This is a genomic window from Roseovarius pacificus (genome assembly GCF_900142665.1).
GTDB classification, from domain to species: Bacteria; Pseudomonadota; Alphaproteobacteria; order Rhodobacterales; family Rhodobacteraceae; genus Roseovarius; species Roseovarius pacificus.
In genome coordinates, this window is sequence record NZ_FRBR01000004.1 from 54,323 (window position 1) to 164,696 (window position 110,374).

The 110,374-nt window shown below is 63.6% G+C and carries 115 protein-coding genes (2 of these 115 cut by a window edge); 62 read left to right on the top strand and 53 right to left on the bottom strand.

The features are described 5' to 3' along the window. Both lysA and BUB53_RS09165 read left to right on the top strand, forming a co-directional pair. On the top strand, positions 1–541 hold the 3' end of the coding sequence (gene lysA, locus BUB53_RS09160; protein WP_073034419.1) for a diaminopimelate decarboxylase. It extends 725 nt beyond the left edge of the window; the window shows 541 of its 1,266 coding nt (coding positions 726–1,266); its start codon lies beyond the left edge, outside the window; it ends in the stop codon at positions 539–541. A 37-nt stretch (positions 542–578) separates the two neighbouring features. Continuing rightward, positions 579–3,209: a TIGR02302 family protein gene (locus BUB53_RS09165; protein ID WP_073034420.1), complete on the top strand. Its 2,631-nt coding sequence runs from the start codon at positions 579–581 to the stop codon at positions 3,207–3,209. A 45-nt stretch (positions 3,210–3,254) separates the two neighbouring features. Here the strand turns inward: BUB53_RS09165 and BUB53_RS09170 are convergent, their stop codons facing one another. Next, positions 3,255–4,199 carry a zinc-ribbon domain-containing protein gene (locus BUB53_RS09170; RefSeq protein ID WP_073034421.1) on the bottom strand — a complete coding sequence of 315 codons (945 nt, stop codon included), beginning with the start codon at positions 4,197–4,199 and terminating at the stop codon, positions 3,255–3,257. Positions 4,200–4,364: 165 nt separating this feature from the next. Here BUB53_RS09170 and BUB53_RS09175 point away from each other — a divergent pair, with 165 nt between their 5' ends. Genes BUB53_RS09175 through BUB53_RS09190 form a run of 4 tightly spaced genes read left to right on the top strand, consistent with a single transcriptional unit; the run spans position 4,365 to position 7,273 of the window. Next, positions 4,365–5,042, top strand: a complete 678-nt coding sequence (locus tag BUB53_RS09175; protein WP_073034422.1) for a cell division ATP-binding protein FtsE — start codon at positions 4,365–4,367, stop codon at positions 5,040–5,042. Then, the gene (locus BUB53_RS09180) at positions 5,039–5,944 is read left to right on the top strand and encodes a cell division protein FtsX (RefSeq protein WP_073034423.1); all 906 of its coding nucleotides are present in this window, start codon (positions 5,039–5,041) and stop codon (positions 5,942–5,944) included. The genes BUB53_RS09175 and BUB53_RS09180 overlap by 4 nt, the downstream gene beginning before the upstream one ends. Continuing rightward, complete coding sequence (locus tag BUB53_RS09185; RefSeq protein ID WP_073034424.1) at positions 5,941–6,675, top strand: lysophospholipid acyltransferase family protein; 735 nt, start codon at positions 5,941–5,943, stop codon at positions 6,673–6,675. The genes BUB53_RS09180 and BUB53_RS09185 overlap by 4 nt, the downstream gene beginning before the upstream one ends. After that, a complete protein-coding gene (locus tag BUB53_RS09190) occupies positions 6,659–7,273 on the top strand; it encodes a pyridoxamine 5'-phosphate oxidase family protein (RefSeq protein WP_073034425.1) in 615 nt (204 codons plus the stop codon). The genes BUB53_RS09185 and BUB53_RS09190 overlap by 17 nt, the downstream gene beginning before the upstream one ends. Before the next feature lie 126 nt (positions 7,274–7,399). Here BUB53_RS09190 and BUB53_RS09195 read toward each other — a convergent pair whose 3' ends face one another. The 11 genes from BUB53_RS09195 to mdh all read right to left on the bottom strand — a co-directional run bounded on the left by BUB53_RS09195 (position 7,400) and on the right by mdh (position 18,954). Continuing rightward, on the bottom strand, positions 7,400–7,786 hold the full coding sequence (locus tag BUB53_RS09195; RefSeq protein WP_073034426.1) for a type II toxin-antitoxin system death-on-curing family toxin: 387 nt from the start codon (positions 7,784–7,786) through the stop codon (positions 7,400–7,402). Continuing rightward, positions 7,783–8,007 (bottom strand): AbrB/MazE/SpoVT family DNA-binding domain-containing protein, encoded by a 225-nt coding sequence (locus BUB53_RS09200; RefSeq protein WP_073034427.1) that lies wholly within the window; start codon positions 8,005–8,007, stop codon positions 7,783–7,785. The genes BUB53_RS09195 and BUB53_RS09200 overlap by 4 nt, the downstream gene beginning before the upstream one ends. A 122-nt stretch (positions 8,008–8,129) precedes the next feature. Then, positions 8,130–9,518 (bottom strand): dihydrolipoyl dehydrogenase, encoded by a 1,389-nt coding sequence (gene lpdA, locus BUB53_RS09205; protein ID WP_073034428.1) that lies wholly within the window; start codon positions 9,516–9,518, stop codon positions 8,130–8,132. A gap of 90 nt (positions 9,519–9,608) precedes the next feature. Continuing rightward, positions 9,609–10,004 (bottom strand): MAPEG family protein, encoded by a 396-nt coding sequence (locus tag BUB53_RS09210; protein WP_073034429.1) that lies wholly within the window; start codon positions 10,002–10,004, stop codon positions 9,609–9,611. A 71-nt stretch (positions 10,005–10,075) separates the two neighbouring features. After that, positions 10,076–10,411 (bottom strand): hypothetical protein, encoded by a 336-nt coding sequence (locus tag BUB53_RS22455; protein ID WP_143163179.1) that lies wholly within the window; start codon positions 10,409–10,411, stop codon positions 10,076–10,078. Positions 10,412–10,491: 80 nt separating this feature from the next. Further along, positions 10,492–12,018: a 2-oxoglutarate dehydrogenase complex dihydrolipoyllysine-residue succinyltransferase gene (gene odhB / locus BUB53_RS09215; protein WP_073034430.1), complete on the bottom strand. Its 1,527-nt coding sequence runs from the start codon at positions 12,016–12,018 to the stop codon at positions 10,492–10,494. Between the two features lie 3 nt (positions 12,019–12,021). Continuing rightward, positions 12,022–14,982 carry a 2-oxoglutarate dehydrogenase E1 component gene (locus tag BUB53_RS09220; RefSeq protein ID WP_073034431.1) on the bottom strand — a complete coding sequence of 987 codons (2,961 nt, stop codon included), beginning with the start codon at positions 14,980–14,982 and terminating at the stop codon, positions 12,022–12,024. Positions 14,983–15,109: 127 nt separating this feature from the next. After that, positions 15,110–15,994, bottom strand: coding sequence for a succinate--CoA ligase subunit alpha (gene sucD / locus BUB53_RS09225; RefSeq protein WP_073034432.1), 885 nt, complete (start codon positions 15,992–15,994; stop codon positions 15,110–15,112). A gap of 11 nt (positions 15,995–16,005) precedes the next feature. Further along, on the bottom strand, positions 16,006–16,533 hold the full coding sequence (locus BUB53_RS09230; RefSeq protein ID WP_073034433.1) for a hypothetical protein: 528 nt from the start codon (positions 16,531–16,533) through the stop codon (positions 16,006–16,008). A gap of 2 nt (positions 16,534–16,535) precedes the next feature. Beyond that, complete coding sequence (sucC, locus tag BUB53_RS09235) at positions 16,536–17,729, bottom strand: ADP-forming succinate--CoA ligase subunit beta (protein ID WP_073034434.1); 1,194 nt, start codon at positions 17,727–17,729, stop codon at positions 16,536–16,538. 262 nt (positions 17,730–17,991) lie between these two features. Next, a complete protein-coding gene (gene mdh / locus BUB53_RS09240) occupies positions 17,992–18,954 on the bottom strand; it encodes a malate dehydrogenase (RefSeq protein WP_073034435.1) in 963 nt (320 codons plus the stop codon). Between the two features lie 161 nt (positions 18,955–19,115). Between mdh and BUB53_RS09245 the strand changes: the two genes are divergently transcribed. The 15 genes from BUB53_RS09245 to BUB53_RS09310 all read left to right on the top strand — a co-directional run bounded on the left by BUB53_RS09245 (position 19,116) and on the right by BUB53_RS09310 (position 32,471). Then, a complete protein-coding gene (locus BUB53_RS09245) occupies positions 19,116–19,871 on the top strand; it encodes a sulfite exporter TauE/SafE family protein (RefSeq protein ID WP_073034436.1) in 756 nt (251 codons plus the stop codon). A 108-nt stretch (positions 19,872–19,979) separates the two neighbouring features. Further along, complete coding sequence (locus tag BUB53_RS09250; protein ID WP_073034437.1) at positions 19,980–20,843, top strand: HpcH/HpaI aldolase/citrate lyase family protein; 864 nt, start codon at positions 19,980–19,982, stop codon at positions 20,841–20,843. Positions 20,844–20,849: 6 nt separating this feature from the next. Beyond that, on the top strand, positions 20,850–21,395 hold the full coding sequence (locus BUB53_RS09255) for an NnrU family protein (protein WP_073034438.1): 546 nt from the start codon (positions 20,850–20,852) through the stop codon (positions 21,393–21,395). Between the two features lie 6 nt (positions 21,396–21,401). Beyond that, on the top strand, positions 21,402–21,605 hold the full coding sequence (locus BUB53_RS09260; protein ID WP_073034439.1) for a DUF1737 domain-containing protein: 204 nt from the start codon (positions 21,402–21,404) through the stop codon (positions 21,603–21,605). Positions 21,606–21,607: 2 nt separating this feature from the next. Further along, positions 21,608–22,639, top strand: a complete 1,032-nt coding sequence (locus BUB53_RS09265; RefSeq protein WP_073034654.1) for a MaoC family dehydratase — start codon at positions 21,608–21,610, stop codon at positions 22,637–22,639. A gap of 114 nt (positions 22,640–22,753) precedes the next feature. Beyond that, positions 22,754–23,737, top strand: coding sequence for an efflux RND transporter periplasmic adaptor subunit (locus BUB53_RS09270; protein ID WP_073034440.1), 984 nt, complete (start codon positions 22,754–22,756; stop codon positions 23,735–23,737). Next, entirely contained in the window at positions 23,730–26,927 is a 3,198-nt protein-coding gene (locus BUB53_RS09275; protein WP_073034441.1) for an efflux RND transporter permease subunit, read from the top strand. Before BUB53_RS09270 ends, BUB53_RS09275 begins: the two co-directional genes overlap by 8 nt. A 291-nt stretch (positions 26,928–27,218) precedes the next feature. Further along, a complete protein-coding gene (gene sdhC, locus BUB53_RS09280) occupies positions 27,219–27,602 on the top strand; it encodes a succinate dehydrogenase, cytochrome b556 subunit (protein WP_073034442.1) in 384 nt (127 codons plus the stop codon). Between the two features lie 13 nt (positions 27,603–27,615). Next, entirely contained in the window at positions 27,616–27,987 is a 372-nt protein-coding gene (gene sdhD, locus BUB53_RS09285; RefSeq protein ID WP_073034443.1) for a succinate dehydrogenase, hydrophobic membrane anchor protein, read from the top strand. 18 nt (positions 27,988–28,005) lie between these two features. Further along, positions 28,006–29,811, top strand: coding sequence for a succinate dehydrogenase flavoprotein subunit (gene sdhA, locus BUB53_RS09290; protein ID WP_073034444.1), 1,806 nt, complete (start codon positions 28,006–28,008; stop codon positions 29,809–29,811). Continuing rightward, on the top strand, positions 29,811–30,134 hold the full coding sequence (locus BUB53_RS09295) for a succinate dehydrogenase (RefSeq protein WP_229709520.1): 324 nt from the start codon (positions 29,811–29,813) through the stop codon (positions 30,132–30,134). Before sdhA ends, BUB53_RS09295 begins: the two co-directional genes overlap by 1 nt. Positions 30,135–30,149: 15 nt before the next feature. Beyond that, positions 30,150–30,929, top strand: coding sequence for a succinate dehydrogenase iron-sulfur subunit (locus tag BUB53_RS09300; RefSeq protein ID WP_073034445.1), 780 nt, complete (start codon positions 30,150–30,152; stop codon positions 30,927–30,929). 152 nt (positions 30,930–31,081) lie between these two features. After that, positions 31,082–31,252 carry a hypothetical protein gene (locus tag BUB53_RS22745; protein WP_159437791.1) on the top strand — a complete coding sequence of 57 codons (171 nt, stop codon included), beginning with the start codon at positions 31,082–31,084 and terminating at the stop codon, positions 31,250–31,252. 158 nt (positions 31,253–31,410) lie between these two features. Continuing rightward, positions 31,411–31,605, top strand: coding sequence for a hypothetical protein (locus BUB53_RS09305; RefSeq protein WP_084729044.1), 195 nt, complete (start codon positions 31,411–31,413; stop codon positions 31,603–31,605). A gap of 23 nt (positions 31,606–31,628) precedes the next feature. Then, positions 31,629–32,471 carry an urea carboxylase-associated family protein gene (locus BUB53_RS09310; protein ID WP_073034446.1) on the top strand — a complete coding sequence of 281 codons (843 nt, stop codon included), beginning with the start codon at positions 31,629–31,631 and terminating at the stop codon, positions 32,469–32,471. On the opposite strand, the gene BUB53_RS09315 is transcribed toward BUB53_RS09310, so the two are convergent. Both BUB53_RS09315 and BUB53_RS09320 read right to left on the bottom strand, forming a co-directional pair. Next, positions 32,472–33,128, bottom strand: a complete 657-nt coding sequence (locus BUB53_RS09315) for a ChrR family anti-sigma-E factor (protein WP_073034447.1) — start codon at positions 33,126–33,128, stop codon at positions 32,472–32,474. It lies immediately after the preceding gene. 8 nt (positions 33,129–33,136) lie between these two features. After that, positions 33,137–33,625, bottom strand: a complete 489-nt coding sequence (locus BUB53_RS09320; protein ID WP_229709527.1) for a sigma-70 family RNA polymerase sigma factor — start codon at positions 33,623–33,625, stop codon at positions 33,137–33,139. A gap of 367 nt (positions 33,626–33,992) precedes the next feature. Here BUB53_RS09320 and BUB53_RS09325 point away from each other — a divergent pair, with 367 nt between their 5' ends. Further along, positions 33,993–34,319 (top strand): DUF3775 domain-containing protein, encoded by a 327-nt coding sequence (locus tag BUB53_RS09325; protein ID WP_073034449.1) that lies wholly within the window; start codon positions 33,993–33,995, stop codon positions 34,317–34,319. A gap of 235 nt (positions 34,320–34,554) precedes the next feature. Beyond that, complete coding sequence (locus BUB53_RS09330; RefSeq protein WP_073034657.1) at positions 34,555–35,730, top strand: benzoate/H(+) symporter BenE family transporter; 1,176 nt, start codon at positions 34,555–34,557, stop codon at positions 35,728–35,730. Between the two features lie 46 nt (positions 35,731–35,776). Here the strand turns inward: BUB53_RS09330 and BUB53_RS09335 are convergent, their stop codons facing one another. The 4 genes from BUB53_RS09335 to BUB53_RS09350 are packed head-to-tail and all read right to left on the bottom strand — an operon-like array spanning position 35,777 to position 39,283. Next, positions 35,777–36,919, bottom strand: a complete 1,143-nt coding sequence (locus BUB53_RS09335) for a saccharopine dehydrogenase family protein (RefSeq protein WP_073034450.1) — start codon at positions 36,917–36,919, stop codon at positions 35,777–35,779. A gap of 3 nt (positions 36,920–36,922) precedes the next feature. After that, a complete protein-coding gene (locus BUB53_RS09340) occupies positions 36,923–37,978 on the bottom strand; it encodes a saccharopine dehydrogenase (RefSeq protein ID WP_073034451.1) in 1,056 nt (351 codons plus the stop codon). Between the two features lie 18 nt (positions 37,979–37,996). Then, a complete protein-coding gene (locus BUB53_RS09345; protein WP_073034452.1) occupies positions 37,997–38,614 on the bottom strand; it encodes a glutathione S-transferase family protein in 618 nt (205 codons plus the stop codon). 18 nt (positions 38,615–38,632) lie between these two features. Beyond that, entirely contained in the window at positions 38,633–39,283 is a 651-nt protein-coding gene (locus BUB53_RS09350; RefSeq protein ID WP_073034453.1) for a histidine phosphatase family protein, read from the bottom strand. A gap of 219 nt (positions 39,284–39,502) precedes the next feature. Here BUB53_RS09350 and fdhF point away from each other — a divergent pair, with 219 nt between their 5' ends. Continuing rightward, positions 39,503–42,283 (top strand): formate dehydrogenase subunit alpha, encoded by a 2,781-nt coding sequence (gene fdhF / locus BUB53_RS09355; protein ID WP_073034454.1) that lies wholly within the window; start codon positions 39,503–39,505, stop codon positions 42,281–42,283. Positions 42,284–42,331: 48 nt separating this feature from the next. On the opposite strand, the gene BUB53_RS09360 is transcribed toward fdhF, so the two are convergent. Both BUB53_RS09360 and BUB53_RS09365 read right to left on the bottom strand, forming a co-directional pair. Then, the gene (locus tag BUB53_RS09360) at positions 42,332–43,033 is read right to left on the bottom strand and encodes a response regulator transcription factor (RefSeq protein ID WP_073034455.1); all 702 of its coding nucleotides are present in this window, start codon (positions 43,031–43,033) and stop codon (positions 42,332–42,334) included. Then, the gene (locus tag BUB53_RS09365; RefSeq protein ID WP_073034456.1) at positions 43,030–44,934 is read right to left on the bottom strand and encodes a hybrid sensor histidine kinase/response regulator; all 1,905 of its coding nucleotides are present in this window, start codon (positions 44,932–44,934) and stop codon (positions 43,030–43,032) included. Before BUB53_RS09365 ends, BUB53_RS09360 begins: the two co-directional genes overlap by 4 nt. Before the next feature lie 201 nt (positions 44,935–45,135). Here BUB53_RS09365 and BUB53_RS09370 point away from each other — a divergent pair, with 201 nt between their 5' ends. The 8 genes from BUB53_RS09370 to BUB53_RS09405 all read left to right on the top strand — a co-directional run bounded on the left by BUB53_RS09370 (position 45,136) and on the right by BUB53_RS09405 (position 53,937). After that, entirely contained in the window at positions 45,136–47,112 is a 1,977-nt protein-coding gene (locus BUB53_RS09370) for an AMP-binding protein (protein ID WP_073034457.1), read from the top strand. 74 nt (positions 47,113–47,186) lie between these two features. Next, positions 47,187–48,005 (top strand): ABC transporter ATP-binding protein, encoded by an 819-nt coding sequence (locus tag BUB53_RS09375; protein ID WP_073034458.1) that lies wholly within the window; start codon positions 47,187–47,189, stop codon positions 48,003–48,005. Positions 48,006–48,043: 38 nt separating this feature from the next. Continuing rightward, positions 48,044–49,030, top strand: a complete 987-nt coding sequence (locus BUB53_RS09380) for a branched-chain amino acid ABC transporter permease (RefSeq protein ID WP_073034459.1) — start codon at positions 48,044–48,046, stop codon at positions 49,028–49,030. 2 nt (positions 49,031–49,032) lie between these two features. Continuing rightward, positions 49,033–49,287, top strand: a complete 255-nt coding sequence (locus BUB53_RS09385; protein WP_073034658.1) for a hypothetical protein — start codon at positions 49,033–49,035, stop codon at positions 49,285–49,287. 1 nt (position 49,288) lies between these two features. Continuing rightward, entirely contained in the window at positions 49,289–50,365 is a 1,077-nt protein-coding gene (locus BUB53_RS09390; RefSeq protein ID WP_073034460.1) for a branched-chain amino acid ABC transporter permease, read from the top strand. An 86-nt stretch (positions 50,366–50,451) separates the two neighbouring features. After that, positions 50,452–51,735: an ABC transporter substrate-binding protein gene (locus tag BUB53_RS09395; protein WP_073034461.1), complete on the top strand. Its 1,284-nt coding sequence runs from the start codon at positions 50,452–50,454 to the stop codon at positions 51,733–51,735. A gap of 98 nt (positions 51,736–51,833) precedes the next feature. Beyond that, the gene (locus tag BUB53_RS09400) at positions 51,834–52,658 is read left to right on the top strand and encodes an ABC transporter ATP-binding protein (protein ID WP_073034462.1); all 825 of its coding nucleotides are present in this window, start codon (positions 51,834–51,836) and stop codon (positions 52,656–52,658) included. A 58-nt stretch (positions 52,659–52,716) separates the two neighbouring features. Next, positions 52,717–53,937, top strand: a complete 1,221-nt coding sequence (locus tag BUB53_RS09405; RefSeq protein ID WP_073034463.1) for a phenylacetate--CoA ligase family protein — start codon at positions 52,717–52,719, stop codon at positions 53,935–53,937. Between the two features lie 53 nt (positions 53,938–53,990). On the opposite strand, the gene BUB53_RS09410 is transcribed toward BUB53_RS09405, so the two are convergent. Next, the gene (locus BUB53_RS09410; protein WP_073034464.1) at positions 53,991–54,896 is read right to left on the bottom strand and encodes a DMT family transporter; all 906 of its coding nucleotides are present in this window, start codon (positions 54,894–54,896) and stop codon (positions 53,991–53,993) included. Positions 54,897–54,936: 40 nt separating this feature from the next. Next, complete coding sequence (locus BUB53_RS09415) at positions 54,937–55,533, bottom strand: DUF2585 family protein (RefSeq protein ID WP_229709519.1); 597 nt, start codon at positions 55,531–55,533, stop codon at positions 54,937–54,939. A 76-nt stretch (positions 55,534–55,609) separates the two neighbouring features. On the opposite strand from BUB53_RS09415, the gene BUB53_RS09420 reads away from it, so the two are divergent. Together BUB53_RS09420 and BUB53_RS09425 are read left to right on the top strand one after the other, a co-directional pair. Then, the gene (locus BUB53_RS09420; protein WP_073034465.1) at positions 55,610–56,380 is read left to right on the top strand and encodes an HpcH/HpaI aldolase family protein; all 771 of its coding nucleotides are present in this window, start codon (positions 55,610–55,612) and stop codon (positions 56,378–56,380) included. Continuing rightward, positions 56,373–57,317, top strand: coding sequence for a glucokinase (locus BUB53_RS09425; protein WP_073034466.1), 945 nt, complete (start codon positions 56,373–56,375; stop codon positions 57,315–57,317). Before BUB53_RS09420 ends, BUB53_RS09425 begins: the two co-directional genes overlap by 8 nt. 72 nt (positions 57,318–57,389) lie before the next feature. Here BUB53_RS09425 and BUB53_RS09430 read toward each other — a convergent pair whose 3' ends face one another. After that, positions 57,390–58,115, bottom strand: a complete 726-nt coding sequence (locus tag BUB53_RS09430; protein ID WP_073034467.1) for a redoxin domain-containing protein — start codon at positions 58,113–58,115, stop codon at positions 57,390–57,392. 244 nt (positions 58,116–58,359) lie between these two features. Here BUB53_RS09430 and parE point away from each other — a divergent pair, with 244 nt between their 5' ends. Together parE and BUB53_RS09440 are read left to right on the top strand one after the other, a co-directional pair. Then, positions 58,360–60,318 (top strand): DNA topoisomerase IV subunit B, encoded by a 1,959-nt coding sequence (parE, locus tag BUB53_RS09435; protein ID WP_073034468.1) that lies wholly within the window; start codon positions 58,360–58,362, stop codon positions 60,316–60,318. 325 nt (positions 60,319–60,643) lie between these two features. Then, complete coding sequence (locus BUB53_RS09440) at positions 60,644–61,321, top strand: hypothetical protein (RefSeq protein WP_073034469.1); 678 nt, start codon at positions 60,644–60,646, stop codon at positions 61,319–61,321. Positions 61,322–61,328: 7 nt separating this feature from the next. On the opposite strand, the gene BUB53_RS09445 is transcribed toward BUB53_RS09440, so the two are convergent. Both BUB53_RS09445 and BUB53_RS09450 read right to left on the bottom strand, forming a co-directional pair. Continuing rightward, the gene (locus BUB53_RS09445; RefSeq protein ID WP_073034470.1) at positions 61,329–61,733 is read right to left on the bottom strand and encodes a c-type cytochrome; all 405 of its coding nucleotides are present in this window, start codon (positions 61,731–61,733) and stop codon (positions 61,329–61,331) included. 62 nt (positions 61,734–61,795) lie between these two features. Next, the gene (locus tag BUB53_RS09450; RefSeq protein WP_073034471.1) at positions 61,796–63,370 is read right to left on the bottom strand and encodes a lysine--tRNA ligase; all 1,575 of its coding nucleotides are present in this window, start codon (positions 63,368–63,370) and stop codon (positions 61,796–61,798) included. 116 nt (positions 63,371–63,486) lie between these two features. Between BUB53_RS09450 and BUB53_RS09455 the strand changes: the two genes are divergently transcribed. Next, positions 63,487–63,912: a tellurite resistance TerB family protein gene (locus BUB53_RS09455; protein ID WP_073034472.1), complete on the top strand. Its 426-nt coding sequence runs from the start codon at positions 63,487–63,489 to the stop codon at positions 63,910–63,912. After that, positions 63,912–64,322: a L,D-transpeptidase gene (locus tag BUB53_RS09460; protein WP_200797794.1), complete on the top strand. Its 411-nt coding sequence runs from the start codon at positions 63,912–63,914 to the stop codon at positions 64,320–64,322. Before BUB53_RS09455 ends, BUB53_RS09460 begins: the two co-directional genes overlap by 1 nt. Positions 64,323–64,360: 38 nt before the next feature. Here the strand turns inward: BUB53_RS09460 and BUB53_RS09465 are convergent, their stop codons facing one another. The 4 genes from BUB53_RS09465 to trmD form a co-directional block, all read right to left on the bottom strand. Further along, positions 64,361–65,170 (bottom strand): division plane positioning ATPase MipZ, encoded by an 810-nt coding sequence (locus tag BUB53_RS09465; RefSeq protein ID WP_073034473.1) that lies wholly within the window; start codon positions 65,168–65,170, stop codon positions 64,361–64,363. Between the two features lie 179 nt (positions 65,171–65,349). Next, positions 65,350–65,571, bottom strand: coding sequence for a 50S ribosomal protein L31 (gene rpmE / locus BUB53_RS09470; RefSeq protein WP_073034474.1), 222 nt, complete (start codon positions 65,569–65,571; stop codon positions 65,350–65,352). 11 nt (positions 65,572–65,582) lie between these two features. Beyond that, entirely contained in the window at positions 65,583–65,969 is a 387-nt protein-coding gene (rplS, locus tag BUB53_RS09475) for a 50S ribosomal protein L19 (RefSeq protein WP_073034475.1), read from the bottom strand. Between the two features lie 50 nt (positions 65,970–66,019). Next, positions 66,020–66,841 carry a tRNA (guanosine(37)-N1)-methyltransferase TrmD gene (gene trmD, locus BUB53_RS09480; protein WP_073034476.1) on the bottom strand — a complete coding sequence of 274 codons (822 nt, stop codon included), beginning with the start codon at positions 66,839–66,841 and terminating at the stop codon, positions 66,020–66,022. 149 nt (positions 66,842–66,990) lie between these two features. Between trmD and dapD the strand changes: the two genes are divergently transcribed. Beyond that, the gene (gene dapD / locus BUB53_RS09485; protein ID WP_073034661.1) at positions 66,991–67,818 is read left to right on the top strand and encodes a 2,3,4,5-tetrahydropyridine-2,6-dicarboxylate N-succinyltransferase; all 828 of its coding nucleotides are present in this window, start codon (positions 66,991–66,993) and stop codon (positions 67,816–67,818) included. A gap of 51 nt (positions 67,819–67,869) precedes the next feature. Here dapD and rimM read toward each other — a convergent pair whose 3' ends face one another. The 10 genes from rimM to BUB53_RS09530 all read right to left on the bottom strand — a co-directional run bounded on the left by rimM (position 67,870) and on the right by BUB53_RS09530 (position 73,984). Further along, entirely contained in the window at positions 67,870–68,382 is a 513-nt protein-coding gene (rimM, locus tag BUB53_RS09490) for a ribosome maturation factor RimM (protein ID WP_073034477.1), read from the bottom strand. 2 nt (positions 68,383–68,384) lie between these two features. Continuing rightward, positions 68,385–68,522, bottom strand: coding sequence for a hypothetical protein (locus BUB53_RS22945; protein WP_188744989.1), 138 nt, complete (start codon positions 68,520–68,522; stop codon positions 68,385–68,387). Positions 68,523–68,529: 7 nt separating this feature from the next. Continuing rightward, complete coding sequence (gene bluB / locus BUB53_RS09495; protein WP_073034478.1) at positions 68,530–69,162, bottom strand: 5,6-dimethylbenzimidazole synthase; 633 nt, start codon at positions 69,160–69,162, stop codon at positions 68,530–68,532. Positions 69,163–69,181: 19 nt separating this feature from the next. Beyond that, on the bottom strand, positions 69,182–69,586 hold the full coding sequence (gene rpsP / locus BUB53_RS09500) for a 30S ribosomal protein S16 (RefSeq protein WP_073034479.1): 405 nt from the start codon (positions 69,584–69,586) through the stop codon (positions 69,182–69,184). 47 nt (positions 69,587–69,633) lie between these two features. Further along, entirely contained in the window at positions 69,634–69,933 is a 300-nt protein-coding gene (locus tag BUB53_RS09505) for a chorismate mutase (RefSeq protein ID WP_073034480.1), read from the bottom strand. Then, positions 69,926–70,531, bottom strand: coding sequence for a GNAT family N-acetyltransferase (locus tag BUB53_RS09510; protein WP_073034481.1), 606 nt, complete (start codon positions 70,529–70,531; stop codon positions 69,926–69,928). Before BUB53_RS09510 ends, BUB53_RS09505 begins: the two co-directional genes overlap by 8 nt. Continuing rightward, positions 70,528–71,091: a GNAT family N-acetyltransferase gene (locus tag BUB53_RS09515; protein WP_073034482.1), complete on the bottom strand. Its 564-nt coding sequence runs from the start codon at positions 71,089–71,091 to the stop codon at positions 70,528–70,530. Before BUB53_RS09515 ends, BUB53_RS09510 begins: the two co-directional genes overlap by 4 nt. A 4-nt stretch (positions 71,092–71,095) precedes the next feature. Then, positions 71,096–72,601 carry a signal recognition particle protein gene (gene ffh, locus BUB53_RS09520; RefSeq protein ID WP_073034483.1) on the bottom strand — a complete coding sequence of 502 codons (1,506 nt, stop codon included), beginning with the start codon at positions 72,599–72,601 and terminating at the stop codon, positions 71,096–71,098. A 208-nt stretch (positions 72,602–72,809) separates the two neighbouring features. Beyond that, positions 72,810–73,316 carry a hypothetical protein gene (locus tag BUB53_RS09525; RefSeq protein WP_143163181.1) on the bottom strand — a complete coding sequence of 169 codons (507 nt, stop codon included), beginning with the start codon at positions 73,314–73,316 and terminating at the stop codon, positions 72,810–72,812. Positions 73,317–73,393: 77 nt separating this feature from the next. Then, positions 73,394–73,984, bottom strand: coding sequence for an FMN-dependent NADH-azoreductase (locus BUB53_RS09530; RefSeq protein ID WP_073034485.1), 591 nt, complete (start codon positions 73,982–73,984; stop codon positions 73,394–73,396). 114 nt (positions 73,985–74,098) lie between these two features. Between BUB53_RS09530 and BUB53_RS09535 the strand changes: the two genes are divergently transcribed. Continuing rightward, on the top strand, positions 74,099–74,980 hold the full coding sequence (locus tag BUB53_RS09535) for a LysR family transcriptional regulator (RefSeq protein WP_073034662.1): 882 nt from the start codon (positions 74,099–74,101) through the stop codon (positions 74,978–74,980). Here the strand turns inward: BUB53_RS09535 and BUB53_RS09540 are convergent. Beyond that, the gene (locus BUB53_RS09540) at positions 74,977–75,318 is read right to left on the bottom strand and encodes an ArsR/SmtB family transcription factor (RefSeq protein WP_073034663.1); all 342 of its coding nucleotides are present in this window, start codon (positions 75,316–75,318) and stop codon (positions 74,977–74,979) included. The two genes, BUB53_RS09535 and BUB53_RS09540, sit on opposite strands and share 4 nt — an antisense overlap. A 230-nt stretch (positions 75,319–75,548) precedes the next feature. On the opposite strand from BUB53_RS09540, the gene BUB53_RS09545 reads away from it, so the two are divergent. The 5 genes from BUB53_RS09545 (at position 75,549) to BUB53_RS09565 (ending at position 78,166) form a co-directional block, all read left to right on the top strand. After that, a complete protein-coding gene (locus tag BUB53_RS09545; protein ID WP_073034486.1) occupies positions 75,549–75,923 on the top strand; it encodes an AtpZ/AtpI family protein in 375 nt (124 codons plus the stop codon). Continuing rightward, the gene (locus BUB53_RS09550) at positions 75,904–76,683 is read left to right on the top strand and encodes a F0F1 ATP synthase subunit A (RefSeq protein WP_073034487.1); all 780 of its coding nucleotides are present in this window, start codon (positions 75,904–75,906) and stop codon (positions 76,681–76,683) included. Before BUB53_RS09545 ends, BUB53_RS09550 begins: the two co-directional genes overlap by 20 nt. A 57-nt stretch (positions 76,684–76,740) precedes the next feature. Then, positions 76,741–76,977: a F0F1 ATP synthase subunit C gene (locus tag BUB53_RS09555; RefSeq protein ID WP_038066250.1), complete on the top strand. Its 237-nt coding sequence runs from the start codon at positions 76,741–76,743 to the stop codon at positions 76,975–76,977. A gap of 86 nt (positions 76,978–77,063) precedes the next feature. Next, positions 77,064–77,597, top strand: a complete 534-nt coding sequence (locus tag BUB53_RS09560) for a F0F1 ATP synthase subunit B' (RefSeq protein WP_073034488.1) — start codon at positions 77,064–77,066, stop codon at positions 77,595–77,597. 5 nt (positions 77,598–77,602) lie between these two features. Further along, a complete protein-coding gene (locus tag BUB53_RS09565; RefSeq protein ID WP_073034489.1) occupies positions 77,603–78,166 on the top strand; it encodes a F0F1 ATP synthase subunit B in 564 nt (187 codons plus the stop codon). A gap of 132 nt (positions 78,167–78,298) precedes the next feature. On the opposite strand, the gene BUB53_RS09570 is transcribed toward BUB53_RS09565, so the two are convergent. From BUB53_RS09570 to BUB53_RS09585, 4 genes are all read right to left on the bottom strand, one after another. Continuing rightward, a complete protein-coding gene (locus BUB53_RS09570; protein ID WP_073034490.1) occupies positions 78,299–78,964 on the bottom strand; it encodes a LysM peptidoglycan-binding domain-containing protein in 666 nt (221 codons plus the stop codon). Positions 78,965–79,154: 190 nt separating this feature from the next. Further along, entirely contained in the window at positions 79,155–80,429 is a 1,275-nt protein-coding gene (locus BUB53_RS09575; protein ID WP_073034491.1) for a bifunctional folylpolyglutamate synthase/dihydrofolate synthase, read from the bottom strand. After that, a complete protein-coding gene (gene accD / locus BUB53_RS09580) occupies positions 80,426–81,376 on the bottom strand; it encodes an acetyl-CoA carboxylase, carboxyltransferase subunit beta (RefSeq protein ID WP_073034492.1) in 951 nt (316 codons plus the stop codon). The genes BUB53_RS09575 and accD overlap by 4 nt, the downstream gene beginning before the upstream one ends. A 60-nt stretch (positions 81,377–81,436) precedes the next feature. After that, entirely contained in the window at positions 81,437–82,324 is an 888-nt protein-coding gene (locus BUB53_RS09585; RefSeq protein WP_073034493.1) for a CPBP family intramembrane glutamic endopeptidase, read from the bottom strand. 143 nt (positions 82,325–82,467) lie between these two features. On the opposite strand from BUB53_RS09585, the gene ilvD reads away from it, so the two are divergent. The 4 genes from ilvD to BUB53_RS09605 are packed head-to-tail and all read left to right on the top strand — an operon-like array spanning position 82,468 to position 86,126. Further along, a complete protein-coding gene (ilvD, locus tag BUB53_RS09590) occupies positions 82,468–84,225 on the top strand; it encodes a dihydroxy-acid dehydratase (protein WP_073034494.1) in 1,758 nt (585 codons plus the stop codon). Then, positions 84,206–84,901, top strand: coding sequence for a hypothetical protein (locus tag BUB53_RS09595; protein WP_073034495.1), 696 nt, complete (start codon positions 84,206–84,208; stop codon positions 84,899–84,901). Before ilvD ends, BUB53_RS09595 begins: the two co-directional genes overlap by 20 nt. A 59-nt stretch (positions 84,902–84,960) precedes the next feature. Then, positions 84,961–85,734, top strand: coding sequence for a DUF6478 family protein (locus BUB53_RS09600; protein ID WP_073034496.1), 774 nt, complete (start codon positions 84,961–84,963; stop codon positions 85,732–85,734). A gap of 14 nt (positions 85,735–85,748) precedes the next feature. Next, entirely contained in the window at positions 85,749–86,126 is a 378-nt protein-coding gene (locus BUB53_RS09605) for a hypothetical protein (protein WP_073034497.1), read from the top strand. 49 nt (positions 86,127–86,175) lie between these two features. Here BUB53_RS09605 and BUB53_RS09610 read toward each other — a convergent pair whose 3' ends face one another. Together BUB53_RS09610 and mutL are read right to left on the bottom strand one after the other, a co-directional pair. Beyond that, on the bottom strand, positions 86,176–87,345 hold the full coding sequence (locus BUB53_RS09610) for a DNA recombination protein RmuC (RefSeq protein WP_073034498.1): 1,170 nt from the start codon (positions 87,343–87,345) through the stop codon (positions 86,176–86,178). Further along, positions 87,342–89,192: a DNA mismatch repair endonuclease MutL gene (gene mutL / locus BUB53_RS09615; protein ID WP_073034499.1), complete on the bottom strand. Its 1,851-nt coding sequence runs from the start codon at positions 89,190–89,192 to the stop codon at positions 87,342–87,344. Before mutL ends, BUB53_RS09610 begins: the two co-directional genes overlap by 4 nt. 147 nt (positions 89,193–89,339) lie before the next feature. Between mutL and BUB53_RS09620 the strand changes: the two genes are divergently transcribed. Next, positions 89,340–90,239: an MBL fold metallo-hydrolase gene (locus tag BUB53_RS09620; protein ID WP_073034500.1), complete on the top strand. Its 900-nt coding sequence runs from the start codon at positions 89,340–89,342 to the stop codon at positions 90,237–90,239. Positions 90,240–90,269: 30 nt separating this feature from the next. Beyond that, a complete protein-coding gene (locus BUB53_RS09625) occupies positions 90,270–90,647 on the top strand; it encodes a rhodanese-like domain-containing protein (RefSeq protein ID WP_073034501.1) in 378 nt (125 codons plus the stop codon). 88 nt (positions 90,648–90,735) lie between these two features. On the opposite strand, the gene BUB53_RS09630 is transcribed toward BUB53_RS09625, so the two are convergent. Then, positions 90,736–92,079, bottom strand: coding sequence for an ammonium transporter (locus tag BUB53_RS09630; protein WP_188744988.1), 1,344 nt, complete (start codon positions 92,077–92,079; stop codon positions 90,736–90,738). 20 nt (positions 92,080–92,099) lie between these two features. Then, on the bottom strand, positions 92,100–92,438 hold the full coding sequence (locus BUB53_RS09635; protein ID WP_073034502.1) for a P-II family nitrogen regulator: 339 nt from the start codon (positions 92,436–92,438) through the stop codon (positions 92,100–92,102). 254 nt (positions 92,439–92,692) lie between these two features. On the opposite strand from BUB53_RS09635, the gene BUB53_RS09640 reads away from it, so the two are divergent. After that, positions 92,693–94,846: a transglycosylase domain-containing protein gene (locus tag BUB53_RS09640; protein ID WP_073034503.1), complete on the top strand. Its 2,154-nt coding sequence runs from the start codon at positions 92,693–92,695 to the stop codon at positions 94,844–94,846. 44 nt (positions 94,847–94,890) lie between these two features. Here the strand turns inward: BUB53_RS09640 and BUB53_RS09645 are convergent, their stop codons facing one another. Further along, positions 94,891–95,733, bottom strand: coding sequence for a LysR family transcriptional regulator (locus BUB53_RS09645; protein ID WP_073034504.1), 843 nt, complete (start codon positions 95,731–95,733; stop codon positions 94,891–94,893). 95 nt (positions 95,734–95,828) lie between these two features. Here BUB53_RS09645 and BUB53_RS09650 point away from each other — a divergent pair, with 95 nt between their 5' ends. After that, complete coding sequence (locus BUB53_RS09650) at positions 95,829–96,860, top strand: permease (RefSeq protein WP_073034505.1); 1,032 nt, start codon at positions 95,829–95,831, stop codon at positions 96,858–96,860. 301 nt (positions 96,861–97,161) lie between these two features. Here the strand turns inward: BUB53_RS09650 and BUB53_RS09655 are convergent, their stop codons facing one another. Then, positions 97,162–97,764, bottom strand: a complete 603-nt coding sequence (locus BUB53_RS09655; protein WP_073034506.1) for an MlaC/ttg2D family ABC transporter substrate-binding protein — start codon at positions 97,762–97,764, stop codon at positions 97,162–97,164. Beyond that, the gene (locus BUB53_RS09660; RefSeq protein WP_073034507.1) at positions 97,754–98,497 is read right to left on the bottom strand and encodes an MlaA family lipoprotein; all 744 of its coding nucleotides are present in this window, start codon (positions 98,495–98,497) and stop codon (positions 97,754–97,756) included. Before BUB53_RS09660 ends, BUB53_RS09655 begins: the two co-directional genes overlap by 11 nt. Positions 98,498–98,851: 354 nt before the next feature. Here BUB53_RS09660 and BUB53_RS09665 point away from each other — a divergent pair, with 354 nt between their 5' ends. From BUB53_RS09665 to BUB53_RS09680, 4 genes are read left to right on the top strand one after another with little or no spacing between them, the layout of a single operon-like run. Continuing rightward, complete coding sequence (locus tag BUB53_RS09665) at positions 98,852–99,313, top strand: RidA family protein (protein ID WP_073034508.1); 462 nt, start codon at positions 98,852–98,854, stop codon at positions 99,311–99,313. Then, a complete protein-coding gene (locus BUB53_RS09670) occupies positions 99,310–100,077 on the top strand; it encodes a glycerophosphodiester phosphodiesterase family protein (RefSeq protein ID WP_073034509.1) in 768 nt (255 codons plus the stop codon). Before BUB53_RS09665 ends, BUB53_RS09670 begins: the two co-directional genes overlap by 4 nt. Before the next feature lie 50 nt (positions 100,078–100,127). Then, entirely contained in the window at positions 100,128–101,315 is a 1,188-nt protein-coding gene (locus BUB53_RS09675; RefSeq protein ID WP_073034510.1) for a GNAT family N-acetyltransferase, read from the top strand. After that, positions 101,312–101,614: a 4a-hydroxytetrahydrobiopterin dehydratase gene (locus tag BUB53_RS09680; protein ID WP_073034511.1), complete on the top strand. Its 303-nt coding sequence runs from the start codon at positions 101,312–101,314 to the stop codon at positions 101,612–101,614. The genes BUB53_RS09675 and BUB53_RS09680 overlap by 4 nt, the downstream gene beginning before the upstream one ends. Before the next feature lie 155 nt (positions 101,615–101,769). Here BUB53_RS09680 and BUB53_RS09685 read toward each other — a convergent pair whose 3' ends face one another. After that, entirely contained in the window at positions 101,770–102,258 is a 489-nt protein-coding gene (locus BUB53_RS09685; RefSeq protein ID WP_073034512.1) for a peroxiredoxin, read from the bottom strand. 90 nt (positions 102,259–102,348) lie between these two features. Here BUB53_RS09685 and BUB53_RS09690 point away from each other — a divergent pair, with 90 nt between their 5' ends. Together BUB53_RS09690 and rsmD are read left to right on the top strand one after the other, a co-directional pair. Next, positions 102,349–103,560, top strand: coding sequence for an NAD(P)/FAD-dependent oxidoreductase (locus BUB53_RS09690; RefSeq protein WP_073034513.1), 1,212 nt, complete (start codon positions 102,349–102,351; stop codon positions 103,558–103,560). After that, positions 103,557–104,114 (top strand): 16S rRNA (guanine(966)-N(2))-methyltransferase RsmD, encoded by a 558-nt coding sequence (gene rsmD, locus BUB53_RS09695; protein ID WP_073034514.1) that lies wholly within the window; start codon positions 103,557–103,559, stop codon positions 104,112–104,114. The genes BUB53_RS09690 and rsmD overlap by 4 nt, the downstream gene beginning before the upstream one ends. A gap of 84 nt (positions 104,115–104,198) precedes the next feature. On the opposite strand, the gene BUB53_RS09700 is transcribed toward rsmD, so the two are convergent. After that, positions 104,199–105,449 carry a UbiH/UbiF/VisC/COQ6 family ubiquinone biosynthesis hydroxylase gene (locus BUB53_RS09700; RefSeq protein ID WP_073034515.1) on the bottom strand — a complete coding sequence of 417 codons (1,251 nt, stop codon included), beginning with the start codon at positions 105,447–105,449 and terminating at the stop codon, positions 104,199–104,201. A gap of 56 nt (positions 105,450–105,505) precedes the next feature. On the opposite strand from BUB53_RS09700, the gene BUB53_RS09705 reads away from it, so the two are divergent. The 3 genes from BUB53_RS09705 to BUB53_RS09715 form a co-directional block, all read left to right on the top strand. Then, entirely contained in the window at positions 105,506–106,840 is a 1,335-nt protein-coding gene (locus tag BUB53_RS09705; protein WP_073034516.1) for an amidase, read from the top strand. Positions 106,841–107,235: 395 nt separating this feature from the next. Further along, complete coding sequence (locus BUB53_RS09710) at positions 107,236–108,414, top strand: aminotransferase class I/II-fold pyridoxal phosphate-dependent enzyme (RefSeq protein WP_073034665.1); 1,179 nt, start codon at positions 107,236–107,238, stop codon at positions 108,412–108,414. A 19-nt stretch (positions 108,415–108,433) separates the two neighbouring features. Next, positions 108,434–110,374: the 5' portion of a DNA translocase FtsK gene (locus BUB53_RS09715; protein WP_073034517.1), read on the top strand. The gene runs 957 nt beyond the window's last position; the window shows 1,941 of its 2,898 coding nt (coding positions 1–1,941); the start codon lies at positions 108,434–108,436; its stop codon lies off the right edge, out of view.

The window sequence follows — 110,374 nt, forward strand, 5'->3', positions numbered from 1 at the left end:
TCCCTACACGCGCTCGAACGACGCGCCGCCCCTGCCGACGGAATACGGCCAGTTGATCAAGGATACGCTGGGGCATCTGGGATGCGAGATCGAGATCGAGCCGGGGCGTCTGGTGGTCGGCAATGCCGGTATTCTGGTGAGCCGGGTGATCTACCGCAAATCCGGCGAGGGGCGCGACTTCCTTATTCTCGACGCGGCGATGAACGATCTGATCCGGCCCGCCATGTATGACGCGCATCACGATATCGTGCCGGTGCAGGAACCCGCGCCGGGGGCCGAGCAGGCGCCTTATGACGTGGTGGGGCCGGTGTGCGAATCGGGCGATACCTTTGCCAGGGGGCGCATGTTGCCGCCGGTGGGCGAGGGCGATCTGGTGGCGTTTCGCAGCGCCGGGGCCTATGGTGCGGTGATGTCGAGCGAGTACAATACCCGCCCGCTGATCCCCGAAGTGTTGGTGCATGAGCATCAATTTGCCGTCATCCGGCAGCGTCCGACCTTTGACGAGATCATAAAACGCGATACCATTCCCGAGTGGCTGTGACCCGAAAGGCGTGTCCGGCCACGAACTGGAGCGGAGCATGCCAAGGCAAACGACCCCTCTGACCCCGGTGCTGAACCGGCTGCGGCGGCCCCTGACCCTGACATGGGCGGGGTTGATCGCCGAACGGATCGTGCGTGCCTTCTGGCCGGTCTGGACCGTGATCGCGGCCTGCGCGGCGGCGTTGATACTGGGATTGCATGACAGTCTGCCGCTGGAACTGGTCTGGTCGGCGATGATCGCCGCCCTGCTGGCGCTGCTGGTGTTCGCCGGTCTTGGCGCGCGGGCGTTTCGCTGGCCGGGGCGGGAGGATGCGCTGGCGCGGCTGGACGCCAGCCTGCCGGGGCATCCGCTGACCGCATTGCAGGATGCGCAAACGGTGGGCAGCGGCGATCCGGCCTCGGAGGCGCTGTGGCGGGCCCATCAGGCCCGGATGGCCGAGCGTGCGGCGCAGGCGCGTGCGGTGGAGCCGGACCTGAAGCTGGCGCGGCGCGATCCGTTCGGGTTGCGCTATGTCGCCCTGCTGGGGCTGGTGGTGGCGCTGTTGTTCGGATCGGTCTGGCGGGTGGGCAGCGTGGCCGGCCTGACGCCGGGCGGGAGCGCGGCGCTGGCCAGCGGCCCGACCTGGGAGGGCTGGATCGAACCGCCTGCCCATACCGGGCTGCCGAGCCTCTACCTGAACGATCAGAAAGGTGAGATCTCGGTGCCCGAGGGCAGCCGCGTGACCCTGCGCCTTTATGGCGAGGTGGGCGCGCTGAGCGTGTCGGAAACCGTTTCGGACCGGACAGAGGATATCGGCGCGGCCACCGATCCCGAACAGGCCTTCGACATCACCCGCGCCGGAACACTGACCATCGACGGCCCCGGCGGGCGCAGCTGGACCATTCTGGCGCTGGCCGACCTGCCGCCTGCGGTGGAGGTGTTGAGAGAGGGCGCCGAGACCACGTTCGACGGGCAGATGAGCCAGCCGTTCCGCGCCTCGGACGATTACGGGGTCACGGGCGGGACGGCGACCTTCCGTCTGGATATGGCGGCGCTGGAGCGCCGGTACGGGCTGTCGACCGCGCCCGAGCCGCGCGAGCCGATCACGCTGGACCTGCCGATGCCGATCACTGGTGACCGGGTGGAATTTACCGAGACGCTGATCGACAACCTGTCGCAGCATCCCTGGGCGCATCTGCCGGTGACGCTGGAATTGCGGGTCGAGGATGCCAGCGGCAATACCGGGCGCAGCACGCTGGAAAAGATGGCCCTGCCCGCGCGGCGGTTTTTCGATCCGCTGGCGGCGGCGGTGATCGAACAGCGCCGCGACCTGCTGTGGTCGAAGGCCAATGCACGGCGGGTGACTCAGGTGTTGCGCGCAGTGTCGTACCGGCCCGAAGACGGGCTGTTTCGCCGTGAAACCGATTACCTGAAACTGCGGGTGGTCCTGCGGCGGCTGGAAACGCTGCTGCACCATGACAGCCTGACGGACGAGGCGCGGGACGAGACCGCACAGGCGCTGTGGGATCTGGCGATTGCGCTGGAGGAAGGCGATATCGGCGATGCGCTGGAACGCATGCGCGCGGCGCAGGAGCGGCTGAGCGAGGCGATGAAGAACGGCGCCAGTCCCGAAGAGATCGAGCGGCTGATGCAGGAGTTGCGCGAGGCGACCAACGATTACATGCGCCAGAAGATACAGCAGGCGCAGCGCGATCAGCAGAACGGCGATCAGGATCAGATGGGCCAGACGCCCGAGGATGCCATGCGCATGACCCAGCAGGATTTGCAGGACATGATGGACCGTATCCAGGACCTGATGGAACAGGGCCGCATGGCCGAGGCGCAGCAGGCGCTGGAAGAGTTCCAGCGGATGATGGAAAACATGCGCGTCACCCAGGGTCAGGGTGGCCAGCAGGGCCAGAACCCCGGCCAGCAGGCGATGGAGGGGCTGGCCGAAACCCTGCGCAACCAGCAGGGTCTGTCGGACGAGGCGTTCCGCGATTTGCAGGAACAGTTCAATCCCGATGCGCAGGCCGGGCAAAACCAGGGCAACGAGGGGCGCGATGGCGGGCAGGGCCGCGGCCAGAGCCACCAGCAACAAGGCCAGCAGGGGCAAGGCCAGGGCGGTCAGCCGGGTCAGCCCGGCGGACAGGGACAGCAACCCGGCGACCGGCAGGCCGAACAAGGCGGACCGGGGGGCGATCTGGCCGACCGGCAGGAGGCGCTGCGCCGCGAGCTCGAGCGCCAGCGCGGGAACCTTCCCGGCGGCGGCAGCGAGGCCGGAGAGGCCGCGCGCGAAGCGTTGGAGCGGGCGGACCGCGCCATGGAAGGCGCCGAAGAGGCGCTGCGCGGTGACGAACTGGCCGAGGCGCTGGACCGTCAGTCGGAAGCGATGGAAGCCCTGCGCGACGGGATGCGCAACCTGGGCGAAGCCATGGCCGAGAACCGCCGCCAGCAACAGGGCGGACAGGGGCAGGCGCGTGGCGAGGTGGGCCAGCAACAGTCCGATCCGCTGGGCCGCCTGTCGGGAGAGGGCGGCCAGGTGGGCACGCAGGATTCGCTGTTGCAGGGCGAGGATGTCTATCGCCGGGCGCGCGAATTGCTGGATGAAATCCGCCGCCGCTCGGGCGAGGGCGAGCGCCCGGATATCGAACTGGATTATCTCAAACGCCTGCTGGACAGGTTCTAGGGTCAGGACCCTGGACGCGCCCCGCGCCATTCCCCGCCGTTCTCGTTACCCCATGAAGGACGCGATTGTCTGCGCGAGCCATATGCGCAAGCCGTTGATGGCCGTGACATAGCTGGCCATGACCGGCTCGAGCGCGGGGTGGAGCCCGGCGATTTGCGGCGCGAACGCGTAGATCAGCGTCACGAGGGCGAAGAGCAGCACCGCCAGCGTGAATCCGCGGCGGAACCCGTCGGGTTTTTGCGGCGTGGCGTCGGCCGTTTGTATTGCGACGGCGGTGTCGGGCCGGGGCGTGCGGTCGGAATCGAGAGAGGAATTGATTTCGTCGATATCGGGAAACAGGTTGCGGCGCGAGTCGGGGTCGATATCGGCGTGTTCGTCTTCCTCGATCCGGGCAAAGCTGTCGCTGCTGCCGGTGTCGTCTTCGGCGATCTCCTCGCCGCGCAGGCGGGCCATGCGTTCGCGTGCTTCCCGGCTGCGCAGGTCCTGTTCGGGCTGGTCGTCGAGCCCCATCTCGGTCTGGGTTTCCAGGCCGCCGCTTTCGGCTTCGCGGGCCTTGTGCTCGCGCTCGGCCTCGGCGCGCAGGAGGTCGCGAATGGTCGGGTCCAGTTCGCGCCGTTGCGGGGCGGCGGGCCGGGGGGTGTCCTGAATCTGTTCGGCGGTGTCGTCGGGGGCGTCGTCGCCGGCCCCGGACAGGTCGGGTTTCGGCGCTGCGGGGGCGGGGGACTCAGGGGAAATGTCCTGCGCCCCGGCGGGGGTGTCGTCCTGGGGGGTGACGTCGTATTCGGGCTCGGAGTCTTCGGGCGGAAGGTCGGGCTCGGGCGCTTGCGCGATGTCCTGTTCGGCCTCGTCAGCCGGGGCTGGCAGGTGATCGGGGTGATACTGAAACCATGTGTCGCCACAGTTCGAGCATTGCACATCGCGCCCCGTTTCGGGGATCACTTCGTCGGGCACTTCGTATTGAGCCCCACAATTCGGGCAAGTCAGCCTCATGTTGCCACCTGTCGCCTGCCAGCGGTATCCGCTTGTTCATCCTTGCGGAAAGCATAGGCTGTAAAGCCCTGTTGCGAAAGGGTAAAGCATTTGCCCCCTGTAATCATTGCACATGTGTGTTCTCTGAGGCATTTAGAGGCGGTGGGTGCGGACAAGGGGGCAGGTTTGATCGAGCTGGAGAATGTGGCCTACAGCTATGGCGGGGGCGAGTTGCTGAGCGATATCTCGTTGCAGCTTCAGCCCGGATCGTTCCATTTCCTGACCGGCCCGTCCGGCGCGGGCAAGACGACGCTGCTGAAGCTGTGTTACGGGGCGCTGCTGCCGACGGCGGGCGATGTGCGCCTGTTCGGTACGGATGTGCGCGGGATGGAGCGGGACGATATCGCGCTGTCGCGCCGCCGGATCGGGGTGGTGCATCAGGATTGCCAGTTTCTGGATCACCTGAGCGTGTCCGAAAACATCGCGCTGCCGCTGATGGTGTCGGGGCGCGACCTGCTGGCCGAGGCGGCGAACCTCAAGGAACTGACGAACTGGGTGGGGCTGACATCGCGTGCCGAGGCCCGCCCGCCGGAACTGTCGGGCGGCGAACGCCAGCGCGCGGCGCTGGCGCGTGCGGTGATCATGTCGCCCGACGTGGTGCTGGCGGATGAGCCCACGGGCAACGTGGACTGGGAAATGTCGCAGCGCCTGTTGCGCTTGCTGGTCGAGCTGAACCGGATGGGCAAGACGATCATGATCGCCACCCACGATCTGGCGCTGATCCGGGCGGCCAAGGCGCATGTGCAGGCGCGGGTTCTGCGCATTTCGAACCGGCACCTGCAACTGGCGGGGGCGGATCTGTGACAATCGACATTGCGAAACTGAGCGAACTGGTGGTCGGCGATACGCAGGCCGACCGGGTTGTGCCGCCCACCGGGTTTACCGCGCGGCTGACGCTGTTCAGCGCTGCCGCGATGGCGTTTCTGGCGGTGTTCGCGCTGGCGCTGTCGCTGGCCACGGGGCGGCTGGCGGCACGGTGGGGCGACGAGCTGGCGCGCAGTTCGACGATCCGGATTTCCGCGCCCGAGGGGCAGTTGGCCGCGCAGACCGATGCGGCGCTGAAACTGCTGGAGACCACGCGCGGCGTGGCCAGCGCAAGGGCGCTGGACGCGGACGAGCAGCGCGCCCTGCTGGAGCCGTGGTTCGGCCCCGATCTGCCGGTGGACAGCCTGCCGATCCCGCAACTGATCGAAGTGATCGAGGATAACGAGGGGTTCGACCCGCAGGGATTGCGCCTGCGCCTGTCGGCCGAGGTGCCCGGTGCGGTGCTGGACGATCACACCCGCTGGCGGCGTCCGCTGGCCGAGGCGGCGGGACGGCTGCGCCTGCTGGGCTGGGTGTCGCTGTTGCTGATCGGCGGGGCGACGGCGGCGATGATCACGCTGGCGGCCAATGCGGCACTGGCGGCCAATGCGCAGGTGATCACCGTGCTGCGGCTGGTGGGCGCGCGCGACGTCTATATCGCACGGGCCTTCGTGCGCCGCTTTACCCTGCGGGCGCTGGGCGGCGCGGCGGTGGGCATGGTGCTGGGATGCGCCGCGATCCTGCTGTTACCATCGGCGCAGACGGAGGGCGGGTTCCTGACCGGGCTCGGGTTTCAGGGCTGGCACTGGATCTGGCCGCTGATCATTCCGCCGCTGGCGGCGGCGGTGGCCTTTGCCGCCACCCGCGCGGCGGCGATCAGGACGTTGAAGGACATGCCATGAGCCATGCTGTGCAATGGGTGCGTTCGCTGATCTTCGTGGTCAACATCTATGCGATGATGGGGATCATGGGGATCGTCTTTTTCCCCTGGGCGGTGATCAGCCGCCGGGGCGCGCTGACCGCCTGTCATACCTGGTGCCGCTGGGTGCGCTGGACGGCGCGCTGGATGGTGGGCCTGCGCACCGAAGTGCGCGGTACGCCCCCCGCTGACGAGGTCCTGATCGCGGCCAAGCATCAGTCGTTCCTGGATATCATTCTGATTTTCGGCGCGGTTCCGGCGGGCAAGTTCATCATGAAGCGCGAATTGATGTGGGCCCCGGTGATCGGGCAATATGCGCTGAAGATCGGCTGCGTTCCGGTGGACCGGGGCAAGCGCAGCCAGGCCATCAAGAGGATGGTCACAGACGTGGCGAAGGGCCGTCAGCAGCCGGGGCAGCTGATCATCTATCCGCAGGGCACACGCATCGCGCCGGGCGTCAAGGCGCCTTACAAGGTGGGCACCGGGGTTCTCTATGAGGAACTGGGGCAGGATTGCGTGCCGGTGGCGGCCAATGTGGGCGTGTTCTGGCCGCGCAAGGGGATCATGCGCAAGCCGGGAACGGCGGTGGTGGAGTTTCTGCCGCGCATCCCTGCGGGCCGGTCGCGCCCCGAGTTCATGGCGCAATTGGAGGACGAGGTCGAAACCGCCTCGGTCCGGCTGATGAAGGAGGCGGGATTTGACCCCGAAGGTTGAATATATTCACGACATTGCCGCGTTGGAGGCCCTGTATGGCAAGCCCGGTGCGGCCAGCCTGCGCAAGGTGACGACCCATCTGACGCCGCTTTACCGCAAATGGATCGCGAAATCGCGGTATTGCATCATTTCGACGGTGGGCCCCGAAGGTACCGACGGCAGCCCGCGCGGCGAGGACGGGCCGGTGGTGACCGAACTGGACAACCGGACGCTGGCCCTGCCCGACTGGCGCGGCAACAACCGTCTGGACACGCTGCGCAATATCGTCAGCGACGGGCGGATTTCGTTGCTGTTCATGGTGGCCGGGTCCAACACCGTGGTGCGGATCAACGGGCAGGCACGGGTCACGGCGGATGAACAGGTGCGGGCGATGTTCAACCGGCAGGGCAAACAGCCCGCTACGGTGATCGTCATCAAGATCGGCGAGGTCTACACGCAATGCGCCCGCGCCTCGATCCGGGCGGGGATATGGGGGCGCGACGACAGCAAAGGCTTGCCGACGGTGGGAGAGATGCTGGCCGAAACGAGCAATGGCGACGAAGGCGGCACGGAATACGATGCCGCCTGGATGGACCGGGCGATCAAGACGCTCTGGTGAGGGGGTGCGCGGTTTGAGGCGGACAGACCTGCGGTGGCCGTGGGGGCCAGGATGCGGGGTCTGTTCCGATCAGGACGATTGATCTGAGCGCGAAGGGCCGCGCCCGGTCCTTCCCACGGCAGGCGCTCAGATCGCAATCATTCCGTTCGAGAGCCACTTGGCGAACTCCGCCTCGCTGACATGCCCCGAGGCCAGGTCTTCCACCATTCTGACGCCTTCGTTCGGCAAGGGCCGGAACGAGTAACCGTTGAGCCGCAGGAATGTCACGGCTGTCACGAAGGCGGTGCGCTTGTTTCCGTCCACGAAGGCACGGGCCTTGGAAATTCCGAAGGCATAGGCCGCAGCGATCCCTGCAAGGTCGGCATCGGTATAGGCGGCGAGGTTCATTGCACGGGCACATCCCATCTCCAGAAGCGTTCGGTCACGCATTCCGGGCGCGCCGCCGTGGCGGGATATCTGTCGGTCATGAATGGCGAGGACGGCGGCGAGCGGAACCCAGACCGGCTCCGTCATGCGAGGGCCTGAAGCAGATCGCGATTCTCATCCATGACGATTTCCGCGGCGGCCAATGCGGATGCGACCGCGGGGTCGTGTGGCGTGATCTTCAGGCTGCCATCGTCGCCGCGCAGGACAAAAAGCGTGTCGCCTTCCTTGGCGTCGAGGATCGTCAGCATTTCGGTCGTCAGGGTCATGACCGCAGAGTTGCCGACCTTCCGGATCTTGGTTTCAATCATTGCACCGCTCCATGGATATATGAGCGTATATACGCGAAGGGTCCATAAAAGACAAGGTTCCGGGATTTGCCGTCAACAGGCGGCCCGGTTCGGGCCGCCTGTTGCTTGTTTTGCCGGGACCCTCAGCTGTGGATCGGGCCGTCGCCACAGGCGAGCGCGGCTTCGCGCACGGCCTCGGAATAGGTGGGGTGGGCGTGGCAGGTGAGGGCGATGTCCTCGGCGGCGGCGCCGAATTCCATCGCGACGCAGATTTCGTGGATCAGCTCGCCTGCCGCCGGGCCGATGATATGCGCGCCGAGCACGCGGTCGGTCTCCTTGTCGGCCAGCAGCTTGACAAAGCCGTCGCCCGCGAAATTCGCCTTGGCGCGGCCATTGCCCATGAAGGAGAACTTGCCGACCTTGTAGGCGCGGCCCGCTTCCTTGAGCTGGCCTTCGGTCTTGCCCACGGCGGCGACCTCGGGATGGGTGTAGATCACGCTGGGGATGACATCGTAATTCACATGGCCGTGCTTGCCGGCGATCACCTCGGCGGCGGCCATGCCTTCGTCTTCGGCCTTGTGGGCCAGCATCGGGCCGGCGACGGCATCGCCGATGGCGTAAATGCCCTCGACACTGGTGTGCCAGCCTTCGTCGATCACGATCTGTCCGCGATCCGAGAGTTTCACGCCGAGCGCGTCGAGACCGAGGCCATCGGTATAGGATTTGCGGCCCGTGGCGACGAGCACCACGTCGGCGTCGAGCGTGTGCTCGCTGTCGTCCTTGCGCAGCTTGTAGTTCACCTTGGCCTTGGTCTTGAGCGTTTCGACCGATTGCACGGCGGCGCCCATGATGAAGTCGAGCCCCTGTTTCCTGAGCAGCCGCTGGAATTGCTTTTGCACCTCGCTGTCCATGCCGGGGGTGACGTGATCGAGGAATTCCACGACTGTGACCTCGGTGCCGAGGCGGGTATAGACCGAACCCAGTTCCAGCCCGATCACGCCCGCGCCGATCACGACCATTTTCTTGGGGATCTTGGGCAGGTCCAGTGCGCCGGTGGAGGTGACGACGGTTTTCTCGTCCACCTCGACGCCGGGCAGGGAGGAGGCTTCGGAGCCGGTGGCGATGATGATGTTTTTGGCCTCGTGAACCTCGTCGCCGACCTTGACCTTGCCCTTCTCGGGGATCGAGCCCCAGCCCTTGAGCCAGTCGATCTTGTTCTTCTTGAACAGGAATTCGATGCCCTTGGTGTTCTGGCCGATCACGTCGTCCTTGTAGGACAGCATCTGTTTCCAGTCGACCGAAGGGCTTTTGCCCTTGAGGCCCATCTTGGCGAAGTTGTGCTCGGCCTCGTGCAACTGGTGAGAGGCATGGAGCAGCGCCTTGGAGGGGATGCAGCCGACGTTGAGGCAGGTGCCGCCCAGGGTTTCGCGGCCCTCCACACAGGCGGTTTTCAGGCCGAGCTGGGCGCAGCGGATGGCGGCGACATAGCCGCCGGGGCCGGAGCCGATGACGATGACGTCATAGTTTGCCATTGGGATTTCCTTTCGGTTGAGCGGGTTTGGGGGCGCTGCCCCCGTCGCCCGTCGGGCGACTCCCCCGGGATATTTTGGGCAAGAAGAAAGTCATATCAAGGCCGCCAGGAGCATCAGAACGGTGGCGAAGAAGCCCACGGCCCAGATCAGTGAGCGCCAGGGCCGCCAGCCGTAGTAATAGGCGGGAATGTAGAGGGCGCGCGCGCCCAGATAGGTGAAGGCGCAGGCGGCGGTGAGGGCGGTGGACTGGCCCGAGAGGGTGATGACGGCGCAGGCGATGGCGAAGAGGATCAGCCCCTCGAAATGGTTGTTCAGCGCGCGTTGCAGGCGCCCGGTGGTGAGTGAGAGCTCGCGCGAGGGGGCGCGGTCACGCGCGGAGGAGGTATAGCCCGGCCCCAGTTCGAGATTGGCGGGGATGGCGAAGAGCAGGTACTGGAGGACCTGGAGCAGCGCGGCGAGGGTGAGGGCGGTGAGTTCGGGGGTCATGGAGTGTTCCGTGCGGAGGCGCGGTGCGCAGTGAATGCGCACCCTACGGGGGGCAGGGTGCACTATTTTACTTAATTCCTGCACGATCCTTCATAGAGAAAAGCATCGGCCACGATGGTTTTGCGATCAATTTTCCAGCCATTAGGGCATATATTCTCTTCAGCGACAAATTGGCCAATGTAGTTTAGGCGCGTGTCTTCTTGGAGCTCGGGGGCGACCAAACCATTCAGGTGGTTTTCGGCAAAAGCATGGCGAAAGGTTACTCTACCTTCTTGATCTCGTTGCACTGCTCCACTGCCTGATGCAATATCGAGAGCCGTGTTAGGTTGCCCACTTACCAACGCTGCAGTTGTCGGATTGCAAGCTGACAATAGTAAAAATGCCAAAGCGCACTTTCCTGTGTGCATATTTGTACTCCCAGTGGCATAGGCGGGGTGAACTCCGCCCTACGGTGGTATCGGATGGGATTTTACCCCATCCAGATCAATTACAAATCCATCAGCAATCGGCGCGGGTCTTCCAGGGCGTCCTTGACGCGGACGAGGAAGGTCACGGCGCCTTTGCCGTCGACGATGCGGTGGTCGTAGCTGAGCGCGAGGTACATCATGGGCCGCGCGACGATTTCGCCGTTCATCACCATTGGGCGTTGCTGGATCTTGTGCATGCCCAGGATACCCGATTGCGGCGGGTTGAGGATGGGCGAGGACATCAGCGAGCCGTAGACGCCGCCGTTGGAGATGGTGAAGGTGCCGCCCTGCATTTCGGCCATGGAGAGCTTGCCGTCGCGGGCGCGGGCGCCTTTTTCGGCGATGGCCTTCTCGATGTCGGCGAAGGACAGCGAATCGGCGTCGCGGATCACCGGCACGACGAGGCCGGTGGGGGTGCCGGTGGCGATGCCCATGTGGACGAAGTTCTTGTAGACGATGTCGGTGCCGTCGATTTCGGCGTTGACCTCGGGCACCTCTTTCAGCGCGTGGCAGCAGGCCTTGGTGAAGAAGGACATGAAGCCCAGCTTGACGCCGTGCTTCTTCTGGAATTCGTCCTTGTACGCGTTGCGGAGCGCCATCACCTCGGTCATGTCCACCTCGTTATAGGTGGTGAGCATGGCGGCGGTGTTCTGGCTGTCCTTGAGGCGGCGCGCGATGGTCTGGCGCAGGCGGGTCATCTTGACGCGTTCCTCGCGGGCGGCGTCATCCGCCGGGACCGGGGCGCGCGGGGCCTGTGCCGGTTGGGCCGAGGCGGCGGGGGCTGCCGCGGTGGCGGCAGCGGCGGCCCTGGCGACGTCTTCTTTCATGACGCGGCCATCGCGGCCCGAGCCCTGCACCTGATCGGCGGTGATGCCTTTTTCGGCCATCGCCTTTTTGGCCGAGGGGGCATCTTCGACATCCTTGCCTGACGGTTCGCCCGAAGCGGCGGCGGGGGCCGCTTCGGATTTGGCGGGGGCCGCAGCAGCGGCGCCGTCGCCCGAGGCCATCACGGCCAGCTTGCCGCCGGCCTGCACGGTGTCGCCTTCGCCGGCGATGATTTCGCTGAGCGTGCCCGAGGCGGGCGCGGGAACCTCGACCGAGACCTTGTCGGTTTCCAGTTCGCAGAGCATTTCATCCTGCGTGACGCTGTCGCCCACCTGTTTGAACCATGTCGAGACGGTGGCCTCGGTCACGGATTCGCCAAGGGTGGGGACCATGACATCGACACTGCCGCCCGAGGCGCTGCCGCTGCCGGCGGCTTTGGGGGTGTCTTCGGCCTTGTCCGGGGCGGGCGCGGGGGCCGCGCCCTGGCCTTCGGAGATGGTGGCCAGCAGGGCATCGACGCCCACGGTGTCGCCTTCGGCGGCGACGATTTCGCCAAGGGTGCCCGCGACGGGCGAGGGCACTTCGACGGTGACCTTGTCTGTTTCCAGCTCACACAGCATTTCGTCGGCGGCAACGGTATCGCCGGGCTTCTTGAACCATGTGGCGACGGTGGCCTCGGTCACGGATTCGCCGAGCGTGGGGACGCGAACTTCGGTAGACATGCGTTATTTCCCTTCGATGGTGAGCGCGGTATCCACCAGCGCCTCTTGTTGTGCTTTGTGTTGCGATGCGAGGCCCGTTGCGGGCGAGGCGGCCGCAGGACGACCGGCATAGGACGGGCGGGTGTGTTTGGCCTTGATGCGTTGCAGGACCCATTCGATGTTGGGTTCGATGAAGGCCCACGCGCCCTGGTTCTTGGGCTCTTCCTGACACCAGACCATTTCGGCCTTCTTGAAGCGTTCCAGTTCCTTGACCATCGACATGGCCGGGAACGGGTAGAACTGTTCGACGCGCAGGATATAGACATCGTCCAGCCCGCGTGTGTCGCGTTCTTCCAGCAGGTCGTAATAGACCTTGCCCGAGCACATGACGACGCGCCTGATCTTGTCGTCGGGTTTCAGTTGCATGTCGGAGTTGCCGTATTGGGCATCGTCCCACAGCACCCGGTGGAAGCTGGAGCCGGTGGTGAAATCCTCGGCGGTGGAGATCGCCATCTTGTGACGCAGCAGCGATTTCGGCGTCATCATGATCAGCGGTTTGCGGTAGGTGCGGTGCAACTGGCGGCGCAGGATGTGGAAATAGTTGGCCGGGGTCGTGCAGTTGGCCACGATCCAGTTGTCGCCGCCGCACATCGTGAGGAACCGCTCCAGCCGTGCCGAGGAGTGTTCGGGGCCCTGGCCCTCATACCCGTGGGGCAGGAGGCAGACGAGGCCCGACATGCGCAGCCATTTGGATTCGCCTGAGCTGATGAACTGATCGAACATGATCTGCGCGCCGTTGGCGAAATCGCCGAACTGGGCCTCCCACAGGGTCAGCGCGTTGGGTTCGGCGAGGCTGTAGCCGTATTCGAACCCCAGCACGGCGTATTCGCTGAGCATCGAGTCGATGACCTCGTAGCGGGCCTGCCCTTCGCGGATGTTGTTCAGCGGGTAATAGCGTTCTTCGGTGTCCTGGTTGATCAGGGCCGAGTGGCGCTGGCTGAACGTGCCGCGGGCGCTGTCCTGACCGGCGAGGCGCACGGGATAGCCTTCGAGCTGGAGCGAGCCGAAGGCCAGGGCCTCGGCGGTGGCCCAGTCGAAGCCCTTGCCGCTGTCGAACATCTTGCGCTTGGTGTCCAGAAGGCGGCCGACGGTCTTGTGCATCGGGAAACCTTCGGGCGCGGTGGTGAGCGCGTGCCCGATCTCTTTCATGGTGTCCGGCGCGATGGCGGTTTCGCCGCGCTGGTAATCCTCGTCCTTGCTGTCGAGATGCGACCACTTGCCGTCCAGCCAGTCGGCCTTGTTGGGGCGGTATTCCTTGCCGGCCTCGAATTCGTCGGCCAGGTAGGACTGGAAGGCGGCCTTCATGTCCTCGATCTCGCCCTCGGGGATCAGACCGTCGGCGACAAGGCGTTCGGTATAGAGGCTGAGCGTGGTCTTGTGCTTCTTGATCTTGTTATACATCATCGGGTTCGTGAACATGGGCTCGTCGCCCTCGTTATGGCCGAACCGGCGGTAGCAGATGATGTCGATCACCACGTCCTTCTGGAATTTCTGGCGGAATTCCGTGGCGACCTTGGCGGCGTGAACGACCGCCTCGGGATCGTCGCCGTTAACGTGGAAGATCGGGGCCTCGACCATCAGCGCGATATCGGTCGGATAGGGCGAGGAGCGCGAGAAATGCGGCGCGGTGGTGAAACCGATCTGGTTGTTCACCACGATATGCATGGTGCCGCCGGTCTTGTGCCCCTTGAGGCCCGACAGGCCGAAACATTCGGCCACGACGCCCTGACCGGCAAAGGCCGCATCGCCGTGCAGCAGCACGGGCAGGACGCTGGTGCGTTCGGTGTCGTGCATCTGGTCCTGCTTGGCGCGGACCTTGCCCAGAACCACGGGGTTCACCGCCTCGAGGTGCGAGGGGTTCGCGGTGAGGCTGAGATGGACCTTGTTGCCGTCGAATTCACGGTCGGAGGAGGCGCCGAGGTGGTATTTCACGTCGCCCGAGCCGTCCACGTCCTCGGGCTTGAAGCTGCCGCCCTGGAATTCGTTGAAGATGGCGCGATAGGGTTTGCCCATCACGTTGGCCAGCACCGACAGGCGGCCCCGGTGGGGCATGCCGATGACGATTTCCTTGACGCCGAGGCTGCCGCCGCGCTTGATGATCTGCTCCATCGCGGGGATCAGGCTTTCGCCGCCGTCGAGGCCGAAGCGCTTGGTGCCCATGTACTTGACGTGCAGGTATTTTTCGAACCCTTCGGCTTCGACCAGCTTGTTCAGGATGGCCTTGCGCCCCTCGCGGGTGAAGGTGATTTCCTTGTCGTAGCCTTCGATCCGCTCTTTCAGCCAGGCGGCCTGTTCGGGATCGGAAATGTGCATGTATTGCAGGGCGAAGGTGCCGCAATAGGTGCGCTTGACGATCTCCAGTATCTCGCGGATCGAGGCGACCTGAAGGCCCAGAACGTTGTCGATGAAGATCGGGCGGTCAAGGTCGGCTTCGGTGAAGCCGTAGGATTTGGGATCGAGTTCGGGGCGGTGGCCGTGATCGCGCAGGCCGAGCGGGTCGAGCTCGGCGATCAGGTGGCCGCGGATACGGTAGGCGCGGATCAGCATCAGCGCGCGCACCGAGTCCAGAACGGCGCGTTTCACGGCGTCATCGGAAACCTCGACGCCCTGTTCGGCGGCTTTCTGTTTGATCTTCTCGCCGGCTTTAGCCACTTCGATTTCGGCAGGCCATTCGCCGGTCAGGGCGCTGGTCAGCTCGTCGGCGGGCATCGGCGGCCAGTCGGCCCGCGCCCAGGAGGGGCCTTCGGCCTCGCGTTTCACATCCTGATCGCCGTCGCCCAACTGGGAAAAGAACGCCTGCCATGCCTCGTCGACCGCGTTCGGGTCGTTCGCATAGCGCGCGTAAAGCTGTTCGAGATATTCGGCATTGTGCCCCTGCATGAAGGAGGAGGCATGGAAGAGGTCGTTGGGGCTTTGATCCGTCATTGCGCGTCCTTTCTGACCGACCGTGAGAAGCTTCGGGAGAGACATCCGGTTTTCGGGTGCAGATGTCCGTCGCGAGGCTCCGTAAAGACGGGCAGGGTGCGCAAGGCCTTGCGCACCCCGGAAGGCATTAACCCTTGATTGCGTCGAGCACGGCCTCGCCCAGGGTGGCGGGGCTGTCGGCGACGACGATACCGGCGGATTTCATCGCCTCGATCTTGTCCTCGGCGCCGCCCTTGCCACCGGCGACGATGGCGCCGGCATGACCCATGCGGCGGCCCGGAGGCGCTGTGCGGCCCGCGATGAAACCGGCAGTGGGCTTCCAGCGGCCTTTCTTGCGCTCGGAGGCGAGGAATTCGGCGGCTTCCTCTTCGGCGGAGCCGCCGATTTCACCGATCATGATGATCGACTCGGTCTCGTCATCGGCCAGGAACCATTCCAGCACGTCGATATGTTCGGTGCCCTTGATCGGGTCGCCGCCGATGCCGACGCAGGTGGACTGGCCAAGGCCCACATCGGTGGTTTGCTTGACCGCCTCGTAGGTGAGCGTGCCCGAGCGCGAAACGACGCCCACGGTGCCGCGCTTGTGGATGTGGCCGGGCATGATGCCGATCTTGCAGGCGTCGGGGGTGATGACACCGGGGCAGTTCGGGCCGATCAGCGTGGAGTTCGAGGTTTCCAGCGCGCGCTTGACGCGCATCATGTCCAGAACCGGGATACCTTCGGTGATGCAGACGATCACCTCCATCTCGGCGTCGATCGCTTCGAGGATCGAGTCGGCGGCGAAGGGCGGCGGGACGTAGATCACGCTGGCGTTCGCCTCGGTTGCGTGTTTGGCCTCGTGGACCGAGTTGAACACCGGCAGGTCAAGATGCGTCTGGCCGCCTTTGCCGGGGGTGACCCCGCCGACCATTTTCGTGCCATAGGCGATGGCCTGTTCGGTGTGGAACGTGCCCTGCGAGCCGGTGAGGCCCTGACAGATCACTTTGGTGTTTTCGTCGATGAGGACTGCCATGATGGAGTTCCTTAATTAGAAGTGAGATATTGTATCAGCAGACCGCCAGCGTGGCTTGCACTTGGCAGCACCATCGCAACGGCGAAGGAGTTGTTTTCACCCGCTTCAACTATGAAGTTGTCATTCAGGTTGCCTTTTTTAATCGACCATTGGTCAGGAAAGTCGCGATCCATCCACAGTTGTATCTGATGAGAAAGTGCCGAGGTTTGCCGTTCAATCTGCTCGCCCTTCACTTTCGGATAGGACTGCGGCTTTGACACGAAACACATGTCATCGAGAATATGTACTGAGACACCCCGTCGATCAGTCCAGACGCCATCGTCGTTGAGGCTATACTCCTTATCCGAAAGAACATCGGGCGTGGCGAACGTGGGAACACAGGCGCTCTTAGCAACAACAACAATATGATTGGCCGTCTCTTCAGCCATCCTTATCTGTTGTCTGGACTCAAAGCGCTGATTGAGAAGCTGAATTGCTTTCAACCCAATTAATGCCATTATCGCCAGGCCGATGACCCACTTTCGGGTTTGCTTGCTCATAACTAGCCCTTAACCGCCTTCACGATCTTTTCGGCGCCGTCTTTCAGGTCGTCGGCGGCGATCACGTCCAGGCCGGAATTCGAGATGATTTCCTTGCCCTTCTCGACATTCGTGCCTTCGAGGCGCACCACCAGCGGCACCTTGAGCCCCACTTCTTTCACCGCGGCAATCACGCCTTCGGCGATGACGTCGCAGCGCATGATGCCGCCGAAGATGTTGACCAGGATGCCTTTGACGTTGTCGTCCGAGGTGATGATCTTGAACGCTTCGGTGACCTTTTCCTTGGTCGCGCCGCCGCCCACGTCGAGGAAGTTGGCGGGTTCCGCACCGTAAAGCTTGATGATGTCCATCGTGGCCATCGCGAGGCCCGCGCCGTTCACCATGCAGCCGATCTCGCCGTCGAGCGCGATATAGTTCAGGTCGTATTTCGACGCTTCCAGTTCCTTGGGGTCTTCCTCGGTCGTGTCGCGCAGCTCGGCGATGTCGGCGTGGCGGTAGACCGCGTTGGAATCAAAGCCCATCTTGGCGTCGAGGCATTTCAGATCGCCCTTGTCGCTCAGGATCAGCGGGTTGATTTCCAGCATCTCCATGTCCTTGTCGAGGAACAGCTTGTAGAGAATGCCCATCAGCTTGACGCATTGTTTGACCTGCGCGCCTTCGAGACCCAGCATGAAGGCGATGCGGCGGCCGTGGAAGGGCTGATAGCCGGTGGCCGGATCGACCGAGAAGCTGAGGATTTTCTCGGGGGTGCTTTCGGCGACTTCCTCGATATCCATGCCGCCTTCGGTCGAGGCGACGAAAGAGACGCGCGATGTCTGACGATCCACGAGCAGGGCCAGATAGAATTCCTTGTCGATATCTGAGCCGTCTTCGATGTAGATGCGGTTGACCTGCTTGCCGGCGGGGCCGGTCTGTTTGGTCACGAGGGTCGAGCCCAGCATCCGCTTGGCTTCTTCGGCGGCTTCCTCGACCGACTTGGCGAGGCGAACGCCGCCGGCGTCTCCGGCGCGGGGCTCTTTGAAGCTGCCCTTGCCGCGACCGCCTGCGTGAATTTGCGCTTTGACCACCCAGAGAGGGCCGTCCATTTCGCCCGCGGCGGTCTTGGCTTCTTCGGCGCGCAGCACGACACGGCCATCCGAGACCGGGGCGCCGTAGGAGCGAAGCAGAGCCTTCGCCTGATACTCATGGATATTCATGAAATTGTCCCGTTTTGCTACGATTACCCCGTGTGTGTCATATTCGCGGGACGTGCGGGAAGTGAATTTTGCATGAGTGCGGGGAATTCAAGCCATTTTCCGGCATTTGTGATCACGGCAATAAATCGTGTGATCACAAAAGATAAACATCATGAAAAATCTATACTTGAAAGAATCATGCGCCGGGGCCGGGTGCGGGGCGGCGAATGAAAAACGGCGCCGCAAAAGCGGCGCCGTTCGACTGAATTCATGAGCGGGCCGATCAGGCCAGCGAACCGTCGATGCCCTGGCAGGCCTCGACCAGGCCTTTGACGGCCTTGACCGAGCTGTCGAACATCGCCTGTTCGTCCTTGTTCAGCTTGATCTCGACCACGCGTTCGATGCCGCCTGCGCCGATCACGGTGGGCACGCCCACATAGAACCCGTCAAGCCCGTACTGGCCGTCGCAATGGGCGGCGCAGGGCAGGACGCGTTTCTGGTCCTTGAGATAGGCTTCGGCCATTTCGATGGCCGAGGTGGCGGGCGCGTAGAAGGCCGAGCCGGTTTTCAGCAGGCCGACGATTTCGGCGCCGCCGTCGCGGGTGCGCTGAACGATGGCGTCCAGTTTTTCCTGCGTGGTCCAGCCCATTTTCACCAGGTCCGGCAGCGGGATGCCTGCGACGGTGGAGTAGCGGGTCAGGGGAACCATCGTGTCGCCGTGGCCGCCCAGAACGAAGGCGCTGACGTCTTTCATCGACACGTCGAATTCGAGGCTGAGGAAGTGGCGGAAGCGCGCGCTGTCCAGAACACCGGCCATGCCGCAGACTTTTTCGGCGGGCAGGCCCGAGAATTTTTGCAGGGCCCAGACCATCGCGTCGAGCGGGTTGGTGATGCAGATGACAAAGGCGTCGGGCGCGTTATCGCGGATGCCTTCGCCCACGGATTTCATGACCTTGAGGTTGATGCCCAGCAGGTCGTCGCGGCTCATGCCGGGTTTGCGGGGCACGCCGGCGGTGACGATGCAGACATCCGCGCCTGCGATGTCGGCATAGTCCTGCGTGCCCTTGAGGCGTGCGTCGAACCCTTCGGAGGGGCCGGATTCCGCGATGTCGAGCGCTTTGCCTTCGGGGGTGCCTTCGGCGATATCGAAGAGGACGACGTCGCCCAGTTCCTTCATTGCAGCAAGGTGAGCAAGCGTGCCGCCGATCTGTCCTGCGCCGATGAGGGCAATCTTGGGTCTGGCCATTGGATTTGTCTCCGGTCCGTTGGAATTTTCGCGCTTGGGGTAGTCCCAAATTGGCGCGCACGCAAGGGCGCTGCGTTGCGGCGCGGATTTGGCGCGGTGCTGGCGTCCGGCCATGACGCGCGCTAACACGGTGTGGAAACAGGCATTTAGGACCATTCGCGATGATCTTGGCCGAGCCAGCAGTTTTTGCGGTTGCCCTTCCCGCGGTGGTCTTCGCGGGCATTTCGAAGGGCGGTTTCGGATCGGGCGCGGCCTTTGCCAGCGCGTCGATTCTGGCGCTGGTGATCGAGCCGGGGCGGGCGTTGGGGATCATGCTGCCGTTGCTGATGCTGATCGACGTGTCCACCTTGCGGCCCTATTGGCGGCGCTGGAACCGGCGCGATGCGCGGCGGCTGTTGCTGGGCTGTGTGCCGGGCGTGGCGCTGGGGGCGGTTCTGTATACGGTGGCCGAGCCCGACCTGTTCCGCCTGCTGATCGGCAGTATCTGCCTGGCCTTCATCGTCTGGCGCATGGCGTTGCGCGCCGGGCTGGTGAAATTGTCGGGCCGGCCCTTGCCGGGCTGGGCGGGGATGCTGGCCGGAACGGTGGCCGGATTCACCAGTTTCGTCAGCCATGCGGGCGGCCCGCCCGCCGCCGTCTACCTGTTGTCCCAGAGGCTGGACAAGACCACGTTTCAGGCCACCACGGTGCTCGTGTTCTGGGTTCTGAACATGATGAAATTCGTGCCCTATGCCTTTCTGGGGATTTTTACGCTGGATACCATTCTGCTGGACCTGATGCTGGCGCCTTTTGCGGTTCTGGGCGCGTGGCTGGGGGTGCGGGCGCATCGGGTGGTGCCCGAACGCCTGTTTTTCGCGATCACCTATGTGTTGCTGGCCGTGACCGGGACCAAGCTGATCTGGGATGCGCTGACCTGATCGGAATGGCATTTTCTGCGCTGCGGCGACAAAGTGCTTGAACTTTTCAGGCAAAAAATGGCATTTCGGCGCAAGTTTATTTCTGCATGACTCGGGAGGCGCTGCCAGATGGACACCGCGACACGGCCTTATCGTTCGGTTCTTTATATTCCCGGTTCCAAGGACCGGGCGCTGGAGAAAGCGCGTTCGCTGCCTTGCGATGCCATTATCTTTGATCTCGAGGATGCCGTTGCCCCCGAAGCCAAGCCGCAAGCGCGCGAAACGCTGGCCAACGCCCTGAAGGAAGGCGGGTATGGCAAGCGCTCCAGGATCGTGCGGATCAACGCGCTGACCACCGAATGGGGGCTGGAAGACGTGCGCGCGCTGCGCGATGCGGGGGCGGATGCGATCCTGCTGCCCAAGGTCAACACGCCCTCGGACGTGGACAACCTGGCCGATATGCTGGGGCCGGACATGCCGATCTGGGTGATGATGGAAACGCCCGTCTGCGTGTTCAATGCGCGCGAGATTGCTGCGCATGCGCAGGTGACGGGGCTGGTGGCCGGGACCAACGACCTGACCAAGGATCTGGGCTGCCGCACGCGGGCGGACCGCCTGCCGCTGATGACCTCGTTGCAGATGATCGTCATGGCCGCCCGCGCGGCGCGTGGCGTTGTGGCGATCGACGGGGTTTACAACCGGTTCCGCGACGGTGACGGGCTGAAGGCGGAATGCGAACAGGGCCGCGATCTGGGCTTTGACGGCAAGACGCTGATCCATCCCGCGCAGGTCGAAGTGACCAACACCGCCTTTGCGCCGACGCAATCCGAGATCGACCTGGCCGGGCGCCAGATTGCCGCCTTCGAGGAAAGCAAGGCCTCGGGGCAGGGGGTGGCCGTGGTGGACGGGCAGATCGTCGAAAACCTGCATGTGGTTGCGGCGCAGCGGATTCTGGCCAAAGCTGCGGCCATTGCAGAAATGGCAGCGGAGTAAAGCGGTATGACATATCTTATTCTGGGTCTGGTCCTTTGGACGGCAGGCCACGTATTCAAACGGATCGCCCCGGACATGCGCGCGGGGATGGGCCATGCCGGAAGGGGGCTGGCGGCGCTGATCATCCTGGCCGGTGTGGTGCTGATGGTGATCGGCTATCGTGCGGCGGACGGTGCCGTTCTTTGGGGGCGTCACCCGGCCACGGTGGGCATCAACAACCTGCTGATGCTGCTGTCAGTCTACATGTTCGCGGCGGCGGGGATGAAAACCGCCCTGGCGCGCAAGATGCGGCATCCGATGCTGGGCGGCGTCAAGGTGTGGGCGCTGGCGCACCTTCTGGTCAATGGCGATGTGCCGTCTTTCGTGCTGTTCGGCGGGCTGCTGGCCTGGGCCGTGGTCGAGATGATCGTGATCAACCGCGCGCACCCCGACTGGACCCCGCCCGCCCCTGCGCCCCGGCGCAAGGAGGTGATCGCGGTTGTCGCCTCGGTCGTGTTGTACGGGGTGATTGCCGCATTGCACTACCATTTCGGCTATCCTGTGTTCGGGTGATCAGAGATGCAGCTTTATCGATTCCTGTCGGCCGACGACACGTCGGAATTCTGCCACAAGGTCACGGCGGCCCTGAACAAGGGGTGGGCGCTGCATGGCGGCCCGACCTATGCCTTTGACCATGCCAATGGCGTGATGCGCTGCGGTCAGGCCGTGGTGAAAGAGGTGGACGGCACCTATACCCCCGATCTCAAGCTGGGAGAGCAATGATCATGGCCAAGACGAATCCGGGCCGGTTTTTCGAAGATTATTCGGTTGGCGATGTCATTCGGCACGCGGTGCCGCGCACCGTGTCGGGCGGCGAGCGTGCTCTCTATCATGCGCTCTACCCGGCGCGGCATGCGCTGTATTCGTCGGACGAGTTCGCACGCGGTTGCGGCCTTCCGTCCAGCCCGCTGGACGATCTGGCGGCGTTTCATGTGGTGTTCGGCAAGACCGTGCCGGATGTGTCGCTGAACGCGCTGGCCAATCTGGGCTATGCCGAGGGCCGCTGGCTGACGCCGGTCTATCCGGGCGACACGCTGCGCTCGACCAGCGAGGTGATCGGGCTCAAGCAGAATTCCAACGGGAAATCCGGCGTCGTCTGGGTGCGCACCAAAGGCGAAAACCAGCGCGGCGAAACCGTGATGGAGTACGTGCGTTGGGTCATGGTGCGCAAGCGCGATCCCGAGGCTGCGGCCCCCGAAACCCGCATGCCCGATCTCAAGCCCGCGCTGGATGCGGGCGATCTGGTGATCCCCGAGGGGCTGGATTTCACCGATTACGATTTCACCCTGGCCGGAGAGCCGCATCGCTGGGGCGATTACGAGGTGGGCGAGGTGATCGACCATGTCGATGGCGTGACCGTCGAAGAGGCCGAACACATGATGGCCACGCGCCTGTGGCAGAACACGGCCAAGGTGCATTTCGACGCCACCCTGCGCGAGGACGGCAACCGCCTGATCTATGGCGGGCATGTCATTTCCATGGCCCGCACGCTGAGCTTCAACGGGCTGGCGAATGCGCAGATGATCGTCGGGCTGAATGCGGGGGCCCATGCCAACCCGTGCTACAGCGGCGATACGATCAAGGCGTGGTCCGCGGTTCTGGACAAGGCGGAAACTCCGGCGCCGGGTGTGGGGGCGCTGCGCCTGCGGCTGGTGGCCACCAAGGGCGGTGAGCCGTTCACGCTCAGGGGTGAGGACGGGAAATACCTGCCGCATGTTCTGCTGGATCTGGATTATTGGGCGCTGATTCCGCTTTGACCGCGAATATCCGGGCGTGGTTGACTGTCAGGGGCGATCCTGTCACTACACATATTGTTTTCAGAATGTGAGTGACTAGGTTCGCGCCACTGTCGTCGCTGTCGGAGCATCAGAATGTCCAATATCCGGTCCGCCCTGCGGGCACTCGTCATGGCCCTGTTCGTGGCCGGGCCCGCCTTTGCCGCTGAAATCACGGTAGAGCCTGTCACGGTGACGGATTGGAAGGCCGTCTATGGCCGTATCGAGACGCGGGATCGCGTTCCGGCGCGGGCGCGGTTGGGCGGGACGCTGACCATACTGACCGTGGCGGAAGGCGACCGCGTGGACAGCGGTGCGCAACTGGCCCGCGTGGTGGATGAAAAGCTGGATTTCCAGCTTCGCGCGGTCGATGCCCGTTTGCAGGCGGCTGAATCGCGGCTGGAAAATGCCCGGACGGAACTGACACGCGGTGAGGAGCTGTTGCAGCGGGGCGTGACCACGGCGCAGCGGCTGGATGCCCTGCGCACGGAGGTCAGCGTGATCACCAACGAGATCGCCGCCGCCCGCGCCGAGCGTCATGTCATCGAACAGCAGGTCGCCGAGGGCGATGTCTTTGCCCCCCTCGGTGGTGTCGTGCTGGATGTGCCGGTGACCGAAGGCGCTGTCGTGACGCCGGGGCAGACCATCGCCACGATGGGCGGTGGCGGTGTGTTCCTGCGCCTGGCCGTGCCCGAGCGCCATGCCGGTGCGATGGAGGAAGGCGACGACATTCAGATCGAAGGGCCGGACGGGGCGCGCACCGGGACGCTGGCCAAGGTGTATCCGTTGATCGAAAACGGCCGCGTCATCGCCGATGTCGAGGTCGGGGGGCTGAGCGAACGCTATGTCGATGCCCGCGTTCTGGTGCGCCTGCCGGTGGGCGAGCATCAGGCCATCCTGATTCCGCGCGATGCGGTGATCACGCGCTCGGGGCTGGATTTCGTGCGCGTGACCGAAGGCGGCGAGGCCATCCTGCGCAGCGTCGTCGTCGGCCCGGCCCATGATCGCGACGGAACGGCGATGGTTCACATCCTGACGGGATTGCAGCCCGGCGATGTGGTGGTGAGCGGCGATGAGTGATCAGGAGAACAGCGATCGCGCCCTCGGACTGGCGGGGCAGCTGACGCGGGGCTTCATCACCTCGCCCCTGACGCCGCTGATCATTCTGGCGGCGCTGGCCGTGGGGCTGATCGCACTGATCAGCCTGCCGCGCGAGGAAGAGCCGCAGATTTCCGTTCCACTGGTGGATATCCATATCCAGGCTTCGGGCCTGACCGCCGAGGATGCGGTGCAACTGGTGAGCGAGCCGATGGAAAGCATCGTGCAGGCCATCGACGACGTGGAGCATGTCTATTCGCAGACTTACGACGATGCCGCGATGGTAACCGCCCGGTTCAAGGTGGGCACCCCGGCGGATGCGGCGATCCTGCGGGTGCATGAAAAGGTGCGCGCCAATCTGGATCGTATCCCGGTGGGCATTCCCGAACCGCTGATCGTGGGGCGGGGCATCAACGATGTGGCCATCGTGACGCTGACCTTGTCGGGCAAGCCGGGGCACGAGGTGTCGTCCTACGATCTGACGCGGATCGCCCGGACCTTGCGGAGCGAGCTGACCAAGATCGGGGATGTCGGCCTGACCTATCTGACCGGAGAGGCGCAGGAAGCGATCCGCGTGGCCCCGGACCCCGAGAAGCTGGCGCTCTATGGCGTGACGCTGCAACAACTGGCGGGCAAGGTGCAAAGCGCGAACCGGGCCTTCAGCACCGGCAAGCTGCGCGATGGCGGGCAGCAGATCGACCTGATCGCAGGCGAAACCCTGACCGATCCCGCCGAGATCGCCAGCCTGCTGGTGACAACGCGCGACGGGCGGCCCGTATATGTGGGTGACGTGGCCCAGATCGAATTCGTGCCCGACATGTCGGAACAATACGCGGCCAATATCACCCGCACCGAAGGCGGCGAGTTGCATCGCGCGCCCGCGGTCACGCTGGCGCTGGCCAAGCGCGCCGGGGCCAATGCGGTGATCGTGGCCGAGGAAATCCTGCATAAGGTTCACATGCTGGAGGGCGATCTGATCCCCGAAAGCGTGGCCCTGTCGGTGACGCGCGATTACGGCGAAACGGCCAATGAAAAGGCCAATGAACTGCTGTTCCATCTCGGGCTGGCCACGGTGTCGATCATCGCGCTGGTCTGGCTGTCGATTGGCTGGCGTGAAAGCATCGTGGTGGCGGTCGTCATTCCGATGACCATCCTTCTGACGCTGTTTGCGGCGTGGATCATGGGCTATACGCTGAACCGCGTGTCGCTGTTCGCGTTGATCTTTTCCATCGGCATCCTGGTGGATGACGCGATTGTGGTGATCGAGAACATCTCGCGACACTGGCAACTGGATCGGGGCAAAAGCCGGATCAGGGCGGCGATCGACGCCGTGGCCGAAGTGGGCAATCCCACCATCGTGGCCACGCTGACCGTGGTGGCGGCCCTGTTGCCGATGCTGTTCGTGTCGGGCCTGATGGGCCCCTACATGAGCCCGATCCCGGCCAATGCCTCGGCGGCGATGATCTTTTCGTTTTTCGTGGCGGTGATGGTGACGCCGTGGCTGATGATCAAGGTGGCGGGCAAGGGCCCGCTCCACCACGAAGAGGGCGAGGGCGCCTTGGGCCGTATTTACCGCAAGGTGGCCACGCCCATTCTGGCCACCAAGGGGCGCAGCGGGTTGTTCCTGTTGCTGACGGTGGTGATCTCGTTCGGCTCGCTCGGGTTGCTTTATACCAAGGACGTGACGGTGAAGCTGTTGCCCTTCGACAACAAGTCGGAATTGTCGGTGATGGTCGATCTGCCCGAGGGGGCTTCGGTCGAGGCGACGGATGCGGTGGTGCAACAGGTGGCGCGCACGGTGATGGACCTGCCCGAGGTCGTGGCCGCGCAGACCCATTCCGGCACGGCGGCCCCGTTCAATTTCAACGGGCTGGTGCGGCACTATTACTTGCGGGCGATGCCCGAGCAGGGCGATGTGCAGGTGAACCTGTTGCCCAAGGGCGAGCGGGAACGCACCAGTCACGAGATTGCGCTGGATCTGCGCGAGCGGGTGGCGGCGTTGGACCTGCCGGAGGGCACGGTCGTGAAAACCGTCGAACCGCCGCCCGGCCCGCCGGTGCTGGCGACCCTTCTGGCCGAGGTGTATGGCCCCGATGCCGAAACCCGGCGCGAAGTGGCGCGCAAACTGCGCGCAGCCTTCGAGGATGTGCCCTATGTGGTGGATGTGGATGACAGTTTCGGCGTGCAGCCCCGGCGGTTGCGGGCGACGATTTCCACCGACGATCTGGAGTTCTTCGGCGTGCAGGAGGCCGATGTCTTCGACACGCTGGCGATTCTCAACGGTCAGACGACGGTGGGATATTCGCATCGCGGCGAAGGGCGTGACCCGATCCCGATCACCGTGGCGCGCGCCAAGGGCGACCGGGTGATGGATCAGCGGATGCTGTCCACCCCGATCCCGGCCAACGTGTTGCCGGGGGCGCGGGGTGTGGTCGAACTGGGCGATGTGGTGCAACTGCGCGAGGAGCAGGCCTCGTTCCCGGTATTCCGGCGCAACGGGCGCGAGATTGAGATGGTCACGGCCGAACTGGCCGGAGATTTCGAGGCCCCGCTTTACGGCATGCTGGCCGTGGCCGAACGGATCGACGACATGGACTGGCCCGAGGGGCAGAAACCGCAGATCGCGCTGAACGGGCAGCCTTCCGATGAAAGCGGTGTGACCCTGTTGTGGGATGGCGAGTGGGAGGTCACCTGGGTGACGTTCCGCGACATGGGCGCGGCGTTCGGTGTGGCATTGCTGGGGATTTATATTCTGGTGGTGGCGCAGTTCGGATCGTTCCGCGTGCCGCTGGTGATCCTGACGCCGGTGCCGCTGACCTTTATCGGGATCATGCTGGGCCACTGGCTGTGGGGCGCGCCGTTTTCGGCCCCGTCGATGATCGGATTCATCGCGCTTGCCGGGATCATCGTGCGCAATTCGATCCTGCTGGTGGATTTCATCCGCCACACCGACCCGGCGGGCAAAAGCGATCTGGACATTCTGATCGAAGCCGGTGCGATCCGGTTCCGCCCGATCCTGCTGACCGCTCTGGCGGCGATGATCGGGGCGGCGGTGATCTTGGCCGATCCGATCTTTCAGGGGCTGGCATTGTCGCTGTTCTTCGGTCTGATTTCCTCGACCCTGCTGACGGTGCTGGTGATTCCGGCGATCTACCGGGTGTTCAAGACCTGAAGGCCGATTTGTGATCACGAATTGCCGAGCGGGTTTCGCGTAGCGCATGGGAGTAAAAAGACTCAGCAGGCCGGGGGATTGTCGAAATGCGGGCGATTGAAACGGAAAATTGCCGATATTTGTGATCACGTAAATTCTGGCGTGATCACAAATGCCCGTTCTGCGACGAATTGCTTGCAGATTCCGGCGATTGGGGCTGTGCAAACCCCGTTCAGGCGCTAAAAGAGGTTCCGTAAACGGGCGCGCCCGCGTCGAGGGCTGCGCACCAAGACGAAAACGAAGGGACCGACCATGGCCGACGTGAACCAGGGCGAACGCCCCCTGTCACCGCATCTGCAAGTCTACCGCCCCCAGCTGACCTCGATCACCTCGATCCTGACACGGATCACCGGCAACGCGTTGATCGTTGCCGCGCTTCTGGTCGTCTGGTGGCTGCTGGCCGCCGCGACGGGGCCGGAGTATTTCGCTACGGCCAATGCCGTCGTTACATCGTGGTTCGGCGATCTGGTCTTTACCCTGTCGCTGTGGGCGGTTTGGTATCACTACCTGGCCGGTCTGCGGCATCTGTATTTCGATGCGGGGAAGGGGCTTGAGATCGAAGCCGCCGAAAAGCTGGGCATCGCCTGCATCGCCGGATCGGTCATCCTGACCGTCATCACGCTGATCATCATCTGAGGGGAGGCCAGCCATGCGTTATCTGACCGCACGCAAGCGAGCCGAAGGACTGGGCGCCGCCCATACCGGCACCGAGCATCACTGGTACATGACCGTCAGCGCCGTGGGCCTGGCGCTGATCGTGCCGATTTTCCTGTTCGTCTTTGGCCACACCCTGGGCGGGACGCACGAAGAGGTCACGCAGGCCTTTTCGCATCCCGCCATGGCCATCCTGACCATGCTGGTCCTGTTCGTGGGCCTGCAGCATTTCCGCAAGGGCGCGCAGATCATGATCGAGGATTATTCGCGCGGGATCACCCGCAAGATCCTGATCATCTCGGCCACGGTGCTGAGCTACGGGATGATGGCCACGGGCCTGTTCGCCGTTCTCAAGATCGCCCTTTAACCCCGGAGTTTTCAGGCAATGGCTGCTTACGAATACGAAACACATGATTATGACGTGGTTGTCGTGGGGGCGGGGGGCGCCGGGCTGCGCGCCACGCTCGGCATGGCCGAGCAGGGCCTGCGCACGGCCTGCGTGACCAAGGTCTTCCCGACGCGTTCGCATACCGTGGCGGCGCAGGGCGGCATCGCCGCGTCGCTGTCGAACATGGGGCCCGATCACTGGCAGTGGCACATGTACGACACCGTCAAGGGCAGTGACTGGCTGGGCGATACCGACGCCATGGAATATCTGGCGCGCGAGGCCCCCAAGGCCGTGTATGAACTGGAACATTACGGCGTTCCCTTCAGCCGCACCGAAGAGGGCAAGATCTATCAGCGCCCCTTTGGCGGCCATACCACCGAATTCGGCGAAGGCCCCCCGGTGCAGCGGACCTGTGCCGCCGCCGACCGGACCGGCCACGCGATCCTGCACACGCTCTATGGCCAGAGCCTGAAGAACAACGCGGAATTCTACATCGAGTATTTCGCCATCGACCTGATCATGAGCGATGACGGCGCCTGTACCGGCGTTGTCTGCTGGAAGCTGGACGATGGCACGATGCACGTGTTCAACGCCAAGATGGTCGTATTGGCCACCGGCGGCTATGGCCGGGCCTATTTCAGCGCGACCAGCGCCCATACCTGCACCGGCGACGGGGGCGGTATGGTGGCCCGTGCGGGCCTGCCCCTGCAGGACATGGAATTCGTGCAGTTCCACCCGACCGGCATCTATGGCTCGGGCTGCCTGATCACCGAAGGCGCACGCGGCGAGGGCGGTTACCTGACCAACAGCGAAGGCGAGCGGTTCATGGAGCGCTATGCGCCCAACTACAAGGACCTTGCGCCGCGCGATTATGTCAGCCGCTCGATGACCATGGAAATCCGCGAGGGCCGGGGCGTGGGGGCGAATGGCGACCACATTCACCTGAACCTGTCGCACCTGCCGCCCGAGGCGCTGCAACTGCGCCTGCCCGGCATTTCGGAATCGGCCCGCATCTTTGCCGGTGTGGACGTGACCAAGGAACCGATCCCGGTGCTGCCGACGGTGCATTACAACATGGGCGGTATCCCGACGAACTACTGGGGCGAGGTTCTGAACCCCACCAAGGACGATCCGCATGCCGTCGTGCCCGGCCTGATGGCCGTGGGCGAGGCCGGTTGCGCCAGCGTTCACGGGGCGAACCGCCTCGGGTCGAACTCGCTGATCGACCTTGTGGTGTTCGGCCGTGCCGCCGCCATTCGCGCAGGCAAGGTTGTCGACTCCGAAAGTGCGGTTCCGGCAACGAACACCGCGCAGGTCGACAAGGCGTTCGACCGCTTCGACACCCTGCGCAATGCCGATGGTGCGATTGCAACCGCCGACCTGCGTCTGGAAATGCAGAAGACCATGCAGGAAGACGCCGCCGTGTTCCGGACCTCGGAAACGCTGGCCGAAGGCGTCAGGAAGATGGAAGCCATCGCCGGCAAGATGGGCGACCTGAAGGTCAGCGACCGCAGCCTCGTGTGGAACTCGGACCTGATGGAAACGCTGGAACTGACCAACCTGATGCCCAATGCGCTGGCCACCATCAACGGGGCCGAGGCGCGCAAGGAATCCCGCGGCGCCCACGCGCACGAGGATTTTTCCAAGCGCGATGACAAGAACTGGCGCGTTCACACCATCGCGCGGGTTGGCGACACGACCGTCGATCTGAGTTATCGCCCGATCATCGAAGACCCGCTGACCCCCGAATCCGAGGGCGGTATCAGCATCAAGACCATCGCCCCCAAGGAACGGACGTTCTGATGATGCGGTTCCTGTCCGGTCTGGTCCTGGTTGCCGTGCTGTCGGGCTGTAACGTGGCGAACGACGCTGCGGACAGGCTGGCGCGCGATCAGGCGAAGGCCGTGGTGAACGGTGTCGTGGAACAGAGATTCCCCGGTGTGAATGCCGCGCCGGTGACGGACTGCATCATCGATGCGGCCTCGGCGCGGGAAATCCTGACAATTGCCAGGGCGTCGGTCTCTGGCGTGACCCAATCGACGGTAGAGCAGGTGCTGGACATCGCGCAGCGCCCCGAAGCCGTGCAATGCATCGCCGGGAACAGCATGACGCTGTTTGGCGGCTGAGCGGAGGAGACGAAAATGGTTCAACTCAGACTCCCCAAGAATTCCCGCATGACGGCAGGCAAGACATGGCCCAAGCCCGAAGGCGCGACCAATGTCCGCAAGTTCCAGATCTATCGCTGGAATCCGGATGACGGGGAAAACCCCCGCGTCGATACCTATTTCGTCGATATGGACGATTGCGGGCCGATGGTTCTGGATGCGCTGATCTACATCAAGAACAAGGTCGATCCGACCCTGACCTTCCGCCGGTCCTGCCGCGAGGGCATTTGCGGGTCCTGTGCGATGAACATCGACGGGATCAACACGCTGGCCTGTATCTACGGCATGGACGAAATCAAGGGCGATGTGAAAATCTATCCGCTGCCCCATATGCCGGTGGTCAAGGACCTGATCCCCGACCTGACGCATTTCTATGCGCAGCACGCGTCGATCATGCCCTGGCTGGAAACCAAGACGAACCGCCCGGCCAAGGAATGGAAACAGTCGATCGAAGACCGCGCCAAGCTGGACGGTCTGTATGAATGCGTGATGTGCGCCAGTTGCTCGACCGCCTGCCCCAGCTACTGGTGGAACGGCGACAAGTATCTTGGCCCGGCTGCGTTGTTGCATGCTTATCGCTGGATCATCGACAGCCGCGATGAGGCCACGGGCGAGCGTCTGGACGATCTGGAAGACCCGTTCAAGCTGTACCGCTGTCATACGATCATGAACTGCACCAAGACCTGCCCCAAGGGTCTGAACCCGGCCAAGGCCATCGCAGAGATCAAGAAGATGATGCTGGATCGGGCGGTCTGACCGGATTTCAGGCGTAAAATCGAAAGCCCCGGCACTGGACCGGGGCTTTTTTGTGCATTTTGCGCCCTGCGCATAGCGCGTCTGCAATTGTGTCTGTGTAATGCTGCGGTGCAGAAGACTATATTCTGCGGTGCAACATGATGGAGAGACCCATGGCACTTGCAGCCAAACAGATGCACAGCGAAGTTCCTGAAACCGACGCCAAAGCCGAGAATATGGCGGACTGGTTCGAGGTTTACTATCAGGACGAGCCTGCAAACAAACCCGCTGCGCCCGCCGGTCCCGAGATGACCGCGCTGGAGCAGATGTACGCCTATTACTGAGGCGATCAATCGCGGGTGGCCCGGCGACGTGAAACAGGCCGGGCCGCCGCGCGTCACGTGGTAACCAGTACGATACCGGGCCAGTTTGCCCAAAGCGCCGGTTTCGGCGCGGATGCAGGCAGCTATAACGGCCTCGCAATCACAGCGGGGGCGCAGCCTTGATCATCGTCGTCGGCCTGATCGTGGCCTTTCTTCTGATCGTGATCTTCTCGAACCGGCGCACGCGTCAGTGCCGCTGGCGCGAGGACCGTCGTGGCGACAGGGACGGGCAGCGTAAATATCGCTGCATGGCCTGTGGGGCCGAGGCCTTTACATCCAACGGAAAACCCCCTTTGGATTGCAAGGCCAACTGAGACCGACCCGGAAAGACCACCCGATGCAAGAGCCCACGGATGCCGCCGCCCGCCGCGCAGTGAAACCTGTCATCTGCTATCCCAACGATACGCTGCCCGCGCCGGACATGGCGCTCTATGCCAGTGCGCGTCAGACTGCCAGAAAGGTCGGTGAGGTGCAGGTGGCCCCACGCGATGCCGCCTGTTTCCGGATGGCGGCGGGGCAGTTTTTCCGTATCTCATCGGTCGAAGGTCCGCAGGTGGGCGATCTGAATCTGTGGAACGCCAATGACCTGTCCGAGAGATTCTATTCCGGCAAGTCCCGCGCGCTGCATGGCACCCATCTGAGTATGGGGGAGCGGATGTGGTCATCCTTTCCGTATCTGCGCCCGATGGCGACGATCACCGACGATACGTTGGGCTGGTATGGAATCGACGAGTTCGGCGGCTCGGTGCATGACGTGATCGGCACGCGCTGCGATCCTTACACCGGCAACCTGCTGTCCGGGGCGCAATACCACCATTGCTGCCATTCGAACCTGACGCGTGCGCTGGCCGACGAGACGGGCATGACCCTGACCGAGGCGGAACCGCATGTGCATGACGTGCTGAACGTGTTCATGTGCACCGGCTTTACCCGCGATACGGGGCAATATTTCATGAAGGCCAGCCCGGTGCGGCCCGGCGATTATCTGGAGTTCTTTGCCGAGATCGACCTTTTGGGGGCTTTGTCGGCCTGTCCGGGGGGCGATTGTTCTTCGGAACATTCCAGTGATGCGGCGGCGTGTTATCCCTTGCTGGTCGAGATTTTTGCGCCCGCTGACGGTGCGTTGACAGGGTGGCAAAGCCCGCCGGTGAACGGCTATGATCGCAGCCACGGGCGTTGATCAAATCCGCAGGAACGGTTGCGCAAGGCGCGGCAGGAGCCCTTTGAACCGCAAGGGGGCGTCTGTTGCGGCAAGGCAGATACAATCGGCCCCCGCATCCGCAACCGGCCTGTGATCCAGATCTTCGTCGGCCACCTCAATATCGCCGGGGCCGAAACGATCGATCTCGTCGTGGAATGCCCCCTGAAGGACGAGCGTCAGTTCCGTGCCGCGATGCCCATGGTCGGGAACGGCGGCGCCCGCCGGGATATAAAGCAGCCGCGCGGTTGCATCGCGTGCCGTGGGGATGATCGCCTGCCTGACGCCCATCCCGACAGGCCGCCAGCGGACGCAATCCAGATCGCCGCCGATATAGTTCTGCACGGGACGGGGCAAAACACCGCCGACGCGCGGGGCGGCGTGACCCTGGAGCACTCGCGTGCCCTCGGCCTTGATCCGCTCCAGCGTGGCCTCGAGACTGCCAGCCGCCATGGGGCTGGCCTCTGTAGTGTCGATCAGGGCACCGCCAACGGCCTCGAACGCCCCCAGACGTGCACGGCAGTCGTCACACAGCGAGATATGGGCCGCCACCGTCAGGCTGAACGCCTCGGGGAGGGTGCCGGCTGAATAGGCCATCAGCAGGGCATCAGTCAGGTGGTGTTTGATCCGGTCTTGCATCGCGGTCTTCACTTCATTGCGTGGCGCAGGCGGTCCAGCGCCAGGCGTATTCTGGATTTGATCGTGCCCAGGGGCAGGCCGGTTTGCCGGGCGATTTCCCGGTGGCTCAGATCGCCGAAATAGGCCTTTTCGATCAGTAGTTTCTGTTTGTCGGGCAGGCGTGAGATTGCGCGGCCCAGCAGGGCGCTTTCCTGTTGCAGGGCCAGAATATCGGCCTGATCCGGTTCGGATTCGGGGCCCCATGGCAGGTCTTCGGGCTCGGGGCGTTTCATTTTACGGATCGCGTCGACCCTGCGATTGCGCGCGATGGTGAAAATCCATGTCGCGACGCTGGCGCGGGAGGGATCGAACAGATGCGCCTTTTGCCACAAGGTCGCCATCACGTCCTGCGCGCATTCTTCGGCCAGCGCGGCATCCGCCCCGGATTTTATCAGGAAGGCCTTCACGCGTGGGGCGAAATGATGGAACAATTCTGCAAAAGCCGCCTGATCCTGCATGTCCCTGACCCGGACGATGCAGGTGATCCAATGCTCGTTCTGACTGTCTGTCGCGTTCGCCACTGGCACCTTGTCCGATCTGGTTGCGGCCCTCGGCATGGGTTTAGCACGTCGCCGCAGGCTGGACGAGAGCCAGGGACGGTCAGGCGTTTCAGTGTGTTGCAACATGGTTCTTCTACGTGGGGAACAACAAGACGGATCATCCGTGCAGAGGTTTTCCGGCCTCGGCGTCACCGATGCCGTCGGACCATAAGGCGGGGGGACGACACGAACCTGCGGTCTGTGGGCGCCTTTTTGCGTAAGATCAAAGACGAAAGAGATACAGCGGCCCAATCCTGTGATAAGCTACGCGAACAGGAGATGAACCATGCTGGATATTAGCACATACAAGATTGCCCAGGTCGTGTTGATGGCGCGCGAACTGGAGCGGGCAGAGCCCGAGCTGCGCGCCTTTATCGAGCGGCTGACCGAGGAGGAACAGGCCAGCCTTGTGGCGCTGATGTGGATCGGGCGCGAAAGCTTTACCTCGGACGAACTGGAAGAAGCCAAGCGCACCGCCAGGGACGAGGCGACCACGCCCACTGCCGATTACCTGCTGGGCACGCCGCACCTGTCGGACCATCTGGAAAACGGGCTGGACGAGCTGGGCATTTCCATCGTCGACGACGAGGACGATCTGGTGCGCGGCGGCTGATCGCGCGAATCGCGGTTAACGCACTGTTTTTGCGGAAAATTTACTTTCGGTAAAACGTCGGTATCGCGTCGGTATGACATCGGTGCGTCCGGCGGTGCCGGGTGGGGTTAACAGGGCGCGCGTCCTGCCGGTACACCCCGTTCGCCCGGCGTGGCAGCGTGACGGCTTGGCCCTCTGCCGGATTCATGGCATGGCGGGCGGGTGCAATATTTCAAACGTCACCGGACCTGACTTCATGATCAAAGAGCTTTCGCCCTCGGCGGTTTACATGGGATTGCTGGCCGCCTTCGTGGGCTATACCGCGTCTTTCGCCATCGTTCTGGCCGGGTTGACCAGCATGGGCGCGAGCGAGGCACAGGCGGCGACCGGGTTGTTTTACGCCACGCTTGGCATGGGGGTGTGCAGCATCGTCTTGCCCGCCGTCACGCGGGTTCCGGCGGCGGTGGCGTGGTCCACCCCCGGCGCGGCGTTCATGGCGGCCAGTGCCGCTTTGCCCGGCGGTTTTGCCGAGGCGGTGGGCGCGTTGATCTGCTGTGCGGTGTTGATCCTGATTACCGGGATCGTCCGGCCCCTTGGCCGTCTGGTGGCGGCAATCCCCAAGCCGGTGGCGAACGCGCTCCTGGCCGGGGTGCTGTTCAAGCTGTGCCTTGCCCCGGCACTGGCCATGGGCAGTATTCCGGGTCTGATCCTGCCGGTGATCGGGGCGTGGATCGTCGGGCTGACATGGAACAAGCTGGCGGCGATGCCGTTGGCGCTGCTGGCCTTTCTGGTGGTGTTTTTCGTGGGCGTGGACATGCCCGATGGCGCGGCGATGGGGCAGGGGGGCTGGCGGCCGGACCTTGGGCCGCTGACGCCGGTGTTCACGTTGCAAGGGTTTGTGTCGGTCGCGATCCCGCTGTTTCTGGTCACCATGGCGGGACAGAACATTCCCGGTTTCGCGGTGCTGGAAATGCATGGCTATGAGTTCAGGCGCCAGCCGTTGCTGCGCCAGACCGGGCTGGCCAGCCTGTTGATCGCGCCCTTCGGGGCGATCCCGATGAACATGTCGGCGATTACCGCCGCGATGATGTCGGGCGAGGATGCCGGGCGCGACCCGTCGCGCCGGTACTGGGCGGCGATCGTTTCGGGGTTGGGGTATGTGGTGCTGGCCTTTCTGGCGGGGCCGGTAACGGCGCTGGCCACGCTGGCCCCGAGCGAGCTGATCACCGGTATGGCGGGGCTGGCGCTGATTCCGGCGCTGGTGGGATCGCTGCGCGGGGCGTTTTCGGACCCGGCCCAGACCGAGGCACCGGCGCTGACATTCCTGATCACCGCCAGCGGCATGGTGATGTGGGGGATCAGCGGCGCGGTCTGGGGCGTTGTCGCCGGGGTTCTGCTGTGGCTGGTCAAACAGGCGTTTCGCAAGGGTTGATTGCGGGCCGGGGGCCGGTGCGTTTGCCCGGCCCCCGGTTTCTGGTTCAGGACAGGTGGTCGACCACTTGCAGGTGCTGCGCCAGTTTGTCGACCTCACCCAGGAACCGTTCGACCAGTTTCGGATCGTAGGGAGCGGGGTGAACGCCGGCGGGAATCTCGCGGTTCAGCACCGCTTCGACGGCGAGCGATACGGGGATCGACACCAGCCGCGCCATGGCGGTGCCGCGCTCGTCGCCCCATGCGTCCATCACGTAGGTCTTGTGCCACACCGGTTCACCATTGTGTTCGGCCTTGAGCGACACGCACAGCACCACGCGATCCGGCTCGTCCTCGTCATAGGCGTTTTCGTCCCAGAACTGATCGGACATTTCCTTGAGCCGGGCATCGCCGGCCTCGCCCTCCAGCGTTTCGATTTCGCGGAAGATGTCGGACCATGCGTCTGCCCAGCCGTTCAGGCGCAGGGTACCGCGGACGAATTCCTTGATCCGCCATGAGGAATCAAAGCGGTAATCCTCGATGAAGGGCACGGAATCGCGGTTGGGGTAGACCTCGAAGGTTTCGGGCGTGGGCAGCGGGGCGCTGTAGCTTGAAATAGCGTCCCACGGGCGCGCGACGTTGAGTTCCGAGTAGTCCCGTACCGAACGCGAGGGAGAGCGCAGCGCCTTGAGCACGCCAAGGGGCGACCAGCTGAATTTATAGCGGAACGGGTTGGGGTGTTTGGGAATGCCGCCGCAATAGGAGATGAAGCTGATGTCATTGGCCGGACTGAACGCGTCCGAGGCGCGGTAATCGGCCACGAGGTAATGCGCCATCAGGTGGTCGATGCCCGGATCGAGCCCCACCTCGTTCACGCAGGTCACGCCGGCATTGCGGGCCTTGTCGTCCAGGGCGCGCATTTCGGGTGCGATGTAGGAGGACGAGACGAAATTCGCCCCGGCCTCGATGCACATTTCGGCCAGCGGAACGTGCCAGTCGCCGGGCAGCATGGAAACCACAACATCGCCCTCGGCCACCTTGGATTTGAGCGTGTCGAAATCGAAGGCGTGGATATTGTCGGTCAGGTCGCCGACGGCGTCTTTTGCCTTGTCGGTTGTCCGGTTCCAGACGGTCACGTCATGGCCCGCCTCGATCAGGCGGCGCAGGCCGGGGATGGCCGACAGGCCGGTTCCGCACCAGTGGATTGTCATTGTTCAGACCTCCTTGATGTTGTCGTTGAATACCGTTTTTGCCCGTGCCCATACGCCGCCGTCCGGATCGTCCAGCGTCAGGAGCGACGGCAGCAACTGGCCCGCGTAGTCCTGCGAGGATTCCAGCGGCAGGAGCGAGGGCAGGTTGTCGATCGCCATCACGTCGAGCGGCGGCGTGTCATGCACGCGGGTGGCGGGCGCGTCCCATGTGGTGGCCTGCGTATAGACCGGCACGGGGTTGTAATCGCTGTCGGGATCGCAGGCCACGTCGCCGATCACCGACAGGCTGCGATCCGCCGTCAGGGCCGATTGCGGCACGAAGACCGGCGTGCCGGGGCGCGCGAAGATGCAGTTGAGGAAAATGTCGTGGCGCAGGATTTCCGGGAACGGCCCGCCGCTGGCGGTTTCGGCCATGTCCCAGCGGGTGGTCTGGACGTCCATCGCCTCGCACAGGTCCGCCGCGCCGGTGCCGACACGGCCAAGCGCGCCGATGACGATGGCACGGGGGCGGGGTTTGCCGGTGGTGTTCAGACGCCCGGCCAGGTCCGCCAGCAGGGCCTCCTTGTTCGGATAGGCCGAGACCGGCGGGCAGGTGCCGCCCTGTTGCTGCGCGGCCCATGTTATCAGGCTGACAGCGCCGCCCGCATAGCCCGCCCAATAGCCGAAGGCGGCGACGCGGCGGCCCTGTTCATCCACCAGGTATTCCAGATCGTAGAGCGTGCCGCCCCCGGCCTTGAACCGTTCCAGCAGCCGGCGGCCCGAATGCTGGCCCTTGAAGGCATGGCCGAACATGATGTGACGATGCGGCAGCGGTGTGTCGTCGTCGGGCAGTTCCTTGAGCCCGAAGACGATTGCATCGCGCGGCGCGTCGGGCCACGCGTTTTCCGGCGCGATGGTGCAGCCCGCATCGCGATAGCCGTCGATGGGAATGATGCGCGTGCGGCTTTCCTCGACCGTCACCTCGATGCCCCTGGCGATCAGTTGCGCCGCGCCTTCGGGTGTCAGGCCGGTGCGGTCTTCGTTGGGGCGTTGTTCGGCGCGGACCCAGAGATGTGTCATGTGGTTTCCTTTCAGCCCTCAGCGCATGAAGCCCTTGGCGCGCACGGCGGCCGCGGCGGGGCGTTGGCGCATCATGTCGAAATGGGCGGCGAGTTTCGGATAGTCGGCGATGGCCACGTTGTCGCCCTCCAGCCAGGTGCAGACGGCGAACAGGTAGGGATCGGCCACGCTCAGCGCCGGCCCCATGGCAAAGGGGGACAGCGGCCAGTTGTCTTCGATGAAGCGGCAGCAGGCGGCCATGTTCTCGCTGACCTTGGCGGTCATGTCGTCGAACGAGGCTTGCTGTGTGGCCCAACGGCTGCCGCGATGTTTGTGCGCGTGGTTCACATGCACGGTGCTGGCCAGGTAATGCAGGGCGCTGCGCATTTGCGCCGCCTGCCACGGATCGTCGGGCACAAGCCCGCGATCCGGTGCAAGGCTTGCGACATATTCGAGGACCGCGCCGGTTTCGGTCAGGATGCCGTGATCGGTGACCAGTGCGGGCACGCGGCCCTTGGGGTTGAGGGCCAGATATTCGGGCTTGGTCTGCTCGCCCCGGGGGAAATCCAGTTGGACGGGTTCATAGTCAAGCCCCGCTTCTTCCAGGGCATAGGCCGAGGCCAGTGCGATGGTGCCGGGTGAGAAAAAGAGCTTCATGATGGGCCTCTCCAGGTGTCAGACGAAGGTGCGGGCATGGGCGCGGTCGGGGATATCCAGATGCGGCGTGGCGTTGAATGCGCCCAGCATCAGCGTGTCATGGACATATTCCAGCCGGTGAACCGAGCTGTTCATGATTTGCAGCATGATCTTGGCCATGCCGCCGTTTTCCAGCCCCAGCGTATGACGCAGGGCCATGCCGATCACCCCGCCCGAGGTGACAATCAGCGTGCGCCCCGGTGCGTTGCAGGCCTCGTCCAGCGCCTCGGTGATGCGCGCGGCGAAGGCCTCGAAGCGTTCGGGAATGCCCTCCAGCCGGTCACGCGCCCAATGGTCGATGACCTGCGGCAGGTGGATGGCGAATTCGGTGGCGTCGCGCGGGGCCGGGATGCCGTGCTGATCCTCCAGCGCGTGGGCGAGCGCGAAGTAGCTCAATTCGTTCAGGCGCGGGTCTTGTGCGGTGATGTCGTAACCCATGCCGCGTGCGGTATCGGCCTGCCGGGTCAGGGTGCCGGTCAGGACACGGTCGAAATGCGGATTGGTATCGCGCAGATGCGCGCCAAGCCAGCCCGCCTGCTGGCGGCCCAGATCGGACAGGCGGTCATATCCCGCCTCGTCATTGGCCTGGGCGTTGGCCTGCCCGTGCCGCACAAGTATGATTTCGGCCACGTTTCAATTCGTCCCGCTGTTCGCTTATCGGCGGCACGTTAGCGCCGTGCGGGCCGGGGTGAAAGATGCGTGAGCGGAAAATATTTCTTGCCGCGCGGCGGCGCCGATAGGAAACCCATCCGCCCCGGTGCGCCGCAAAATTGCGGGGAGGTGTCGGGATTGTGAGACTCCGAAAACCCCTGACATGGTTTATCATGCGCAAGTTCAAGGAGGCGCGCCATGTCCGATACCATCAAGTTCACGCTGAACGGCAAGGAAGTCGAAGCCGAAAAAGGCCAGACGATCTGGGAGGTGGCCAATGGTGGCGGGCTGAAGATTCCGCACCTGTGCCACAAGCCTGCACCGGGCTATCGCCCCGATGGCAACTGCCGCGCCTGCATGGTCGAGGTGGAAGGCGAGCGCACGCTGGTCGCCTCGTGCATCCGCGAGGTGCAGGACGGCATGGTCGTCAAGACCGACAGCGACCGCGCCAGGGCATCCCGCAAGATGGTGATGGAACTGCTGCTGGCCGACCAGCCCGAGCACGACTATGCGCATGACAAGTCCAGCCAGCTTTGGGACATGGCCGAACTGAACGGCATCAGCACAAGCCGCTTTCCCGCGATGGAAAGGGATCGCATCCCGCTGCTGGACGACAGCCATATCGCGATGCGCGTCAATCTCGATGCGTGCATTCAGTGCAACCTGTGCGTCCGGGCCTGCCGCGAAGTGCAGGTCAATGACGTGATCGGCATGGGCGGGCGCGGGCATGACAGCTTTCCGGTGTTCGATTTCGCCGATCCGATGGGCGCCAGTACCTGCGTGGCCTGCGGTGAATGCGTGCAGGCCTGTCCGACCGGCGCCCTGATGCCCGCTACCGTGCTGGACGAGGCGCAGGTGGGCGACAGCGCCGATTACGATGAAGAGGTCCAGAGCATCTGCCCGTTCTGCGGTGTGGGCTGTCAGGTGAGCCTCAAGGTCAAGGATGGCAAGGTGAAATATGTCGAGGGCCTCAACGGCCCCGCGAACGAAGGCCGCCTGTGCGTCAAGGGGCGCTTCGGGTTCGATTATATCCATCACGACCACCGCCTGACCAAGCCGCTGATCCGGCGCGAGGACGCGCCCGCCAAGGGGCTGAATGTCGATCCTGGCAACTGGCAGAAGTTCTTCCGCGAGGCCGACTGGGACGAGGCGCTGGACATCGCCGCCGGGGGGCTGAAGCGCCTGAAGGACGATCACGGCGGGGCCTCGGTGGCCGGATTCGGCAGCGCCAAATGCACCAACGAAGAGGCGTATCTGTTCCAGAAGCTGATCCGTCAGGGATTTGGCCACAATAATGTCGATCACTGCACGCGGCTGTGCCATGCGTCGTCCGTGGCGGCGCTGATGGAGAATGTCGGCTCGGGCGCGGTGACGGCCACCTTCAACGAGATCGAGAATGCCGATGTGGCGATCATGATCGGCTGCAACCCGATCGAGAACCACCCCGTCGCCGCCACCTATTTCAAGCAGTTCACCAAGCGCGGCGGCAAGCTGATCGTGATGGACCCGCGCGGCGTGGGCCTGCGCCGCTTCGCCACTCATATGTTGCAGTTCAAGCCCGGCACGGATGTGTCGATGCTGAATGCGATCATGCATGTGATCGTCGAAGAGGGGCTCTACGACCAGCAATATATCGAAGCCTTCACCGAGAACTGGGAGGCCGAGAAAGAGCACCTGGCGCAATTCCCGCCCGAGAAGATGCAGGAACTCTGCGGCATCCCCGCCGAAACCCTGCGGCAGGTGGCGCGCGATTTCGCCACGGCTCAGGCCGGGATGATCTTCTGGGGCATGGGCGTCAGCCAGCATATCCACGGCACCGACAATTCGCGCTGCCTGATTTCGCTGGCCCTGATGTGTGGTCATGTGGGCCGCCCCGGCGCGGGCCTGCACCCGCTGCGCGGGCAGAACAACGTGCAGGGCGCGTCCGATGCGGGGCTGATCCCGATGTTCCTGCCCGATTACCAAAGCGTAACCGACGATGGCGTGCGCCGTGCCTTTACCGAGGTCTGGGAATCCGGCGATTTCTCGGATCAGAAGGGCCTCACCGTGACCGAGATCATGGATGCCGTGCACGAGGACAAGATCAGGGGCATGTATATCCTGGGCGAAAACCCGGCCATGTCCGACCCGGACGTGGAGCACGCCCGCGATGCGCTGGCCAGGCTGGAGCATCTGGTGGTTCAGGACATCTTCATCACCGAAACGGCGAACTATGCCGACGTGATCCTGCCCGCCTCGGCGTTTTACGAAAAATCCGGCACGGTCACGAATACCAACCGTCAGGTGCAGATGGGCCGCCGCGCCGTCGTTCCGCCGGGCGAGGCGCGCGAGGATTGGGCGATCACGGTCGATCTGGCCAATCGTCTGGGGCTGCAATGGCAATATGACGGTCCGGCGGACGTGTTCGCCGAAATGAAGCAGAACATGACGTCGCTCGACAACATCACATGGCAGCGGCTGGAGCGTGAAAACGCGGTCACCTATCCCTGCAACACCCCCGACGGACCGGGCGAGGCGGTGGTGTTCGGCGATGGCTTCCCGCGCCCCGAAGGGCGTGCACGGTTCACACCGGCCAGCGTGATCCCGCCCGACGACCTGCCCGATGCCGAGTACCCGATGGTCCTGACCACCGGGCGGCAGCTGGAGCATTGGCACACGGGTTCGATGACGCGCCGGGCCAGCGTGCTGGATGCGGTCGAGCCCGAGGCGAACTGTTCGCTTCACCCCTCGACCCTGCGCAAACTGGGCGTCGAGCCGGGCGGCATGGTGCGCCTGACCACCAAGCGCGGTTCGGTCGAGGTGATGGCGCGGGCCGACCGCGCCGTGGCGCCGGACATGGTGTTCCTGCCTTTTGCCTATGTCGAAGCGGCAGCCAACATCCTGACCAACCCGGCGCTCGACCCCTATGGCAAGATTCCGGAATTCAAGTATTCGGCCGTGCGGGTCGAGGCGGTGGGGGCGCAGGTGGCAGCGGAATAATCCGCATTCCGCCCGTCACCCGTGGTCGGGAGCAGCGCCCCCGAACCGTCAGCCCCAGCTGACATCGCCCAGGAATATATATCCTGCACCGTAGATCGTCTTGATCAGGCGCGGGTTCTTGGGATCTTCGCGCAGCTTGGTACGCAGGCGCGAGATGCGTACATCCATCGCCCGGTCGAAACTGTCGCCCGCCGCCCCGCCAAGGGCCTCTTGCATGGCCTGCCGCGAGATCAGGCGCTTGGGGCGTTCGAGAAACAGGCGCAGCACTTCGCCCTCGGCATGGGAGAAGGGCGTTTCCAGCCCTGACTCGTCCTCCAGAACATAGCGGTGGAAATGGGCGGTCCAGCCGTTGAACCGTGCCGTGTCCGAACTCTGTGGCGCTGCCGTGTCGCGGCGCAGGCGGGCGCGCACGCGGGCGACCACCTCGGCGGGCTCGAACGGTTTGATGATATAGTCGTCTGCTCCCAGTTCCAGCCCGGTCACCTTGTCCTGCACTTCGGCCCGACCCGAGATGATGATCACCGTCGCGCCCTGTTCCAGGGCCAGCCGGTGCACCAGCGTCAGCCCGTCGCGGTCGGGCAGCGACAGATCGACAAGGCAGATGTCGGGCCGGGTGGTGCGCAGTGCGGCTTCGAACTCGGTCGCGCGGCCAAAGGCCATGGTGCGAAATCCCGCCTCTTCCAGCGCGTCCGAAAGCATGGTGCGGATGGCTGGCTCGTCGTCGAGGATGGTGACAAGGGGTGCGGTCATGGTTGGGAATCCGATTTGAAGAACGCGTCGAGCTGCGCGGCGGTGAAGGGTTTGCGCAGCACCGGCGCGCAGGCTTTCGCGGCCTGATGCAGCGCGGCGCCGGGTGGCAGAGACGTCATCAGGAAGGCCGGGCAGTGATCTTCGGGCAGGGCTTCGATCAGGTCCAGGCCGGTCTTGCCGCCTTCAAGCGAGATGTCCGACAGCAGCGCCGAAATCTGCGGCACTTCCGTGATCAGCGCCAGCGCCTCGTCGGCGGTGGCGGCTTCGATCACCGTATGGCCCAGATCTCGCAGCATGTCGCGCACCGCATCGCGCAAATCGGGGCTGTCCTCGACCAGAAGGATCATGCCGGGCGTGTCGGCGTCATCGGCGGGCCGCAGCGGCAGGCGCAGCGAAACGCGCCCGCCGGTGTCGGTGTTGGACAGTTGCACACGCCCACCGGCCAGCTTGGTCATATCATAGACCATCGACAGCCCCAGCCCGGACCCTTCGCCGCCCTTGGTGGTAAAGAACGGGTCCAGCGCATGGGCCAGCGCATACTCGGAAAATCCGGGGCCGGTATCGGTCACGACGAATTCCAGCCACGTGTCCTGCACGCAGGCCGCCGTCAGGGCGATCCGGCCTGTTGCACCACAGGCATCGCGGGCGTTCAGAACGAGATTCAGCAGCGAATCCTGCAACATTCCGGGGTCCAGAAGGAACGCCCGCCCGGTGGCCAGATTGTTGACGGCAAAGCTGACGCCATCCGGCAAGGTCGAGCGGGCCAGTGTTTCGAGATCGCCCAGAAAGGCCGACAGATCGGTGGGGGCGGGCATGTGCTCGCGCGGGCCGGTCATGTCGGCGATCCGGTTCAGCAATCCGCCGCCGCGCCGGGCTGCGGCCAGGGTGGCGGTGATCAACTCGCTCGCCTGTGGCCCCAGATCCATCCGCTGCAATTTCGACTGCATCCCGAGGATGATGGTCAGCAGGTTCGAGAAATCATGCGCCAGCCCGCTGGTCAGTTGCGCGGCCATCTCGCGCCGGCGGGTCTGTTGCAGCGCCGACCGGGTTTGTGCCTCTTCGGTGATGTCCATCGACAGAACATAAGTGCCGCCCTGCGTATCGTCGGGGGTAAGGGCCACCCGGATGCGGCGCGAACTGGGCTCGTGCGTGAACTCGAACACCGAGGCCTCGCCGTGGAACGCCCGTTCGAGATAGGGGCGGATCGCGGCATAGGGCTGGGGCGCCAGCGCCTCGTTCAGGTGCAGGCCGATGATCTCGGATTGCGAGCCGGGCATCACCGTGCTGAGGCGGCGGTTGGAATAGGTATAGCACCCGTCGGGCCCGACATGGGCGATATGGGCGGGCATCATTTCGGTCGTCAGCCGCGTGCGCGCCTCCGAGGCGGTCAACTGGCGCTTGGCTTCTTCCAGGGCGGTGATTGTGGCCGACAATTCGCGGTTGGTGGCGGCGAGTTCTTCGGAGTAGCTGAGCAATTGATCCGACAGTTCCTCGGATCGCGTGCGCAGCAGCAGTTCCTGCCGTTTGATGCGGGTGATGTCGGTATAGACCGTCACCCACCCTCCTTCGGGCAGGGGGGTGCCCTCGACGCTGATGGTCCGGCCATTGGCGCGGCGGCGTTCCATGTAGTGCGGTTCGAAGGCGCGCGCCTGTTCGACACGGATGCGCACGAATTCATCCAGGTTGTCCACCTCGCCGTAGTCGCCCCGCTCGGCCAGAAACCCGATCGTGTCGGCAAAGGACGCACCGGGCGTCACAAGCCAGTCCGGCAGATCGAACATCTCCTGAAAGCGGTGGTTGCACACGGCCAGTTGCAGATCGGCGTCGTAAATCGACAGGGCCTGCTGGATCAGGTTCAGACCCGCCATTGTCATGGCGTCGGTTTGGCTGCGTGTGGGCATCGTCGGGGTGTCCTTTTGTCCATGGCTAGCACCGGACGGGGCGGGCGCAAAGCCTGTTTGGCGGCCTGTTACAATTCGTAAGGTTTGCGAAATGTTCAGGAAAAAGTTGACCGTGAGGTTCAAACCAGCACCTTTGATGGCAGGAGGAATCGCCGTCACAAGGCGATCTGTTCGCAATGCGAACATTTGGGAGGATAAAACTTGGCACAGTCGTCACAGGCGGCGGAGGGGCTATGCTCCATTCCGGCGCTTCTTCAGCGGAACGCCAAAGAGCTCGCCGGCAGGCCCGCTTACCGCGAAAAGGAATTCGGCATCTGGCAATGCTGGACCTGGGCGGAGGCCGAAAAGGAAATCGAAGCTCTGGCGCTTGGCCTGATCAATCTGGGCGTGAACGAGGGCGATTTCATCGCGATCATCGGACGCAACCGGCCTTATTTCTATTGGTCGATGGTGGCCGCGCAATCGGTGGGCGCCATTCCCGTGCCCCTGTATCAGGACGCCGCCGCCGAAGAGATGGCCTATGTTCTGGATCATTGCGGCGCCCGCTTTGCCGTGGTCGAGGATCAGGAGCAGGTCGACAAGGTGATCGAGATTCAGGATCGGCTCCACCAGTTCGAGCACATGATCTATGTCGATCCGCGCGGCATGCGGAAATACGATCATCACAAGCTGCACACCTTTGCCGGCATTCAGGATCAGGGCCGTGCCGCCTATTGGGAGTTCATCGAAGACCTCAAGGCGCGCCGCGAAAAGCTGGATTACGACAGCATCTGCGTGATGCTCTATACCTCGGGCACCACCGGCAAGCCCAAGGGCGTGGTGCTGTCCAACCGCAATATCATCGAGGCGTCACGCTCGTCCGCCGAGTTCGACAACCTGACGAAAAACGAAGAGGTTCTGGCCTACCTGCCGATGGCATGGGTAGGGGATTTCATCTTTTCGATCGGGCAGGCCTATTGGTGCGGCTTCTGCGTGAACTGCCCGGAATCCCCCGACACGATGCAGACCGACCTGCGCGAGATCGGGCCGACCTATTATTTCGCCCCGCCGCGCGTGTTCGAGACCCAACTGACCAATGTCATGATCCGGATGGAGGATGCGAGCCGCTTCAAGAAATGGCTGTTCGACGTGTTCATGGAGCATGCCCGCAAGGTCGGACCGGCCATTCTGGATGGCAAGCCGGTCGGCGGCTGGGACCGTCTGAAATACGCGTTGGGCAACCTGTTCATCTATGGCCCGCTCAAGGACACGCTGGGTTTCGGCCGGGTGCGCGTGGGCTATACGGCGGGTGAGGCGATCGGGCCGGAAATCTTCGAGTTCTACCGCTCGTTGGGGATCAACCTGAAACAGCTTTACGGTCAGACCGAGGCCTCGGTGTTCATCACCCTGCAACCCGATGGCGAGGTGCGCAACGATACGGTCGGCATCGCCGCGCCGGGGGTTGAGATCAGGATCGACGAGTCGGGCGAGGTGTTCTATCGCAGCCCCGGCACGTTCGAATACTATTACAAGAACGAGGAAAGCACCAAGAGCACCAAGGACGCCGAAGGCTGGGTCGCCACCGGCGATGCGGGCTTCTTCGAGGAAGGCTCGGGGCATCTGCGGATCATCGACCGCGCCAAGGATGTGGGCAAGATGGCCGACGGCAAGATGTTCGCGCCCAAATACGTCGAGAACAAGCTCAAGTTCTATCCCAACATTCTCGAAGCCGTGGTGTTCGGCCATCAGCGCAACGCGTGTACGGCCTTCATCAATATTGACCTGACGGCAGTGGGCAACTGGGCCGAGCGCAACAATATCGGCTATGCGTCCTATCAGGAACTGGCGGGCCATCCCAAGGTTCTGGACATGATCCAGGGCCATGTGGAAGAGGTGAACCGGTCCCTCGCGGAGGATCCGATGCTGTCGCATTGCCAGGTGCATCGTTTCCTCGTGCTGCACAAGGAACTGGATGCCGATGACGGCGAAATGACCCGCACGCGCAAGGTGCGCCGCGGCGTGATCGCCGAGAAGTTCGGGGATCTTCTGGGCGCGCTTTACGATGGGTCCGGGGACATCTTCACCACCACCGAAGTCACCTATGAAGACGGGCGCAAGGGGTCGATCAGCGCGACGCTGGAAATCCGCGATGCCGCGGTGGTGCCGGTGAATGGCGACACGAAGGTCGCTGCGGAATGATGGTCCGGCACGCGACGCCGGTTGCGCAAGCGGCGCCACCGCCCCGCAGACCACCTATGAGAAAGGGTTGAGCCATGCTTGACATGTCACAGGGCTATACCACCGAAGATGGCCGCAAGATCGGCGGTGTGGTGATGGAGATGAAACATATCACGCTGCGCTTTGGCGGTGTGGTCGCCATTCAGGACATCAGTTTCGATATCCGCGAGGGCGAAATCCGCGCGATCATCGGCCCCAACGGTGCGGGCAAGTCCAGTATGCTCAATGTCATCTCGGGGTTCTACAACCCGCAAGAGGGCGAGGTCTGGTACAAGGGCGCGTTGCGCCCGCCGATGAAGCCTTATCAGGTGGCCCGGCAGGGTATCGCCCGGACCTTCCAGAACATCGCGCTTTTTGAAGGCATGACCGTGCTGGACAACGTCATGACGGGCCGCATTCGCCAGATGGACGCCGGCCTGATGGCGCAGGCGCTCTGGAAGGGCAGGGCCGAGCGCGAAGAAGTGGAAAACCGCGAAGCCGTGGAAAAGATCATCGACTTCCTGGAAATCCAGCACATTCGCAAAACGCCGGTGGGGCGGTTGCCTTACGGTCTGAAAAAGCGGGTCGAACTTGCCCGCGCGCTGGCCGCCGAGCCGTCGATCCTGCTGCTGGATGAACCGATGGCGGGCATGAACGTCGAAGAGAAAGAGGACATGAGCCGCTTCATCCTCGACGTGAACGACGAATTCGGCACCACCATCGCCCTGATCGAACACGACATGGGCGTGGTGATGGACCTGAGCGACCGGGTGGTCGTGATGGATTACGGCAAGAAGATCGGTGACGGCACACCCGACGAGGTGCGCAACAATCAGGATGTGATCGACGCCTATCTGGGGGTGGCCCATGACTGATTCCAGCCGGAACCACGACATTCAGGGAGGATCACAACATGCCTGAGCAGTTAATCTGGGGAACCGAGGTTGTCCTGAACGGTCTGATGGCCGGGGTTCTCTATGCGCTCGTCGCACTGGGCTTCGTGCTGATCTACAAGGCGTCGGGCATCTTCAACTACGCCCAAGGGGTCATGGCCCTGTTCGCCGCGCTGACGCTGGTGGGGATCATGGAGGGGCAGGTGCCCTTCAGCCACCTGATCAACGCCGTGTTCGGCACCGAGGTTCACCATTTCGGCTGGCACGTCCCGGCCTTGCTGGCGATCCTGCTGACGATGGTGGTGATGGTCGTGCTGGCCTGGGCGGTCAACACGCTGATCTTCCGGCATCTCGTCAATCAGGAACCGATCATCCTGTTCATGGCCACCATCGGCCTTGCCTATTTCCTCGAAGGCTTCGGGGACATCATGTGGGGCAGCGACATCAAGAAGATGGATGTGGGCCTGCCGCAGGGCATCAACCTGGCCATCGACGATTTCACGTTCAACATCTTCGATTACGGCTTCTTCATCGACAATCTCGATCTGGTCGCCACGGCGATTGCCGCCGCGCTGGTGTTCTCGCTGATCGTCTTTGCGCAATACACCAAACAGGGCCGCGCCATGCGCGCCGTGGCCGACGATCACCAGGCGGCGCTGTCGGTGGGGATCAGCCTGAACTTCATCTGGGTCATGGTCTGGTCGCTGGCCGGGTTCGTGGCTCTGGTCGCGGGCATCATGTGGGGCACGAAATCGGGCGTTCAGTTCTCGCTTTCGCTGATCGCGCTCAAGGCGCTGCCGGTTCTGATGCTGGGCGGCTTTACCTCGATCCCCGGCGCGATTGTCGGCGGGCTGCTGATCGGCGTGGGTGAGAAACTGTTCGAATTCGCCATCGGCTCGATGATCGGCGGCGCGACCGAAAACTGGTTCGCCTACGTTCTGGCGCTACTCTTCCTCGTCTTCCGGCCACAGGGCCTGTTCGGCGAGAAGATCATCGAGAGGGTATGACGATGACCAAGCTGATCGCCATTGCAAACGTCGTCGCCTGGTCGGGCTTCTGGGCCTTCGGCTATCTCGCCCTGACGGCGGACATCGACAACACCGTGCAGATGGTCACCGCCCTCGTGCTGGCGGCCATCGGCGGAGGGCTGGGAATGCTGGCCTATTTCTGGCTCGTGCACCATTCCGAGGCGACCGGGTATGCGAGGCCCGCCAACCGCGTGCAAAAGCGCGAAGACGATCAAATCCAAGGGGAGGTAATCTGAAATGTTCTATCGTGAAGCCGGTGACTTCAAGACCTCCTATGCCGAGGACAACCAGACATTCCCGATCCGGTTCGACCGCTACCGCTATTACGCGGTTCTGGTCGCGGCCTTTGCCGTGGTGCCCTTCGTCATCAACGACTACTGGGTGAACGCGGTCTTCCTGCCGTTCCTGATCTATTCCATCGCGGCCATCGGCCTGAACATCCTTGTGGGATATTGCGGGCAGGTCAGCCTCGGCACCGGCGGGTTCATGGCTGTGGGCGCTTATGCCTGCTACAAGCTGATGACGGCCTTCCCCGAGGTGAACATCCTGTTCCATGTCGTATTGGCAGGCGGCGTGACGGCCATTGTGGGCGTGTTGTTTGGCTTGCCCTCGCTGCGGATCAAGGGCTTTTACCTGGCGGTGGCCACGCTGGCCGCGCAGTTCTTTCTGGTCTGGCTGTTCAACCGGGTGCCGTGGTTCTACAACTACTCGGCTTCGGGCCAGATCAGCGCGCCCGAGCGTACGATCTTCGGCGTGCCGGTGACCGGCGCCGAAACCGCGCCCTGGGCCGCCTATCTGTTCTGCCTGGTCTTTACCGTGGTCTGCGCCCTGATCGCGCGCAACCTGACGCGGGGCATGGCCGGGCGCAAATGGATGGCGATCCGCGACATGGACATTGCCGCCGAGATCATCGGCGTGAACCCGTTGCGCGCAAAACTCAGCGCCTTTGCCGTCAGCTCGTTCTTCGTCGGCATCGCCGGCGCGCTGTTTTTCGCGGTCTATCTGGGCGCGGTCGAGGTGGGCGAGGCATTCGGCATCAACAAATCGTTCCTCGTGCTGTTCATGGTCATCATCGGCGGCCTCGGTTCGATCTTCGGCAGCTTCGCCGGCGCGGCGTTCCTGGTGCTGCTGCCGGTGCTGCTGAAGAACACCCTGGTAAGCGGGCTTGGCTGGCCGACCGACCTGGCTGCGCATCTGGAATTCATGATCGTCGGCGGGCTGATCATCGTCTTCCTGATCGCCGAACCGCACGGGCTGGCGCAACTGTGGCGCGTCGCCAAGGAAAAACTGAGGCTTTGGCCCTTCCCGCACTAGGGACGGGCCCGAGGAGAAAAGACCGGGGGCCGGAAACCCCCGGCGATTGACACCATCGGAACAACACCAAGGGAGGATATGAACCGATGAAAATGAAACTGATTGCAACTGCACTGGCAGCCGTGGTGACTGCCGCGCCGGCCATGGCGGAACTCGTCTTTCCGTCGCTAAGCTATCGCACGGGCCCCTATGCCGCCGGCGGTATTCCCTTTGCCGACGGTTACGCCGACTATTTCACCCTTCTGAACGAGCGTGACGGAGGCATTGGCGGCGAAAAGCTCGAGGTGCCCGAATGCGAAACCGCCTATAACACCGAAAAGGGCGTGGAATGCTACGAGTCGACCAAGGATCTTGGCTCGCTCGTCTATCAACCGCTTTCGACCGGGATCACCTATCAGCTTATCCCCAAGGTGACGGCAGACGGCATTCCGATGCTGACCTCGGGCCTTGGGCGGACATCCGCAAAGAATGGCGCCGTGTTCCCGTGGGTGTTCAATTTCCCGGCCAACTACTGGGATGGCGCATCCGTTGCGGTCAAACACATCCTTGATCAGGAGGGCGGCGATATCAGCGGCAAGACCATTGCGCTGGTCTATCACAACTCGGCCTATGGCAAGGAGCCGATTCGCACGCTGGAGGAGCTTGCGAAGAAGCACGGCTATGACCTGACATTGCTGCCGGTGGATCACCCCGGTCAGGAGCAGAAATCCCAGTGGCTGCAAGTCCGCCGTGAAAAGCCCGATTATGTGATCATGTGGGGCTGGGGCGTGATGAACCAGGTCGCCATTCAGGAAGCCGTCAACATTCGTTTCCCGATGGACAAATTCATCGGCATCTGGTGGTCGGGTTCGGAGAACGACGTGAAGCCCGCGGGCGAGGGCGCGCATGGCTATAAGGCGCTGACCTTCCACAACCTTGGCGATGATTACCCGCTGTACGACGACCTGAAGACGCATGTCTTCGACAAGGGGCTTGCTGCCGGGGCGGGCGATCAGCACGGAACGGCGATCTATAACCGCGGTCTTTATGCCGCGATGCTGGTGGCCGAAGCCGCGAAGACTGCGCAGGAAATCCATGGCACCAGCCAGATTACCCCCGCGATGATGCGCGATGGCATGGAGGCCCTTGAAATGACCGAAGAGAAGATGGTCGCGTTGGGGCTGCCGAAATTCGGTCCCGAATTCACGGTTTCCTGCGAGAACCATGGCGGGAACGGGTTTGCCGCGATCGGCCAATGGGATGCCAGCGCGGGCGAATGGAAGTTGATCACCGACTACATGCAGTCGGATCAGGAAATCATTCAGCCGCTGATCGAAGCCGACTCTATGGCCTATGCCGAAGAGAGCAATATCACTCCGGCCTGCAACTGATCGCGGCCTGACAAAACGACGGAAGCGGCGGGCTGGCCGCCGCTTCCCACCCCACGCAAGAGGGGTCGCAGATTGCGCGACCCATGATGGAGAGACACATGCTCGACGCAGGACGCACCGACGAGACACTGCTTGAGGTCAACAATATCGAGGTGATCTACAACCACGTGATCCTCGTACTGAAAGGCGTCAGCCTGAGCGTGCCCAAGGGCGGGATCACCGCCCTTCTGGGGGGCAACGGCGCGGGCAAGACGACGACGCTCAAGGCCATTTCCAACCTGCTGCGCTCGGAACGTGGTGAGGTCACCAAGGGATCTATCAGGTATCGCGGTGATCGCGTGCAGGATCTGGTGCCGTCGGACCTGGTGAAACGGGGCGTCATCCAGGTGATGGAAGGGCGGCACTGCTTCGAACACCTCACGGTCGAGGAAAACCTGCTGACCGGCGCCTATACGCGCCGTGCCTCGCGGGGGGATATAGATGCCGACCTGAACATGGTTTACGACTATTTCCCGCGCCTCAAGGAACGCCGCCGCAGTCAGGCGGGCTATACCTCGGGCGGGGAGCAGCAGATGGTCGCCATCGGCCGTGCCCTGATGAGCCGCCCGGAAACGATCCTGCTGGACGAGCCCAGCATGGGCCTTGCCCCGCAGCTGGTGGAACAGATTTTCAACATCGTGAAATCGCTCAACGAGAAAGAAGGCTACACCTTCCTTCTGGCCGAGCAGAACACCAACGTCGCCCTGCGGTTCGCCCATTACGGCTACATTCTGGAAAGTGGCCGGGTGGTGATGGACGGTCCCGCCGATGCGCTGCGCGAAAATCCCGACGTCAAGGAATTCTATCTCGGCATGTCGGATGAAGGACGCAAGAGCTTCCGCGACGTGCGCAGCTATCGCCGCCGCAAGCGGTGGCTCAGCTAAGCCGGGTTTGGATTTGCAAGGCGCCGCCGTCATGCGGCACCCTTCAGAGGAAAGTGATATGTCCAAGTATTTCGACGATCTGGAAACGCGCAGCGCGGACGAGCGCGCCGCCGCGATTGCGCAGGCGCTGCCCCGGCAGATCGAGCGCGCTCAGGCCCTGCCCGGTTATGCGGCAACGCTGTCCGGTGTCGATCCGGCGGCCATTCGCGGCGCGGACGATCTGGCCACGCTTCCGGTTCTGCGCAAATCCGATCTGGGGCGCGCGCAGGCCGCGCATGCGCCGCTTGGCGGCCTGACCACGCGCAATGCTTCGGGCTTTGCCCATGTTTTCCAGTCGCCGGGTCCGATTTACGAACCGGGCGGGGACAGCCACGATTGGTGGCGCATGGGGCGTTTCCTGAAGGCCTGCGGTGTGGGCGAGGGCGATATCGTGCAGAACTGCTTTGGCTACCACCTGACGCCTGCCGGGATGATCTTCGAAAACGGCGCGCGGGCTGTCGGGGCTGCGGTGCTGCCCGCCGGGACGGGCCAGACCGAGCTTCAGGCGCGCGCGGCCCATGACGTGGGCGTCACCGCCTATGCCGGGACTCCCGATTACCTCAAGATCATCCTCGACAAGGCCGCGGAACTGGGGCTCGATCTGAACATCACCAAGGCGGCGGTGGGCGGCGGGGCGCTGTTCCCGTCGCTGCGGCAGGAATACGCGGATCGCGGGATCGCCTGCCTGCAATGCTATGCCACCGCCGATCTGGGCAACATCGCCTATGAATCCGAGGCCCAGGACGGCATGATCGTGGACGAGGGCGTGATCGTCGAAATCGTCACCCCCGGTACCGGCGATCCGGTCGGGCCCGGCGAGGTGGGCGAGGTCGTGGTGACCACGCTCAACCCCGATTACCCGCTGATCCGCTTCGCCACGGGCGATCTGAGCGCGGTGATGGAAGGGGTCAGCCCCTGTGGCCGCACCAATATGCGCATCAGGGGCTGGATGGGCCGTGCCGATCAGACCACCAAGATCAAGGGCATGTTCGTGCGCCCCGAACAGGTGGCCGCGCTGGTGGCCCGGCATGATGAAATCTCCAGGGCCCGCGTCATCGCCACCCGCGAGGGCGAGATGGACGTGATGACCGTCCGGATCGAGGCCGATGGCGGCGATGCCGATACCTATGCTGGATCGGTCACCGAGGCGCTCAAGCTCAAGGGCCGGATCGAGATCGTGGCCAGGGGCAGTCTGCCCAATGACGGCAAGGTGATCGAGGATCAGCGCAGCTACGACTAAGCCGCCTGGCAAGGGCCGTTCCTGACCTGTTCAGGGGCGGTCCACGCCTTGCGCTATTGCATGGGTGGTGGCCCGACCCGTGGCTGCGGCACATTCCGCATCCGCCGCCGATGGCGCAGGACCCACAGGTTCGACACGAACAGCACCCCGATCACCACCGCGCCCCCCGCCAGCGCCCAGGGGCCGGGGTCTTCGCCGATCACGGCCCAGACCAGCAGCGGCGCCAGCACCGATTCCAGCAGGATCAGCAGCGCCACCTCGGCGGAGGCTATATAACGCGGGCCAAGGGTCAGCAGGGTGGTGGAAACGGTGATGAACGCGCCGTGCCCCAACAGCAGCGGCCATTGCGACGGCATCGCCGTGCCCGGATCGGCAAACGGCCAGATCACCAGTGACGCCCCCAGATAGGCCACCGGAATGGCGGGCACCATCGAGGTATTGCGCACCTTGCGCACCGCCGTCATCGCACCGGCGAAACTGGCCGATACGCCAAGCGCCATCAGGTCGCCCTGCCAGGATGCGCCTTCGGTTTCGCCTGACCCCCACGCTATGATGCCAAGCCCCGCGAACACGCCCATCATGGTCAGAACCATGCGGCGGCTGATCGTCTCGCCCAGAAACACCCGGCTGAAGATCGCCGCGAATACGGGCATCGAGGCGATGATGAAAACCACATTGGCCACGCTGGTCCATGTCACGGCCAGCACGAACCCCGGCGCGGTCGTGGCGATCAGCACCGTATAGATCAGCCCCGGCCAGCCCGTGCGCGCCACGTCGCGAAATCCCCGCAACCCCATCACGGCCAGCACGCCGATCAGGATGAACCCGCCGGATGTGACCCCACGCCAAAAGGTGATCGTCGGCGCGGAAGCCTCGATCAGCCGGACGAAAAGGGAATCCGGCACCACGAACAAAACGCCGATCGCGGTGATCAGCAGCCCTTTGACATGATCGTTCATGATGAAATCTGTCGGGGGTTTGCCGGGAAAAGTAAAGCCCTCAGCCCCCGGCCTGCCATTCCATGATCGCATCTATCGGCCACAGCAGCATCACCACGTTCAGCGTCAGCCCGTCGCGGATGATGACAGCTGTCAACAGCTCGAACCCGATCACGGTGGCCACGCTGGCCCAGACGGGGATCACCCGCGCCAGCCAGAACCCGACGAACATCGCCACGATATCCGAGACCGAGTTCAGAACGCTGTCGCCGATATAATCCATCGAGATCGTCGTTTCCCGATAGCGCGCGATCACCGCGTCGGTGTTCTCGACGATCTCCCATGCGCATTCCACCACCGTCGCGATGACCAGACGCCAGCCCAGGGTCATCCGGCGGGCGACCAGCCAGAGTGGCGCATAGAAGAGGAACCCGTGCAGCAGATGGCTCGGCGTGTACCAGTCGGCCAGTTGCTGATTGGCCTCTTCGCTGCCCACGGGGCCCCAGAAATCCACGTAACCGCAGGGGCAGATCGCGCCGCGCCCCATACCCAGAAGTATGGCGGCGGTGGCCAGCGTGATCAGGCCTGTGACCAGATAGGGAAACCGTGTCGAACGCAACATGGCGCGACCAAAGCACAGCGCACGAATACTGTCCATCGTGTTGCCCTTCTTGCCGTGGTGCTTTTCCGTCGTGCGATCTATCCTGTCGCCAAATCATGACAGGAGACCCACGATGCCAGCCCCCGAAAATCACCTGAAAAAGGCCCTTGCCAGCGGCCGAAGGCTCTATGGCTGTTGGGCCACCTTCGCCGATCCCTATGCCACCGAAATCATGGCGACCGCCGGGTTCGACTGGCTGGTGATCGACGGCGAACACGCCCCGAACGACCTGCGCAGCATGATGCACCAGTTGCAGGTGCTGCATGGCCGGGACAGCCAGCCCGTGGTGCGCCTGCCCATGGGCGAGGCATGGGCGATCAAGCAGGTTCTGGATATCGGCGCGCAATCCCTGTTGATCCCGATGGTCGAAAGCGCTGAACAGGCCCGCGATCTGGTGCGCGCCACGCGCTACCCACCGCAGGGCATTCGCGGCTCGGGCGCGGCGTCGGCGCGGGCCACGCAATTTTCGACCGACCTCGATTACATCGCCACGGCGAACGACCAGATTTGCCTTCTGGTGCAGGTCGAAAGCCGCGCCGGGATCGAGGCGCTGGACGATATCCTTGCCGTCGACGGGGTGGATGGCGTGTTCATCGGCCCCTCGGACCTGTCCGCCGATATGGGGTATCTTGGCGATACCCGCGTTGACGAGGTGCAACAGGTGATCCGCGATGCGCTTGGCCGGATCGCCACCAGCGACAAGGCGGCGGGCATCCTGGCGCTCGATCACGATGTCGCCCGCAGCTATCGCGACTGGGGCGCACAGTTCCTTGCGGTCGGGATCGACGTTCTGATGTTGGCCCATGCCGCCCGCGCCACGATGGACCGCTGGCGCGATGGCTGATCTGCACCTGCTGGCGGATGTGGGGGGCACCAATACCCGCGTCGGGCTGGCCGATCATCGCGGGCTGCGCCCCGACAGCACGCGCAGTCATGCGAACGCCGGTTTTGCCGGGCTGGCACCGCTGTTGGCGGCGTATCTCGACGCGGTGCAGCCCGGCCCCATCGCCGCGCTTTGTGCCGGAGTGGCCGGGCCGGTGCGAACCGGCGGGGCGCAACTGACCAATCTCGACTGGTTCATCGCGCCCGACGATCTGCGTACCGCCACCGGCGCGGGGCAGGTGCACCTGATCAACGATTTGCAGGCGCAGGCCTGTGCGCTGGATGATCTGCCCGACAGCGCGGTTGTCCCGATCCTGCCGGGGCAACCGCAGCCAGACGGCGCGCGGCTCGTGCTTGGGCTGGGGACAGGGTGCAACGTGGCCGTGGCGCATCGTGTGGGCGGCAGGCTGTTCGTTCCTGCGGCGGAGTCCGGCCATACCGGGCTGCCCCACGGCGATGCGCGGCTCAACGCGCTGACAGACCATCTGGCGCAGACCCATCCCCACAAACCCATCGAGGCCGCGCTGTCCGGTCCCAGCCTTCTGCGGCTTCACCATTGGCTGGGGGGCACGGCATCGGACACCCGCCAGATCATCCACAACCATGCCGATGGAACGGATGCAGCGGCCAGCGAAACGCTGCGCGTCTTCACGCATTTGCTGGGAACCGTGGCCGGCGATCTGTGCCTGCATCACATGGCCACGGGCGGGCTTTACCTGATCGGCGGCACGGCGCGGGCCATCGCCCCATACCTCGCCGTATCGGACTTTCCCGAATTCTTCGCGGCCAAGGGGCCTTATTCCGCCATCCTGCGGGATATCCCGGTGACCCTGATCGCCGACGATACCGCCGCCCTCAGGGGGTGCGCCCGTTATCTCGCCCAACTGCGCCCGGAGTGACGCCCGGCGGCCCACTGGGCCGTCCGGGCAAGTTCGTGAGTGGTGGTGATGCGCGTCAGGTTCGCCGGGCGCTCAGGACCGGGCAAACCCATTGGGGTGAACGACCTTGAGATAACTCTTCACGCGGGTCCAGTCCTTGCCGTAAAGGCTTGTCAGGCGGCTATCTTCATCCTGCCCCGGCCGCGCCAGCAGATCGTCGCCCGGCTGCCAGTCGGCCGGAACGGCCAGCTTGGTCCGTTCCGCAATCTGCAACGCCTGAGCCGCGCGCAGCACCTCTTCGCTCGAGCGGCCCACATATGCCGGATAATCGAACATCATCCGCACCTGAAGGGCCGGGTCGATGATGAAACTTTTCCGGATACTGTGGTTCGGATCGTTCTTGGGATGGATCAGCCCCATTCCCCGCGACAGTTTCCCGTGAGGGTCCGAAAGAACCGGGAAGTCAATCGACAGATCGAAGGTTTCCTCCACCTCCTCGACCCAGGACATCGTATCTTCGAGCGATCCGACCGAAATAGCGGCAACGGCGATATCCGCCTTTTTGAACGCTTCCTGATACACCGCCAGCGAGGCCAGCTCGGTCGAGCACAGCGGCGCAAAGGCCGACCTGTGGCTGAAGAAATAGACCCAGCGGCCTTCGGCCCAGTTGTGGAAACAGAAATCGCCCTGCGTGCCCCAGGCCTTGAAGTTGGGAAAGATGTCGCCGATCTGCGGTGTCCAGGCCCTGGTGGTCTTATAACCTTGGGGAATCTCGATCCATTCGCCCTCGGGTTGGACAAGGTGTAAGAAGTTTCGCATTTTGCGCCCCACTTGTATTTCGCCTTAAACCCAAGCTGCACAGTCAAAACCAAACCTTAGGTTGTATGCTGAGTGTCAATCATGGCGAAATTGGGGCACCCGGTTCGTTTTGAATGAATATTTTTAATGCGCCGGTCCGGGCGGCATTTCCCGTGTCGGCACGAAAGACGCGCAGTCCCACTTTCCCCGCCCCGCGCGCTCTGCCATAATGCCCGCCAACCCATAAAACCAAGAGCAGCGCACAATGGCCGACGATCTTCTGACACCTGCCGAGTCCACCGATTACGACGCCTCCTCCATCGAGGTGCTGGAGGGGCTGGAACCCGTCCGCAAACGCCCCGGCATGTATATCGGCGGCACCGACGAACGGGCGCTGCACCACTTGGTGGCCGAAATCCTCGACAACTCCATGGACGAGGCCGTGGCAGGCCATGCCAACCGGATCGAGGTGGAACTCCACGAGGACTACTCGCTGACCGTGCGCGACAACGGGCGCGGCATTCCCATCGACCCGCACCCCAAGTTCCCCGGCAAATCCGCGCTCGAGGTGATCCTGTGCACCCTGCATGCGGGCGGGAAATTCAGCGGCAAGGCCTATCAGACCTCGGGCGGGCTGCACGGGGTCGGTGCGTCGGTGGTCAATGCCCTGTCGGATTCGATGGTCGTGCAGGTCGCGCGCAACAAGGAAGTCTACGAACAGCGCTTTTCGCGCGGCACCCCGCTGGGGCCGGTCGAAAAGATCGGGCAGGCCCCCAACCGGCGCGGCACCACCATCACCTTCCACGCCGATGAGGAAATCTTCGGCTCGCACCGTTTCAAACCCTCGCGCCTGTTCAAATCCATCCGCTCCAAGGCCTACCTGTTCTCGGGCGTCGAAATCCGCTGGAAATCCGCCATTGCCGAGGGCGACACCCCGCAAGAGGCCACGTTCCATTTCCCCGGCGGCCTGTCGGACTTCCTCAAGGAAACGCTGGGGCAGGCGGCCACCTATGCCGATCGGCCCTTTGCCGGAACCGTCGATTTTCAGGAACGGTTCGGCACGCCGGGCAAGGTGGAATGGGCGATCAACTGGACCCCCTCGCGCGACGGGTTCCTCCAGAGCTACTGTAACACCGTTCCCACCCCCGAGGGCGGCACCCATGTCGCCGGGTTCTGGGCCGCGATCCTCAAGGGGATCAAGGCCTATGGCGAGTTGGTGAACAACAAGAAGGCGGGCAACATCACCCGCGACGACCTGATGACAGGCGGCTGCGCATTGGTATCCTGCTTCATCCGCGAGCCCGAATTCGTCGGCCAGACCAAGGACCGCCTCGCCACCACCGAGGCGCAGCGCCTGGTCGAAAACGCCGTGCGCGACCATTTCGACAACTGGCTGGCGTCCGACACCAAATCCGCCGGGGCGATCCTCGATTTCCTCGTCCTGCGCGCCGAAGAACGCCTGCGCCGCCGTCAGGAAAAGGAAACCCAACGCAAATCCGCCACCAAGAAACTGCGCCTGCCCGGCAAGCTGGTCGATTGTTCGTCCAACACCCGCGAGGGCACCGAACTGTTCATCGTCGAGGGCGACAGCGCGGGTGGCTCGGCCAAGATGGGCCGCGACCGCAAGACACAGGCGCTGCTGCCGCTGCGCGGCAAGATCCTGAACGTTCTGGGCGCGGCCAGTTCCAAACTGGGCAGCAATCAGGAAATCAACGACCTGACGCAGGCGCTCGGTGTCGGGCTGGGGACGAAATTCAACATCGACGATCTGCGCTATGACAAGATCATCATCATGACCGACGCCGACGTGGACGGCGCGCATATCGCCTCGCTCCTGATGACGTTCTTCTTCACCCAGATGCGCCCGATGATCGACGCGGGCCACCTCTACCTGGCCTGCCCGCCGCTCTACCGCCTGACGCAGGGCGCGAAACGCGTCTACTGCATCGACGAGGCCGAGCGCGACGCATGGCTGGAAAAGGGCCTTGGCGGCAAGGGCAAGATCGACGTGTCACGCTTCAAGGGCCTGGGCGAGATGGACGCGAAGGACCTGAAAGAAACCACGATGGACCCGAAAACCCGCAAACTGATCCGCGTCACCATCGACGAGGACGAACCGGGAGAGACCGGCGACCTGGTCGAACGCCTGATGGGCAAAAAGCCGGAACTGCGGTTCCAGTATATTTCCGAGAATGCGAGGTTCGTGGAGGAGTTGGATGTTTGAATTTTGCACAGAGCGCTTTGAAGCACTTTCAAACAACGAGGTTCTTTAATCCTCATCAAGCCCCGTAGGGTGCGCATTCATGCGCACCACCCGCCACCCACCCGAAAAACCGCTCCGTACAAAACCCACCCCCGTTTCGTACAAAACCCCACCGCACGCCCCGTTAACCCCGCCGAATACCGCCCCCCGCACCGACGCGATACCGATGTATTACCGATGCGATACCGAACCGGGTTTTAGCCGATTAACCAACGCCTTACGCCCGATTCGCCACCCTGGACGATTCACGCTGTCCGCTCCGGTCATCTCTTGCTAACCTTCGCCCATGCGCTGGCTCTGGATTCTCGTTCCCTTCATCCTGATTTCCTGCGGACGTCCCCTGACGCCGACCGAAACCGCCTTCGCCACCCGCATACATGGCGACAGCCTGAACACCGACCGCATCCGCGTGGTCAACGGCGCATTGATCGGCAAGGTCACCTACCCCCGCCAGAAACGCCCGCGCCTGACCTGCCGGGAACGCATCCTGCCCGAGCCGACAACCCCAACCGTCACCGTCGCCCCGGCGGCCGTGGTGGTGCATAACAAGGTGTTTTTCTCCAAGGACTGGTATGAGCCCAACTACATGCCGCAATATCCTGCGTTCATGAGCCTCGTGCACGCCATGATCTTTGCCCATGAAATGACTCATGTCTGGCAATGGCAGAACCGCCGTCAGACGGGCTATTCGCCCCTGCGTGCCTTTCACGAACACCGGGTCAGCGACGATCCCTACCTGTTCGATATCTCGACCAGAACCGACTTTCTGGACTATGGCTATGAACAGCAGGCCAGCATCGTCGAGGAATATGTGTGCTGCGCCACGCTCGACCCCGAGGCGCCCCGCACGGAACGCCTGCGCGCCATGCTGTCCGACGCCTTCCCGCTTGGGGACCTGCCGGAGCCGAACACCGTTCTTCTGCCCTGGAAGAGCCTTCAGTTGAAAGGCATATGCCGCATCTAAGCTGTTGTTACTGCTGGATACTTTCCAGATAAACCAGCAGCGCCGCCAAGGGGCGCGGCGTGGGGGTCAGCACCCCGTCGCCCACATCCACGGGCACGGTATCGCCTTCCAGAAGCAGGCCGAATTCCGGCATCTCCTTGCCCGGCAATCCGGTGCGGTCATACCCGTCGATCACGCTCAGAACACGGGCGCGGGGGAACTGGCCGTTCTCGCTCAACCGGGTCAGGTCGGCGGGGCGCGGGTCCATCGCATCGGCCCATTCGCCGTCGCCCGTGCCCGAAACCCCGTGGCACTGCGCGCAGTTCGCGTCGAACAATGCCTGCCCCTCGGGCGGTTCGGGCATCGACGGGGCCTTGGCGCAGGCCACGGCCAGCCCGGTAATTCCCAGTGAAATCAGTGCGATACGTTTCATGCCCCGGCTCTCCTTTTGCAGGTCAGCCTAGCAAGCAGTCCCGCTCCCCGCAATGGCGCAGATCAGGCCAGCTTGCCCGCCAGCGCATCGTCGATCAGCCGCACGGTTTCATCCACGCCATAGAGCGCGATGAACCCGCCGAACCGCGGCCCTTGCGACGCGCCCAGCAGAACCTCGTACAGCGCCTTGAACCAGTCGCGCATCGGGTCGAACCGCTCGCGCCCGCAGGCAAAAACAAGGCCTTGCAGTTCCTCGGCATCCGCCGCGCCGTCCCACGCCTTGAGCCTGTCGCGCAAATCCTCCAGCGCCTCGCGCTCCGAATCGGTGGGCGCACGGTAGGTTTTGCCGGGCTTCACGAAGTCGTTGTAATAGCGCACCGCAAACCCGGCCGCCGCATCCAGATCGGCATGGGTTTCCGGGCTGGCCTCGGGCGCATAGCGCCGGATGAAGCCCCACAGCGTTTCCTTGTCCTCGGCCCCGGCGACCGAGGCGAGGTTCAGCAGCATCGAGAACGGCACCACCATGCGGCTTTCGGGCACGTCGCCATTGTGAATATGGTAAACCGGGTTGTTCAACTGCGCCTTGATGTCCTGATCGGGATAGGCGCGCAACTGCTGGTGATATTCGTCGACCGCCTTGGGAATCACGTCGAAATACAAGCGCTTGGCCGTTTTCGGCTTCTGATACATGAAATAGCTCAGGCTTTCCGTCGAGGCATAGCTGAGCCATTCGTCGATGCTGATCCCGTTGCCCGAGGATTTGGAAATCTTCTGGCCGGTGTCGTCGAGGAACAGTTCGTAGGTGAAATGCTCGGGCGCTTTCCAGCCAAGGATCTGGCAGATGCGGTCATAGATCGGCGTGTTGGTGGAATGGTCTTTGCCATACATCTCGAAATCCACGCCAAGCGCGGCCCAACGGGCGCCGAAATCGGGCTTCCATTGCAGTTTCACGTTGCCGCTGGTGACGGGCAGGGTCCATTCACGGCCCTCTTCGTCGTCAAAGGTGATCGTGCCATCCTTGGCGTTCACCTCTTTCATCGGCACATAAAGAACCCGGCCCGTTTCGGGATGCAGCGGCAGGAAGATCGAATAGGTCTGCCGACGTTCCTCGCGCAGGGATTTCAGCATGACGGCCATCAGGTCGTCATAGCGTTCGACCGCGCGCAACAGCACCGCGTCGAACCGGCCCGAGCGGTAGAACTCGGTGGCCGAGATGAATTCGTAGTCGAACCCGAACGTATCCAGGAACCGGCGCAGCATGGCGTTGTTGTGGTGGCCAAAGCTGTCATGCGTGCCGAACGGGTCGGGCACGCTGGTCAGCGGCTTTTGCAGGTGCTCGTGCAACATTTCCTGATTTGGCACGTTGCCCGGCACCTTGCGCATGCCGTCCAGATCGTCGGAAAAACAGATCAACCTGGTCGGGATGTCGCTGATCACCTCGAACGCGCGGCGGATCATGGTGGTGCGCAGCACCTCGCCGAATGTCCCGATATGCGGCAGGCCCGACGGCCCATAGCCGGTTTCGAACAGCACATAACCCTTTTCGGGCGGCGTTTTCTCATATCGTTTGAGCACGCGGCGCGCTTCTTCAAAAGGCCAGGCTTTCGAACTCATCGCGGCATCGCGTATCTCGGACATGATTTTCTTCCCGTGTTTTCCTGTGCGCAAAGGCGCGCCAAGGTCGCTCGCTTCCTATTGCCGAGGGGCGGCACAGTCAATATTCTGCGCTGCAACATACCCCGAAAGGATCTCCGATGAACGATCAAGTTCCACACCCGCTGACACCCCAGGATTGTCTTGTGGCCGTGATGATCGCGGTCTCGGCCTCGGACGAGCAAATCCGCACCGCCGAACTGGTCAAGATCGAATCGGCGGTGAACAACCTTCCGATCTTCGGCAGCTACGATGTGGACCGGATGAACGTGATGGCGCAGACGGTGTTCGACCTTTTCAGTGTCGAGGACGGGCTGGACGCGTTGTTCGGACTGGTGCGGGATAACCTGCCCGAACACCTGTTCGAAACGGCCTATGCGCTGGCCTGCGACGTGGCCGCCGCCGATGGTACGATCCAGCACACTGAACTGCGCCTGCTGGAAGAAATCCGGTACGAGTTGAATATCGACCGCCTGCACGCGGCGGCGATCGAGCGGGGCGCACGCGCACGGCACATGACGGCCTGATGCGATGGTGGGTATTGGTCTGGCTGGCGATGGCGCTGCCTTCGCTGGCGGCCGATGTCGAAGTGCGTATCGACCTGTCCGATCAGGAAATGACGGTTTTCATCGACCGGACCAAAACCTATCGCTGGCCCGTGTCCACGGCGCGACCGGGGAAATTCACCCCGACGGGTCTTTATACCGTGCAGGCACTGAAGCCGATGCACTATTCCACGCTATATGACAATGCGCCGATGCCCTGGTCGATCTTCTTCTCGGGCAATTTCGCCATTCACGGCACGACACAAACAGATCGGTTGGGATCGCCGGCGTCGGCCGGATGTGTGCGGCTGCACCCCGACAATGCCCGCATCCTGTACGATCTGGTGCGCGAAAACGGTCGCGCCCATACCCTGATCGAGATTGTCGAGTGATATACGCGACGACCGGGTCCGCCTGCCGTGTTGAAACCTCAGAAATCCGCGTCGACGCCGGGCAGGTTCAGGGCCTTGACCAGATCGCGTAGCTCCTGTCGGGCCGCGATATTCGAGATATTGAGTTGCTTGACCCCGATATCCTTGAGATCCAGCAGGGTCAGCCCCCGCGGAAACAGTTCCCGGAAGATCACCCGCTCGTTAAAGCCGGGGGCCACACGGAAACCGATGCGTTTGGCCAGATTGTCCAGCGCCTGGCCCATCTTCTTCTTGTTGACCATTTGCTGCGCACCAAGGCGGTTGCGCACCACCACCCAGTCGATGGGTTTCAGCCCCGCCTGCGCCCGCAACTGCCGCGCGCTCCAAACCATCTCGGAATAGACGGATGGGCCGATGATCTTCTTGCCGTCACTGTCCACATGCGCCAGCAGGTCGAAATCGACAAAGCTGTCGTTCAGCGGAGTGATCAGCGTATCGGCCAGGGAATGGGCCACCTGGCTCAGGCGCGTATGCGAGCCGGGGCAGTCGATCACGATGAAATCGCTGTCGGGTTCCAGTTCGGCCACCGCCGCCGAAAGGCGACGGTCATACATGTTTTCACCGGGTTTCAGGCTGGCCTGATCCACTTCGGGCAGGTCGTGATAATAGGGGCTTGGCAGGTCGAGGCCCGATTTCTTCAGAAACGCCGCGCGGTTCGCGGCATAGCGGCCAAAGGTTTTCTGGCGCAGATCCAGATCCAGCGCGCTGACCTTGTGCCCCAACCGTGCCAGCGCCGTTGCCACATGCATCGACACCGTGGATTTGCCTGCGCCGCCCTTTTCGTTGCCGACGACGATGATATGCGCCATGTCCGTTCCCCTGTCCCTTATCCGGGCTGCATTGTTTGCGGCACATTATCTTCGGGGGGCTGGATTGGAAAGGGACTGTTGCACCGCGAAATCGCTTTCCGGCCCGGTTGCAGGCAGGCCGGAAACGCAAAACGCCGCCCCTTGGGGCGGCGCTGCAATCCTGCATCGGTCGCGTGGCTTCAGAAGCCCAGACCGGCGTATTTGTTCTTGAACTTCGAAACGCGGCCGCCGGTGTCCATCAGGCGCGAACTGCCGCCGGTCCATGCCGGGTGCACCGACGGGTCGATGTCGAGCGACAGCGTGTCGCCTTCGGCACCGTAGGTCGAACGCATCTGCACGATGGTGCCATCGGTCAGCTTGACGTCGATGACGTGATAATCGGGGTGTGTGTCTTTTTTCATCGTGCCGCTCCTTATGCCGACTTGTCGGTCTTCTTGGGCTTGTAGGTGCTGTCCTCGGCGATCCGGGCCGATTTGCCCCGGCGCGAGCGCAGGTAATACAGCTTGGCGCGGCGGACGCGGCCACGGCGCACAACGGTGATGCTGTCGATGTTGGTCGAATACAGCGGGAACACACGTTCCACGCCTTCACCGAAGGAAATCTTGCGGACGGTAAAGCTGCCGGCAATGCCTTCGCCGTTCTTGCGGCTGATGCAGACGCCTTCGAAGTTCTGCACACGCGAACGGGTGCCTTCCGTCACCTTGTAACCGACACGAATCGTGTCACCGGCCTTGAAATCCGGGATGGTCTTGCCGAGCTCCGAGATTTGCTCGGCTTCCAGTTGAGCGATCAGATCCATCGCTTTTCTCCTATCTGCTTGCGGTTTGATCCGCAAAGTTTGCTGCCGCCTCAGAGCTCTTGGTCTTCGTCCGGGTCCCTACCATGCGCCGCACAGTAAGCCCGCCAGAGGTCAGGTCGTCGTTCCTTTGTCAGCCTTTCGGCCTGCGTCCGCCGCCAGTCGGTAATGTTCCCGTGATGCCCCGAAAGAAGAATTTCAGGGATCGGCAGGCCCTTCCAGGTGGCTGGTCGCGTGTACTGGGGATGTTCGAGCAACCCGTCGGAGAAAGATTCTTCCTCCGTGGACTCCTGATTCCCAAGCACGCGCGGTATAAGGCGGACTGTCGCATCAATCAAGGCCTGAGCGGCAATCTCGCCCCCGGTCAGGACGAAATCGCCTAACGAGACCTCCTGAATGCCGTAATGCTCGATCACGCGCTCGTCCAGTCCCTCGAAACGCCCGCAGATCAGTGTCACGCCGGGGGCCTGCGACAACTGCCGCGCCATGGCCTGATCGAAACGGCGGCCACGCGGGCTCAGGTAGATCAGCGGCGCGCCTTTGGGGGCGTTTTGCAAGGCATGATCAAGCGCCTGCCCCATCACATCCGCACGCAGAACCATGCCCGCCCCGCCACCGGCCGGGGTGTCATCGACATTGCGATGCTTGCCTTCGCCGAACCGGCGCAGGTCGACCGTATCCAGTTGCCACAACCCGTCTTTCAACGCCCTCCCGGTCAGGCTTTCGCCCAGGACACCGGGAAAGGCCTGTGGCAGCAGCGTAATCACCTGCGCGCGCCAGGCTCGCGCCAGCCGGGGGCTGTCGGTCATCAACTCCTGCGGTTTCAGGCTGGCCGTGATGGATTTGCGGCCATGGGATCGGGCTGTATCGGTCATGGACAGGGGCCATAGCCCCGCATCGGCCACGTGGCAAGCCCGCGCAAGCGTCGCTCCCGCGTGCCCTGCGGTCGCTTGCCCGATTGCCTTTGGCCCCGTCACGGCCTAAAGCCGGGGGTCAGACAACAGGAATGCAAACGGAGGCCCGCATGTCGAACGCCCAGCTTGAACAGGCCATCGAGGCCGCGTGGGAAACCCGCGATCAGATCACCCCCAATACCGGCGGGGAAACCCGCGAAGCAATCGTGGATACGCTCAACGCGCTGGACAGCGGTACGCTGCGTGTGGCCGAGCGCCGTGAGAATGGCGACTGGCATGTCAACCAATGGGCCAAGAAGGCGGTTCTGCTCGGCTTCCGCATCAAGGACATGGAAATCCACGACAACGGCCCGCAAGGCGGCGGCTGGTGGGACAAGGTCGACAGCAAGTTCAAGGGCTGGGGCGACAACCAGTGGAAAGCCGCCGGGTTTCGCGCCGTGCCCAACTGCGTGGTGCGCAAATCGGCCTATATCGCCCCCGGCGTGGTGCTGATGCCCAGCTTCGTCAACCTCGGCGCTTATGTGGATGAGGGCACGATGGTCGATACATGGGCCACCGTGGGCAGCTGTGCGCAGATCGGCAAGAACGTCCACCTGTCCGGCGGCGTCGGCATCGGCGGCGTGCTCGAGCCCATGCAGGCCGGCCCCACCATCATCGAAGACAACTGCTTTATCGGGGCGCGCTCCGAGGTGGTCGAGGGCTGTATCGTCCGGGAGGGCTCGGTTCTGGGGATGGGTGTCTATATCGGCAAGTCCACCAAGATCGTCGACCGCGAAACCGGCGAAGTCACCTATGGCGAAGTGCCGCCCTATTCGGTGGTGGTGTCGGGCTCCATGCCGACCAAGAACAACCTCAATCTCTACTGCGCCGTGATCGTCAAACGGGTGGACGAGAAAACCCGCTCGAAAACCGGCATCAACGAGTTGCTGCGCGACTAAGAGGCGCTCCGCGCGTCAGGGCCGCCCGAACGGCCCTGGCTAGTCTTGCCCTCAGAACACCCCTTCGGGCGGGTCGGCCACGATCCGCCCCGAGGCCAGATCGACCGTCGGCACCGCCTCACGCGTGAACGGCAGCAGGACCGTCGATTTCAATCCCGGCCCGTGAATTTCCAGCAGATCGCCCGCCCCGTGGTTTAGCACCGCCTTGACGTGGCCCAGAGGCGCGCCGCCGGTGTCGAACACCTCCAGCCCGATCAGGTCGGCGTGATAGAACTCGTCATCGGGCAGGGCGGGCAGGCGCTCGCGCTCGGCATAAAGACGCACCCCGCGCAACGCATCGGCCTGTTCCTTGGTCGCCACGCCGGACAGCCGCGCGATCAGCGCGCCCTTGGCCGTCTGTCCGCTCAGCGTCACCTCGAAGCTCAGCGCGCGATCCTCGCTTTCCAGCGGGCCATAGGCGGCGATGTCCTCGGGTATGGTGGTGAAACTTTTCAGCCGAACTTCGCCCTTCACGCCGAACGCCCCGGAAATCGCCCCAAGACAGATGCGTGTGTCCTCGCTCATGCTCATTCTCCCTGGCACAGCCCGTTGCGTACCGCACCGCCCGTTGCCGTGCAGCGTTCCAGATGCTGGTAACGTTCAAAGAATATACCGGCCAGAAACACGACGACCAGCAGGATCAGGGTGCGGATGGGGCGGAACATGATGCGGCTACCTTGTCTCGATGGGAAGGCGCCCGCGCCGGTCTTCCCAGCCTTCGCGTTCCAGTTCCGGCGTGTCGCTGTCCGCACCCTCGGGCCAGCCGACACACAGATAGCTGACCAGCGACCAGTTGTCCGGCACATCCAGATCCCGCGCCAGCCGCTCGGGATCGAGGATCGACACCCAGCCCACGCCCAGACCGAGCGCGCGGGCCATCAGCCAGAACTGCGTAATCCCGCCCACCACGGAATAGCGGCGCATCTCGGGCATCGTGCGCGCGCCCAGCCCGGCACCCTTGCCGGTCGCGTCATCGCAGAAAATGGCCAGTTGCACGGGGGCAACTTCCATCCCCGACAGCTTGAGGCGGCTGTACAGCTGCGCGCGCTCACTGGCATAGCCGCTCAGCGCCTGCGCGTTGGACTGGGTGAAATTCTCAAGCGCGGCGGCTCTCGCCTCGGGGCTGTCCACCCGGATGATGCGCCACGGTTCGCTCAGCCCGACCGAGGGGGCCAGCAAAAAGGTGTCGAGGCAGGTGCGCAACACCGCCTCGTCCACCGGATCGGGGCGGAAGCGGCGCACATCGCGCCGCCACCGCATCAATTCGATGAGGCCGGTCTGGAAATCTGTTGAAAACCGCGACATGCCGACCCCGATCGCCAGCTTATTCCTCGCTGGCGGCCTCTTCTGCCGGGGCTTCCTCGGCGGGAGCGGCAGCGGCTTCGGCGGCTTCAGCAGCCTTGGCGGCTTTTTCTTCTGCGCGCTCTTTGGCCTTGGTGCCGGGCTCGCCTTTTTGCGGGTTGTTACGCTCTTTCTTGGCGACAACACCGGCAGCTTCCAGCATGCGCGAGATACGGTCGGACGGCTGTGCGCCCTGATCCAGCCAGTACTGCACGCGCTCCATGTTCATCTTGACGCGCTCTTCGCTGTCTTTGGGCAGAAGCGGGTTGTAGGTGCCCAGTTTCTCGATGAAGCGGCCGTCGCGCGGCATGCGCGAGTCAGCCGCGACGATGCGGTAAAACGGGCGTTTCTTGCTGCCGCCGCGGGCGAGACGAATTTTCATGGCCATGGGGGTATCTCCTTTGAATGGCGTGGGTTCGGTGGGCCGGGCCCACCCTACGATTGGTGCTTTCTGTGGTGCTGAATGACTTCAGCGATGATGAAGTTCAGGAACTTCTTGGCGAATTCCGGGTCCAGATCGGCCGCGTTCGCCAATTCTTCGAGCCGTGCGATCTGCGCCTTTTCGCGCGCCGGATCGGACGGGGGAAGGTCGTGTTCGGCCTTGAGTTTCCCCACGGCCTGAGTGTGTTTGAAACGCTCGCCCAGGGTATAGACGAGGATCGCATCCAGCCGGTCGATGCTTTCGCGATGCTCTTTCAGCAGATCGGCGGCGCGCAGGGTGGCTTGATCAGTCAATGGCAAACCCTTTCGGCTTGAACAGCGGATCGCAGTAATGGCTGATTTCCAACTCGATTCCGTCAATCAACTGCCCGGATTTCAGCGTCTCGGGCGAGGGATGGCGATAAACCGCATCGTTCCCGTCGATGGTGGCGGCGTCATGGTCCTTGGCCGCGCCCAGCCGTTCGGCCAGCCGGATCGAATCCAGATTTTTCGGGTCGATATAGCTGACCGCCCCGTCCCAGCCGAGTTCGTCATAGAAATACCGCCGTGCCGCGTGCGTGGCTTCCAGGGCATAGCCGTGCCCGGCCTTTTCGGGCCAGATGATCCAGGCGATCTCGCGCTCGGGCCATGCGGCGGGAAACCAGCCGCCGGCCATGCCATAGGTTTCGTCGGAGGCCTTGTCGTGGATCATCCACATGCCGTAGCCGCGGATGTTCCAGTGCCCGATCTCGGCGGCATACAGCATCCATGTCTCATACGGGTTGAGCGGCCCGCCCATGAACCGCGACCGGTACGAGGCGAAGGTCGCCTTGAAGTTCGGATAATCGCCCGGCTCCGGGCCGCGCAGCACAAGGCGGCGGGTCTCAAGCGTGGGGATGTTGGCGGTGGTCATGCGTAGGCCTCCACCGAGCCGTCATCGTCCCGCCCTTCGGCCATGTCGGGACCGGGGTGCCGGTAAAGCCGTTCCTTGCCCATATGCACGTTGTCGTATTCGCGCTCGAACCACGCGCCCAGCCGTTCGGCCAGTGCAATCGACCGCTCGTTTCCGGGCACGATATTCGAGGTCAGCGTCGTGAACCCCAGATCGTCATAGGCATACCGGCGCACGCGCTGCGCGGCCTCGTGGACGATTCCCCTGCCTTCGAACGGGGCAAAGGCAACCCAGCCGATTTCCGGTTCGGGCCAGCCTTCGGGGTTCCAGATGCCGCAGATCCCGGCGGTTTCGCCGCTATCCTTCATCTCGATCGCGAAATAGCCGTAGCCGTGGATGTGCCAGTGCCCGACATTCAGCGCAAACCAGCGCCACGCCTCGCCCCGGTTGGGGGCCGCGCCGAAACCTGCCGCGCGCTCCTGATCCAGCAGGAAGGCGATCATCGGTTCGATGTCGCGCGCTTCGGGGCTGCGCAGGATCAGGCGATCCGTTTCAAGGGTGGGGGCGTCGGTCAGGGGCATGGCGTCACTTCTTCTTGCCGAACCCGCTCAGGCCGGGGGGCAATGCCCCGCCGCCAAGGCCGGGCAACCCGCCACCGGGCATGCCGCCGCCCATCTTTCTGGCGGCCTCTTCCAGTGCCTTGGGGTCCATGCCCTGCAAATCCTCGGGGCTGGGGCCGCCCTTGCCGAACATGCCTTTCATGGCCTGTTTCAGCATGCCGCCTTTGCCCATCTTGCCCATCTTCTTCATCATGTCGCCCATCTGGCGCTGCATCTTGAGAAGCTTGTTCAACTCGGACACTTCCAATCCGGCGCCTTTGGCGATCCGCTTCTTGCGGCTGGCCTGCAACAGCTTGGGATTGGCGCGTTCCTTCTTGGTCATCGACTGGATCAGCGCGATCTGGCGGGTGATGATCTTGTCGTCGATCCCGGCACTTTCCATCTGCTTGGCCATCTTGCCCATGCCGGGCATCATGCCCATCACGCCTTCCATGCCGCCCATCTTCTGCATCTGCTCAAGCTGCATCTTCAGGTCGTTCATGTTGAACTGACCCTTCTGGAAGCGCCGCATCATGCGCTCGGCCTGTTCGGCCTCCAGCGTTTCCTGCGCCTTTTCCACAAGGCTGACGATGTCGCCCATACCCAGGATTCGGCCCGCGATCCGCTCGGGCTCGAAGGTCTCGATGGCGTCCATCTTTTCGCCAAGGCCGACAAAGCGGATGGGCTTGCCGGTCACCGCACGCATCGACAGGGCCGCACCGCCGCGCCCGTCGCCGTCCATGCGGGTCAGGACCACGCCGGTCACGCCGATCTTGTCGTCGAATTCCTCGGCCACGTTGACGGCGTCCTGCCCGGTCAGGCCATCGACCACCAGCAGCGTTTCGCGCGGGTTGGCGACATCGCGCACATCCGCCGCCTGCTGGATCAGTTCCTGGTCGATATGCAACCGGCCCGCGGTATCCAGCATGTAGACGTCATACCCGCCAAGGCTGGCCTGCGTCTTGGCGCGTTTGGCGATGGCGACCGGATCTTCACCCTTGACGATGGGCAGGGTATCGACCCCGATCTGCTTGCCGAGGATTTCAAGCTGTTCCATGGCCGCCGGGCGGTTGACGTCCAAAGACGCCATCAGCACGCGCTTGCCCTCTTTTTCCTTCAGGCGCTTGGCCAGCTTGGCGGTGGTCGTCGTCTTGCCCGAGCCCTGAAGGCCCACCATCAGGATGGGGGCGGGCGGGTTGTCGATCTTCAGCGCGCCGGGGTCGCCCTCGCCGCTCAGGGTCTCCACCAGTGCGTCATGCACGATCTTGACCACCTGCTGACCCGGAGTGACCGATTTCGTCACCGCCTGACCGGTGGCCTGATCCTGCACTTTCTTGATGAATGCCCGCGCCACGGGCAGCGATACGTCGGCCTCCAGCAGCGCGACGCGCACCTCGCGCAGCGCGGTCTTGACGTCGTCCTCGGACAGCGCGCCCTGTTTCGTCAGGCGATCCAGGACGCCGGAGAGGCGGTCTGACAGATTTTCAAACATCTCAAGCGCTCCTTTGCTCGCCCGTTGCGTTGTGGCCCAGATAAGCAGGACCGGCCCAAATGCCAATCTCCCCCGTGGGCGAAACTCGCTGACGGGGGGCGATCCCGGCCTGTGGCCATGGGACCGGAAGCTTGACGGACTCCCGGAAATTTGGGCTGCTGTTACTGCGCGCGCGTGCCGGAGTCAACATCGCTGACGATCCGCGCGATCAACGTCGCCCTTGCAGCAGCGCAAAAAACACGTCGGTCATCAATTCGGCCTCCTCAGGCGTCAGGCGCCCATGGTTCAGAAGGAACGTGCCGATATCCCGGTCGCTGTAGCGGCCCATGACCTGCCCGTCGCGCAGGATCAGTTTCAGCCGCGCCAGTTCATAGGCGCGGTCATGGCAGATGATGCATTTGTCCCGGAACAGCCCGCCGGTTTCGATCTGTTTGCGAAATACCGACAGGAACAGGGGCTTTTCGGTCTCATTCAACCCGCCTGCGTGACGGTCCAGCAAGGCGTCGACGGATTGCCCGTTTTCGGTGACGATCGCACCTGTATCGTCAATTTGCAGGTGGTCGCGAACGAACGGGCCGGCATGGCCGTGGCAGGAAAAACACCGCTCTTCGAATCGCGCATGGAAATCCAATGCTTCGGCGGACTGCGCTGCCGCCAGTTGGGGCAGGGCAGCCAGAACGGTCAGAAGAGCGCTGAAAAGAATATGACGTGTCATCTTGCGGGCCTCGGTTGATCGCAATGTATCAGCCGAGGCCCGCAAATGCATTGAGCAAAGTCAAGACGCCCCCGGCGTCATGCGACCGCAGGCAGGCTTTCGATCTGCCCCGAGGCTTTGGCCCGGCTGGTCTCGCCGTCCAGCAGCAACCGGTCGGCTGCGACCAGAGTCAGGTCGGTCAGTCCGAGGAAGCCCAGGATGTGGCGCATATAGGGGCTGGCAAAATCGATCTCCGATCCCGCCCCGGTCCCGTCCGAGGCCATCGCCAGAATCACGCGCTTGCCCTTCAGCAAACCCTCGGGGCCGTTTTCGGTATAGCGAAAGGTCACGCCGACGCGGGCGACATTGTCGATCCATGCTTTCAATGCCGAAGGCGGTGCAAAGTTGTAGACCGGCAGGCCGATGACGATGGTATCGGCTTGTTGCAACTCACCGACCAGTTCGTCGGACAGGGCCAGCGTTTCGATCTGTTCGGGGCTCCGCTGATCGGCGGGGGTGAAGTTGGCGTTCAGCCAGCCTTCGGTCAGTTGCGGCACCGGGGTTACGGCCAGATCGCGATGAATGATGCGGGCCTCGGGCCAGCGGGCGGTGATGCGCCCTGTCAGGTCGCGCGTCACCGAATCCTGCAAGCGGGCAGAGGCATCGAGGCGAAGAACGGTATGGGTCATGGGATACTCCGTGATGACAGATGTTTCCTTTATAATGCCTCGTGTCTTTTCAAACGCAATCTGACGTGGGAAACATGTACTGTTTAGATTTGCACATAACAGGGTATGCCCTTCATGGATAATTGGGACGAAATTCGTACTGCCTACAATGTGGCACGGGTCGGTACGGTCAGTGGCGCGGCCGAGGTTCTGGGCGTGCATCACGCCACGGTCATTCGCCATATCGACGCGCTCGAAGACCGGCTTGGCGTCAAGCTGTTTCAGCGCCACGCGCGCGGCTACACTCCCACCGAGGCCGGTCAGGACCTGCTGCGCGTCGCGCAAACCACCGACGATCAGTTTTCCCAGCTTGCGGGCCGGATCAAGGGGCGCGGCAATGACGTGACCGGGGAACTGGTGGTGACATCTCTTGGCGGGCTCAGTCATCTGCTGGTTCCCGTCGTGGCGGCGTTTCAGGCGGGCTATCCCGACCTGATCGTGCGCTATCTTACGGGCACCCGCCTGTTTCGCCTGGAATACGGCGAGGCCCATGTGGCGATCCGTGCGGGCGCGGTGCCCGATCAGCCCGACAACGTGGTGCAACCGCTCCACAGACAGAAATTCACCCTGTTCGCGAGCGACCGCTATATCGAGCGCCATGGCCTGCCGGATGGAGAGGGCGATCTGAGCGGGCATTTCTTTGTCGGACCTGACGATCCCGAATCGCGCGCACCGTTCGATCGCTGGTTGCAACAAATCATCCCGATCGAACGGATCATCTTTCGCAGCGGCGATGTGCATGCACAGCGCCGTGCGATCTTTGAAGGGGCGGGGATCGGTTTTATGTCGCGGCTTCAGGCGCAGGAATTGGGTGGGCTGACCGAAATCCTTCCCCCGCGCGAAGACTGGTCCGCCCCTCTTTGGCTGGTGACCCACATGGATTTGCACCGCACGACCAAGGTTCAGGCTTTTCTGAGCTTCCTCAAGGAGCGTGCCAAAACCTGGGACGATGCCTAGCCGTCCTCTTCCGGCATCGCGCTCAACTCGGTTTCAAGGAATCTCTCGAACGCGTCCAGATTGACCGCCTCGAACTGGCCAAAGCTTTGCATCCAGATACTGGCGTCGCGCAGGGCGTCGGGCTCCAGCTTGCACCACTTGACCCGGCCCCGGCGTTCCTGGCTGATCAGGCCCGCGCGGGTGAGGATGCCCAGATGTTTGGAAATCGCGGCCAGCGACATCTCGAACGGATGCGCCACGTCCGTCACCGCCATGTCGTCCTCCAGCAGCATCGACAGAATCCGCCGCCGGGTGGGATCGGCAAGCGCGTGGAAGACTGTATCGAGAGGATCAGACATGGCCGCCATTAAGCGTGAGCGCAATCTTTCGTCAACCATTTGGTTGAATATCGCCCATGTGCCGTTTTTACCGATCAGGGCGCTGCGTCAGAATCTCCGGACGTGCCGGGCGCTCTGAAAAGTTCATTAAGTCCAATAACTTGACTGATGTTCACCTCAGCCTCTGCCGCGCTTGACTCGGATGCCCCCCGCGCATAGCAAGTGTGCAACTGTTCCAAGGGGGCAAACCGGTGACCGATCCCGACCAACGCGAGCGCATGGCGCGGCTTGAGGAAAGGATCGCGGCCTTCAAAAAGAAGGACGAGCCCAGGCCCCATATGGAAGAACACTACAGTCAGGCGCAACTGGCCTGGCGCATGGTGATCGAACTTGTGGCCGGTCTTCTGATCGGTTTCGGCATAGGGTACGGGCTGGACCGCCTGTTCGGGACGATCCCGATCTTCCTTGTGCTGTTCACATTGCTGGGCCTTGCGGCGGGCGTCAAAACGATGATGCGCAGCGCACAGGAAATCCAGCGCGAAAAACTGGCCGAACAGGCCGAGAGGACAGCGCCCGATACTGCGGGCGGCGAGAAGAGGACGAAAGATGGCGACGGAAGCGCATAGCGACGAGGGCGGTCTGGTTTTCCACCCGATGGATCAGTTCATCGTCAAGCCGCTGTTTGGCGACGGCCCGGTGGGCATGTTCACGATCACCAATGTCACCCTGTGGATGGCGCTGAGCGTGATCGCAATCATCGCGCTGATGGTTATGGGCACCTCCGGGCGCTCGACCATTCCGGGCCGCGTCCAGTCGATCGGCGAACTGGCCTATGGCTTCATCTACAAGATGGTCGAAGACGTTGCCGGCAAGGATGCCGTCGGGTTCTTCCCCTACATCATGACGCTGTTCATGTTCATCGTCTTCGCCAACTTCCTCGGGCTTCTGCCGGCGGCCTTCACCACCACCAGCCACATTGCCGTCACCGCGGTTCTGGCCCTGCTGGTGTTCGTCACGGTCACCGTGGTGGGCTTCGTCAAGCACGGCATGGGCTTCCTCGGCCTGTTCTGGGTCAGCAGCGCGCCGCTGCCGCTGCGCCCGGTTCTGGCCCTGATCGAGGTGATTTCCTACTTCGTGCGCCCGGTCAGCCACTCCATTCGTCTTATGGGCAACATGATGGCCGGTCACGCCGTGATGAAGGTGTTCGCGGCCTTCGCCCCTATGATCCTGCTGTCCACGGGCCTTGGCCTGCTGGTCACCCCGCTGTCCGTCATTGCCATCGCTGCAATCTACGGGCTGGAAATTCTCGTGGCCTTCATCCAGGCCTACGTGTTCACCATTCTGACCTGCGTGTACCTCAAGGACGCGCTGCACCCGGCACACTGATCCGGGTCCGGTTCGAATAGACATCTTTAGCCAATTCCAACGTAAGGAGACATCGAAATGGAAGGCGATATCGTACAAATGGGCGCATACATCGGCGCAGGTCTGGCATGCATGGGCATGGGCGGCTCGGCGATCGGTGTGGGCAACGTGGCAGGCAACTTCCTGTCGGGCGCACTGCGCAACCCGTCGGCTGCTGCCGGTCAGACCGCGACCCTGTTCATCGGCATCGCGTTCGCAGAAGCACTGGGCATCTTCTCGTTCCTGGTCGCTCTTCTGCTGATGTTCGCCGTCTAAGCCTGCGGAACCCGATCCTTACGGCCGGACGGGGCGGCCCGATGCCACCCCGTCCGGTGTAACCGGACGTTCCCAAGGAGGACGACATGGCAAGCGAAACGCATAACGCCGCTGACGCCGCCGCATCCGCGCCCGGCATGCCGCAGCTGGATTTCTCGACCTTCGGGAACCAGATTTTCTGGCTCATGGTCACGCTCGTCGTGATCTACTTCGTCCTGTCGCGCATCGCGCTGCCGCGCATCGCGGCCGTGCTGGCCGAGCGCCAGGGGACAATCACCAACGACCTCGCCGCCGCCGAAGACCTCAAGGTCAAGGCAACCGAGGCCGAGGAAGCCTACAACAAGGCTCTGGCCGATGCCCGCGCCGAGGCGCAGACCATCATCGCCCAGGCCAAGGCCGAGATTCAGGCCGATCTGGACGACGCGACCGCCAAGGCCGACGCCGAGATCGCCGCCAAGCTGGTCGAAAGCGAAAAGAAGATCGCCGAAATCCGCGAAGGTGCCATGCAAAGCGTCAAGGACGTGGCCAAGGACACCGCCAAGGAAATCGTCGCGGCCATGGGTGGCAAGGCGGATGCCCGCACCGTCACCGCGGCAGTCAACGCACGGATGAAGGGGTAAGGGACATGCGGACATATGCAACGGCAACGCTCGTCGCTCTGATGACGGCAGGCCCGGCGCTGGCCGCGTCCGGCCCGTTCTTCTCGCTGCACAACACCAACTTCGTCGTTCTGCTGGCCTTTATCCTGTTCATCGCCATCCTGATGTATTTCAAGGTGCCGACGCTGATCGCAGGCATGCTGGACAAGCGCGCCGACGGCATCAGGTCGGAACTCGACGAGGCCCGCGCCCTGCGCGAAGAGGCCCAGACCCTGCTGGCCAGCTACGAGCGCAAGCAGAAAGAGGTGCAGGAACAGGCCGAGCGCATCGTCGCCCACGCCAAGACCGAAGCCGCCGAAGCTGCCGAACAGGCCAAGGAAGACCTCAAGGGCTCGATCGCACGCCGCCTGAAGGCCGCCGAAGATCAGATCGCCTCGGCCGAATCCAGCGCCGTCCGCGAAGTGCGTGACGAGGCGATCCGCATCGCCATCAGCGCCGCGCGGGACGTGGTCGCCAAGAGCATGACCGCAGCCGAAGGCAACAAGCTGATCGACGCGGCCATTTCCGAGGTCGACGCGAAACTGCACTGACGCCATTCGGCACAGTCAGCCAACACATCGAAAGCCGGGCCAGTGGCCCGGCTTTTTTTGTGCCGGGGCGCAAAAGAAAGGGGGCCGTTGAACCGGCCCCTCATTTCCCACCTGCCACGTGACTTTGAAACTCTAGAGCGTCGGGATCACCAGCGTCTGGCCGATGGCCAAAGCCGCCTCACCGCCCAAAATATCGGAATTGGCTTGCACGATCTGCGCGCTTTGCGCCGTGTCCCCGTAAAACCGATAGGCAATCGTCGCCAGCGTATCGCCCGCCTGAACGGCATAGGTCACGGGCTCTGCCGTGCCGGGGCCTTGTGCCGTGTTTCCCGATAAAACGCCGATCAGGGTGGCCGTGTTCAGCCTTCCGTCCTGCACCAGTTGCGGCGCGGCTGCCTTGCCCCTGGTCCGGCCACCGCTTTGGATCAGCGCGGCGATATAGGCCGGGGATTGCCCTTGCGCCATGGCCTCGGCGATCAACGCCTCCAGATCGCTGTCGGGGTGCATCACGAGATCCGACGCGGCTGTCGTCACGACAGGGGGCGGCGTTTTCGGCGATACGGCCTGCGGGCGACGTTCCGGGGTGTCCATATAGGCCAGCCCACCTCGATCGTGGGAAACGCTGTTGTCCGGCGCGGGGGCCATGTTTTCGGCGGCTGTAACCGGGGCGTCAGTCTTGGCACTCGGGACTGAGGCGCGCTCAAGGGCAACAGGGTGCGGCTGGCTGTCTTTCTGCAACAGGATCAGTGTGATCGTGACGGTCAGAAATCCGCCCGCTATCACCGCGATCCTGATCATGTGATGCTGCTGCGGCACGCTGGCGCCGCTTCCCCGCTCCAGGCTGTCATCTGTCCTATACCCCATGGCAACGCGGGATTGTTTGACGACAGTCTGCCTGCCCGCGCGAACACTGCTTTTCCCAGATATAGGCGAATCACTGCGAATCGGTCAATATCCGGTGATTCGTTTTACGATTTTCAGGGGAGGGCTAGCCGTTTTCGCGTAAAACGGACCCGGCCAGATACAGCGAGCCACAAATCAGGATGCGCGCCTGCGGCGCGGCGCTCGCAATCCTGCGCACGGCGTCCAGCACGCTGTCAGCGGTGCTGGACGACAACCCGGCCCCTTCGGCCTGCCGCGCGGTTTCCTCGGCGGGCAGGGTATTGGCCTCACCGGGGATAGACACGGCGGTCAGGCTGCGCGCATGGGCCGCCAGCGGGGTCAGGTAACCCGAAATGTCCTTGGTGTTCAGCATCCCGCACACCAGGTGCGTGGGCCGCTCCGGCAGGCTGCCCAGATGCCGGGCCAGCGCCTGCCCGGCGGCGGCATTGTGCCCGCCGTCCAGCCACAACTCGGCTTCGCCTGCGGCCTCCACCAGCGGCCCGGTTTTCAGGCGCTGCATGCGCGCGGGCCACTCGGCGCGGGTGACGGCAGCCTCGAACGCCGCTTCATTCACCCCAAGCGCGCGCAACGCGGCCAGCGCCGCACCGGCATTCTCGATCTGATGCGCGCCGGGCAGGGTGGGCAGCGGCAGGTCCAGCAGGCCGGTTTCGTCCTGAAACACCAGCCGCCCGCGTTCTTCAATGACATGCCAATGCTGCCCCTGCGCGATCAGCGGTGCGCCCAGACGTTCGGCGCGCGCCTCGATCACCTCCATCGCCGCGTCCGGTTGCGGGCCGACGATGCACGGCACGCCGCGCTTGATGATCCCGGCCTTTTCGTCCGCGATCTTTGCCAGCGTATCGCCAAGGAATTGTTCGTGGTCGATGGAAATTGGCGTGATGATCGTCAGGGCTGGCGTGTCGATCACGTTGGTCGCGTCCAGCCGCCCGCCAAGCCCCACCTCAAGCAGCGTATACGCCGCCTCGACCCGTGACATGGCCAGCAGCGCCGCGCAGGTCGTGATCTCGAAATAGGTGATGGTCTCACCGCCATTGGCGGCATAGCATTCATCCAGAACGGCACTCAGGTCCGCTTCGGAAATCAGGTCACCGGCCAGCCGGATACGTTCGTGAAACCGCGCCAGATGCGGCGAGGTATAGGCATGGCAGCGCAGCCCGGCCCCCTCCAGCCCCGCACGGATCATCGCCTGCGTCGATCCCTTGCCGTTCGTCCCGGCGATATGGATCACCGGCGGCAATCTGTCCTGCGGATTGCCCAAAGCCTCGAGCAGCCGCCAGACACGATCCAGCGTCAGGTCGATGATCTTGGGATGAAGCGACATCATCCGTTCAAGGATGATGTCCGATGTCGCGCCGCTCATTCCTTGCCGGTCTTCTCGCTGGCCTGCTCCCCGGCCTCGTCCGGTTGCGCCGTTTCGGCATCGGGATCGGGCGCAGGCAGGTCGCCGCGCACAGCAGGGGGCTCGCCCATCAGCATACGGGTGATGGTGATCAACTCATCGCGCATCCCGGTGCGCGGCGTCACACGGTCCAGCATCCCGTGATCCAGCAGGTATTCGGCCCGCTGGAACCCTTCGGGCAGCTTTTCGCGGATCGTCTGTTCGATCACCCGCGGCCCGGCAAAACAGATCAGCGCATTGGGCTCCGCGATATGCACATCGCCCAGCATCGCATAGGACGCGGTGACACCGCCGGTCGTCGGATGCGTCAGCACGACGATATAGGGCAGCCCGGCCTCTTTCAGCATCTGAACGGCGACGGTGGTGCGCGGCATTTGCATCAGGCTCAGGATGCCCTCCTGCATGCGCGCGCCCCCGGCGGCGGAAAACAGGATCAGAGGGCGCTTCAGCTTTACCGCCTGTTCGGCGGCGGCAATGATGGCATTGCCCACATACATGCCCATGGACCCGCCCATGAAGCTGAAATCCTGCGCGGCGGCCACGATGGGCGTGCGCCCCATCTCGCCGGTGGCGACCAGCATCGCCTCTTTCTCGCCGGTGGATTTCTGTGCGGCGCGCATCCTGTCGGGATATTTTTTCTGATCGCGGAAATGCAGCGGGTCCGCCGTGGGCGTAGGCACGTCGATCTCGGTGAAAATACCGCCATCGAACAGCGCCTTGAACCGCGCGCGCGGGGTGATCGCCATGTGATGCCCGCAATTGGTGCAGACATTCAGGTTTTCGCTCAACTCGCGGTGAAACAGCATCGTGCCGCATTCGTCACACTTGGACCACAGGTTCTCGGGCATCTCGCGGCGCGAGAAAATCGAGTTTATGCGCGGGCGCACATAGTTGGTGATCCAGTTCATGGCGCGTGACCCTTCGTTGCGGTTTCGGTTTCAAATAAGGGCCTGCGGCAGGAATTGCAATCAGCGCCGCAAGGCCACGCGCGCTGCCAGCCAACTGCATCCCAGCAGCATCAGGTCGGTGGGAAACCACGCCCAGACCCCGCCCAGTTCATCCAGCGAAAACGGATAGACATAAAGCGCCAGGCCGTCGAAATTTCCCTTCGGCGCGGCGAACAGAATGGCATTCATGTTGTTGACGAAATGCAAGGCGATCGCCGGCCCAAGCGTGCCGCTGCGCGCGGTCAGATCCGCTGCTGCCAGTCCGAAACAGCCCGCCCATGCGATCACGAACCACGTGTTTTCCCCATGTAGCGCCGGGTCCAGATGCAACAGCGCGAACAGGATCGACGGCAGGCCCATCCAGACCACCGGATGCGTGAACCGTGCGGCCAGTTGGCTTTGCAGATAGCCGCGAAAGGCCATCTCCTCGGCTGTGGTCTGAACCAGCAGGGCCAGCAACCCGACAGGCAGAAACAACAGCCACAGCCCGAAAGGCATGTTTGGCTCAGGGGCCAGAGCATCGTCGCCGGGCAGGATGTTGATCGCGATCAACAGCGCGAACAGCGCCAGCGAAACCTGCCGGAACTGACGCAGCGCGGGCGTCAACGGGCCGATCAGCCCCCCGATACGCCGCTGATGGACAACCGCCATCGAAACCGCCAGCGCCACGATCAGCAATCCGAAAACGAACAGGTTGATCAGAACCGCCGCCGGGCTGCTGCCGGTTTGCAGGTTCTGCGCCAGAGCCTCCCAGGCCTGCGGCGACAGGAAGGAACGGTGAAAGGCCGAGATACCGGAACTCAGGACCAGAAACAGAATCACGGTCAGGACAATCCCCGCCAACAGGCGCAGCGGATGTGCGCTCGGTCGGGCCGGGGCGACAAGGGTCTCGTGGGGATCGTATCGCATGGGCGCAGGCTAGAGGATCGCGGGGCAGGGCGGAATACCCATTGTCCGCGCAAGGGGTGCGCGGCAATCGGGCTCCTATCAGGCCCTTGTTCCTTGCCGCGCGGTCACTTAAACCCGGATGCAACACACACGGGGAGGCCCTCATGACCAAATTCGACAAATCCAAACTGCCCAGCCGCTACGTGACCGAAGGTCCGGCGCGCGCGCCGCATCGTTCGTACTATTATGCCATGGGCATGACCGAGGACGAGATTCACCAGCCTCTGGTCGGTGTCGCAACCTGCTGGAACGAGGCCGCGCCGTGCAATATCGCGCTGAACCGTCAGGCGCAGGCCGTCAAGGGCGGCGTGAAAGAGGCCCACGGCACCCCCCGTGAATTCACCACCATCACCGTGACCGACGGTATCGCCATGGGCCACGAGGGCATGCGCAGTTCGCTGGCCAGCCGCGAGGCGATTGCCGATACCGTGGAACTCACCATGCGCGGCCATTGCTATGATGCCATCGTGGGCCTTGCGGGCTGCGATAAATCGCTGCCGGGTATGATGATGGCCATGGTGCGCCTCAACGTGCCGTCGGTGTTCATCTACGGCGGCTCGATTCTGCCGGGCAAAGCCCCCCAGATCGACGAAGTTCCCGAAGATTTCCGCACCCGCGATCTGACCGTGCAGGACATGTTCGAGGCCGTCGGCCGCCACCAGAACGGCACCATGTCCGACAAGGCGCTCGACGTGCTGGAACGTGTGGCCTGCCCCTCGGCAGGGGCCTGCGGCGGCCAGTTCACCGCCAACACCATGGCCTGCGTGTCCGAAGCGATCGGCCTTGCCCTGATGAACAGCTCGGGCATGCCCGCGCCTTATGAATCCCGCGACCAGTACGCCGAGGCGTCGGGCCGCGCGGTGATGCAGCTTCTCGAAAAGAACATCCGCGCCCGCGATGTGGTGACGCGCCAAAGCCTTGAAAACGCCGCGCGCGTCGTGGCCTGCACCGGCGGCTCCACCAATGCCGGTCTGCACCTGCCCGCCATCGCGCATGAGGCGGGAATCGAATTCTATCTCGAAGACGTGTGCGAAATCTTCCGCGACACGCCTTATTTCGTCGATCTGAAACCGGGCGGTCAGTACGTGGCCAAGGATCTCTACGACGCGGGCGGCATTCCCGTGGTGATGAAGGAGTTGCGCAAGGCGGGTCTCATCTATGAGGATTGCATGACCGCCACGGGCCGCTCCATCGGCGAGGAACTCGACCGGATCGAGCGTGAAGCGGACGGCAAGGTGATCTATCCCATCGACAAGCCGATCACCAAAACCGGCGGCGTTGTCGGCCTCAAGGGCAACCTCGCTCCGGCCGGCGCCATCGTGAAAGTGGCCGGTATTCCCGAGGAAAATCAGCGCTTCACCGGCCCGGCCCGCGTGTTCGAATGCGAAGAAGACGCCTTCGAGGCCGTCAAGGCCCGCAAATACGAGGAAGGCGAGGTGATCGTCATCCGCAACGAAGGCCCCGCAGGCGGCCCCGGCATGCGTGAAATGCTGGCCACTACCGCCGCGCTGTCCGGTCAGGGCATGGGCAAGAAGGTGGCCCTGATCACCGATGGCCGTTTCTCGGGCGCGACCCGTGGCTTCTGCGTGGGTCATGTCGGCCCCGAGGCGGCGCATGGCGGGCCCATCGCGCTGATCGAAACCGGCGACATGATCACCATCGACGCCGTCAATGGCGAACTCAGCGTCGATCTTTCCGACGAAGACCTCGCCAGGCGCAAGGACGGCTGGAAAGGCCCGCGCGAAACCATCTATGCCAGCGGCGCGCTCTGGAAATACGCGCAACTGGTGGGCGAAACCTACAAGGGCGCGGTCACCCACCCCGGTGGCAAGGCCGAGCGCCATGTCTACATGGACCTTTGACGCCGTGACGCCCCGACGCGCCCTGCGCCGGGGTCTTTCCCTCTGGTGTGTTCTGGCCTTGTCCGGCTGTGTCGGCGTCGAAAGCGGCGCCAGCGACGACGCGTTGCAGCAGGTCTCGCTTTTCAAAGGCGAGGTCGTGGTCGCGGGTCCGCGTGGCTATTGCGTGGATGGCGCACAGCTCAGGCGCGGCTCGTTCGGGGCGTTCGTTCCCATCGCCAGTTGCGAAAGCCTCAGCGGTCAGGCCGGGATCGGGGTCGAGCCGGTTCTCATGACCGTCTCGGTCCTGCCGCGTCAGGACAGCCGCGCCATGCCGGACGCCGCAGAAATCGCCGCATCCATGGCTGAGGACAAGCCGTTGGAGATGATCGACGGCGACGGCGTGTCCATCGTGCATTTCGCGACCGGCGGAGAACGGGCCCTGCCCGGCGGCGATCCGCGGTATTGGCGTGCGGGCATGATCGTCAACGGGCATCTTCTGGGCCTCGCTGTCTATGCGCCCAAGGACAGCCCGCTGGCCGGCGGGCAGGGCAAGCGCCTGATTTCGGATCTGGCCGAGGGCCTGCGCAACCGAAGCCCGCAAATGCGGGCAGTGACGTCCTCACGTGGCGAGACTGCCGCGGGACGGCGCGGCATGGCCGGATGGCTTCCGGGTGGATTGTTTCCAAATCCGGGTTAATGCTATGGAAGGGGTCAATCAGGCAGACTGGCCCACACCCCAGGCAGGATGGAGCGGACATGATCGAATTGCGCAGTTCACTGCTGGACTGGATCGTGCATCGGCGCGGGCTGCGCCGGTGGCGGCGGGCCGCTCGTGGGGCATCCACCATGCCGCTCTCGACATTGCGCACCGAACGCGCCCGCGCGCGCCAGTTGCGCCATTCGCTGAACGATCTGATCTCGGTGGCCGACAATCGCCTTGCGCTGCCGATGATCGGCTCCAACGCCTTTCCCAAACCGCACGGCACCGACTGGTCATGGCGCCCGGCGCTCTGGCGCGAACCGCTGGCCCGGCCCGGCAGGTCGTCGGTGCAAAGCAAATCCATGCTGGGCGACGAGATCACGCTGTTCCACGATTGCCAGCATTCCGAACTGACCCTGCGCCAGCTTCGCAACAATCGCGAGGCCGACCTCGCGCCATACGGCCTGCGCATGGACGTGTTCAGTTTCGACGGCTCGTTCCTGTCGCTGGTGCTCAACCTGCCCGATGAGGCGGTGCAGGGGCTGCAACGGCGTCACCTGATCCGCATGAACACGATCATCGAAATGGAAAAGCCGCTGGAAATCTTCGTGCGCCTGAACATCAGGCACGGCCCGAACACCGAACAGATCGTGCGCGAACTGCCCCTGCACGAAGACGATATCATGGTCGAATTCGATCTCGCCTATTCCAACCTCAACGAAAAACGGATCGAACGGGCGTGGATCGACCTGATCTTCGAAAACCCGGAAATGAGCCAGCTGATCCTGCGCGACGTGACTTTCTGCCGCCACCCGCGCGCCGACCTCTGACGGAGCATGACAGTATGAGTGACCTGACACTAACCAAGACCCGCCTGTTCGAAGGGGTGTGGGAAGGCGTGCTGACCCGCGAAGGCGACGGGAATTACCAGCCCGAGATCGAGGTGACCCACCTGCAACAAACCATCCCCGGCGTCGAGGTGACGGAAAAACCCGGTCAGGACGGATGGGTGATCCGCGTGCCCATTCCGGCAGACCTGATCGCCGACGGGGTGCAGACATTCCTGATTCGCGACAGGAAAACCGGCGACGCGCTCAACAGCTTCGCCTTGCTGTCGGGCGACGCGCTCAGCTACGATATCCGGGCCGAAATGACCCTCCTGCGCGAAGAGCTCGACATGCTCAAACGCGCCTTCCGCCGTCATTGTCTGGAGACGATGTAGGAATACGCTCGAAAGGAAGGCGGGGCAGACATCTGGCAGCCCCGTCCACTCACCCCCCCTTGGGCAGCTTCACGATGGCCGGATCGCTGTCGGGCGCCAGTTCCTCGAAATCGAAATTGTCCAGCCGCCGGGCGCGTTTGCCTGCCTTGTCGGCGGAAATCTTGATGTCGCTGATATCCTTGGCCGCCTGGTTGAAATGCCGGTCAAGGTTCTCCACCCGCGTGCCCAGGCGATCCACATCGGCAAACAGCAGGCCCAGTTCGCGCCGGATCGCCCCCGCCTGTTCGCGCATCCGCGCATCTTTCAGGATCGCGCGCATCGTGTTCAGCGTGGCCATGCAGGTGGTGGGCGACACGATCCAGACCCGTTTCTCGAACCCTTCGCGCACCAGTTCGGGGAAATTGGCGTGTAATTCGGCATAGACGGCCTCGGAGGGCAGGAACATCAGCGCGCCATCGGCGGTTTCCCCGTCCAGAATGTATTTCTCGCCGATATCCCTGATATGCTTGCGTACAGATGTCCGCAGGAACTTGGCCGCCTCGTTCAGTTCCCAGTCGGTTGCGGCATTGCGCAGCGCTTCATAGGCTTCCAGCGGGAACTTGCTGTCGATGCAGATCGGCCCCGGCGGGTTGGGCAGGTGGATCAGGCAATCGGCACGCCGCCCGTTCGACAGGGTCGCCTGCAAACTGTAGCTGTCCGAGGGCAGCGCCTTGGACACGATATCGGTCAGCTGGATTTCCCCGAACGCCCCGCGTGTCTGTTTGTTGCTGAGGATATCCTGCAACGACAGCACGTCGCCCGACAGCTTGGTGATGTTTTCCTGCGCCTTGTCGATGGCGGTCAGCCGTTGCTGCAATTCGCCCAGGGATTGCGCCGTGCGCCGGGCCGAGCCTTGCAGGTTTTCGGTCATCTGCCCCGACACCTGCGCCAGCCGCTTTTCCATCAGTTGCAGCATGTTGGCCTGCGCCGCCGCCTGTGCCTCGGAAACGTGGTTCAGCCCGCCCGCCAACTGGTGCTGTCCGTCGCTCAGGGTCTGCACGCTCTGGCCCAACTGTGTGACCTGCTGCGCCAGCGGTTCGGTCATCCGGGCCGAGCGTCCGGCGGCACGAACGGCCATGATCAGCAACACCAGCACCAGCAGCAAAAGCGCCGCCCCCACGAGCGCGGCAATCACGACGGGATCATCGAAGGCATAGCTATTCTCGCCGATCTGGATCATGTGCGTCCGAACAGCCGCTCGATATCGGCCAGCTTGAGTTCAACATAGGTGGGCCGCCCGTGGTTGCACTGGCCCGAAAGCGGGGTCGCCTCCATCTCGCGCAAAAGCGCGTTCATCTCGTCGGCCTGCAAACGCCGCCCGGTGCGCACCGAGCCATGACAGGCCACACGGCTCAGGATCGCCTCGATCCGCGCCTTTACGGTGGTGCTGTCGCCCTGATCGGCCAGTTCGTCGAGGATGTCCAGCACCATCGCCCGCGCGTCGCATTGCCCGAGGATCGCCGGGGTTTCGCGCACCGCCACGGCCCCGCCGCCGAAGGGTTCGATCACCAGCCCGAGGCGCGCCAGATCGTCGGCCAGCTCCAGCAGGCGCGCGGCGTCGCCCTCGGACAGGTCCACGATGTCCGGGATCAACAGCGCCTGCGAGGCGACGCCGTTTTCGGCCATCTGCCGTTTCAGCTTTTCATAAACCAGCCGTTCATGCGCCGCATGGGCATCGACGATGACCATGCCATCGCGGGTTTGCGCCACGATGTAGTTTTCATGCAGATGCGCCCGCGCCGCGCCCAATGGCAGGTCTTGCGGGGCGGTTTCCTCCGGCTGCGGCTGCGGTTCGGCAACCGGCTCCACACGGGCGCTGTAATCGCCCGCCATCTCGGCAAAGCCCGGCGCCTGCGCCCGATAGGCCGCCGCCCGCGCCTGCGCCGAAGGGCGGTCCATCTGATAGACTCGCGCCGGTCCCGCCGGTTCGGGCCGCATCGCGCCCAGTGTCGCCCCCGCCACGGTGGTCGAGGCCCGGTGCCCCGCCTCGGCCAGCGCATGGCGCAGCCCCGACACGATCAGCCCGCGCGCCACGCCGGGATCGCGGAAACGCACCTCGGATTTGGCCGGATGCACGTTCACATCGACCAGCGTCGGGTCGCAGTCGATGAACAGCGCCGCCGCCGGGTGCCTGTCGCGGCTGAGAACGTCCATATAGGCCGCGCGCAGGGCGCCGATCATCATCTTGTCACGCACCGGGCGGCCATTGACGAACAAGTATTGCGCCACGCCGGAGCCGCGCGAATAGGTGGGCAGGGCGGCATAGCCCGTCATGTGCAGCCCGTCGCGCTCGGCGTCGATCTTCAGCGCGTTATCGGCGAATTCCGCACCCAGGATGCGCGCCAGCCGCCCGTGCAGCGCGTCGAACAGATCGCCGGTTTCGGCATCCGCGCGGAAGGTCACGCGCCCCTCGCCCCCGCCCGATACGTCGCGCAGGGTGAAGGCGACGAAAGGCTCGGCCATGGCCAGCCGCTTGACGATATCGGTGATCGCCTGCGCCTCGGCCCGGTCGGTGCGCATGAATTTCAGCCGCGCGGGCGTGGCATAGAACAGATCGCGCAGGGTAACGGTGGTTCCGCCGTTCAGCGCCGCGGGTTTCACCTTGCCCATCTGCCCGCCGCTGACGCCGATCTCTGCGGCCTCTTCGCCTTCGGCGCGCGAAATGATCGTCAGCCGCCCCACCGCGCCAAGGCTGGGCAGGGCCTCGCCCCGGAAGCCGAAGGTGTGGATGTTGAGCAGGTCCGAGCCGTCGATCTTCGAGGTCGCATGACGCGACAGCGCCAGCGGCAGATCGCCAGGCGCAATCCCGCAGCCGTCGTCGCTGACCCGGATCAGGGTCTTGCCCCCGTCGGCATAGGCCACCTCGATGCGCCGCGCCCCCGCATCCAGCGCGTTTTCCACCAGTTCCTTGACCGCCGAGGCCGGACGCTCCACAACTTCGCCCGCCGCGATACGATTGATCGCGGCATCGTCAAGCTGTCGGATAACGGGCCTGGTCTGGCTTATATTGGGGCTTGGTGTGTTCATTCCCCAATACCTAGCATGAGTCGCGCCGATTCTGCCAGATCGCGATTGCGCATGGTATACGCATTAATGAAAGAAATCCGCCCGTATGGGTTGGCATGAATTTACATTCCATTATCTGAATTCAAATGGATTTTGAAAGGGGATACAATGTTTACACGCACAAGCCCGTCCACAGGGCCGGCCTCACCCACCGTCACCGGGTTTCACGACCCGGCCACCGGCTCGATCCAGTATGTCGCGGTCGATGAAGCCACGAAAAAGGCCGCGCTGATCGACGTGGTGCTGGATTTCGATCCCGCATCGGGCCGCAGCTCGACCGAAAGCGCGCAGGAGATCGTCGATTTCGTCCGTCAGCAAGGGCTGAGCGTGGAATGGATTCTCGACACCCACCCCCATGCCGATCACATGATGGCCTCGGCCTGGCTCAGCGAACAGCTTGGCGCGCCCGCCGCCATCGGGGCACGGGTGCGCGATATCGCCAAGCTCTGGAGGAAGATCTACAATACCCCCGGCGCCTTCGATCCCGACCGTGATTTCGACCGTCTGTTCGAAGATGGGGAAACCTTCAGGCTGGGCGATCTGGATGTGCGTGTGATGCTGTCTCCGGGCCATACGCTCGGCTCCGTCACCTATGTCGTGGGCGATGACGCTGCATTCGTGCATGACACGTTCATGCATGTCGATGTGGGCACATCGCGCGCCGATTTCCCCGGCGGCTCGTCGTCCGAACTGTACGACAGCCTGCAAGCCATCCTGGCCCTGCCCGACGCGACGCGCCTTTTCATCGGCCATGATTACCCGCCCGTCGGAGATCGGACCGAACCCGCCTGGGAGGCCACGGTGGCCGATCACCGCGCCAACAACCCGCATGTGGGCGGCGGGGCCAGTCGCGAAGAGTTCATGAAAATCCGCGATACACGCGATGCCACGCTCGGGCTGCCCGACCGGATGCTGTATGCGCTTCAGGTGAACCTGCGCGGCGGTCGCCTCCCCGAGGCCGAGAATGACGGGAACAGCTATTTCAAGATCCCCGCAAACCGATTCTGAACACCCCCGAAAAAAAACAAAGGAAACGCGATGAAAACCGAAACCGTAGGCACTGCCGAATTCCAGACCTGGACCGTCGAAGAGGTGGCCGAAGCCTGGGCAAAGAACCAGGTCGTCCTGATCGACGTGCGCACCCCGCAGGAATACATGTTCGAACATATCGAGGGCGCGCTCCTGCTGCCCCTGCCGTTCTTCAACGCCCATAAACTGCCGGGTCAGAAGGACAAGCAGATCATCTTCCACTGCGGGTCCGGCGTGCGGTCGGAAAAGGTGGCCCGTGCCGCCATCGACGCCGGACTCGAAAAGATCGCCCATATGGAGGGCGGCTTCGCCGCATGGAAGCAGGCCCAGAAGCCCTATATCGGTACCAACATGGCCACCGGCGCACCGTCGCGCGTGAACGACTGACCCCGCCGCGACCGGCTGTAAAACGTGAAAAAGCCCGGACAAACTGTCCGGGCTTTCCCTTTTTCTGCTCTTGCGGAGTGTCCCTGTCTTACGACTTGGAGAACTCCGGATAGGCTTCCATGCCCAGTTCGGCCATGTCCAGACCGTTGATTTCGGTCTCTTCGTCCACCCGCAGGCCCATCACGGCCTTGATGATAAGCCACAGCACCAGGCTGGCCGCAAAGGTGAACACACCGTAGGCAATGATGCCCATCAGCTGCGTACCGAGGCTGGCGTCGCCGTTGTAGAAGACCACGGCGATGGTGCCCCAGATGCCTGCGAACAGGTGCACAGGGATCGCGCCGACCACGTCGTCGATCTTGAACTTGTCCAGCATCGGCACGGCGAACACCACGATCACACCGCCCACGGCGCCGATCCACAGCGCACCGAACAGGGTGGGCGCCAGAGGTTCCGCCGTGATCGACACCAGACCTGCCAGCGCGCCGTTCAGAACCATCGTCAGGTCGGGCTTCTTGTACAGGACCTGCGTCAGGATCAGAGCGGCAACAGAGCCCGCCGCAGCGGCCATGTTGGTGTTGGCAAAGATGCGCGACACATCCGAAACGTCGCCCACGGTGCCCATTGCCAGTTGCGAGCCGCCATTGAAGCCGAACCAGCCCAGCCACAGGATGAACGTGCCGAGCGTGGCCAGTGCCAGGTTCGAACCCGGAATCGGGTGCACCTTGCCGTCCTTGCCATACTTGCCAAGGCGCGGGCCCAGCACGATGGCGCCAGCCAGAGCGGCCCAGCCCCCCACCGAGTGCACGACGGTCGAACCGGCGAAGTCCGAGAAACCGGCCTCGGACAGCCAGCCGCCGCCCCACTGCCAGGAGCCCGAGATCGGGTACATGACGCCGGTCAGCAGGATCACAAAGATCAGGAACGGCCACAGCTTGATACGTTCGGCCAGAGCGCCCGACACGATCGAGGCGGTCGCGGCGACAAACACCAGCTGGAAGAAGAAATCAGACCCGATCGAGGCATAATCCAGCGCCGCGTCAGCCGCCGGTACGCCCACAGGGTCCAGCACGGTCTGCGAGAAGAACGGACCGACCCAGCCCGCGATGGTCCACCCGTCGCCGGGATACATCAGGTTGAAACCGATCAGCCAGTACATGATCGCGGCCAGCGAATAGAGCGCGATGTTCTTGGTCATCTGCATCGTGACGTTCTTCGATCGCACGAGCCCGCCTTCCAGCATCGCAAAGCCCGCCGCCATGAAGAAGACGAGGAAACCCGCCATGCAGAACAGCAGTGTCGTCATGATGTAGGGGCCGATCTCGTCGAACCCCGGTGCGGCCTCTGCCGCGTCCTGCGCCAGCGCCAGCGACGGCAGGGCGATCAGCGCCCCGGCGGCCAGACCGGTTTTCATAAAGCGTTTCATGTCCATAATCCTTTCCCCCTCGCGTCTCAAAGCGCGTCTTCGTTTGTTTCGCCGGTGCGCACGCGCATGGCCTGTTGGATGTCGAGAACGAAAATCTTGCCGTCGCCGATCTTGCCGGTGCGGGCGGTGCTGGTGATCGTGTCGACCACCTGATCGGCCATCGAGGCCGACACAGCGATTTCGAGTTTGATCTTGGGTACGAAGTTCACGGCGTATTCCGCGCCGCGATAGATTTCCGTGTGTCCCGACTGTGAGCCGAAGCCCTTGATTTCCGTCACCATCATTCCGCGCACACCGATTTCGGTCAGCGCCTCGCGGACCTCCTCCAGTTTGAACGGTTTGATTGTCGCAATGATGAGTTTCACTGGTGTCCCTTTCGGTTTATGTCACCCTGTGCGGTTTGCACCCGCAGCAAAGGCGCTGGATGCCGAGTCTGGAAGGTGACAGGCCCTGAAAGGGGTGGATTTGAAGGGGTGATTGATTAAAAAGTGTGCGCAAAGGTGTAATTGCACAAAAAATAACCAATCAAATAAGCGGGCAGACAGGCATTGCAGGGGTCAACTTTTGCCACGCGGCATTATAGAATGGCGAAAACCGAAGGGTCCCGGGCAGGACAAGCATGAGCAATTCAGGTCGTAAGAAACCCCGCCTCGTGGCGGACAAGCGCTATTCCGCGCCGAAAAAGAAACCTGCACGGAAAACCGGCAAACCGGCCCGGCGCAAACCGGCTGCGCGCAAGGCACCCGTCCGCAGGGGCCTGTTGTCTCTGCCGATGCGCTTGATCGGCTGGGGGCTCCGGCTGGTCTGGCGAATCGGCTGGCGCGTCGGTGCGGTGATGGCCCTGATCGTGGCTGTGGCCGTGGCCTATACCTATGCCACCCTGCCATCGGTCGACGATCTTCTGGACGGCCGTTCGCGCGGGTCGGTCACGCTTCTGGATCGCAACGGCGACGTGTTCGCCTGGCGCGGCGATCAGTTCGGCGGCGTCGTCACCACCGAGACCGTCAGCCCGGCCCTGAAAAATGCCGTCGTCGCGACCGAGGACAAACGATTCTACTATCACCCCGGCGTCGATCCCATCGGGATCGCCAGCGCCATCCGCATCAACCTGCGCGAAGGGCGCGGCCCGTTGCAGGGGCATGGCGGCTCGACCATCACGCAGCAGACGGCGAAACTGCTGTGCCTCGGCGTGGCATACGACAAGACCCAGTGGGAGTCCGAGGCCGACTACGTGGCCGACTGCCGCCGCACCTCGCTGGCGCGCAAGGCAAAGGAGGCGGTGTTCGCCCTGGCGATGGAGGCCAAGTATTCCAAGGACGAAATCCTGTCGGTCTACCTCAACCGCGCCTATCTGGGCGGCGGGGCCTACGGGGCCGAGGCCGCCGCGCAGCGCTATTTCGGCAAGGGCGCGGGCAAGCTGAACGTGGCCGAAGGCGCGATGCTGGCCGGCCTGCTGACCGCCCCCTCCACGCTGGCTCCCACCGCCAATCTCGAACGCTCGCAGAACCGCGCCAGCGTCGTGGTGCGCCTGATGAAGGAACAGGGCTATATCTCCTCGACCGATGCCGCCACGGCCCTGGCCAACCCCGCCGTACTGTCCGATGCCGCCGAGAAGCAGGCGGGCGGCTATTTCGCCGATTGGGTCATGTCCTCGGGGCCCGAATTTTTCACCCGCGACACCACCGAAGACGTGATCATCAAGACCACACTCGATCAGCGCATGCAGAAAGCCACCGAGGACGCGCTGAAATACATCTTCGAAAACAAGGTTCGCGAAGGCTCCAAGGCGCAGGCGGCGATTGTCGTCATGTCCGCTGACGGGGCGGTGCGCGCCATGGTGGGCGGGCGCAAAACCAGGGTGCGCGGCGCCTTCAACCGCGCCACGCAGGCCAAGCGCCAGACCGGCTCGGCCTTCAAGCCCTTCGTTTACGCCACGGCGCTGGAACTGGGCTATACGCCCAACTCCACCGTGGTCGACGAACCCTTCTGTCTCAATGTGCCCGGCTCGAGCCGCTGGTGCCCGGAAAACTATACGCGCAAGCATTATGGCCGCGTCACTCTGACCGAGGCGCTCAGGAATTCGCTCAACATTCCCGCCGTCAAGGTCTCGGAAAGCGTCGGTCGCGAACTGGTGCGTAAGGTGGCCGGCGATTTCGGCATCGAAAGCGATCTGGCCGCCGGCCCGGCGCTGGCTCTCGGGACGTCGGAATCGACCCTGATCGAGATGACAGGGGCTTATGCGGGCATCCTCAACGGCGGGTCCTCGGTCACGCCCTACGGGCTGATGGAGCTGCGCCTTCTGGGCGATGACGAGCCGCTGATGGGCACCGGCGGCGGCATCGGCGAGCGGGTGATTCAGGAAAAGGCCGCCCGCGAACTGACCTGGATGATGTATCAGGTGGTCAATGGCGGCACCGGCAGCCGTGCCAAACTGCCGGATCGCGAGGCCGCCGGTAAAACCGGCACCACGCAGGCCGCGCGCGATGCGTGGTTCCTGGGCTTCACCGCCGATTACGTGGCGGGCGTGTGGATGGGCTATGACGACAACACGCCGCTGACCGGCGTCACCGGGAGCGGGTTGCCCGCCGAGATCTGGCACGAAACCATGATGCGGGTGCATGAAGGGATCGAACCGCGCCCCCTGCCCATGCTGCGCCCCGAACCCGCGCCCGCACCGCGCCGCGAGCAGCCCCGCAACGCCCCGCGCCAGCAACGCAATCAGGGCAACCCGATTGAAAACATCCTGCGCGGCATCCTCGGCATGGGGAACTGACACGCCGTCGATTTATCGGCCATCAGCCGGAAACAGCGCTCGGGTTACGTGGCGAAGGCATCCCGGATCGCCTCGCACATCGCCTCGCAGACGGGCCCCCTTGCTCCGCTTGCCGTCTGCAAGACCAGATATGTCGCATGGCGTATCCTGAGGCCCTCGAGGGGGTGAAAGGCCTCCGGGTCTTCGGATACGCTCAGCAGGCCCGCCGCGATCCCGGCCTGTACGGCGGCGCGAACGCCGGTCGCGCTCTCGCTCGTGAAGACGATTTGATATCGCCTGCCCGCGTCATCCAGCCCGGACAAGGCAAGGTCGCGCCACCAACAGTCGTGATCGAAAACGGCAATGGGAAGAATGTCCGATGTCGAGACATCGTGATCCCGTCCGCACATCCAGACAAGGTGATCCTGCCGGAGAATTATATCGTCTTTCCCCGGCTCGGGCACCTCATAAACCGCGAGGTCGAGCGCGCCGGACCTGAGCGCAGCCGCAAATTCCGATCCCAGGGCACAATGAACCTCCAGTTCGACATCGGGATGCAAGGCCGCAAAGGACGATATGATATTGGCCAGATCGGACCGGTCGTGATCGTCGGGCATTCCGATCCGCAGCTTGCCTTTCAGCCCCCCGCCGCGAAGCTCCGAAAGCGTCGTGTCGAGAGACTGGATGACATGCCTTGCCACCGGGTGCAGCTTTTCTCCCGCCGGGGTCAGGGAAACGCCCCGGCCATGACGACGAAACAGCGGCTGTCCGATCACGTCTTCCAACTGCCTGATCTGAAGACTGGCCGCAGATTGCGACCGTCCGATGCGTCCGGCCCCGCCGGTCACGCTCCCGGCGTCATGGATGGCCAGAAACGTGCGCAGGTGGTCACTGTTGATATGTGTCATGGTATTTGTATTTCCAATGCCTGAATTTAAAACTACTCGTTTCTCAAATACCTGTCGAGGCGCTATCCCTTGTTCTTCAGGAACAGGAGGCCGTCATGTCGGTTTCGGACATTATTCGGAAGACCAGGCCAGATGTCAGACATGTCTATGTATTGTTGGGCGCGCTGCTCGTCGGGCTGGTCTTCTGGCAGCCCGGTCTCGTGCTGGAGGCCGCGCGGTTCGTCGTGCTCGGCATGACCCACGTCACGCCAATCGTCATTCCGGGCATCGTCCTCGCCGCCTGGATCACCGCCAGCGGCGTAAGCGATCAGGTGGCCGCGGTGTTCCATGGCCGGACCTTGCAGACGGTCGTCGGCGCCACACTCCTCGGCGCCTTGCTTCCGGTTTGCGGCGTGACGGTCTTGCCGCTCATGGCCGGGCTTCTTGCTGCAAGGGTTCCGCTGGCCCCCGTCATGGCGTTCTGGCTGGCCTCGCCGATCACGGGACCGGCGATGTTGTCGGCGACGGTCGCGACCCTGGGATGGGAATTTGCCATCGGCAAGGCGTTGGCGGCCATCGGGTTGGGTTTGTTCGGCGGTGGCATGACCGCGCTGGTCGCCACGTGCGATTGGGCCCAATCCCCCTTGCGCTCGAACCGAATCGTCGGATCGCTTGGCGGGCAATGCGGCGTCGGCTGTCGGGACACGCGGGGGTTCGATCCGCGCATCTGGCGCGACCCGGCCCGCCGTATGCGGTTTGTCCGGGAAAGCTGGTCGATCACACGCCTGATCTTGCTGGTTCTCACGCCCGCATTCGCGGCGGAATACTTTCTGAACGCATGGCTCGAACCGAATGCCGTCGCGGCATATGCAGGCCGCGACAGCGCCTTTGCGGTTCCTTTGGCGGTCATCGTCGGCGGGCCTGCCTATATCGACGGATATGCGGCGCTTCCGCTGACGCGCGCTTTGCTCGACCATGGCATGTCAACTGGCGCGGCGATGGCCTTTCTGGTCTCCGGCGGTGTCGTCAGTATCTGGGGCGCAATGGCGATTTTCCCGGTGCTGAGGATCAAGCCGTTCCTCCTTTACCTCGGATTGGCCGCGGTCGGGTCGATGGTTTCGGGGTGGGCATTCGGAGCGTTCTACTGACCTCGGGAAACGGCGTGTGTCCTGTGCCGCTTAAACGTGTCAAGGCGGGCGCGTCGCCGTCATGGGCCGGGCTTGGACTCCCGCCCTCGTTCCGGCTTGTCCGTTGCGCTGTTCTTGGCTGTTGGTTTGGGTGACATGGGCGCTCCTTGCGGATGAATGCCAACACCCTGCCGTCAGCAGGTTAACTTCGGCTTAATCGCGGGCGCGCCGCTTCATTTGCGTCCATCATGGATGCCAAACCTGAAATGGACGCGGAGTTTCGTACAAAACCCGCGTCCACTTCGTACAAAACGTACGAAACTCAGCCCGCTTGGCGCAGGTCCTGAATCAGGGCGTCGATATTGCCCTGACGGCGATCCAGCATCGCGCCGATCTCGGTGCGCTCCGACAGGCGCAGGCTGACACCTTCGATCACCATGTCGAAAAACAGATCGCGCCCCGACCGGTCGGACACCAGGAAAAGCACGTCGAACGGCGCCTGACCGCGCAGGTGAACGGTGGATTTCACCTCGTGCCAGGATTTGACCTGGCGCACACCCTGCACCTCGATCCGCCCGCCGACGAACTCATTGAAACGCTTGCCATATTTCCGGGCGATATAGCCCTGGAAGGCATCGACGAACGCCCGCATCTGCGCCGTACTGACCCGCCGCGAATCCGCCCCGAGGGTCGAACGTGCAATGATGTTCACATCCGCGTACCGGCTGAAAATCCGCTCGAAGTCGCTGATCATCGAACTCAGCGCCTTGCCCGATCCGATGACTCTGTTTATGTCCCCGACAACCTTGTCGACAAGGGCCTTCGCCCCCGCATCCGTCAAAGCCAGCGCCGGCCGGGCCACCGTCACTCCCGCAACGGCCACCCCGGTTTTCAGAAAAAGACGTCTCGAAAAATCACTCATCATAGGGGTCCTCATATGGATCGCTGTAGGGATCATCATACGGATCGAGATATGCACCGCCACCCGCGCTGTCACCACCCAGTTCAAATCGGCGGTTTTGCAGGTATAGCGACCGCGCCTGCGCATAACTGTCGGCGCTTTCGTACAGGATCGAATCGATGGCGTCGGAATACCGTCCGCGGTCGCTGAGTTTCGCCGATACCGAAGCGACGGTCCCGAGGTAGTTCTCAGGCGACTCCAACGCGTAGCTCAGCGGGTTGGTGAACAGATCCACCACCTTGCCCCATGTGGAGCGCTCGGTCGCAGGGCCCAGCACCGGCAATTCCAGATAGCCGCCCTCGGGAACACCCCAGACATAAAGCGTCTCACCAAAGTCGGTATCCGTCGGCTCGGGCATGCCCATCTCGGTGGCGGGATCAAAGAAACCGCCCAGGCCAACGGTGGAGTTGACGAGGAAGCGATAAGTGTCTTCCGTCGCGCCTTTTCCGTTGCCTTGCAGGATGTTGTTCACGACGGACGCGGGCAGGGACAGGTTGAACGCAAACCGCCCGATCAGGGTTTCAATGTCGTCGGGCAGGAAGTTACTGTACCCTTTCCCGGCAGGGCGGATTATGGCCCTGTCCAGCGAGCGGTTGAACTCGTGGACCTTGCGGTTCTGCTTTTCATAGGGATCGAAAGGCTCGGTAGGCGGGTGCCCCGGCCCGGGAGTGGCACAGGCACCAACAATGGTGGCCATTACCAGAGCGGCAACGGGGCGGGATAGCGGAAATAGGAGTTTACGCAGCGCAGCAGACAAATGACTAACCAGGTTGAATAGTTCGTAAGGCGTTAAATAGACTATCACAGCAGGCTGCCCAGAAGGAGAGATGAGAGTTCTTTCTGTTGTGGCAGAATGGCGACAATTTCAGACGCCCGGATTGGCAGAAATACGCTGATCTGTCGTGTCAATGGCGGTGGCGTTTCGGCGGGTCCGCCATTGCTCTCCCGGTCAACCGACGCAAACGGGATGCGCAGCGGCGTCTTTTTGATTTCATTCGGCTGCGGCAGCCGCTAGCGTCCCGGCAATTCCCGAAGGTTGAGGAGACGTGACATGGGACAATTTGAAACCAGACTTGCCGAACTTGGAGTCAGCCTGCCCGAGGCCCCGGCCCCGGCGGCGAATTATGTGCCGTATGTTCAGGTGGGGGACACGCTGTACGTCTCGGGCCAGATTTCCAAAGGGGATGACGGGCTTATCACCGGCAAACTGGGCGATGACATGGACACCCCTGCCGGGGCAGAGGCCGCCAGGGTTTGCGCGATTGCGCTGCTGGCACAGGTCAAAGCGGCCTGCGGCGGTGATCTGGACCGGCTGCAACGGGTGGTCAAGCTGACAGGTTTCGTCAATTCGACTGCCGATTTCGTTGAGCAGCCACAGGTTATTAACGGGGCGTCTGATTTTCTGGGCGAAGCGCTTGGAGATACGGGGAAACATTCGCGTTCGGCAGTATCTGCGGCGTCCCTGCCTTTTGGTGTTGCCGTTGAAATAGATGGAGTTTTTCAGATCAAATGATCCCTCTGCCCGATGCGTTCCGACGCGTGCCCCTGGCCCACCGTGCGCTGCATGACATCGAGGATGGGCGACCGGAAAATTCACGCGCCGCGATCCGTGCCGCGATGAAGGCGGGGTATGGAATCGAGATTGATTTGCAACTCTCTTCGGACGGGCGGGCAATGGTTTTCCATGACTATGACCTTGGTCGTCTGACGGGGGTGAAAGGCCCGGTTCAACAGCGTAGCGCGTCCGATCTGGGCCAGATCGGCCTGAAGGGCGGTGATGAAGGCATTCCGACATTCGCCGAGGTGTTGGAAATCGTTGGCGGGCGGGTGCCGCTTTTGGTCGAACTCAAGGATCAGCATGGCCAGATGGGGCAGGGCGATCGCCGACTGGAAACTGCCGTGGCGCGCGATGTTGCGGGATATGGCGGGCCACTGGCGCTGATGTCTTTCAACCCGCATTCAGTGGCGGCCCTGCGCGAGTTGGCGCCTGCTGTGCCGCGCGGTCTGACGACGTGCGGATATCGGCGTATGAACTGGCCCTTGCTGAAATCCGGGGTGAGGGAACATCTGCGTGCGATACCCGATTTCGACCGTGCCGGAGCCGTGTTTATCAGTCATGATTCCAAGGATCTGAACAACCCGCGGGTTGCCGATTTGCGCGCTGAAGGGGTTGCGATCCTGTGCTGGACGATCCGGTCGCGCCAGGCCGAAAGAGATGCGCGTTCGCGGGCCGATAATGTCACGTTCGAGGGATATCTGCCGGACGTGCCGTCTTGATCCAGGTGGTCTTGGCCACAGATAGGGGATAGGCCACGGGGGCGAAAAGAATGGCGGCGCAGGACGTTACGATCAGTATTCACGATAGCCTGTCGCAAATTGATGCGGCGGAGTGGGACGCCTGCGCCTGTCCCGAGGCCGTTGAAGGGGCGCGCCCGGACGATCCTTTCACAACCTACCGGTTTCTGAAAGCGCTGGAGGATAGCGGTTCGGTCGGGGAGGGGACGGGGTGGCATCCCTACTACATGCGCGCCGAAGAGGATGGGCAAGCCATTGCTTTTGCACCGCTTTTCCTGAAGTCGCATAGTCAGGGCGAGTATATTTTCGACCATAATTGGGCACATGCCTATGAACGGGCCGGGGGGCGCTATTATCCCAAGCTTCAGATTGCCGTACCCTTTACCCCGGTGACGGGGCGGCGGTTTCTGACGCGGCCGGGATATGAGGAAACGGGCCGCGCGGCATTGCTGCAAGGGGCCATTCAAGTTGCTGAAAACAATGGAATTTCATCGCTGCACACCACGTTTTGCACCGCAGGGGAATGGCAGGCGGGAGAGGCGATGGGGCTGCTGTCGCGCAAGACGCAGCAATATCACTGGATCAATCATGGCTATCGCCATTTTGAGGATTTTCTTGCCTCGCTGAGTTCGCGCAAGCGCAAATCCATCCGCAAGGAGCGGCGTGTTGCGCAGGAATTCGGCGGTGAAATCAAACAGTTGACCGGAGATCAGATCCAACCGCATCACTGGGACGCGATATGGACCTTCTATCAGGATACGGGCGCGCGGAAATGGGGATCGCCCTATCTGACGCGGGCATTTTTCGATAGTGTTCACAATGAGTTACGCGATGATGTGCTGTTGGTACTGGCCGAGCGTGACGGGCATCCGGTTGCCGGGGCAATGAACCTGGTCGGACGTTCGGCGCTTTATGGCCGATATTGGGGCTGCATCGAGCATCACCCCTGCCTGCATTTCGAGCTATGTTATTATCAGGCAATGGATTTTTCGATAGAGCATGGCCTGAACCGCGTCGAGGCCGGGGCGCAGGGGGAGCACAAGCTGGCGCGGGGGTATATGCCGACGCTGACCCATTCGCTGCACTGGATTGCCGATCCGGGATTCAGGGAGGCGGTTGCCCGATACCTCGAGGCCGAGCAGGTTGCGGTGGACGAAGATATTGAAATCCTTACGAGTTTTGGCCCGTTTCGGAAAACACAAGTGGAGGATCACCAGTGACCGAGAAACTCAGCGATACGGCGCGCGACACCACGCTCGAACCTTTGCTCGATGCGGGGTGGGTCTTGGACGAGTCGCGTGATGCGATTAAAAAGTCCTATAAATTCAAAGACTTCACCGAGGCGTTCGGTTTCATGACGCGAGCGGCGCTATGGGCGGAGAAATGGAACCATCACCCGGAATGGTCCAATGTTTACAACACGGTAGAGGTGACCCTGACCACCCATGACGTGGACGGGCTGAGCGCGCTGGATGTCAAGCTGGCCCGCAAGATGGACGGGCTGTCCGGGGCCGGCTGAGTTTTGTACGAAACGTACGAAGTGTACGCGGGTTTTGTACGAAAATCGGGGGGTATTGGAAAATTTGCGTCCATGATGGGCGCAAACGCCCCGAAGAACGATGCTCCGGCGGCCCGTTTGGCCGCCGGACATCCGATGTCATCGCGTTTGCCGGATCAGATCGCGGCCAGCAGGGATTCGCCTGCCGAGACTTCGCAGGCGCCGGGATTTTCCTCCTGGTGGAGAACGGTCACTTTGCCGTCCTCGACCAGCATGGCGTAGCGTTTGGAGCGTGCCACCAGCCCGGCGGGCGGGGCGCTGAACTCCATACCGATCGCCCTGGTAAAACTTGATTCAGGATCTCCGAGCATGGTGATCCCCGCGTTCGTTGCACCGGTTGCGTCGCCCCAGGCCCCCATCACGAAAGGATCGTTCACGGAAATGCAGATGATCTCGTCCACGCCCTTGGCGTCGAACTGATCCTTGGTGCGCGTGAAGCTGGGCACATGGGATGAATGGCAGGTCGGTGTATAGGCGCCCGGAACGGCGAAGATCACGACCTTGCGGCCCTTGATCTTGTCCGCCAGCGCGACCTCCTCGGGGCCGTCCGCCCCCAGATGGAGAAGCGTTGCGTCGGGCAGTGTGTCGCCTTTGGAAATGGTCATGGTCGGTCCCTGTCTATCAATTGCGTTTCCAGTAGGGGTAGATATAGGTTCGACGCCGAGGCGTGACCATGGATAAGCAGGAGATTTCATATGGCGGGTGTCGTCGTGATCGGGGCCGGGCAGGCCGGAGCGTCCTGTGTGGCGAAGCTGCGCAGCCTTGGATATGAGGGTGCGATCACCCTGATCGGGGAAGAGCCGGTACCGCCCTATCAGCGCCCGCCGCTGTCCAAGAAATACCTGCTGGGCGAGATGGAGCTTGAACGCCTGTTCCTGCGCCCCGAAAGCTTTTACGGCGAGAACGGGATCGACCTGCACCTGAACGAGACCGTCACGGCCATCGACCGCGCCGACAAGGTGGTGATCGCGGGGGGCAGGCAGATTGCCTATGACGATCTGGTGCTGACCACCGGATCGGTGCCCCGTCGCCTGCCGGGGGCGATTGGCGGCGAGTTGCAGGGTGTCTATGTGGTGCGCGATCTCAAGGACGTGGACAGCATGGCGCCTGAATTCGAAGAGGGCCGTCATGTGCTGATTGTCGGCGGCGGTTATATCGGGCTGGAGGCGGCGGCAGTGGCGGCCTCGAAGGGGCTGAAGGTGACTTTGCTGGAAATGGCCGAACGTATCCTGAAACGGGTCGCGGCGAAGGAGACGTCGGATTACTTCCGGGCGCTGCATGGCAAGCACGGGGTGGATATCCGCGAGGGCGTCGGGCTGGACACGCTCACGGGCGAGGGCCGGGTCAGCGGTGCGCGGCTGAGCGATGGCAGCGCGCTGGACGTGGATTTCGTGATCGTCGGGGTGGGAATCTCCCCCGCGACGGCGCTGGCCGAGGCGGCGGGGCTGGAGATCGAGAACGGTATCAGGGTCGATGAACAGGGCCGCAGCAGCGATCCCCATATCTGGGCGGCGGGCGATTGCGCATCCTTCCCGTGGAACGGGCAGCGCCACCGGCTGGAAAGCGTGCCCAATGCCATCGATATGGCCGAATGCGTGGCCGAAAATATCATGGGCGCGGGCAAGACCTATGTGCCGCAGCCCTGGTTCTGGTCGGATCAGTATGACGTCAAGTTGCAGATCGCCGGGCTGAACGCGGGCTATGATCGGATCGTCACGCGGCAGGGCGAGGATGAGGGGCATGTCTCGTTCTGGTATTACAAGGGCGATCAATTGCTGGCGGTGGACGCGATGAACGAGCCGCGCGCCTATATGGTGGGCAAGCGCCTGATCGACGCGGGCAAGAGCGCCGACCCGGATGTGGTGGCCGACCCGCAAAGCGACCTCAAGGCGCTTTTGCGCGCGTGAGGATCATCGGCGGAGAGTGCCGGGGCCGCAGGCTGGCCAGCGTGGGCAAGGGCGACGCGGGCGCGCATCTGCGCCCCACCGCCGACCGGGTGCGCGAAAGCCTGTTCAACATGCTGGCCGGGGGCTTTGGAGATCCGTGCCGGGGCGCGGTGGTGCTCGATCTGTTCGCGGGCACCGGTGCGCTGGGGCTGGAGGCGCTGTCGCGCGGGGCCGGGCGTGCGACCTTCGTGGAAAACGGGCGTGTGGCGCTGCGTCTGTTGCGGGACAATATCGGGATCTGCCGGGTCGCGGAGCGCACCCGCGTGGTGCAGCGCGATGCGCGCAAGCTGGGGGAGTGCCCCGGCGATGCGGCGACGCTGGTGTTTCTGGACCCGCCCTATGGCAGGCAGATGGGCGAGGCGGCGTTGGAGGCCGCGCTGGCGGGAGGCTGGATCGCCGAAGGCGCGCTGATCGTCTGGGAGGAAAGCGCCGGGGTCAGTGCGCCCGAGGGGCTGACCCTGCTGGACGAGCGGCGCTATGGCGATACGGTGATCCGGATTTTCGAAAACGGCTGAGTCAGGGTAATTCCACCCCTTCTTCTTGCCGAAAATATCCCAGGGGGAATCGCCGCTTGCGGCGATGGGGGGCGGCGCCCCCCCTTATCCCTTCATCAGATCCGGCAGGTCGCCGGTCAGGCCCGCCGCCTCGCGGATGAAGCCGCGGCGCAGTTTCGGGATGGCGTTGAGCGCGCCCATGCCCAGGTCACGGCCCAGCCGGAGCAGGGGATTGTCGTTTGAAAACAGTTTGTTGGTCATGTCGGTGACCATCGCCAGCGTTGCCGAGTCGAAGCGGCGCCATTGCTGGTAGCGGGCCAGGACATCCGGCGCGGCGATGTCTTCGCCGCGGTGGCGGGCCTCGTCCAGCACCTGCGCCAGCGCGGCCACGTCGCGCAGCCCGGCATTGAGGCCCTGCCCCGCGATGGGGTGCATCCCGTGCGCGGCATCGCCGATCAGCGCCAGCCGCTCGGCCACGAAGCTGTTGGCCAGCGTCAGGGTCAGCGGGTAGCTGAAGCGTTTGCCCTTCAGCCTGATCTGTCCGAGGAAATCGCCGAACCGGGGGCGCAGCACCTGCATGAAATCCTCGTCCGACAGGGCCGAGAAACGCGCGGCGGTCTCGTCGGTTTCGCTCCAGACGATGGAGCTGACATTGCCGGGCAGGGGCAGGATGGCCAGCGGGCCGGGGGGCATGAAGAACTGATGCGCCGTGCCGTGGTGGGGCAGCTCGTGTTCGATGGCGGCGACGAGGGCGGTTTGCCCATAGCCCCAGCCGGTGCGCCGGATGCCCGCGCGTTGCGCCGTGCCCGAGGCGCGCCCGTCGCTGCCCACCAGCAGGCGGGCCGAAAGGGTCTTGCCCGAGGCCAGTGTGACGGTTGCGCCCTGGGCGTCCACCTGTTGCGCGGTGACGGTATCGCGCCGTTGCGTGATGCGCGGCTCGGCCTTCATCGCCTCGAGAAAGGCGCGGCGCAGGTAGCGGTCTTCCAGCATGTAGCCCATCGGGCCTTCTTCGATCTCGGCGTGATCGAAATGCATGAAGAACGGCGAGGGGCCTTCGCCCGCGCGCCCGTCGCTGACCTTGATCTCCAGCATGGGCTGGGTGTGGTCCGACACCCGGTCCCAGATGCCGATGGCGCGCAGCAGGCGCATCGAGGACAGCGCCAGCGCATAGGCGCGCCCGTCGAAGGCGGCGTTCTTGCGGACGGTTTCGGACAGGGCGTCGATCACCGTCACGGTAAAGCCCGATTGCGCCAGGGCCAGCGCCAGTGCGGGCCCGTTCAGCCCGCCGCCGACGATCACGATATCGCTGTCATGTTCCATGCCCCGCACTATGGCGCATCGTGCGGGATTGTCCATGCGCCGCGCTGCCGTTACCGTCGCCTGCGACAAGGTTTCACGAAAGGCAGGACGAGATGAGCGAGTGGCAGAAGATGAGCGCGGCGGACCTGGGGCGCGGGATCGGCAAGGGCGAGATCGACCCGGTGGAGCTGACCGACAGTTTCCTGAATGCGATCGACACCCATCCCGACCGTGACCGGATTTACACCGTCGTGACCGCCGGGCGTGCCCGTGCCGAGGCCGCCGCCGCCGCCGAGCGCGCAAAGGCCGGGCAGTGCTTTGGCCCGCTGGACGGGGTGCCGATCAGTTGGAAAGACCTGTTCGACAGTGCCGGCGTGGCGACCGAGGCGGGCAGCAGGCTGTTGGAGGGCCGTGTGCCGGAACGGGACGCCTGGGTGCTGCGCAACGCGACGATGGCGGGGACGGTGTGCCTGGGCAAGACGCATATGAGCGAACTGGCCTTTTCGGGGCTGGGGCTGAATCCGATGACGGCGACGCCGCCTTGTGTGAACGACCCCAGGGCCGTGCCCGGCGGGTCGAGTTCGGGGGCGGCGGCCAGCGTGGCCTTTGGGCTGGCGGCCTGCGGGATCGGCAGCGATACCGGCGGCTCGGTGCGGATTCCGGCGGCGTGGAACGATCTGGTGGGGCTGAAAACCACCGCCGGGCGCGTGCCGCTGGAGGGCACGGTGCCGCTGGCGGCGAAGTTCGACACGATCGGCCCGCTGGCGCGCAGCGTGGAAGACGCGGCGCTGATGCTGGCGGTGCTGGAGGGGCGGCCCCGCGCCGCCGACCTGCGGGGGGTCAGCCTGAAAGGTGTCCGGCTGGCGGCGCTGCAAACCGTCGTGCTGGACGATATCCGCGATGCGCCGCTGGCGGGGTATCGACAGGCGGTGGACGCGCTGGAGGAGGCCGGTGCAACCGTCGAAAAGATCGACGCGCCGGAAGTGGCCGAGGCGATGCCGATGTCGGGGATTCTCTATACCGGCGAGGCCTATGGGCTGTGGCGCGACGTGATCGAGGCGGCCCCCGAAAAGATGTTCCCGGCGATTCTGGAACGGTTCCGGGGCGGGAAGGATATCAGCGCCGCCGATTACGTGGATGCGTGGCGCAGGCTGGAGGCGCTGCGGCAGGGCTGGAATGCGCGGGTGGCGGGCTATGACGCGGTGATCATGCCGACCGCCCCCAACCTGCCGCCCGATGCCGAAAAGCTGATGAGCGACGATGACTATTACGTCACCGAAAACCTGCTGACCCTGCGCAACACCCGTGTCGGCAACCTGATGGGCCTGCCCGCCGTGACCCTGCCGACGGGCATGCCGAGCTGCGGGATCATGCTCTGCGGGCAGCCGATGGGCGAAGAACGCCTGTTGCGGGTGAGCAAGGCGGCGGAGGACGTTCTGCGCGGATAACGGGATTGGGGGCGCTGCCCCCGTCGCCCTTTGGGCCTGTCCGGGGCTCCGCCCGTTCGGGGCTGAAACGATCCCCCGGATCGTTTCCGGGACGCCCCTCACCCCCCGAGATATTTCTTGGCATGAAGAAAGACAGGCGTGGAAAGCGCGTTTTGCCGTGTGGGAGCGAGGCCGGGCCGGTTAATGTCGGTTTTGCCCGGTTGCGTCAGGAATTCGCGATGGCGCGCTTGCAGGTGGCTCGTTCGACGTCCGCATCTGCCGGGCACATCTTTCCCGCTCTGCCAAAATGTCACAATCTGACTGTCAAGCCCTTGGTTTTGCTGGACGCAGGGCGGGGGCTTGGGTAGATTCAGGGGAAACGGGGCGCAATGACCCCGAACCTTGAGGCAGTATTGATGTTTCCCGAGCGGTTTTCGAACCTACCGGCCTATGCGTTTCCGCGCCTGCGGAGCTTGCTGGACGCCCATGCGCCCGGCGGCGAGGTGCTGCACATGACCATAGGCGAGCCCAAGCACGCCTTTCCGGCGTGGGTGGCCGATGTGGTGGCCGAACATGCCGCCGAATTCGGGCGCTATCCGGTCAATGAGGGCACCATCGGGCTGCGGCAGTCGATCTGCGACTGGATCGCGCGGCGCTATGGTGTCCGGCTGGAGGCCGAGCGCAACGTGATGGCGCTGAACGGGACGCGCGAGGGGCTGTATAACGCCATGATGGCGCTGTGCCCCGAGCAGAAGAACGGCAAGCGGCCCGTGGTGGTGCTGCCGAACCCGTTTTACCAGGTTTACATGGTGGCCGCGCTGAGTGTGGGGGCCGAGCCGGTGTTCCTGCCCGCGACGCGCGAGACCGGCCATTTGCCCGATTTCAGCGCTGTGCCCGAGGAGGTTCTGGCGCGCACGGCGGTGGTGTATCTGTGTTCGCCGTCGAACCCGCAGGGCGCGGTGGCGGGTTATGACTACTGGCGCGATCTGATCGCGCTGGCCGAGCGGCACGATTTCCGCATTTTCGCCGATGAGTGCTATTCCGAGATCTATCGCGGCGAGGCCCCCGTGGGGGCGCTGGAAGTGGCGCATGGCATGGGGGCGGACCCCGAGCGCGTGGTGATCTTTCACAGCCTGTCGAAACGGTCGAACCTGCCGGGGCTGCGCAGCGGTTTCGTGGCGGGTAGCCCGGAGTGTATCGCGCGGCTGAAGCTGTTGCGCAGCTATGCCGGTGCGCCGTTGCCGATGCCGTTGCAGCACGCGGCCGAGAAGGTCTGGGCCGATGAGCTGCATGTGGTGGAGAACCGCCGCCTCTATGCGGAGAAATACGCGCTGGCCGACGAGATCATGGGCGATGTGCCGGGCTATGACAGCCCGCAGGCGGGGTTTTTCCTGTGGCTGCCCGTCGGGGATGGCGAGGCCGCCGCGCTGAAGCTGTGGCAGGAGACGGGCGTGCGGGTGTTGCCCGGCGCCTATCTGAGCCGCGAGGCCGGGGGGCAAAGCCCCGGCAAGGGATATATCCGGGTCGCGATGGTGGCCCCAGGAGAAGAGATGGCGCGGGGCCTGACCCGGCTGCGCGACTGTCTGTACGACTGAAGTGAGGACGAGGGACAAGATGGCATATCAGACACGCGGGCGCGAGCCGCTGCTTGACAGCACCATGGCCGAGGCAATCGAGAAGCGCGGCAAGGAGTTGATGGGCCTGGCCCTGCTGTTGCTGGGGGCGATGGCGGCGGCGATGATCGTCTCGTATCACCCGGACGACCCGAGCTGGATGTCGGCCACCGATGCCCCGGTGCAGAACTGGATGGGGCGGATCGGGGCCTCGATCGCCGCGCCGCTGTTCATGATCGTGGGCTGGGGGGCCTGGGGGCTGGCCATCGTTCTGGGCGCCTGGGGGCTGCGGTTTGCCCTGCATCGCGGCGAGGAGCGCGCGGTGGGCCGTCTGATTTTCGCGCCGATCTGGGTGGCGCTGTTGTCGCTTTACGCATCGTCCCTTGCCCCCGGCGAGGCCTGGGCCGCGACGCATAGTTTCGGCCTTGGTGGGTTATTCGGTGATACGGTGCTGGGCGCGTTGCTGGGCATTCTGCCGTTCGGGGCGAGCCTTGGGCTGAAACTGTTGTCGCTGGCGATGGGGCTGGCCGTGCTGGCGCTTGGGGCGTTCGTTCTGGGCTTTACCCGGCCCGAACTGGCGCGCATCGGGCGGTTTTTGCTGGTGGGCATCATCATGACCTATGCCTGGGCCATGGCGCTGATGGGCCGTGGCGCGAAGGGGGCGGTAATTGCTGCGCAGGGCGTGCAGGCGAAGGCGGCAGAGGCCCGCGCGCGGCGCGATGCGGATCGTGCCGAGGCCGAGGAACTGGCCCGCGCCGAGGCCGCCGTGCCGGTGCAGCCGGTGGTGCGCCGCGGTGCCGCGATGCCCGCTGAGCCGCAGCTTACGGCCCCGGCGCCGGAGGAGGCCGACAGGCCCGGCGGCTTGCGGATGATCATGCCGTCACTGATGCGCCGCGCCGAGCCGGAGCCCGAGCCGGAACTGGTGGAATCCTTTGGCCCTGATACGGATGTCGAGGCGCCGGGGGACGATCGCATCCGCGCCAAGATCACCGAGGTGATCAAGAACCGCGTGCGCCAGAATCCGGCGCTTCGGGTCGAATCGGTCGCGCCGCTGACCAAGGGGCGTGGGCGTGGGCCCGATCCGCTGATCCTGAATACCGCGCGCACGGGCGGATTGCCGCCCGAGCCGCCGCTGACCGCCGCGCATATCCAGCCGATGCCGCAGGAGCCGCAACTGACGGCCGCGCCGCAGCAGGCCTGGCAGCCCGAGCCGGTCCAGCCGGAAATGCCCATGCAGCCGCAGCCCGAGGCCGCGCAGCCGCGCATCCCGGTGGCCGAGCCGAAAAAGGTTGTGCAGCACACGCCGCGCAAGGCGCCGCAACCTTCGGCGCGGGCCATGGCCGAGGCGCAGCCGAAACTGCAATTCGAAGAGGCCGCGCAGGTGGAATACGACCTGCCGCCGCTGAGCCTGCTGAACAATCCGGCCAATATCGTGCGCCATCATCTGAGCGACGAGGCGCTGGAGGAAAATGCGCGCATGCTGGAAAACGTGCTGGACGATTACGGCGTCAAGGGCGAGATCGTCAGCGTGCGTCCCGGCCCTGTCGTCACCATGTACGAGCTGGAGCCCGCGCCGGGCCTCAAGGCCAGCCGGGTGATCGGGCTGGCGGACGATATCGCGCGGTCGATGAGCGCCTTGTCGGCGCGCGTGAGCACCGTGCCGGGGCGCAGCGTGATCGGGATCGAACTGCCCAATGACAATCGCGAGATGGTCAGCTTCCGCGAAATCCTGTCGAGCCGCGATTATGGCGACGGTAATCAGAAGCTGCCGCTGGCGCTGGGCAAGGATATCGGCGGCGATCCGGTGGTGCAGAACCTGGCGAAGATGCCTCACCTGCTGATTGCGGGGACGACCGGCTCGGGGAAATCGGTGGCGATCAACACCATGATCCTGAGCCTGCTCTACAAGCTGACCCCGGATGAGTGCCGCCTGATCATGATC

What these genes read in the sequence shown, in the direction of transcription:
- BUB53_RS09165 (WP_073034420.1), top strand. Translation starts at nt 579, where the DNA reads ATGCCAAGGCAAACGACCCCTCTGACCCCGGTGCTGAACCGGCTGCGG.
- BUB53_RS09170 (WP_073034421.1), bottom strand. Translation starts at nt 4,199, where the DNA reads ATGAGGCTGACTTGCCCGAATTGTGGGGCTCAATACGAAGTGCCCGAC.
- BUB53_RS09185 (WP_073034424.1), top strand. Translation starts at nt 5,941, where the DNA reads ATGAGCCATGCTGTGCAATGGGTGCGTTCGCTGATCTTCGTGGTCAAC.
- BUB53_RS09195 (WP_073034426.1), bottom strand. Translation starts at nt 7,786, where the DNA reads ATGACGGAGCCGGTCTGGGTTCCGCTCGCCGCCGTCCTCGCCATTCAT.
- BUB53_RS09200 (WP_073034427.1), bottom strand. Translation starts at nt 8,007, where the DNA reads ATGATTGAAACCAAGATCCGGAAGGTCGGCAACTCTGCGGTCATGACC.
- lpdA (WP_073034428.1), bottom strand. Translation starts at nt 9,518, where the DNA reads ATGGCAAACTATGACGTCATCGTCATCGGCTCCGGCCCCGGCGGCTAT.
- BUB53_RS09210 (WP_073034429.1), bottom strand. Translation starts at nt 10,004, where the DNA reads ATGACCCCCGAACTCACCGCCCTCACCCTCGCCGCGCTGCTCCAGGTC.
- BUB53_RS22455 (WP_143163179.1), bottom strand. Translation starts at nt 10,411, where the DNA reads ATGCACACAGGAAAGTGCGCTTTGGCATTTTTACTATTGTCAGCTTGC.
- odhB (WP_073034430.1), bottom strand. Translation starts at nt 12,018, where the DNA reads ATGTCTACCGAAGTTCGCGTCCCCACGCTCGGCGAATCCGTGACCGAG.
- BUB53_RS09220 (WP_073034431.1), bottom strand. Translation starts at nt 14,982, where the DNA reads ATGACGGATCAAAGCCCCAACGACCTCTTCCATGCCTCCTCCTTCATG.
- sucD (WP_073034432.1), bottom strand. Translation starts at nt 15,994, where the DNA reads ATGGCAGTCCTCATCGACGAAAACACCAAAGTGATCTGTCAGGGCCTC.
- BUB53_RS09230 (WP_073034433.1), bottom strand. Translation starts at nt 16,533, where the DNA reads ATGAGCAAGCAAACCCGAAAGTGGGTCATCGGCCTGGCGATAATGGCA.
- sucC (WP_073034434.1), bottom strand. Translation starts at nt 17,729, where the DNA reads ATGAATATCCATGAGTATCAGGCGAAGGCTCTGCTTCGCTCCTACGGC.
- mdh (WP_073034435.1), bottom strand. Translation starts at nt 18,954, where the DNA reads ATGGCCAGACCCAAGATTGCCCTCATCGGCGCAGGACAGATCGGCGGC.
- BUB53_RS09245 (WP_073034436.1), top strand. Translation starts at nt 19,116, where the DNA reads ATGATCTTGGCCGAGCCAGCAGTTTTTGCGGTTGCCCTTCCCGCGGTG.
- BUB53_RS09250 (WP_073034437.1), top strand. Translation starts at nt 19,980, where the DNA reads ATGGACACCGCGACACGGCCTTATCGTTCGGTTCTTTATATTCCCGGT.
- BUB53_RS09255 (WP_073034438.1), top strand. Translation starts at nt 20,850, where the DNA reads ATGACATATCTTATTCTGGGTCTGGTCCTTTGGACGGCAGGCCACGTA.
- BUB53_RS09260 (WP_073034439.1), top strand. Translation starts at nt 21,402, where the DNA reads ATGCAGCTTTATCGATTCCTGTCGGCCGACGACACGTCGGAATTCTGC.
- BUB53_RS09265 (WP_073034654.1), top strand. Translation starts at nt 21,608, where the DNA reads ATGGCCAAGACGAATCCGGGCCGGTTTTTCGAAGATTATTCGGTTGGC.
- BUB53_RS09270 (WP_073034440.1), top strand. Translation starts at nt 22,754, where the DNA reads ATGTCCAATATCCGGTCCGCCCTGCGGGCACTCGTCATGGCCCTGTTC.
- BUB53_RS09275 (WP_073034441.1), top strand. Translation starts at nt 23,730, where the DNA reads ATGAGTGATCAGGAGAACAGCGATCGCGCCCTCGGACTGGCGGGGCAG.
- sdhC (WP_073034442.1), top strand. Translation starts at nt 27,219, where the DNA reads ATGGCCGACGTGAACCAGGGCGAACGCCCCCTGTCACCGCATCTGCAA.
- sdhD (WP_073034443.1), top strand. Translation starts at nt 27,616, where the DNA reads ATGCGTTATCTGACCGCACGCAAGCGAGCCGAAGGACTGGGCGCCGCC.
- sdhA (WP_073034444.1), top strand. Translation starts at nt 28,006, where the DNA reads ATGGCTGCTTACGAATACGAAACACATGATTATGACGTGGTTGTCGTG.
- BUB53_RS09295 (WP_229709520.1), top strand. Translation starts at nt 29,811, where the DNA reads ATGATGCGGTTCCTGTCCGGTCTGGTCCTGGTTGCCGTGCTGTCGGGC.
- BUB53_RS09300 (WP_073034445.1), top strand. Translation starts at nt 30,150, where the DNA reads ATGGTTCAACTCAGACTCCCCAAGAATTCCCGCATGACGGCAGGCAAG.
- BUB53_RS22745 (WP_159437791.1), top strand. Translation starts at nt 31,082, where the DNA reads ATGGCACTTGCAGCCAAACAGATGCACAGCGAAGTTCCTGAAACCGAC.
- BUB53_RS09310 (WP_073034446.1), top strand. Translation starts at nt 31,629, where the DNA reads ATGCAAGAGCCCACGGATGCCGCCGCCCGCCGCGCAGTGAAACCTGTC.
- BUB53_RS09315 (WP_073034447.1), bottom strand. Translation starts at nt 33,128, where the DNA reads ATGCAAGACCGGATCAAACACCACCTGACTGATGCCCTGCTGATGGCC.
- BUB53_RS09320 (WP_229709527.1), bottom strand. Translation starts at nt 33,625, where the DNA reads ATGCAGGATCAGGCGGCTTTTGCAGAATTGTTCCATCATTTCGCCCCA.
- BUB53_RS09325 (WP_073034449.1), top strand. Translation starts at nt 33,993, where the DNA reads ATGCTGGATATTAGCACATACAAGATTGCCCAGGTCGTGTTGATGGCG.
- BUB53_RS09330 (WP_073034657.1), top strand. Translation starts at nt 34,555, where the DNA reads ATGATCAAAGAGCTTTCGCCCTCGGCGGTTTACATGGGATTGCTGGCC.
- BUB53_RS09335 (WP_073034450.1), bottom strand. Translation starts at nt 36,919, where the DNA reads ATGACAATCCACTGGTGCGGAACCGGCCTGTCGGCCATCCCCGGCCTG.
- BUB53_RS09340 (WP_073034451.1), bottom strand. Translation starts at nt 37,978, where the DNA reads ATGACACATCTCTGGGTCCGCGCCGAACAACGCCCCAACGAAGACCGC.
- BUB53_RS09345 (WP_073034452.1), bottom strand. Translation starts at nt 38,614, where the DNA reads ATGAAGCTCTTTTTCTCACCCGGCACCATCGCACTGGCCTCGGCCTAT.
- fdhF (WP_073034454.1), top strand. Translation starts at nt 39,503, where the DNA reads ATGTCCGATACCATCAAGTTCACGCTGAACGGCAAGGAAGTCGAAGCC.
- BUB53_RS09360 (WP_073034455.1), bottom strand. Translation starts at nt 43,033, where the DNA reads ATGACCGCACCCCTTGTCACCATCCTCGACGACGAGCCAGCCATCCGC.
- BUB53_RS09365 (WP_073034456.1), bottom strand. Translation starts at nt 44,934, where the DNA reads ATGCCCACACGCAGCCAAACCGACGCCATGACAATGGCGGGTCTGAAC.
- BUB53_RS09375 (WP_073034458.1), top strand. Translation starts at nt 47,187, where the DNA reads ATGCTTGACATGTCACAGGGCTATACCACCGAAGATGGCCGCAAGATC.
- BUB53_RS09380 (WP_073034459.1), top strand. Translation starts at nt 48,044, where the DNA reads ATGCCTGAGCAGTTAATCTGGGGAACCGAGGTTGTCCTGAACGGTCTG.
- BUB53_RS09385 (WP_073034658.1), top strand. Translation starts at nt 49,033, where the DNA reads ATGACCAAGCTGATCGCCATTGCAAACGTCGTCGCCTGGTCGGGCTTC.
- BUB53_RS09390 (WP_073034460.1), top strand. Translation starts at nt 49,289, where the DNA reads ATGTTCTATCGTGAAGCCGGTGACTTCAAGACCTCCTATGCCGAGGAC.
- BUB53_RS09395 (WP_073034461.1), top strand. Translation starts at nt 50,452, where the DNA reads ATGAAAATGAAACTGATTGCAACTGCACTGGCAGCCGTGGTGACTGCC.
- BUB53_RS09400 (WP_073034462.1), top strand. Translation starts at nt 51,834, where the DNA reads ATGCTCGACGCAGGACGCACCGACGAGACACTGCTTGAGGTCAACAAT.
- BUB53_RS09405 (WP_073034463.1), top strand. Translation starts at nt 52,717, where the DNA reads ATGTCCAAGTATTTCGACGATCTGGAAACGCGCAGCGCGGACGAGCGC.
- BUB53_RS09410 (WP_073034464.1), bottom strand. Translation starts at nt 54,896, where the DNA reads ATGAACGATCATGTCAAAGGGCTGCTGATCACCGCGATCGGCGTTTTG.
- BUB53_RS09415 (WP_229709519.1), bottom strand. Translation starts at nt 55,533, where the DNA reads ATGGACAGTATTCGTGCGCTGTGCTTTGGTCGCGCCATGTTGCGTTCG.
- BUB53_RS09420 (WP_073034465.1), top strand. Translation starts at nt 55,610, where the DNA reads ATGCCAGCCCCCGAAAATCACCTGAAAAAGGCCCTTGCCAGCGGCCGA.
- BUB53_RS09425 (WP_073034466.1), top strand. Translation starts at nt 56,373, where the DNA reads ATGGCTGATCTGCACCTGCTGGCGGATGTGGGGGGCACCAATACCCGC.
- BUB53_RS09430 (WP_073034467.1), bottom strand. Translation starts at nt 58,115, where the DNA reads ATGCGAAACTTCTTACACCTTGTCCAACCCGAGGGCGAATGGATCGAG.
- parE (WP_073034468.1), top strand. Translation starts at nt 58,360, where the DNA reads ATGGCCGACGATCTTCTGACACCTGCCGAGTCCACCGATTACGACGCC.
- BUB53_RS09440 (WP_073034469.1), top strand. Translation starts at nt 60,644, where the DNA reads ATGCGCTGGCTCTGGATTCTCGTTCCCTTCATCCTGATTTCCTGCGGA.
- BUB53_RS09445 (WP_073034470.1), bottom strand. Translation starts at nt 61,733, where the DNA reads ATGAAACGTATCGCACTGATTTCACTGGGAATTACCGGGCTGGCCGTG.
- BUB53_RS09450 (WP_073034471.1), bottom strand. Translation starts at nt 63,370, where the DNA reads ATGTCCGAGATACGCGATGCCGCGATGAGTTCGAAAGCCTGGCCTTTT.
- BUB53_RS09455 (WP_073034472.1), top strand. Translation starts at nt 63,487, where the DNA reads ATGAACGATCAAGTTCCACACCCGCTGACACCCCAGGATTGTCTTGTG.
- BUB53_RS09460 (WP_200797794.1), top strand. Translation starts at nt 63,912, where the DNA reads ATGCGATGGTGGGTATTGGTCTGGCTGGCGATGGCGCTGCCTTCGCTG.
- BUB53_RS09465 (WP_073034473.1), bottom strand. Translation starts at nt 65,170, where the DNA reads ATGGCGCATATCATCGTCGTCGGCAACGAAAAGGGCGGCGCAGGCAAA.
- rpmE (WP_073034474.1), bottom strand. Translation starts at nt 65,571, where the DNA reads ATGAAAAAAGACACACACCCCGATTATCACGTCATCGACGTCAAGCTG.
- rplS (WP_073034475.1), bottom strand. Translation starts at nt 65,969, where the DNA reads ATGGATCTGATCGCTCAACTGGAAGCCGAGCAAATCTCGGAGCTCGGC.
- trmD (WP_073034476.1), bottom strand. Translation starts at nt 66,841, where the DNA reads ATGACCGATACAGCCCGATCCCATGGCCGCAAATCCATCACGGCCAGC.
- dapD (WP_073034661.1), top strand. Translation starts at nt 66,991, where the DNA reads ATGTCGAACGCCCAGCTTGAACAGGCCATCGAGGCCGCGTGGGAAACC.
- rimM (WP_073034477.1), bottom strand. Translation starts at nt 68,382, where the DNA reads ATGAGCGAGGACACACGCATCTGTCTTGGGGCGATTTCCGGGGCGTTC.
- BUB53_RS22945 (WP_188744989.1), bottom strand. Translation starts at nt 68,522, where the DNA reads ATGTTCCGCCCCATCCGCACCCTGATCCTGCTGGTCGTCGTGTTTCTG.
- bluB (WP_073034478.1), bottom strand. Translation starts at nt 69,162, where the DNA reads ATGTCGCGGTTTTCAACAGATTTCCAGACCGGCCTCATCGAATTGATG.
- rpsP (WP_073034479.1), bottom strand. Translation starts at nt 69,586, where the DNA reads ATGGCCATGAAAATTCGTCTCGCCCGCGGCGGCAGCAAGAAACGCCCG.
- BUB53_RS09510 (WP_073034481.1), bottom strand. Translation starts at nt 70,531, where the DNA reads ATGACCACCGCCAACATCCCCACGCTTGAGACCCGCCGCCTTGTGCTG.
- BUB53_RS09515 (WP_073034482.1), bottom strand. Translation starts at nt 71,091, where the DNA reads ATGCCCCTGACCGACGCCCCCACCCTTGAAACGGATCGCCTGATCCTG.
- ffh (WP_073034483.1), bottom strand. Translation starts at nt 72,601, where the DNA reads ATGTTTGAAAATCTGTCAGACCGCCTCTCCGGCGTCCTGGATCGCCTG.
- BUB53_RS09525 (WP_143163181.1), bottom strand. Translation starts at nt 73,316, where the DNA reads ATGACACGTCATATTCTTTTCAGCGCTCTTCTGACCGTTCTGGCTGCC.
- BUB53_RS09530 (WP_073034485.1), bottom strand. Translation starts at nt 73,984, where the DNA reads ATGACCCATACCGTTCTTCGCCTCGATGCCTCTGCCCGCTTGCAGGAT.
- BUB53_RS09535 (WP_073034662.1), top strand. Translation starts at nt 74,099, where the DNA reads ATGGATAATTGGGACGAAATTCGTACTGCCTACAATGTGGCACGGGTC.
- BUB53_RS09540 (WP_073034663.1), bottom strand. Translation starts at nt 75,318, where the DNA reads ATGTCTGATCCTCTCGATACAGTCTTCCACGCGCTTGCCGATCCCACC.
- BUB53_RS09550 (WP_073034487.1), top strand. Translation starts at nt 75,904, where the DNA reads ATGGCGACGGAAGCGCATAGCGACGAGGGCGGTCTGGTTTTCCACCCG.
- BUB53_RS09555 (WP_038066250.1), top strand. Translation starts at nt 76,741, where the DNA reads ATGGAAGGCGATATCGTACAAATGGGCGCATACATCGGCGCAGGTCTG.
- BUB53_RS09560 (WP_073034488.1), top strand. Translation starts at nt 77,064, where the DNA reads ATGGCAAGCGAAACGCATAACGCCGCTGACGCCGCCGCATCCGCGCCC.
- BUB53_RS09565 (WP_073034489.1), top strand. Translation starts at nt 77,603, where the DNA reads ATGCGGACATATGCAACGGCAACGCTCGTCGCTCTGATGACGGCAGGC.
- BUB53_RS09570 (WP_073034490.1), bottom strand. Translation starts at nt 78,964, where the DNA reads ATGATCAGGATCGCGGTGATAGCGGGCGGATTTCTGACCGTCACGATC.
- BUB53_RS09575 (WP_073034491.1), bottom strand. Translation starts at nt 80,429, where the DNA reads ATGAGCGGCGCGACATCGGACATCATCCTTGAACGGATGATGTCGCTT.
- accD (WP_073034492.1), bottom strand. Translation starts at nt 81,376, where the DNA reads ATGAACTGGATCACCAACTATGTGCGCCCGCGCATAAACTCGATTTTC.
- BUB53_RS09585 (WP_073034493.1), bottom strand. Translation starts at nt 82,324, where the DNA reads ATGCGATACGATCCCCACGAGACCCTTGTCGCCCCGGCCCGACCGAGC.
- ilvD (WP_073034494.1), top strand. Translation starts at nt 82,468, where the DNA reads ATGACCAAATTCGACAAATCCAAACTGCCCAGCCGCTACGTGACCGAA.
- BUB53_RS09595 (WP_073034495.1), top strand. Translation starts at nt 84,206, where the DNA reads ATGTCTACATGGACCTTTGACGCCGTGACGCCCCGACGCGCCCTGCGC.
- BUB53_RS09600 (WP_073034496.1), top strand. Translation starts at nt 84,961, where the DNA reads ATGATCGAATTGCGCAGTTCACTGCTGGACTGGATCGTGCATCGGCGC.
- BUB53_RS09605 (WP_073034497.1), top strand. Translation starts at nt 85,749, where the DNA reads ATGAGTGACCTGACACTAACCAAGACCCGCCTGTTCGAAGGGGTGTGG.
- BUB53_RS09610 (WP_073034498.1), bottom strand. Translation starts at nt 87,345, where the DNA reads ATGATCCAGATCGGCGAGAATAGCTATGCCTTCGATGATCCCGTCGTG.
- mutL (WP_073034499.1), bottom strand. Translation starts at nt 89,192, where the DNA reads ATGAACACACCAAGCCCCAATATAAGCCAGACCAGGCCCGTTATCCGA.
- BUB53_RS09620 (WP_073034500.1), top strand. Translation starts at nt 89,340, where the DNA reads ATGTTTACACGCACAAGCCCGTCCACAGGGCCGGCCTCACCCACCGTC.
- BUB53_RS09625 (WP_073034501.1), top strand. Translation starts at nt 90,270, where the DNA reads ATGAAAACCGAAACCGTAGGCACTGCCGAATTCCAGACCTGGACCGTC.
- BUB53_RS09630 (WP_188744988.1), bottom strand. Translation starts at nt 92,079, where the DNA reads ATGGACATGAAACGCTTTATGAAAACCGGTCTGGCCGCCGGGGCGCTG.
- BUB53_RS09640 (WP_073034503.1), top strand. Translation starts at nt 92,693, where the DNA reads ATGAGCAATTCAGGTCGTAAGAAACCCCGCCTCGTGGCGGACAAGCGC.
- BUB53_RS09645 (WP_073034504.1), bottom strand. Translation starts at nt 95,733, where the DNA reads ATGACACATATCAACAGTGACCACCTGCGCACGTTTCTGGCCATCCAT.
- BUB53_RS09650 (WP_073034505.1), top strand. Translation starts at nt 95,829, where the DNA reads ATGTCGGTTTCGGACATTATTCGGAAGACCAGGCCAGATGTCAGACAT.
- BUB53_RS09655 (WP_073034506.1), bottom strand. Translation starts at nt 97,764, where the DNA reads ATGATGAGTGATTTTTCGAGACGTCTTTTTCTGAAAACCGGGGTGGCC.
- BUB53_RS09660 (WP_073034507.1), bottom strand. Translation starts at nt 98,497, where the DNA reads ATGGCCACCATTGTTGGTGCCTGTGCCACTCCCGGGCCGGGGCACCCG.
- BUB53_RS09665 (WP_073034508.1), top strand. Translation starts at nt 98,852, where the DNA reads ATGGGACAATTTGAAACCAGACTTGCCGAACTTGGAGTCAGCCTGCCC.
- BUB53_RS09670 (WP_073034509.1), top strand. Translation starts at nt 99,310, where the DNA reads ATGATCCCTCTGCCCGATGCGTTCCGACGCGTGCCCCTGGCCCACCGT.
- BUB53_RS09675 (WP_073034510.1), top strand. Translation starts at nt 100,128, where the DNA reads ATGGCGGCGCAGGACGTTACGATCAGTATTCACGATAGCCTGTCGCAA.
- BUB53_RS09685 (WP_073034512.1), bottom strand. Translation starts at nt 102,258, where the DNA reads ATGACCATTTCCAAAGGCGACACACTGCCCGACGCAACGCTTCTCCAT.
- BUB53_RS09690 (WP_073034513.1), top strand. Translation starts at nt 102,349, where the DNA reads ATGGCGGGTGTCGTCGTGATCGGGGCCGGGCAGGCCGGAGCGTCCTGT.
- BUB53_RS09700 (WP_073034515.1), bottom strand. Translation starts at nt 105,449, where the DNA reads ATGGACAATCCCGCACGATGCGCCATAGTGCGGGGCATGGAACATGAC.
- BUB53_RS09705 (WP_073034516.1), top strand. Translation starts at nt 105,506, where the DNA reads ATGAGCGAGTGGCAGAAGATGAGCGCGGCGGACCTGGGGCGCGGGATC.
- BUB53_RS09710 (WP_073034665.1), top strand. Translation starts at nt 107,236, where the DNA reads ATGTTTCCCGAGCGGTTTTCGAACCTACCGGCCTATGCGTTTCCGCGC.